This window comes from Pseudomonas asturiensis, assembly GCF_900143095.1.
Classification (GTDB): Bacteria; Pseudomonadota; Gammaproteobacteria; order Pseudomonadales; family Pseudomonadaceae; genus Aquipseudomonas; species Aquipseudomonas asturiensis.
In genome coordinates this window covers 178102-293444 of record NZ_FRDA01000007.1, presented here as the reverse complement: position 1 = coordinate 293444, position 115343 = coordinate 178102, and the positions used below count along the sequence as shown (strand labels likewise).

91 protein-coding genes, 1 pseudogene and 1 riboswitch (1 of these 93 running past the window's edge) are annotated in these 115343 nt (G+C 60.3%); of the genes and pseudogenes, 55 read left to right on the top strand and 37 right to left on the bottom strand.

Going from position 1 to position 115343, the window contains the following annotated elements; genetic code table 11:
* The first annotated feature begins 70 nt into the window (after positions 1 to 70).
* Complete coding sequence (locus BUB69_RS15140) at positions 71 to 808, top strand: substrate-binding periplasmic protein (RefSeq protein WP_073168114.1); 738 nt, start codon at positions 71 to 73, stop codon at positions 806 to 808.
* Here BUB69_RS15140 and yccS read toward each other — a convergent pair.
* The 12 genes from yccS to BUB69_RS15080 form a co-directional block, all read right to left on the bottom strand.
* The gene (gene yccS, locus BUB69_RS15135; protein ID WP_073168112.1) at positions 789 to 2987 is read right to left on the bottom strand and encodes a YccS family putative transporter; all 2199 of its coding nucleotides are present in this window, start codon (positions 2985 to 2987) and stop codon (positions 789 to 791) included. The two genes, BUB69_RS15140 and yccS, sit on opposite strands and share 20 nt — an antisense overlap.
* 114 nt (positions 2988 to 3101) lie before the next feature.
* Positions 3102 to 4280 carry a BaiN/RdsA family NAD(P)/FAD-dependent oxidoreductase gene (locus BUB69_RS15130; protein ID WP_073168161.1) on the bottom strand — a complete coding sequence of 393 codons (1179 nt, stop codon included), beginning with the start codon at positions 4278 to 4280 and terminating at the stop codon, positions 3102 to 3104.
* A 312-nt stretch (positions 4281 to 4592) separates the two neighbouring features.
* Positions 4593 to 5972, bottom strand: a complete 1380-nt coding sequence (gene dbpA / locus BUB69_RS15125) for an ATP-dependent RNA helicase DbpA (RefSeq protein WP_024686578.1) — start codon at positions 5970 to 5972, stop codon at positions 4593 to 4595.
* Between the two features lie 114 nt (positions 5973 to 6086).
* Positions 6087 to 7496: a multidrug transporter subunit MdtD gene (gene mdtD / locus BUB69_RS15120; RefSeq protein ID WP_073168110.1), complete on the bottom strand. Its 1410-nt coding sequence runs from the start codon at positions 7494 to 7496 to the stop codon at positions 6087 to 6089.
* Positions 7497 to 7506: 10 nt separating this feature from the next.
* Positions 7507 to 8832 (bottom strand): TldD/PmbA family protein, encoded by a 1326-nt coding sequence (locus tag BUB69_RS15115; RefSeq protein WP_073168108.1) that lies wholly within the window; start codon positions 8830 to 8832, stop codon positions 7507 to 7509.
* Entirely contained in the window at positions 8832 to 10274 is a 1443-nt protein-coding gene (locus BUB69_RS15110; RefSeq protein ID WP_073168106.1) for a TldD/PmbA family protein, read from the bottom strand. The genes BUB69_RS15115 and BUB69_RS15110 overlap by 1 nt, the downstream gene beginning before the upstream one ends.
* A gap of 300 nt (positions 10275 to 10574) precedes the next feature.
* Positions 10575 to 12275, bottom strand: a complete 1701-nt coding sequence (betA, locus tag BUB69_RS15105; protein ID WP_073168104.1) for a choline dehydrogenase — start codon at positions 12273 to 12275, stop codon at positions 10575 to 10577.
* A 165-nt stretch (positions 12276 to 12440) separates the two neighbouring features.
* The gene (gene betB, locus BUB69_RS15100) at positions 12441 to 13913 is read right to left on the bottom strand and encodes a betaine-aldehyde dehydrogenase (protein ID WP_073168102.1); all 1473 of its coding nucleotides are present in this window, start codon (positions 13911 to 13913) and stop codon (positions 12441 to 12443) included.
* A gap of 106 nt (positions 13914 to 14019) precedes the next feature.
* Positions 14020 to 14613 (bottom strand): transcriptional regulator BetI, encoded by a 594-nt coding sequence (betI, locus tag BUB69_RS15095; protein WP_024686424.1) that lies wholly within the window; start codon positions 14611 to 14613, stop codon positions 14020 to 14022.
* Between the two features lie 345 nt (positions 14614 to 14958).
* On the bottom strand, positions 14959 to 16137 hold the full coding sequence (gene choV, locus BUB69_RS15090; protein ID WP_073168100.1) for a choline ABC transporter ATP-binding protein: 1179 nt from the start codon (positions 16135 to 16137) through the stop codon (positions 14959 to 14961).
* The gene (gene choW, locus BUB69_RS15085; protein ID WP_175561747.1) at positions 16134 to 16982 is read right to left on the bottom strand and encodes a choline ABC transporter permease subunit; all 849 of its coding nucleotides are present in this window, start codon (positions 16980 to 16982) and stop codon (positions 16134 to 16136) included. The genes choV and choW overlap by 4 nt, the downstream gene beginning before the upstream one ends.
* Before the next feature lie 64 nt (positions 16983 to 17046).
* The gene (locus BUB69_RS15080; RefSeq protein WP_073168095.1) at positions 17047 to 17994 is read right to left on the bottom strand and encodes a choline ABC transporter substrate-binding protein; all 948 of its coding nucleotides are present in this window, start codon (positions 17992 to 17994) and stop codon (positions 17047 to 17049) included.
* Between the two features lie 901 nt (positions 17995 to 18895).
* Between BUB69_RS15080 and gbdR the strand changes: the two genes are divergently transcribed.
* A complete protein-coding gene (gene gbdR, locus BUB69_RS15075) occupies positions 18896 to 19999 on the top strand; it encodes a choline metabolism transcriptional regulator GbdR (protein ID WP_024685776.1) in 1104 nt (367 codons plus the stop codon).
* A 69-nt stretch (positions 20000 to 20068) separates the two neighbouring features.
* Here gbdR and BUB69_RS29635 read toward each other — a convergent pair whose 3' ends face one another.
* Both BUB69_RS29635 and BUB69_RS29630 read right to left on the bottom strand, forming a co-directional pair.
* Positions 20069 to 20932, bottom strand: a complete 864-nt coding sequence (locus BUB69_RS29635; protein WP_425439372.1) for a methyl-accepting chemotaxis protein — start codon at positions 20930 to 20932, stop codon at positions 20069 to 20071.
* Positions 20924 to 21679 (bottom strand): annotated as a pseudogene (locus BUB69_RS29630) (MCP four helix bundle domain-containing protein); the annotation flags it as partial. The gene BUB69_RS29635 and the pseudogene BUB69_RS29630, both read right to left, overlap by 9 nt.
* Positions 21680 to 22113: 434 nt before the next feature.
* On the opposite strand from BUB69_RS29630, the gene BUB69_RS15065 reads away from it, so the two are divergent.
* Positions 22114 to 22347 carry a hypothetical protein gene (locus tag BUB69_RS15065; protein WP_073168091.1) on the top strand — a complete coding sequence of 78 codons (234 nt, stop codon included), beginning with the start codon at positions 22114 to 22116 and terminating at the stop codon, positions 22345 to 22347.
* Entirely contained in the window at positions 22344 to 22646 is a 303-nt protein-coding gene (locus BUB69_RS15060; protein WP_024686524.1) for a cell division protein ZapA, read from the top strand. The genes BUB69_RS15065 and BUB69_RS15060 overlap by 4 nt, the downstream gene beginning before the upstream one ends.
* A 175-nt stretch (positions 22647 to 22821) precedes the next feature.
* On the opposite strand, the gene BUB69_RS15055 is transcribed toward BUB69_RS15060, so the two are convergent.
* Both BUB69_RS15055 and BUB69_RS15050 read right to left on the bottom strand, forming a co-directional pair.
* A complete protein-coding gene (locus BUB69_RS15055; protein WP_024687348.1) occupies positions 22822 to 23082 on the bottom strand; it encodes a hypothetical protein in 261 nt (86 codons plus the stop codon).
* Between the two features lie 106 nt (positions 23083 to 23188).
* A complete protein-coding gene (locus tag BUB69_RS15050) occupies positions 23189 to 23419 on the bottom strand; it encodes a DUF6124 family protein (protein ID WP_073168090.1) in 231 nt (76 codons plus the stop codon).
* A gap of 381 nt (positions 23420 to 23800) precedes the next feature.
* On the opposite strand from BUB69_RS15050, the gene BUB69_RS15045 reads away from it, so the two are divergent.
* Positions 23801 to 24637: a 23S rRNA (adenine(2030)-N(6))-methyltransferase RlmJ gene (locus BUB69_RS15045; protein ID WP_073168088.1), complete on the top strand. Its 837-nt coding sequence runs from the start codon at positions 23801 to 23803 to the stop codon at positions 24635 to 24637.
* Positions 24638 to 24696: 59 nt separating this feature from the next.
* Here BUB69_RS15045 and msrA read toward each other — a convergent pair whose 3' ends face one another.
* From msrA to aceE, 4 genes are all read right to left on the bottom strand, one after another.
* On the bottom strand, positions 24697 to 25344 hold the full coding sequence (msrA, locus tag BUB69_RS15040; protein ID WP_073168086.1) for a peptide-methionine (S)-S-oxide reductase MsrA: 648 nt from the start codon (positions 25342 to 25344) through the stop codon (positions 24697 to 24699).
* A gap of 147 nt (positions 25345 to 25491) precedes the next feature.
* Complete coding sequence (locus BUB69_RS15035) at positions 25492 to 28185, bottom strand: sensor domain-containing phosphodiesterase (protein ID WP_073168084.1); 2694 nt, start codon at positions 28183 to 28185, stop codon at positions 25492 to 25494.
* Between the two features lie 418 nt (positions 28186 to 28603).
* Positions 28604 to 30247: a dihydrolipoyllysine-residue acetyltransferase gene (gene aceF / locus BUB69_RS15030; protein ID WP_073168082.1), complete on the bottom strand. Its 1644-nt coding sequence runs from the start codon at positions 30245 to 30247 to the stop codon at positions 28604 to 28606.
* Positions 30248 to 30389: 142 nt separating this feature from the next.
* A complete protein-coding gene (aceE, locus tag BUB69_RS15025; RefSeq protein ID WP_024687353.1) occupies positions 30390 to 33035 on the bottom strand; it encodes a pyruvate dehydrogenase (acetyl-transferring), homodimeric type in 2646 nt (881 codons plus the stop codon).
* Positions 33036 to 33417: 382 nt separating this feature from the next.
* Here aceE and glnE point away from each other — a divergent pair, with 382 nt between their 5' ends.
* From glnE to BUB69_RS14985, 8 genes are all read left to right on the top strand, one after another.
* Positions 33418 to 36372, top strand: a complete 2955-nt coding sequence (glnE, locus tag BUB69_RS15020) for a bifunctional [glutamate--ammonia ligase]-adenylyl-L-tyrosine phosphorylase/[glutamate--ammonia-ligase] adenylyltransferase (protein WP_073168080.1) — start codon at positions 33418 to 33420, stop codon at positions 36370 to 36372.
* A gap of 129 nt (positions 36373 to 36501) precedes the next feature.
* Complete coding sequence (gene waaF, locus BUB69_RS15015; RefSeq protein WP_073168078.1) at positions 36502 to 37536, top strand: lipopolysaccharide heptosyltransferase II; 1035 nt, start codon at positions 36502 to 36504, stop codon at positions 37534 to 37536.
* A 2-nt stretch (positions 37537 to 37538) separates the two neighbouring features.
* Positions 37539 to 38603 (top strand): lipopolysaccharide heptosyltransferase I, encoded by a 1065-nt coding sequence (gene waaC / locus BUB69_RS15010; protein ID WP_073168077.1) that lies wholly within the window; start codon positions 37539 to 37541, stop codon positions 38601 to 38603.
* Positions 38603 to 39724: a glycosyltransferase family 4 protein gene (locus BUB69_RS15005; RefSeq protein WP_073168075.1), complete on the top strand. Its 1122-nt coding sequence runs from the start codon at positions 38603 to 38605 to the stop codon at positions 39722 to 39724. Before waaC ends, BUB69_RS15005 begins: the two co-directional genes overlap by 1 nt.
* Positions 39724 to 40530: a lipopolysaccharide core heptose(I) kinase RfaP gene (gene rfaP, locus BUB69_RS15000; RefSeq protein WP_073168073.1), complete on the top strand. Its 807-nt coding sequence runs from the start codon at positions 39724 to 39726 to the stop codon at positions 40528 to 40530. The genes BUB69_RS15005 and rfaP overlap by 1 nt, the downstream gene beginning before the upstream one ends.
* Entirely contained in the window at positions 40530 to 41264 is a 735-nt protein-coding gene (locus BUB69_RS14995) for a lipopolysaccharide kinase InaA family protein (RefSeq protein WP_073168071.1), read from the top strand. The genes rfaP and BUB69_RS14995 overlap by 1 nt, the downstream gene beginning before the upstream one ends.
* Complete coding sequence (locus tag BUB69_RS14990) at positions 41261 to 42040, top strand: lipopolysaccharide kinase InaA family protein (RefSeq protein ID WP_073168069.1); 780 nt, start codon at positions 41261 to 41263, stop codon at positions 42038 to 42040. The genes BUB69_RS14995 and BUB69_RS14990 overlap by 4 nt, the downstream gene beginning before the upstream one ends.
* Positions 42040 to 43485: a lipopolysaccharide kinase InaA family protein gene (locus tag BUB69_RS14985; protein WP_073168067.1), complete on the top strand. Its 1446-nt coding sequence runs from the start codon at positions 42040 to 42042 to the stop codon at positions 43483 to 43485. Before BUB69_RS14990 ends, BUB69_RS14985 begins: the two co-directional genes overlap by 1 nt.
* 27 nt (positions 43486 to 43512) lie before the next feature.
* Here the strand turns inward: BUB69_RS14985 and BUB69_RS14980 are convergent, their stop codons facing one another.
* Positions 43513 to 49596, bottom strand: a complete 6084-nt coding sequence (locus BUB69_RS14980) for a membrane-targeted effector domain-containing toxin (RefSeq protein WP_073168065.1) — start codon at positions 49594 to 49596, stop codon at positions 43513 to 43515.
* Positions 49597 to 49916: 320 nt separating this feature from the next.
* Here BUB69_RS14980 and BUB69_RS14975 point away from each other — a divergent pair, with 320 nt between their 5' ends.
* Genes BUB69_RS14975 through BUB69_RS14945 form a run of 7 tightly spaced genes read left to right on the top strand, consistent with a single transcriptional unit; the run spans position 49917 to position 58035 of the window.
* The gene (locus BUB69_RS14975) at positions 49917 to 51674 is read left to right on the top strand and encodes a carbamoyltransferase family protein (protein WP_073168063.1); all 1758 of its coding nucleotides are present in this window, start codon (positions 49917 to 49919) and stop codon (positions 51672 to 51674) included.
* Positions 51658 to 52788 carry a glycosyltransferase gene (locus BUB69_RS14970; RefSeq protein ID WP_073168061.1) on the top strand — a complete coding sequence of 377 codons (1131 nt, stop codon included), beginning with the start codon at positions 51658 to 51660 and terminating at the stop codon, positions 52786 to 52788. Before BUB69_RS14975 ends, BUB69_RS14970 begins: the two co-directional genes overlap by 17 nt.
* Positions 52788 to 53684, top strand: a complete 897-nt coding sequence (locus tag BUB69_RS14965) for an antimicrobial resistance protein Mig-14 (protein ID WP_073168060.1) — start codon at positions 52788 to 52790, stop codon at positions 53682 to 53684. The genes BUB69_RS14970 and BUB69_RS14965 overlap by 1 nt, the downstream gene beginning before the upstream one ends.
* Positions 53681 to 55090, top strand: coding sequence for a PIG-L deacetylase family protein (locus tag BUB69_RS14960; protein WP_073168058.1), 1410 nt, complete (start codon positions 53681 to 53683; stop codon positions 55088 to 55090). Before BUB69_RS14965 ends, BUB69_RS14960 begins: the two co-directional genes overlap by 4 nt.
* 30 nt (positions 55091 to 55120) lie before the next feature.
* On the top strand, positions 55121 to 56077 hold the full coding sequence (locus BUB69_RS14955) for a glycosyltransferase family protein (RefSeq protein WP_073168055.1): 957 nt from the start codon (positions 55121 to 55123) through the stop codon (positions 56075 to 56077).
* 31 nt (positions 56078 to 56108) lie between these two features.
* The gene (locus BUB69_RS14950) at positions 56109 to 56882 is read left to right on the top strand and encodes a glycosyltransferase family 2 protein (RefSeq protein ID WP_073168053.1); all 774 of its coding nucleotides are present in this window, start codon (positions 56109 to 56111) and stop codon (positions 56880 to 56882) included.
* Positions 56872 to 58035 (top strand): hypothetical protein, encoded by a 1164-nt coding sequence (locus BUB69_RS14945; protein WP_073168051.1) that lies wholly within the window; start codon positions 56872 to 56874, stop codon positions 58033 to 58035. Before BUB69_RS14950 ends, BUB69_RS14945 begins: the two co-directional genes overlap by 11 nt.
* A gap of 45 nt (positions 58036 to 58080) precedes the next feature.
* On the opposite strand, the gene BUB69_RS14940 is transcribed toward BUB69_RS14945, so the two are convergent.
* A complete protein-coding gene (locus BUB69_RS14940) occupies positions 58081 to 58719 on the bottom strand; it encodes a BUD32 family EKC/KEOPS complex subunit (protein ID WP_073168049.1) in 639 nt (212 codons plus the stop codon).
* A 116-nt stretch (positions 58720 to 58835) separates the two neighbouring features.
* On the opposite strand from BUB69_RS14940, the gene msbA reads away from it, so the two are divergent.
* Positions 58836 to 60638 (top strand): lipid A export permease/ATP-binding protein MsbA, encoded by a 1803-nt coding sequence (gene msbA / locus BUB69_RS14935; RefSeq protein WP_073168047.1) that lies wholly within the window; start codon positions 58836 to 58838, stop codon positions 60636 to 60638.
* A gap of 185 nt (positions 60639 to 60823) precedes the next feature.
* Positions 60824 to 62245, top strand: coding sequence for a bifunctional D-glycero-beta-D-manno-heptose-7-phosphate kinase/D-glycero-beta-D-manno-heptose 1-phosphate adenylyltransferase HldE (gene hldE, locus BUB69_RS14930; protein ID WP_073168045.1), 1422 nt, complete (start codon positions 60824 to 60826; stop codon positions 62243 to 62245).
* A gap of 29 nt (positions 62246 to 62274) precedes the next feature.
* Here the strand turns inward: hldE and BUB69_RS14925 are convergent, their stop codons facing one another.
* Genes BUB69_RS14925 through BUB69_RS14910 form a run of 4 tightly spaced genes read right to left on the bottom strand, consistent with a single transcriptional unit; the run spans position 62275 to position 65642 of the window.
* A complete protein-coding gene (locus BUB69_RS14925; RefSeq protein WP_073168043.1) occupies positions 62275 to 63237 on the bottom strand; it encodes a metal ABC transporter ATPase in 963 nt (320 codons plus the stop codon).
* 36 nt (positions 63238 to 63273) lie between these two features.
* Positions 63274 to 64089 (bottom strand): aldo/keto reductase, encoded by an 816-nt coding sequence (locus BUB69_RS14920; protein ID WP_073168040.1) that lies wholly within the window; start codon positions 64087 to 64089, stop codon positions 63274 to 63276.
* Complete coding sequence (locus tag BUB69_RS14915) at positions 64086 to 65261, bottom strand: NAD(P)/FAD-dependent oxidoreductase (RefSeq protein ID WP_073168038.1); 1176 nt, start codon at positions 65259 to 65261, stop codon at positions 64086 to 64088. Before BUB69_RS14915 ends, BUB69_RS14920 begins: the two co-directional genes overlap by 4 nt.
* Positions 65262 to 65309: 48 nt before the next feature.
* Positions 65310 to 65642: an SMR family transporter gene (locus BUB69_RS14910; protein ID WP_073168036.1), complete on the bottom strand. Its 333-nt coding sequence runs from the start codon at positions 65640 to 65642 to the stop codon at positions 65310 to 65312.
* A 138-nt stretch (positions 65643 to 65780) separates the two neighbouring features.
* Between BUB69_RS14910 and waaA the strand changes: the two genes are divergently transcribed.
* Complete coding sequence (waaA, locus tag BUB69_RS14905; protein WP_073168035.1) at positions 65781 to 67061, top strand: lipid IV(A) 3-deoxy-D-manno-octulosonic acid transferase; 1281 nt, start codon at positions 65781 to 65783, stop codon at positions 67059 to 67061.
* Between the two features lie 250 nt (positions 67062 to 67311).
* Here waaA and BUB69_RS14900 read toward each other — a convergent pair whose 3' ends face one another.
* Positions 67312 to 68751 (bottom strand): TolC family outer membrane protein, encoded by a 1440-nt coding sequence (locus BUB69_RS14900; RefSeq protein ID WP_073168033.1) that lies wholly within the window; start codon positions 68749 to 68751, stop codon positions 67312 to 67314.
* A 163-nt stretch (positions 68752 to 68914) separates the two neighbouring features.
* Positions 68915 to 69019: riboswitch (TPP riboswitch) on the top strand.
* Positions 69020 to 69171: 152 nt separating this feature from the next.
* On the opposite strand from BUB69_RS14900, the gene thiC reads away from it, so the two are divergent.
* Together thiC and cytX are read left to right on the top strand one after the other, a co-directional pair.
* Complete coding sequence (thiC, locus tag BUB69_RS14895) at positions 69172 to 71061, top strand: phosphomethylpyrimidine synthase ThiC (RefSeq protein ID WP_073168031.1); 1890 nt, start codon at positions 69172 to 69174, stop codon at positions 71059 to 71061.
* 205 nt (positions 71062 to 71266) lie between these two features.
* Positions 71267 to 72556: a putative hydroxymethylpyrimidine transporter CytX gene (cytX, locus tag BUB69_RS14890; RefSeq protein WP_073168030.1), complete on the top strand. Its 1290-nt coding sequence runs from the start codon at positions 71267 to 71269 to the stop codon at positions 72554 to 72556.
* Here the strand turns inward: cytX and BUB69_RS14885 are convergent.
* Positions 72525 to 73271 (bottom strand): RsiV family protein, encoded by a 747-nt coding sequence (locus BUB69_RS14885; RefSeq protein WP_073168028.1) that lies wholly within the window; start codon positions 73269 to 73271, stop codon positions 72525 to 72527. The genes cytX and BUB69_RS14885 overlap by 32 nt on opposite strands.
* Positions 73272 to 73479: 208 nt before the next feature.
* Here BUB69_RS14885 and BUB69_RS14875 point away from each other — a divergent pair, with 208 nt between their 5' ends.
* From BUB69_RS14875 to BUB69_RS14845, 7 genes are all read left to right on the top strand, one after another.
* Positions 73480 to 74097 (top strand): NUDIX domain-containing protein, encoded by a 618-nt coding sequence (locus tag BUB69_RS14875; protein ID WP_024685965.1) that lies wholly within the window; start codon positions 73480 to 73482, stop codon positions 74095 to 74097.
* On the top strand, positions 74088 to 74540 hold the full coding sequence (locus BUB69_RS14870; protein ID WP_024652407.1) for a DUF1249 domain-containing protein: 453 nt from the start codon (positions 74088 to 74090) through the stop codon (positions 74538 to 74540). The genes BUB69_RS14875 and BUB69_RS14870 overlap by 10 nt, the downstream gene beginning before the upstream one ends.
* A 252-nt stretch (positions 74541 to 74792) precedes the next feature.
* Complete coding sequence (locus BUB69_RS28880) at positions 74793 to 76169, top strand: hypothetical protein (RefSeq protein ID WP_175561743.1); 1377 nt, start codon at positions 74793 to 74795, stop codon at positions 76167 to 76169.
* Positions 76169 to 76588 (top strand): hypothetical protein, encoded by a 420-nt coding sequence (locus tag BUB69_RS14860; RefSeq protein WP_073168024.1) that lies wholly within the window; start codon positions 76169 to 76171, stop codon positions 76586 to 76588. The genes BUB69_RS28880 and BUB69_RS14860 overlap by 1 nt, the downstream gene beginning before the upstream one ends.
* Positions 76581 to 77030 (top strand): hypothetical protein, encoded by a 450-nt coding sequence (locus BUB69_RS14855; RefSeq protein WP_073168022.1) that lies wholly within the window; start codon positions 76581 to 76583, stop codon positions 77028 to 77030. The genes BUB69_RS14860 and BUB69_RS14855 overlap by 8 nt, the downstream gene beginning before the upstream one ends.
* 26 nt (positions 77031 to 77056) lie before the next feature.
* Positions 77057 to 77260 (top strand): DUF4926 domain-containing protein, encoded by a 204-nt coding sequence (locus BUB69_RS14850; RefSeq protein WP_073168021.1) that lies wholly within the window; start codon positions 77057 to 77059, stop codon positions 77258 to 77260.
* Positions 77261 to 77308: 48 nt separating this feature from the next.
* Positions 77309 to 77758, top strand: coding sequence for a hypothetical protein (locus BUB69_RS14845; protein ID WP_073168019.1), 450 nt, complete (start codon positions 77309 to 77311; stop codon positions 77756 to 77758).
* A gap of 323 nt (positions 77759 to 78081) precedes the next feature.
* On the opposite strand, the gene BUB69_RS14840 is transcribed toward BUB69_RS14845, so the two are convergent.
* Together BUB69_RS14840 and BUB69_RS14835 are read right to left on the bottom strand one after the other, a co-directional pair.
* Positions 78082 to 79713 carry a methyl-accepting chemotaxis protein gene (locus BUB69_RS14840; RefSeq protein WP_073168017.1) on the bottom strand — a complete coding sequence of 544 codons (1632 nt, stop codon included), beginning with the start codon at positions 79711 to 79713 and terminating at the stop codon, positions 78082 to 78084.
* A 195-nt stretch (positions 79714 to 79908) separates the two neighbouring features.
* Entirely contained in the window at positions 79909 to 80247 is a 339-nt protein-coding gene (locus BUB69_RS14835; RefSeq protein WP_073168015.1) for a DUF7673 family protein, read from the bottom strand.
* A 329-nt stretch (positions 80248 to 80576) separates the two neighbouring features.
* Here BUB69_RS14835 and BUB69_RS14825 point away from each other — a divergent pair, with 329 nt between their 5' ends.
* The 8 genes from BUB69_RS14825 (at position 80577) to BUB69_RS14790 (ending at position 89859) form a co-directional block, all read left to right on the top strand.
* The gene (locus tag BUB69_RS14825) at positions 80577 to 81596 is read left to right on the top strand and encodes an AraC family transcriptional regulator (RefSeq protein WP_073168011.1); all 1020 of its coding nucleotides are present in this window, start codon (positions 80577 to 80579) and stop codon (positions 81594 to 81596) included.
* Positions 81597 to 81702: 106 nt separating this feature from the next.
* Entirely contained in the window at positions 81703 to 82509 is an 807-nt protein-coding gene (gene cpdA, locus BUB69_RS14820) for a 3',5'-cyclic-AMP phosphodiesterase (protein WP_073168009.1), read from the top strand.
* Between the two features lie 88 nt (positions 82510 to 82597).
* On the top strand, positions 82598 to 83215 hold the full coding sequence (locus BUB69_RS14815) for a YqiA/YcfP family alpha/beta fold hydrolase (RefSeq protein ID WP_073168008.1): 618 nt from the start codon (positions 82598 to 82600) through the stop codon (positions 83213 to 83215).
* 76 nt (positions 83216 to 83291) lie between these two features.
* Positions 83292 to 85196: a DNA topoisomerase IV subunit B gene (gene parE, locus BUB69_RS14810; RefSeq protein ID WP_073168006.1), complete on the top strand. Its 1905-nt coding sequence runs from the start codon at positions 83292 to 83294 to the stop codon at positions 85194 to 85196.
* Positions 85193 to 86197 (top strand): esterase-like activity of phytase family protein, encoded by a 1005-nt coding sequence (locus BUB69_RS14805; protein ID WP_073168004.1) that lies wholly within the window; start codon positions 85193 to 85195, stop codon positions 86195 to 86197. Before parE ends, BUB69_RS14805 begins: the two co-directional genes overlap by 4 nt.
* The gene (locus BUB69_RS14800) at positions 86194 to 86715 is read left to right on the top strand and encodes a retropepsin-like aspartic protease family protein (protein WP_024687541.1); all 522 of its coding nucleotides are present in this window, start codon (positions 86194 to 86196) and stop codon (positions 86713 to 86715) included. The genes BUB69_RS14805 and BUB69_RS14800 overlap by 4 nt, the downstream gene beginning before the upstream one ends.
* A gap of 10 nt (positions 86716 to 86725) precedes the next feature.
* Positions 86726 to 88981, top strand: a complete 2256-nt coding sequence (parC, locus tag BUB69_RS14795) for a DNA topoisomerase IV subunit A (protein ID WP_073168002.1) — start codon at positions 86726 to 86728, stop codon at positions 88979 to 88981.
* A 182-nt stretch (positions 88982 to 89163) separates the two neighbouring features.
* Entirely contained in the window at positions 89164 to 89859 is a 696-nt protein-coding gene (locus tag BUB69_RS14790) for a PqiC family protein (protein ID WP_163032116.1), read from the top strand.
* Between the two features lie 252 nt (positions 89860 to 90111).
* Here BUB69_RS14790 and BUB69_RS14785 read toward each other — a convergent pair whose 3' ends face one another.
* Positions 90112 to 91665 carry a HAMP domain-containing protein gene (locus tag BUB69_RS14785; RefSeq protein ID WP_073167998.1) on the bottom strand — a complete coding sequence of 518 codons (1554 nt, stop codon included), beginning with the start codon at positions 91663 to 91665 and terminating at the stop codon, positions 90112 to 90114.
* A gap of 130 nt (positions 91666 to 91795) precedes the next feature.
* Between BUB69_RS14785 and serB the strand changes: the two genes are divergently transcribed.
* Positions 91796 to 93010, top strand: a complete 1215-nt coding sequence (gene serB / locus BUB69_RS14780) for a phosphoserine phosphatase SerB (RefSeq protein ID WP_073167996.1) — start codon at positions 91796 to 91798, stop codon at positions 93008 to 93010.
* A gap of 42 nt (positions 93011 to 93052) precedes the next feature.
* Here serB and BUB69_RS14775 read toward each other — a convergent pair whose 3' ends face one another.
* The 4 genes from BUB69_RS14775 to BUB69_RS14760 all read right to left on the bottom strand — a co-directional run bounded on the left by BUB69_RS14775 (position 93053) and on the right by BUB69_RS14760 (position 98352).
* The gene (locus tag BUB69_RS14775) at positions 93053 to 94843 is read right to left on the bottom strand and encodes a molecular chaperone (RefSeq protein ID WP_073167994.1); all 1791 of its coding nucleotides are present in this window, start codon (positions 94841 to 94843) and stop codon (positions 93053 to 93055) included.
* A gap of 178 nt (positions 94844 to 95021) precedes the next feature.
* Positions 95022 to 95900, bottom strand: coding sequence for an archaetidylserine decarboxylase (gene asd / locus BUB69_RS14770; RefSeq protein WP_163032129.1), 879 nt, complete (start codon positions 95898 to 95900; stop codon positions 95022 to 95024).
* Between the two features lie 55 nt (positions 95901 to 95955).
* The gene (rhdA, locus tag BUB69_RS14765; protein ID WP_073167990.1) at positions 95956 to 96771 is read right to left on the bottom strand and encodes a thiosulfate sulfurtransferase; all 816 of its coding nucleotides are present in this window, start codon (positions 96769 to 96771) and stop codon (positions 95956 to 95958) included.
* A gap of 45 nt (positions 96772 to 96816) precedes the next feature.
* Positions 96817 to 98352 carry an HDOD domain-containing protein gene (locus BUB69_RS14760; RefSeq protein ID WP_073167988.1) on the bottom strand — a complete coding sequence of 512 codons (1536 nt, stop codon included), beginning with the start codon at positions 98350 to 98352 and terminating at the stop codon, positions 96817 to 96819.
* 206 nt (positions 98353 to 98558) lie between these two features.
* Between BUB69_RS14760 and motA the strand changes: the two genes are divergently transcribed.
* Complete coding sequence (gene motA / locus BUB69_RS14755) at positions 98559 to 99410, top strand: flagellar motor stator protein MotA (protein WP_073167986.1); 852 nt, start codon at positions 98559 to 98561, stop codon at positions 99408 to 99410.
* A 3-nt stretch (positions 99411 to 99413) separates the two neighbouring features.
* Positions 99414 to 100433, top strand: coding sequence for a flagellar motor protein MotB (gene motB / locus BUB69_RS14750; protein WP_073167984.1), 1020 nt, complete (start codon positions 99414 to 99416; stop codon positions 100431 to 100433).
* A 63-nt stretch (positions 100434 to 100496) separates the two neighbouring features.
* Here motB and rsgA read toward each other — a convergent pair whose 3' ends face one another.
* Positions 100497 to 101528, bottom strand: coding sequence for a small ribosomal subunit biogenesis GTPase RsgA (rsgA, locus tag BUB69_RS14745; protein ID WP_073167982.1), 1032 nt, complete (start codon positions 101526 to 101528; stop codon positions 100497 to 100499).
* Positions 101529 to 101637: 109 nt separating this feature from the next.
* Here rsgA and orn point away from each other — a divergent pair, with 109 nt between their 5' ends.
* Positions 101638 to 102171 carry an oligoribonuclease gene (gene orn, locus BUB69_RS14740; RefSeq protein WP_073167980.1) on the top strand — a complete coding sequence of 178 codons (534 nt, stop codon included), beginning with the start codon at positions 101638 to 101640 and terminating at the stop codon, positions 102169 to 102171.
* Between the two features lie 112 nt (positions 102172 to 102283).
* On the top strand, positions 102284 to 102895 hold the full coding sequence (locus BUB69_RS14735; RefSeq protein WP_024695743.1) for a trimeric intracellular cation channel family protein: 612 nt from the start codon (positions 102284 to 102286) through the stop codon (positions 102893 to 102895).
* Between the two features lie 191 nt (positions 102896 to 103086).
* On the opposite strand, the gene queG is transcribed toward BUB69_RS14735, so the two are convergent.
* Positions 103087 to 104166: a tRNA epoxyqueuosine(34) reductase QueG gene (gene queG / locus BUB69_RS14730; protein WP_073167978.1), complete on the bottom strand. Its 1080-nt coding sequence runs from the start codon at positions 104164 to 104166 to the stop codon at positions 103087 to 103089.
* A 63-nt stretch (positions 104167 to 104229) separates the two neighbouring features.
* Between queG and BUB69_RS14725 the strand changes: the two genes are divergently transcribed.
* From BUB69_RS14725 to BUB69_RS14680, 10 genes are all read left to right on the top strand, one after another.
* The gene (locus BUB69_RS14725; protein ID WP_073167976.1) at positions 104230 to 105720 is read left to right on the top strand and encodes a bifunctional ADP-dependent NAD(P)H-hydrate dehydratase/NAD(P)H-hydrate epimerase; all 1491 of its coding nucleotides are present in this window, start codon (positions 104230 to 104232) and stop codon (positions 105718 to 105720) included.
* A complete protein-coding gene (gene tsaE / locus BUB69_RS14720; protein ID WP_175561741.1) occupies positions 105708 to 106178 on the top strand; it encodes a tRNA (adenosine(37)-N6)-threonylcarbamoyltransferase complex ATPase subunit type 1 TsaE in 471 nt (156 codons plus the stop codon). Before BUB69_RS14725 ends, tsaE begins: the two co-directional genes overlap by 13 nt.
* A gap of 14 nt (positions 106179 to 106192) precedes the next feature.
* On the top strand, positions 106193 to 107617 hold the full coding sequence (locus BUB69_RS14715; RefSeq protein WP_073167974.1) for an N-acetylmuramoyl-L-alanine amidase: 1425 nt from the start codon (positions 106193 to 106195) through the stop codon (positions 107615 to 107617).
* Between the two features lie 62 nt (positions 107618 to 107679).
* Positions 107680 to 109584: a DNA mismatch repair endonuclease MutL gene (gene mutL / locus BUB69_RS14710; protein ID WP_175561745.1), complete on the top strand. Its 1905-nt coding sequence runs from the start codon at positions 107680 to 107682 to the stop codon at positions 109582 to 109584.
* On the top strand, positions 109585 to 110556 hold the full coding sequence (gene miaA, locus BUB69_RS14705; RefSeq protein WP_073167970.1) for a tRNA (adenosine(37)-N6)-dimethylallyltransferase MiaA: 972 nt from the start codon (positions 109585 to 109587) through the stop codon (positions 110554 to 110556).
* Positions 110557 to 110647: 91 nt separating this feature from the next.
* Positions 110648 to 110908 carry an RNA chaperone Hfq gene (hfq, locus tag BUB69_RS14700; protein ID WP_024687522.1) on the top strand — a complete coding sequence of 87 codons (261 nt, stop codon included), beginning with the start codon at positions 110648 to 110650 and terminating at the stop codon, positions 110906 to 110908.
* A 12-nt stretch (positions 110909 to 110920) separates the two neighbouring features.
* On the top strand, positions 110921 to 112222 hold the full coding sequence (gene hflX, locus BUB69_RS14695; protein ID WP_073167968.1) for a ribosome rescue GTPase HflX: 1302 nt from the start codon (positions 110921 to 110923) through the stop codon (positions 112220 to 112222).
* Positions 112223 to 112318: 96 nt separating this feature from the next.
* Positions 112319 to 113494, top strand: a complete 1176-nt coding sequence (gene hflK / locus BUB69_RS14690) for an FtsH protease activity modulator HflK (RefSeq protein ID WP_073167966.1) — start codon at positions 112319 to 112321, stop codon at positions 113492 to 113494.
* On the top strand, positions 113494 to 114363 hold the full coding sequence (gene hflC, locus BUB69_RS14685; protein ID WP_073167964.1) for a protease modulator HflC: 870 nt from the start codon (positions 113494 to 113496) through the stop codon (positions 114361 to 114363). The genes hflK and hflC overlap by 1 nt, the downstream gene beginning before the upstream one ends.
* Positions 114364 to 114646: 283 nt before the next feature.
* Positions 114647 to 115343, top strand: the 5' portion of a protein-coding gene (locus BUB69_RS14680; RefSeq protein ID WP_073167962.1) for an ATP phosphoribosyltransferase regulatory subunit. It continues 491 nt past the right edge of the window; the window shows 697 of its 1188 coding nt (coding positions 1–697); it begins with the start codon at positions 114647 to 114649; its stop codon lies off the right edge, out of view.

The window sequence follows — 115343 nt, the reverse complement described above, 5'->3', positions numbered from 1 at the left end:
CACCCTGTTGGGTGGTGGTGCTGCCGTCGATAGGTCCGAGACCGGCACGTACCCTTTCAGGAACCTGAGCATGTCGTATCTGCTTCGAGCCATGGGTTTTCTGCTTGTTCTGACGATGGCGTCTGCCAGCGCTGCGGAAAAACTGCGCATCGTTGCCGACCCCTGGCCTCCGTTCACGGATGCGTTGTTGCTTAATGGCGGGCTGGCGACCGACATTGTCAGCACGGCGTTGCGGCGGGCCGGCTATACGACGGTCTACGAGCAGGTGCCGTGGGCCAGGGCGATGTTGGGGGTGAGTGAAGGGCGTCATGATGTGCTTATCGCTGCATGGTTCAGCGAGGATCGCACCAGGATCGGTCAGTTTTCCACGGAGTATCTGGTCAACCGAGTGCGCCTGCTCAAGCGTCGGGACTCGACCATTCAAACCCCGACTCAGGAGCAATTACGCGCGTATGTAATAGCCGTGGTGCGCGGATATGCCTACTCTGCGGCGTTCGATAACGACGCCCTGTTGAAGAAAATCCCCGTACAGAGTTTTTCCATGGCGATACGCATGCTGGCCGCCGCCCGCGTGGACCTGACCCTGGAAGACGAGTATGTGGCCCGCTATAACCTGGCGCTGGAGGCCGAGGACGTCAGAAACAACGTCGAATTCTTGCCCGGTTCACTGAGCGAGAATGGCCTGCATATTCTGGTCAGCCTGAAAAATCCGAAACATGCGGAAATCGTCGCCCACTTCGACCGCGAAATTGCCGCCATGAAAGCGGATGGCAGTTACGACGAGCTGTTCAGACTGCACGGTCTGTAACAGCCTCCGGGGTCTTGATCAGGTGAGCGGCGAGGGTGCGCAGCGGGGCGAGCTGACGGCAGATCAACGCAAGTTGGGTCTGCACCAGTCGCTGGCTTTCGTCCATCTCTTCCGGTATCTGCTCCAGCTGAGAGGCCAGCGCTTCTTCTTCATCGCTCTGCACGGCAACGTTTCGCTTCTCGGCCAGGCCGCTGGCGATTTCGTCGATGCTGGCGGCGAGTCTGGCACCTGCGCCGTCGATGAGGTGCTCATGCACGTCGCTCGGCAGCTGCGTGTCGCGGTGTGCGCCAAGGCCCGAGAGATAACTGAGCAGCGTGTGCGACAGCACCAGAAAGCGGAAGCCGACGTCGGCCTCTTTGCGAAAGTGCCCGGGTTCCATCAGCATGTTCGCAAGCGTCGTTGACAGCGCTGCGTCGGCGTTGTGTGCGTTGCGCCGTGCCAGCCGGTACGCCAGGTCGTCACTCTTGCCTTTGGCGTACTGCTGCATGATCTGGCGCAGGTAGACGCTGTTACAGGTCAGCGTGTTGGCCAGCACCTTGTTCAGGCGTCGTCCCTGCCAGTCAGGCAGGAACAGGAACACGGCGAGGCCGGCAATCAGGCTGCCCAGCAGTGTGTCGAACAGCCGTGGCAGGAACAGCCCGTAGCCGTCGCCTACCTGATTGAAACAGAACAGCACCATGACCGTGATGGCGGCTGTCGACAGTGTGTAACGCGTGGTGCGGTTGACGAAGAACACCACGCCGGCCAGCACAGCGCACATCGATTGCAGAATCGGGCTGGTAATCAGGTCGAACAGCGCCCAGCCGACGGTCAGACCGATGGCGGTACCGATGATCCGCTGCCCGAGCTTGCGCCGGGTCGCGCCGTAGCTTGGCTGGCAGACGAAGACCGTGGTCAGGATGATCCAGTAGCCCTGCGACGGGTGAATCAAGTGCACCATGGCGTAGCCGATGGTCAGTGCCAGCGGCAGGCGCAGTGCGTGACGAAACAGCAGGGAAGTCGGCGTCATCTGCAGGCGCAGGCGCGTCCATACGTCCTTGAGGTTGCGTGGCGAGCGGTCCAGCAGGCTGCTGTCAGTGGCGTCTGCCAGGGCATCCGGGTTGCTGGCGTCGCTGATCAGCCGGTCCAGCGTGGTGAGGTTGGCAGCCAGTGCGCGCAATGAGCGCAGCAGCCCGCGCCAGGCAGGATTGCTCTGGATGCGCAGGTGTTCCAGCGAGGCATGCAGGTCTTCCATGGCCTCTGCGAAGTTGGGGTCGTACACGAATGGCTGACGCAACTGGATCGATTCCGACAGCGCCTGACACGCACCGCCTTGCTGCCGCAGCAGGCGCTGGCAGCGAAACAGCACGTCACTGTGGAAAAAGGCATCGGTCAGCGAGTTGTAAGGATAGTGCGAGGAGCTGGCGCGTTCGTGGATGTCCTGAGCGATGAAGTACAGCTTCAGGTAGCGACTGACTTTCGAGCCCGGTCGACCGCTGCCCACCCGGTGCAGGATGATCTCCTTGGTGGCGTTCAGCGCAGCGACCACTTTGCCGTTCTGCTGGGCCAGTTCGAGACGACGGGCTTCCACATTGAGGGTGCGGATCGGTTCGAACAGCGTCGATTTGAGTTTCAGGTATTGGCCCAGTTCGCGGAACAGTCGTGCCAACGCCTGTTGTACCGGCTGGTTGGAAAACAGCATCTGCCACAGCACCGACAGCAGGCCGTACCACGCGGCACCGGCCACCAGCAGCATCGGCTCATGCCAGAAATCCAGCACTTCCCCGCCGCGCTGGTCCACGCCAATCATGGTGTAGACCGACAGAATCAGCGTGCCGTAAGCAATTGCCCCATAGCGCTCGCCCAGCGCACCAAGCATGGTCAGGCAGAAGCTTGCCAGCGCCAGCGAGCATACGAACAGCCATGGGTAAGGGAACAGCAATTCGACGGCAAGGGCGGCGACGCTAAAACACACCAGCGTTACGGCCAGCGCGTTCAGACGGCCTTGCCAGCTGTCGTCGGTCTCGGCCAGGGCGCTGGCGATAATCCCCAGAAACAGCGGGATCAGCAGGCCCATCTCGTTCTGATACCAACACAACGCCATGCTGCCGGTCAGGGCAATGAAGACTCGAACGCTGTAACTGAATTTATCCAGCGCCCACAAACGGCGGAAAGTATGACGAAGCGATTTCGATGCCATGAATAAGCTGACGGCCTTGTGCTCAATTAATCGATCCTGCTGGAGGATATGTACAGACCAAATGCCTGGCTGTACATCCGCCTCGCAAAATTTATACCGGCATTCAGTGTTGCGTCACACGTATTGCGCAGCCGCGTAGGCCGAGGCCCACGCCCATTGAAAATTGAAGCCGCCCAGGTGGCCGCTGACGTCCAGCACTTCGCCCACGAAATAGAGGCCAGGCGCTTTCAGCGACTCCATGGTCTTGGAAGACACCTCCCGTGTGTCGATCCCACCCAGCGTGACCTCGGCCGTGCGGTAACCTTCGGTGCCGGCCGGGATGACCTGCCAGCTCGCCAGCTTCTCGGCGATGTCGGCAAGCTCGGCGTGGGTGTACTGCTTCATCGGCTTGGAGACGAACCAGTGCTCGGCGATCAGGTTGGCCATCTTCTTGGTGAAGATCTCGCCCAGCAGCGTCTTCAATTCGCTGTTGGGACGTTCGGCCTGCTGTTGCGACAGCCAGGCAGGCACATCGTGATCCGGCAGCAGGTTGATCTCGACGGTGTCGCCAGGTTGCCAGAACGAGGAAATCTGCAGAATCGCCGGACCGCTGAGGCCCCGGTGGGTGAACAGGATGTTCTCGCGGAAGCTGGTGTCGTTGCAGCTCACCAGGCAATCCACCGATGTGCCCGACAGCTCGGTGCACAGCGCCTTGAGCTGGTCGGTGATGGTGAACGGCACCAGGCCTGCGCGCGTTGGTAGCAGAGTGTGGCCGAACTGTTTACCGACCTGATAGCCGAACCCGGTCGCGCCCAGCGTAGGGATCGACAACCCGCCAGTGGCAATCACCAGTGACTGGCAATCCAGCGTGCCGAGGGTGGTCTGCAGGCGATAGCCCGAACCGGTTTTGTCGATCTGCTGCACCGAGGTGTCCATGTGCAGGCTGGCACCGGCCTGACGGCACTCTTCGAGCAGCATCTCCAGAATGTCACTGGACTTGTTGTCGCAGAACAACTGGCCGAGTTTTTTCTCGTGATACGGCACGCCATGTCTGGCGACCATCTCGATGAAATCCCATTGGGTATAACGCGCCAGTGCCGATTTGCAGAAGTGCGCGTTCTGCGAAAGAAAGTTGGCAGGCTCGGTGTACAGGTTGGTGAAGTTACAGCGTCCGCCACCCGACATGAGAATCTTCTTGCCGGGTTTGTTGGCGTGATCGATCAACATCACCTTGCGTCCGCGACGGGCAGCGGTAAACGCACACATCAAACCTGCGGCGCCAGCGCCAATGATTACAACGTCAGTAACGGGCACAGCGTGGTCCTCGGGAATCGCCTGCATGGACGCTGTGCGTCCGCTTCTGGAGGTGACGCAGAACGTCACGGGTTGCATGCCACGCTTGCTGCTCATCGTTATACAAAAGTCGCGATGGGCACCTGGAGCGGGCACGATTTCGGCTGTGGGAGCGGGCTTGTCCGCGAAAGCGGGTCAATCCGACGAATATGCAGCGTCTGAAGCACAGTATTCGCGGACAAGTCCGCTCCCACGTTCCGCAATCTTATTCCTCAATGAGGATTGTGTATGACGATGAGCGCTTGCCATGGGCGCGATCATCTTCGGTAAACGTTACAGAATTCGCACGCGCAGCGACTTGCCTTTGATCTTGCCGTTGTTCAAGCGCTCCAGCGCCTGTTTGGCCATGCTGCGCTCGACCGCTACGTAGGCCTGGAAGTCGAAGATTGCGATCTTGCCGACCTGAGTGCCCGCAATACCGGCCTCGCCTGTCAGCGCCCCGAGGATGTCGCCTGGACGCAGTTTGTCCTTGCGGCCCGAGCCGATGCACAGCGTGGTCATGGTCGGCAGCAGCTTGCCGCCTTCCTTGATGCTCAGCTTGTCGTACTGCTGCCAGTTCAACGGCGCTTTCTGCAGTTCTTCGATGGCGCGGGCGCGCTGGCTTTCCGACGGTGCCACGAGGCTGACGGCGATGCCTTTCTCGCCTGCACGACCGGTACGGCCGACGCGGTGAATGTGGATTTCCGAATCGCGGGCCAGCTCGACGTTGATCACCATGTCCAGCGCATCGATGTCCAGACCGCGTGCGGCCACGTCCGTCGCGACCAGCACCGAGGTGCTGCGGTTGGCGAACATCGCCAGCACCTGATCACGGTCGCGCTGTTCCAGGTCACCGTGCAGGCCGACGGCGGACATGCCCTTGGCGGTCAGGTGGTCGACGACTTCCTGAACCTGCTGCTTGGTGAAGCAGAACGCGACGCAGGACGTCGGGCGGAAATGGCCCAGCACCTTGACCACGGCTTCCAGGCGCTGCTCGGGCGAGATTTCGTAGAAGATCTGCTCGATCTGGCTGTCTGCGTGCAGCGCCTCGACCTTCACGGTCTGCGGGTCGCGCATGAACTTCGAGGACAGCTGCTTGATGCCGACCGGGTAGGTGGCCGAGAACAGCAGGGTCTGACGACGTTGCGGGGTCTGCTCGATGATGTCGGCGATGGCGTCGTAGAAACCCATGTCCAGCATGCGGTCGGCTTCGTCGAGAATCAGCGTGTTCAGGCCGTCCAGCACCAGCGAACCTTTGCGCAAGTGCTGCTGGATGCGTCCTGGCGTGCCGACGATGATGTGCGCGCCGTGTTCCAGCGAACCGATCTGCGGCCCGAACGACACGCCGCCACACAGGGTCAGGACCTTGATGTTGTCTTCCGAACGCGCCAGACGACGGATTTCCTTGGCCACCTGATCGGCCAGTTCGCGTGTCGGGCACATGACCAGTGCCTGGCAGCCGAAGAAGCGCGGGTTGATGGGGTTGAGCAGGCCGATGCCGAAGGCGGCGGTCTTGCCGCTGCCGGTCTTGGCCTGAGCGATCAGGTCCATGCCCTTGAGGATCACCGGCAGGCTCTGCGCCTGAATCGGTGTCATTTCGGCATAACCAAGCGACTCCAGGTTAGCCAGCATGGCAGCGGACAGAGGCAAAGTATTGAAAGCGGTGTTTGTCACGACGATGGACCTGCAAAACAAAAATGTCGCGCAGTGTATCAGGTCCCGGGGCAGGCTCAGATGGCGATGTCGATAAATGGCTGTCCAACTTATTGGGACCAGTTCATATGCGCGTCACACCTTCTTGCGCCCCTCACCTGCAGGCAGTTGCAGAAAGATCCCCGCTGCGAACATCGCCAGCACACCAACGCTCAGGAAGGTCATCTGGAATGCGCCCAGCACGCTGCTGACTTCGCCGGTGGTGACTTCTTCGCTGAAACCGCCGAGCAAGGCCGCTGCACTGGCAACCCCCAGACTCAGCGACAGCTGTGCAACCACCGACAGCAAACTGTTGCCGCTGGCGGCGCTGGCATCGTCCAGGTCGATCAGGGTCACAGTGTTCATCGCCGTGAATTGCAGCGAGTTGACCGCGCCCAGCAGCCCCAGATGCACCAGCAACACCCAATACGGGGTCTGCATATCGACCAGCGCCAGGCTCGCCAGCAGAATGCCCAGCAACAGCGTGTTGCCGGTCAAGATGTTGCGGTAGCCCAGGTGCTCGATCAGCCAGCGGGCCACCGTCTTGGCAAACATCCCGGCCGCGGCCAGCGGCAGCATGCTCATACCGGCCTGAGACGGCGAGTAGCCCAGCGCAACCTGCAGCAGCAACGGCACCAGAAATGGCAGCGCGCCGCTGCCCAGCCGCGCGAACAGGTTGCCCATGATGCCGACCGCAAAGGTGCGGGTGCGAAACAGCGACGGCGCGAACAGCGGCGCGTCGATGTGCCCGGCCCGCAACCAGTAGGCCGCCAGACAGCCCATGCCTGCGAACAGCAGCAAGACCACGCGCATGTGCGGTAGATGCAGCTCGCCCAGGCCTTCCAGCGCGATGGTGATCAGCACCATGGCCGCGCCGAACAGCACGAACCCGACCCCGTCGAAACGGGTGCGTCCGCCGCCGGCGATGTCCGGGATGAAATGCTTGACCGCGTAACAGCCGATGATTCCGACCGGAATGTTCAGCAGGAAAATCCAGTGCCAGCTCAGGTACTCGACCATCCAGCCGCCCAGTGTCGGGCCCAGCAGCGGACCCACCAGACCCGGAACCGTAATGAACCCCATGATCCGCACCAGCTCCGAACGCGGATACACCCGCAGCACGATCAGTCGCCCGATGGGCACCATCAGTGCGCCGCCCAGCCCCTGGATCACCCGAGCGCCGACCAGCATGCCCAGCGAGTTGGACAGCGCACATAGCAACGAGCCGAAGCTGAACAGCAGAATGGCACTGAAGAAGATCCGCTTGATCCCGAACCGGTCGGCAATCCAGCCCGAGGCCGGGATCAGCAGTGCGATGGTCAGCATGTAGGCGATGACCACCGATTGCATGCGCAGCGGGTCTTCGGCCAGCGAGTGGGCCATGGACGGCAGGGCAGTGTTGAGAATCGTGCCGTCCAGGCTTTGCATGAAGAACGCGATGGCAATGACCCATGGCATCCAGCGCAGGGTCTTCTCATCCAGTACGTGCGTGGCAGAGTTGGCCATAAGCTCCTTGCTATAACGTGAGGGTCAGTCGGCTGATCAGAGCACCGGGCAGTTGAATGGATCCTGTCTGGCGCTGACTGTAGGTACTCGATTGCAGAATGAGTTCCCGTTCTTGCGTCAGATCTTCCAGTGCGCTGCCCAGCAGGCTATAGGCGCTGTCATCGAAACGCATGGTGTTGACCGGCGCAACGATCTTGCCGTCCTCGACCCAGAAGGTCGCAAAACGCGTCATGCCGGTCAGACGTCCCGCCGCCTGGTCGGAGAAGTTCAGGTACCAGAGGTTGCTGATGTACAGCCCGGTGCCGAGCCTCTGCAGAATCTGATCCAGCGCCAGTGAACCGCCCGCAATGTCCAGCGCACTCGGCCATTCGCCGTAGTCGGCACCGTTGGCCTGCAAGTTGTATTCGGCGGCGCTGCTGGAGTCCACCAGCCGCTCATCCGCCTTGCCGGAAGCGACCAGTGTCAGAACCTTGCGTGGGTAGCCTTCGCGGGAGAAGGCCGGCGACAGCGACCCGCTGACCTTTTCTTCGATACTGACCTGCGGACTGAAGTGCGCGTCGCCGTTGTACAGCCGTTGCAGCGGGCTGCGTTTGCTGGCAATGGCCTGCGCAGAGAACCCGCCCCAGCTCAGCATGCCGATGACCTCGTCCAGCGCAGCCGGTGCCAGGTAGGCGCGGTACTGTCCAGGCTCAAGCGTATGCAATGGGCGACCGAGATAGTCCAGTTGCTCACGGGCTTGTTCGAAGCGACGCGTGAAGGCTTCGCTGTCCCAGTCGTGACCGGCGTAGTTGGCTTTTACCGCCTGACCGTTTTCGTGAAACAGGCTCCAGTCGAAGTTGAAGCTGTTGGACTGATGCCAGCCCTGCGCGCCCCATGAACTGGCGAAACCGCGATACAGCGGGCCAGAGGCGTAGAAACCGACCAGGTCCAGCCCGTGAGCCAGTTCGCTGATCCGCTCGACCACCTCTGCGCTGTCCGGCAGCGGGTTTTCCTGCACATTGTCGCTCTGCCAGGGCTGCGTGTTGGGCAACAGGTACGGGTCTTTCGACAACAATGGAAGGGTGTCGCGCAGCTGATGCAAGGCGTCGGTCAGGCGCTGGGTGTCGGTGCCCGTGTCGCCGGACAGCGTCACTTCCAGGTTGGCGTGGCGGCCCTCATCAATCAGCTTCACGTTCAGGATGGCTTGCCGAACCTGCCCGGCCTGACGCACCTGACCGTGGTTGAAGCGAATGAAATCCGACGCCTCTGCGTCATAGGCCAGGGTGAAGTGTTCGGTCGGGCGCACGGACGCCTTGAGCACGGCGACCAGTGCCTCGAATTGCTGTTGCTGAGTCATCAGGCATCTCCTCCAAACACATCGACGCGACTGAAGACGCACGCAGGTGATGCGTGGCCGACCCGGATCACCTGGTTGGGCTCGCCCTTGCCGCAGTTCGGAGTGCCCAGCACCTTGAAGGTGCTGATGTCGCCGACGGCGCTGAGGCTTTTCCAGAAGTGTGCAGAGATCGCCCGATAGTTGGGGTTCTTCACCACGCCTTTGAGTTCGCCGTTTTCAATCAATTGACCCCACTCACAGCCGAACTGGAACTTGTTGCGGGCGTCGTCGATGGACCACGAGCGATTGCTCGACATCAGAATACCGTGCTCGATGTTGCCGATCAGGCTGTCCATGGATTGATCGCCCGGCTCGATGTTCAGGTTGGCCATGCGGTCGATGGGCGGGCGATTCCAGCTGCTGGCGCGGCTGTTGGCCACGCCTTCCATGCCGCTGCGGTATTGCGACAGCGCACCGCCCAGTGGGCGCTGCAGCAAACCGTCACGGATCAGGAATTGCTTGCTGGCCGCGGTGCCGTCGTCGTCATGGGCATAGCTGGCGAGCTGTTCTGGGATGTCCGGGTCGAACGTCACGTTGAGCAGCCCGGAGCCGTACTGCAGAGTGCCGAAGTCCGACATCTTGACGAAGCTGGTGCCTGCGTAATTGCGCTCATCGCCCAGAATCCGGTCCAGCTCCAGCGGGTGACCGATGGACTCGTGGATTTGCAGCACCATCTGGTCCGGCATCAACAACAGGTCGCGAGGGCCGGAAGGGGTGTTGGGTGCCATGATCAACTGCAACGCCTGATCGGCGACCGTCGGGGCCGCACCGATCAAACCGCAACTGCCCAGCACTTCCACACCGCCTTGCTGGCCGAAATTCTGACCGCCCAGGGTGCGGGTCTGGCTGTCGGCCCCGTCGTAGGCTGTGACGCTCATGCCCGGAAAGACAAAGCGTTGCGCCTGGCGCAACTCGGCACCTGCCGTATTGAAGTAGAGCTGTTCGACTGTCTCAAGACCCAGCTCTGCCTGCCAATTGACCAGGCGTTCGTCTTTGGGGACTGACGTGGATTCCGCCATCAGCAGGCCGATGCAGTCGCTCAGGGGCGGGAACGCCTGATCGAAGTTCGGCGAAAAGTAATCGGCTTTTGCGGTGGACACAGGTTGTGCACTCAGGTCCAGCAATGCATGGAGCGCCAGACGGCGAGCCATGGTTTCGGCCTGGTGCAGAGCCGTCTGCAAGCCGTTCTGGGAAATGTCGTGCGTGGCGGCGTAGGTTTCAACGCCATTGAGGCGCACCGTCAGCATCGCACCTTCATCGGCGAACAGCGACGGCGGCTCGGCCACGTTCTTGCGCACACACAGGCGCTGCCCGGTTCGACGGACATAACGCACGGAAAAGAATTGTGCATCACTCTTGAGGGCAGCGAACCGCTGCTTGAGTGGGGCGGAGAAATCGAACATGCAGACAAGCTCCTTCTTGAGGGCGGTCGGTGAAGTCCGGACGACCTTGTGGGCCGATTGCCTTGAAGAAAGAGATTAACCCGAGGACCGCCCGTGCTGCACCCATTGGGTTGAGATAGACACGTGCGTGACCCTTAAAACGAAGTGTCCGACTGAATGCATACCCGGTAGAAGGCGGCTTGCCGGCGATGGCGTCAGTTCAGTCGGCGATAGGTCGCTTCAGAAAAAGCATCGCCGGCAAGCCGCCTCCCACGCTCTGCGTCTGCTCTTGGAGGGGACGCAGAGCACGAGCATGATCAATTACGCCTGATGGCTGACCTCACGCAACGGCTTGCCACGCGCTGGCTTGTCGCCAGCCACGAAGTAGTCCGCTGTGCTGCGCGGCAGGGGCTGGCGGCCGCGGATCTTGTCGGCGATTTTCTCGGCGATCATGATCGTTGGTGCGTTCAGGTTGCCCGTGGTGATGATCGGCATGATCGACGCATCCACCACACGCAGGTTCTGCATGCCATGCACGCGACCCTGACCGTCGACCACCGCCATCTCGTCGGTGCCCATCTTGCAGGAACACGAAGGGTGATAGGCCGTCTCGGCGTGTTCGCGCACGAACTGGTCCAGCGCCTCGTCCGACTGCACGTCAATACCGGGGCTGATTTCGCGGCCACGGTACGGATCCAGCGCAGGCTGCTGCATGATTTCGCGGGTCAGGCGGATGCCGTCGCGAAATTCTTGCCAGTCCTGCTCGCTGGACATGTAATTGAACAGGATGCTCGGGTACTCACGCGGGTTCCTGGACTTGACGTGCACGCGGCCACGGCTCGGGGAACGCATCGAACCGACGTGCGCCTGGAAGCCATGTTCCTTAACACCCTTGGTGCCGTTGTAGTTAATGGCGACCGGCAGGAAGTGGTACTGAATGTTCGGCCATTCGAACGCCTCGCTCGAACGGATGAAACCACCGGCTTCGAACTGGTTGCTGGCGCCGATACCGGTACCCAGAAACATCCATTCCGCGCCGATCGCAGGCTGGTTCCACCACATCAGGGACGGGTAGAGCGACACCGGCTGTGTGCAGGCGTACTGCAGGTACATCTCCAGGTGATCCTGAAGGTTCTGGCCGACGCCTGGCAGGTCGTGAACCACCGGAATATCGAGCTTGTTCAGCAATTCGGCAGGGCCAACGCCGGAGCGTTGCAGAATCTGCGGCGATGCGATAGCACCACCACACAGCAGCACTTCCTTGCGTGCGCGTGCTTCGATGCGGGTGTCGCTGTCGCCTACCAGATACGCCACGCCGATGGCACGCTTGCCTTCGAACAGGATGCGGTCGGTCAGAGCGTGCGTGACGATGGTCAGCGTCGAACGCTTTTTCGCTTCGTCCAGATAGCCCCGCGCGGTGCTGGCGCGACGGCCTTTAGGCGTCACGGTGCGGTCCATCGGACCAAAGCCTTCCTGCTGATAACCGTTCAGGTCATCGGTGCGCGGATAACCGGCCTGTACACCGGCCTCGACCATGGCGTGGAACAACGGGTTGTTGCCAGCCTTGGGCGTGGTGACGCTGACCGGGCCTTCGCCACCGTGGTAATCGTTGGCACCGATGTCGCGGGTCTCGGCCTTGCGAAAGTACGGCAGGCAGTCGAGGTAGCTCCAGTCTTCCAGCCCCGGCTCTTTGGCCCAGCCGTCATAGTCCATCGCGTTGCCACGGATGTAGCACATGCCGTTGATCAGCGACGAGCCGCCAAGGCCCTTGCCACGACCACATTCCATGCGGCGGTTGTTCATGTGCGGCTCTGGCTCGGTCTCGTACGCCCAGTTGTAGCGACGGCCTTGCAGCGGAAAAGCCAGCGCAGCAGGCATCTGGGTGCGGAAGTCCAGACGATAGTCCGGGCCACCGGCTTCCAGCAGCAGAACGGTGACGCCTTCGTCTTCGCTAAGACGGGCTGCCAAGGTGTTACCGGCCGAACCGGCACCAATGATGATGTAATCGAATTCCTGGGACATAAATGCGCCCTCTTCAGAGTAGGTGGGGCAAATGCAATTCAGCGCGGGTCGAGCCACTGTTGACTCGACCCCTAGCACCCCATGCTAGTGCGCTACTTGAGGCGGGCCTGTTCACGAGTTCGCTCGCGAAGGCCTCGCCTCAGACGAAATCCAGCTCAACGAACCTTAGAAAACCGACGCGTAGTCACCCAGCTCGATCTGTACCGATTTGATCCGCGTGTACTGGGCCAGCGAGCTGATGCCGTTTTCACGACCCACGCCCGACTGCTTGTAACCGCCGACCGGCATTTGTGCCGCCGACTCGCCCCAAGCGTTGATCCAGCAAATGCCGGCTTCCAGCAGATGAATAACGCGGTGGGCGCGGTTCAGATCGCGGGTCACGATGCCTGCGGCCAGGCCGAAATCGGTGTCATTGGCACGGCGGACGACTTCGTCTTCGGTGTCGTAGCCGAGGATGCTCATGACCGGACCGAAGATCTCTTCGCGCACGATGGTCATGTCGTCGGTGCAGTCGGTGAATACGGTCGCCGCGACATAGGCGCCCTTGGCGAAATCACCGCCTGTCAGTCGCTCGCCGCCACACAGCAGGCGTGCGCCTTGTTCCTTGCCCTTGGCGATGTAGCCCAGCACGCTTTCCATGTGCTCGAAGCTGACCAGCGGCCCGAAGTTGATGTTTTCGTCTTCCGGGTTGCCGGCGCGAATACGTTTGACGCGCTCCAGGATTTTCGCCTCGAACTCGGCTTTCAGCGCGTTCGGCACGAACACGCGAGTGCCGTTGGTGCAGACCTGACCCGAGCTGTAGAAGTTGGCCATCATCGCGATGTCGGCGGCGCGATCCAGGTCGGCGTCGTCGAACACTATCAGCGGCGACTTGCCGCCCAGTTCCATGGTCACTTCCTTGAGCGAAGAACTCGACGCGCTCGCCATGACTTTCTTGCCGGTGTCGGTGCCGCCGGTAAAGGAGACTTTCTCGATGCGCGGGTGCTCGGTGATCCAGGTGCCGACTTCACGGCCGCTGCCGGTCAACACGTTGAACACGCCATCCGGCACGCCAGCTTCGGTGTAGATTTCAGCCAGTTTCAGCGTGGTCAGAGAAGTGACTTCACTGGGCTTGAAGATCATTGCGTTGCCCGCAGCCAGCGCCGGTGCAGATTTCCACAAGGCGATCTGGATCGGGTAGTTCCACGCGCCGATCCCGGCTACCACACCCAGCGGCTCGCGGCGGGTGTAGACGAAGGAGGAATCGCGCAGCGGAATCTGCTCGCCTTCGATGGCGGGCACCAGGCCTGCGTAGTATTCCAGCACATCAGCGCCGGTGACGATATCGACGTAGCGGGTTTCCGAGATGGCCTTGCCGGTGTCCAGGGTTTCCAGTGCGGCCAGTTCATCGTTGCGCTCGCGCAGGATGTCCACAGCACGACGCAGGATGCGCGAACGCTCGACTGCGGTCATGGCGGCCCAGATCTTCTGGCCTTTTTCAGCGGCGACCACGGCGCGCTCGACATCGGCCTGGCTGGCGCGCTGGATCTTGGCCAGCACTTCGCCGTTTGCCGGGTTGATGGAGTCGAAGGTCTCGGTGTTGCTGGCATCGACATAGCCGCCATCGATGTAAAGTTTCTGCAATTCAAAACGGGCCATAAAGTCCTCGCAAATTCAGTGGGGGAGGCGATGACTGATTTCAGTGTGCCGGAATCATTGGGCAACACTGCGATGCAGTCGTTCGGTGATGGCGCTCCGAAAGCGCTCAGTTCGCCGATTTCGCCAATTGGAAATCCATGTATTCGTAAGCGATCCGTTGCGCTTGCTCGGTGTCGAATGCGTCGCCTGACAGCGCGCCCCTCAGCCACAGCCCATCGATCAGGGCCGCAAGCCCACGGGCCGCGTTGCGTGCCTGTTCCAGCGGCAGGACGCGGCGGAACTGACAGCACAGGTTCGAATACAAACGGTGATCGTTGATGCGCTGCAAACGATGCAGCGACGGGTGATGCATGCTGGTTGCCCAGAAGGCGAGCCAGGTTTTCATGGCCGGGCCGTTGACCTGGCTGGCGTCGAAATTGCCTTCGATGATCACTTGCAGGTGCGCACGCGGGCTGTCGTCGGTCAGGGCCTGACGGCGTTCATTGACGGTCTGGATCAGCGCGTTCATCAAGTGGCGCATGGTGGCTGCGATCAGGCCGTTCTTGTCCTGAAAGTAGTGACTGATGATGCCGTTCGAAACGCCTGCAAGACGGGCAATCAGGGCAATGCTGGCGTCGCCCATGCCGACCTGATCGACCGCGGTAAGCGTGGCCTGGATCAACTGTTGGCGGCGGATGGGTTGCATACCGACCTTTGGCATAGTCGCGATTCTCCCGAGTGACTGAAGTGATCGTTATACCGAAATGGCTGGCACAGTCTAAAGATTTTTAATTGAACGATCAATCAATAAAAAGCGTTGGACGTGCGCAAAGCCTTTTCAGAGCCCGTTCCTGAGGCGTCGGTTGAAGCGGACGTAAACGTGCTGAAAGACCGCTATCTGTACGTGGGAGGCGGCTTGCCGGCGATTCGATTTTTCAGGCGACCCGTCATTGACTGAACTGACGCAATCGCCGGCAAGCCGCCTCCCACGGTTATGTGTTTGCTGAGCGGCGGCGCTGTATCAACGCTTCTGAGGCACCGTATCAGTCGATACAAGTCCGTCGCATCAACCGTGATTCTTGCCCAGCAGCGCGTGGTACAGCTCGGTATCCCCGAGAATGCCGACAACCTGGTTGCCATCCTGCAAGACCAGTTTGTTGCCGGTCTGGTAGCGGATCTGCAACGCGTCGCGCATGCCGATGTTGGAATGCACCAGTGTCGGACGGCGGTCGAGGGTGCTGACGTCCTGGCCCGGTGTCCAGTTCTGCAGGTCCAGCGAGCCGGTGCCCTGACGCGCGCCCTTGATCACATTGCCTTCGGCCAGGTCCAGCCAGGAATCACCCCCCGGATCCAGGCACACCGAGCCATTGACCTGGGTGCACTGATCGACTGTGCGCATCAGGCTGCGGCCGCACAATACGTTGAGCGGGTTGGTGTGAGCGACGAACGTGCGTACGTATTCATCCGCCGGGTTGAGCACGATCTGCTCCGGTACGCTGTATTGAACGATGCGGCCGTCTTTCATGATCGCGATGCGGCTGCCCAGTTTCAGCGCCTCATCCAGGTCGTGGCTGACGAACACGATGGTCTTGCTCAGCTTGCTTTGCAGCGCCAGCAGTTCGTCCTGCAGGCCCTGACGAATCAGCGGGTCGAGCGCCGAGAACGGTTCGTCCATCAGCAGAATGTCGGCGTCCATCGCCAGTGCGCGGGCCAGGCCCACACGCTGCTGCATGCCGCCCGACAGTTCGTCGGGCTTTTTGTTGCGCCACTGGGTCAGGCCCACCAGCTCCAGTTTTTCGTCCACCAGCTTGCGTCGTTCCTTTTCAGGACGGCCCTGCATTTCCAGGCCGAAGCTGATGTTCTCGCGCACCGTCAGCCAAGGCATCAGGGCGAACTTCTGGAAGACCATCGCAATGCGCTGGGTGCGCATCATTTTCAGTTCTGCTGCGGTGCAGTTGGCGATATTGATCTGCGAGCCTTCATGCTCGACGAACAGCGAGCCGCGGCTTACGGTGTTGAGGCCGTTGATGCAACGCAACAGGCTGGATTTGCCGGAGCCGGACAGGCCCATCAGGACGCAGATTTCGCCTTTCTCGATTTCCAGGGTGGCTTTTTCCACACCCACGATCTGCCCGGTTTTCTTGAGGATCTGGTCACGCGTCAGGCCTTCGTCCAGCAGCTTGAGGGCCTCACGCGGGTCCTTGGAGAAGATGACATCTACCTTGTCGAATTTGATGATGCTCATGCGTCGGACCCTGCCTTGGCTTCAGGTTGTTTGCAGATGCGGTCGAGCATGATGGCGAGCAATACGATGGCCAGGCCTGCTTCGAAGCCCAGGGCGATATCAGCCGTGTTCAATGCGTTGACCACAGGTTTGCCCAGGCCGTCAGCACCGACCAGTGCCGCGATCACCACCATCGACAACGACAGCATGATGCACTGGGTGATACCGGCCGCAATGCTTGGCATGGCGTAGGGCAGTTCGATTCGTGTCAGCAGCTGGCGACGCGAAGAGCCAAAGGCCTTGCCCGCATCCAGCAGCTCATGAGGTACATCGCGTATGCCCAGGTACGTCAGGCGGATCGGCGCGGCGATGGCGAACACCACGGTTGAGATCAGACCGGGCACCACGCCCAGGCCAAACAGCGTGAGGGTCGGAATCAGATAAACGAAAGTGGGCACCGTCTGCATCAGGTCGAGCAGCGGGCGGATGACCGTGTAGAACATCGGCTTGTGCGCGGCAATGATACCCAGCGGCACACCGATGACCACGCAGACCATTGTGGCGAACAGTACCTGCGCCAGGGTTTCCATGGTTTCCTGCCAGTAGTGCAGGTTCAGGATCAGCAGGAACGAGAGGATGACGAACACCGTCAGGCCCCATTTGCGCTGGATGAAGTGTGCGAGCGCGGCGATCAGGCCAATCAGTACGAGCGGGTTGAACCAGGTGAGAGCGAAGGTCAGCCCGTGGATCATCATTTCCAGTGTCGAGGCAATCGCGTCGAAGTAGTCGGCGCCGTTGCGCGTCAACCAGTCGACGAACGCCGCGATGTACTCGCCCAAAGGGATTTTATGATCAGTCAGCATGATAGTGATTGTCCGCTTGCGGGGAAAAATGAGGACAGCAGGCGGGGCATGCCCGCCTGCTGCCGGCTTACTGGGTCAGCTTGGCCTTGGCAGCCTCCAGCCCTGGTTTGCCGTCAACGGTGGTCACACCGGCAAGCCAGGTGTCGAGCACTTGAGGGTTCTTCTTGATCCACGCCTTGGCAGCGGCATCAGGCTTGATCTTGTCGTCGAGCACGTTACCCATCAGCGTGCTTTCCATGTCCAGGGTGAACGAGAGGTTCTTGAGCAATTGGCCTACGTTGCTGCATTCCTGGCTGTAGCCCTTGCGGGTGTTGGTGTAGATGGTGGCCTGGCCGTAGTTGGGGCCGAAGAAGTCATCGCCACCGGTCAGGTACTTCATCTTGAAGCGGGTGTTCATCGGGTGCGGTTCCCAGCCCAGGAACACCACGTCGGTGTTGCGGCGTGCCGCGCGATCAACCTGCGACAGCATGCCGGCTTCGCTGGACTCCACCACTTTGAAGCCTGCGTCTTTGAGGCCGAAAGCATTCTTGTCGATCATGCTCTGGATCAGGCGGTTGCCATCGTTACCCGGTTCGATGCCGTAGATCTTGCCGTCCAGTTCCTTTTTGAATTTGGCGATATCGGCAAAGTCTTTCAGACCCTTGTTGTAGAGGGCCTCGGGCACGGCCAGCGTGTACTTGGCGTTTTCCAGGTTGGCACGGACGGTCTCGACAGTACCGGCTTCGCGATAAGCCTTGATGTCGTTTTCCATGGTCGGCATCCAGTTGCCCAGGAAAACGTCCATGTTCTTGCCGTCGGCCAGCGACTTGTAGGTCACCGGTACGGAAATCATGGTGGTCTTGGTCTTGTAGCCGAGCGATTCGAGTACGGCGCTGGTCACTGCGGTGGTGACCGTGATGTCGGTCCAGCCGACGTCTGAGAAGTTCACGGTATGACAGGCTTCTGGTTCGGCGGCCTGTGCCAGCACCGGTACACAGAGCGTGGCGGCCAACAGCAACGATTTGGAACCTTTCATGGGGTGGACTCCTGTGAGTTTTTTCTGGGTCATCAGCAGGTGAGCGCTGACGCGACTTATGTGTTGGCGATGCATTTCGCGAAGCTCCATCACTGCGCCTGGCGATCGAGTCGAGGTCGATCATGTAACAGGCAAAATCAAACGCATACTGGGGGCGTCGTATCCAGTACAGGCGGGGTCGCATCCAGTGTGCGCAAGGTCGCTTACAGATTTATTCCATCGTGCAAGCGCACTTCTGCAGGGGTAGAGCTGCCAGAAAACGGCCAAAAACGTTTGCGGGTCACGCGGCTCGAAGCCTTTGGCGCTGGTGGGTATGAGCGTGTCGGTGCCAGGCGTCGAGCGCTTGTGCGATGGCCCATGCTGCGGGCGATGCGGCTCTAGCGTAGCAGAGCCGGGCGCAGGGTCATGGGCCTGAACAAACCGGTCAGGAACCTGTTCATTCGTGCAGCGCTTTCGCGAACGCGGTCTTTTTGAGGGGGTTGGCCGGAGTTAGTTCCGGGATGGCAGGATCATGGCCCGATCTCGCGGCCTCCAATGACTGCTCGATTTTTGAACACACGCTGTGACCGTCGCCACCTTTTAGCGCGCAAATCGAACGTGGCAAATGGCCCATCACCCTGTGCTTTGAGTATCACTCCCCAGCCAGGCCTTCCCGGCACGTTTCCTTCAAGTGCTACCGAATTGCTCACCCTACGCTGCCGTGCACGGGCCTCCAAGTCGCAAACAGACAGGCCAGTCGCTACCGGATAGACGCATCGCGACGTCGTTTTCAGGGGTTATTGAATGCCTGATCAAATTCGGGCACGGGATTTGCGATGTCATTGCAAAGCCCTGCATTTATGAGGGCCATAACAAGAGCCTCGGCTGAGGCCATTCCCGCCACGTGAGAGGAGATAGTGTGATGACATCGTTCAATCAAGGGACTCAACCACAGAACCGAGCCCCACAGTCCATCGGTTTCCTGCTGCTGGATAACTTCACACTGATCTCTCTTGCGTCAGCGGTAGAACCTCTGCGGATGGCCAACCAGCTTTCGGGTCGTGAGCTGTATCGCTGGACCACCCTGAGCGTGGACGGTGGTCAGGTCTGGGCCAGTGACGGCCTGCAGATCACTCCGGATGCAGCGATGCATCAGGCGCCGGTCATGGACACGGTCATCGTCTGCGGCGGCGTCGGCATTCAGCGCACCGTCACCCGCGAACACGTGAGCTGGCTGCAGAGCCAGGCGCGTCAGTCCCGTCGTCTCGGCGCCGTGTGTACCGGCAGTTGGGCGCTGGCCTGCGCAGGTCTGCTGGATGGTTTCGATTGCAGCGTGCACTGGGAGTGTCTGGCCTCGATGCAGGAAGCCTTCCCGCGTGTGGCCATGAGCACGCGCCTGTTCACCCTGGACCGCAACCGTTTCACCAGCTCCGGCGGCACCGCGCCACTGGACATGATGCTGCACCTGATCAGCCGTGATCACGGTCGTGAGCTGTCGGCTGCGATTTCCGAGATGTTCGTCTACGAGCGTATTCGCAACGAACAGGACCATCAGCGCGTGCCGCTCAAGCACATGCTGGGCACCAATCAGCCCAAGCTTCAGGAAATTGTTGCGCTGATGGAAGCCAACCTCGAAGAGCCGATCGACCTTGATGAACTGGCCGTGTACGTTGCCGTTTCACGCAGGCAGCTGGAGCGTCTGTTCCAGAAATACCTGCATTGCTCGCCGTCGCGCTATTACCTGAAGCTGCGCCTGATTCGCGCACGGCAACTGCTGAAGCAGACGCCGATGTCGATCATCGAAGTGGCATCGGTCTGCGGCTTTGTCTCCACGCCGCACTTCTCCAAGTGCTACCGCGAATACTTCGGCATTCCGCCACGTGACGAGCGTGTGGGCTCCAACACCGCGCAGCAAGTGGCCATGATGCCGATTCCGCAGGCGTTGGTGCTGGCACCGTTGTCCGGGCCGATGTCGGCGCTCAGTCAGGCTCGCAATGAATCGACGTTTGCGAGTGTGCGGCTATAAAGGCGTGACCCTGCTCAGGACCGGATGCCTGGTATCCTGAGCGGACGCCAGGCACAGGCGCGACGCTGATCAGAGGCTGAATCGTCCCACCATGCTGTTCAGATCAACCGCCAGACGCGACAGTTCGGTACTGGCTGCGCTGGTCTGGTTGGCGCCGGTGGTGGACTGGGCGGACAGGTCGCGGATATTGACCAGGTTGCGGTCCACTTCACGCGCCACTTGTGCCTGTTCTTCGGCCGCGCTGGCGATCACCAGATTGCGTTCGTTGATCTCTTCCACGGCAGCATTGATCGTGTCCAGCGCATGGCCCGCGCCCTTGGCGATGCTCAAGGTCGATTCGGCACGCTCGGTGCTGTTGCGCATCGAACTTACGGCCTGCTCGGTACCGCCCTGAATGCTGCCGATCATGCGCTCGATTTCGCTGGTCGATTGCTGAGTGCGATGGGCGAGGGCGCGAACTTCGTCAGCGACCACGGCAAAACCGCGACCCGCTTCACCGGCGCGAGCAGCTTCGATGGCGGCGTTCAGCGCCAGCAGGTTGGTCTGGTCTGCAAGGCCACGAATCACGTCCAGCACCTTGCCGATGTCACGGGACTCGTTGGCCAGATTGCCGATCAGCTCGGCGGTTTCCTGCACGTCGGTGCTCATGCGTTCGATGGCGCCGACGGTTTCCAAAACCAGATCGCGGCCATCACCCGCCGAGGCCGTCGCGTTGCGCGAGGCTTCGGAGGTGCTGGTCGCGTTACGCGCCACTTCTTCCACAGCGCTGGTCATTTCGTTGACGGCCGTAGCGGCCTGCTCGATCTCGTTATTCTGCTGAACCAGACCGCGTGCGCTTTCGTCAGTCACCGCGTTCAGTTCTTCGGCGGCAGAGGCCAGTTGCGTAGCTGAACCGGAAATGCGCTGCAATGTGTCGCGCAGCTTGTCCTGCATCGTCTTCATCGCCAGCAGCAGGCGACCCGCCTCGTCAGTGCCATCAACTTTGATCGGGTGCGTCAGGTTGCCTTGCGCAATGGTTTCCGCTGCGCTGAGTGCTGCGGCAATCGGGCTGGTGATGCTCTTGATCAGCATCCAGGCAAACACGATGGTCAGCAGGGTCGCGGCAATCAGCAGGCCGATCACCAGATTGAAGGCCGAGGCGTACTCGTCGGCCGCCTGCTTCTTGACCTGTGTGAGCTGCACCGTGTTGATCTCGACCAGCTTGCTCAGCACCACATTCATCTGGTCCGAGTTGCTGAGCATTTCGTTGTTGAGCAAGTCCTGCAACTCATTGACCTTGTTGGCCAGGGTCAGCGTCTTCATGCGTGACTCCAGCTCGCGGTACTGCCCCAGCAATTGAACATACTGGTTGTAGAGTGCTCGCTCATTCGAGTCGCTGATCAGTCGCTCATAGATGGCCTGGGCATCGTTGATCTGTTTGTTGCGCATGGCCAGCAATTCGATGGTCTTCTGCTGAACGTCAGGCTCGCGGTTGACCAGCAGGCGGTAGGAGAGCACGCGCAGGCGGATGCTGACTTCTGCAAAACGGTCCAGGCTCTTGATGGCCGGCACGTTGTTGTCAGCGAGCACTTCGGTTGCACCGCGAATCTTGCTCATTTGTGAAAGCGCGAATACGCCGAGGATCAGCATGAGTGCGCCGATCATGGCAAAGCCGAGAAAGGCGCGGGGAGCAATATTCATATTGCGAAGGGACATAGAGGGCTTCCAGAGTCAGGTGCGCGGTCCATGCGTCAAAAGTGAAAAAATGTTACGAATGCGTGCCTATCGGTCATGCCCCTCAAGTCTTGAGGACAAAAAACGCAACGGGTCCTGTTCGCTTCATGACGTTTTTTTCATGCGTGGCGTTTTACCCTCGCAAAGCCTTGAAAGCGTTGGGTATCGGGGCTTTCGGCGTATGGCAATGTGCCTTGTGGCTGCGCGTATTTGTCGCAGGCCGGGCCGGTCTGACGAACAGCCGGAACAAGACACCCTTATCGCAGTCACAAGCCCCCCATGCGTTCCGTTATCGACGTGTCCATGACGTAAGACGCCGGTGCTCCAGGGCCTGAGCGCTGGCATGCGCAGTGACTTTTCTTTATCGTGTGCGCCCGTTGAAATTTGCTCGAGTAATCAGAATGTTGGAAGCCTCCCTTAGCCAGTTGGAACACCTTGTCGGTGATCTGGTGCAGCAGAACCAGAACCTGCAGAACATGAATGCCCAGCTCAGTGCCGAGCTGGCAAAAACCAAGGATGAGAACGACAGCTTGCAACTGAGCCTGATGGAGCAGGAAGAAAAACAGGGCAGCACCGCAGCCCGTATTCAGGCCCTGGTCGAGCGCGCAACCAGCGCAAGCGCTGTCGGCGCATGAACTTCGACAGAAACGGGGTGACCGTTCTCTCCATTCTGGGCAACCAGTATTCGGTGAAGGCGCCGGAAGGCGAAGACGTCAAACTCTTGCAAGCCGCCGCGATGCTCAACGCTTCCCTGGCCGACACCAAGCGCAAGTACCCGACGCTGATCGGCGACCGGTTGCTGGTGCTGGCCGCACTGAACCTGTGCTCGCAGCAGATCGACCTGAAGGACAAGCACAAGGGCGAGCTGGCGCGCTACGAAGATCAGGTCAGTGCGACGGTGGAAGTGATTGCCAAGACTCTGTCGCAGGGTTGAATGCGGGCTCGCCGCAGACTCTGGACCGTGGGAGGCGGCCTGCCGGCGATAGCGTCAGTTCAGTCTCTCGTCCAGCGCCTGTAAAACCGCTTCGCCAGCAGGCAGCCTCCCACATAATCACGTTTCTTCAGCAGGTCGGGTGTTGTCGGAAGATGCCCAGCGCCTCGCACTCGGCTCAGCCCTGACTCTGCTTGTAGGTCGCCAGCGCCGGCAGCAGTTGCTGGTCGATGGCCTGGCGTACGGCGGGCAGGATGGTTGCGCGGCCGGTCAGCAGTTGCTCGACCAGACGCCGTAGCGCTGTGGCGCGCTCTGCATTGAGGCCGCAGACCACGTGTGCGCAGGCCTGTTCGGCCGTTGCGCCGCCGGGCATGTCAAAGCCCAGCGCCCTGAATTGGCCAATCAGGTCTTCTTGATCAATCAGGTCCGCGTGCATCATGGCGTGTCTTCCCTTGTTCGAATGTGCTTCGATTCTGGTAGCAGCCTTGCGCGCGGGCAACCCTACTGAGTCAACAATGGCTGGATTGGCTATGAACGTGTCGTTTTCAGTCGTTGGCCATGCTGTCGAGGGTAAGGTCGACCATAGTTTTGGCCATCTCCGTCAGGTGCATGATTGACAGGGTCAGGTCGCGTTGCGCGCCGCTCATGCTGTCGCTGAATTCATAAGCGCTGGTGACGGCGCAGCGCAGCAGGTCGCTGGCGTGCATAAGCGCGTCTTCCTGACTCAGGTCGGGGTTGGCTTTGAAAGCGGGTGGGGCGGTGACTATTTCCAGCATTTCAGATGACTCCTAATCGAATATCGGTAGGTCGTCACCATCGGCTACTAATCGAAGGTGGCGGCCATGCGCAGGTAGTAGCCCGGTGATTAGGAACCGGTGCACCCGAAGATGCCCTGACGCACGGCCACCATAAAATGCAGGCCATAAAAAAGCGCCTTTCACAGGTGGCGCATTGCGCCTAATCACACGAGGGCTACTACTCCTCATCGCTGAATTTGCAGCGACCGGCGCAGAGTAGTGACCGGGATCGACAGGCACAAGGGCTGGAGAGTTTCTCGGAAATGTCCTGCAAATGAAAGGGATTGGTCCTGCAAATTCGTTACAAATTCTTGTTCACCGCTCAGTTTTGCTAAACTGCGCAGCCTTCCAGGAGCTGCCATGAATTACCGTCACGCCTACCACGCCGGCAACCATGCCGACGTGTTCAAACACATCGCACTGACTCGCTTGATCGCCCTCATGGCGCGCAAGGAGCAGCCGTTCGCCTACCTCGACACCCACGCAGGCCTCGGGCTTTACGACCTCAAGGGTGATCAGGCCACCCGTACCGGCGAATGGCTGGAAGGGATCGGCCGTCTCTGGGAAGCGACGGACGTCCCTGCGCTGGCGGCCGACTACCTGCAAGTGCTGCACGACATGAACCCGGATGGCGAACTGCGCTATTACCCGGGGTCTCCCGAGCTGGCCCGTCGTCTGACCCGTGAGCGCGAGCGCGTGTTGCTCAACGAGAAACACCCCGAAGACGGGCGTCTGCTTAAAGAGAACATGAAGGGTGATCGCCGCGTTGCCGTTCATCTGGGCGAAGGCTGGCATGTGCCGCGTGCGTTGCTGCCGGTGGCTGAAAAGCGTGCCGTGATGCTCATCGATCCGCCGTTCGAACAGCTCGATGAAATGAAGCGCTGCGCTGTGGCACTGAAGGAAACCATCGGGCGCATGCGTCAGACGGTTGCGGCCATCTGGTACCCGATCAAGGATCCGCGCCTGCTCAGGCGTTTCTACCAGGACCTCGCCGAAACCGGCGCACCCAAGTTGCTGCGTGTCGAACTCTACGTCCACCCGCTGGACACCCCGGCCAGCCTCAACGGCTCAGGCCTGGCCATCGCCAACCCGCCGTGGGGGCTGGAAGAAGAACTGCGCGAACTGATGCCATACCTGGCCGATACCCTGGGTCAGACCCAGGGTGGCTGGAAGATGGATTGGTTGATTGCGGAGTAGTTGACCGCTGATTGATCGTGCCCTTGCTCAGAACATAAGTACGATCAGCTTCTACGGCATCAGGCCGGGAGACAAACCCCGGTGCCGCCCAAACCGCAATAACCCTGCGGATTCTTCGCCAGGTACTGCTGGTGATACGCCTCGGCGAAGTAAACCGTCGGTGCCTGTTCGATCTCGGTGGTGATTGTGCCCAGACCGGCCTTGCTCAGTTCCGACTGGAAGGTGTCGGCGCTGGCTTTTGCAGTATCGAGTTGCTCAGGTGTGGTGCAGTAGATCACCGAGCGGTATTGCGTACCGATGTCGTTGCCCTGACGCATGCCCTGGGTTGGGTTGTGCGCTTCCCAGAACACTTTGAGCAGCGATTCATAGCTGATTTTTTCAGGCTCGTAGACCACCAGCACCACTTCGGTGTGGCCGGTCAGGCCGGAGCAGACTTCTTCGTACGTCGGGTTGGGCGTGAACCCGCCCGCGTAACCAACGACCGTGCTCACAACACCTTCCTGTTGCCACAGGCGACGTTCTGCGCCCCAGAAACAGCCCATGCCGAAGATGGCGAATTCAACGTTGCTCGTGAACGGTCCCAGCAGAGGGTTGCCGTTGACGTAATGGGTTTCTGGCAGCGCCATAGGCGCTTCGCGACCCGGCAGTGCTTGTTCAGCGGTAGGCAGTACGTTCTTGTTCACTAGAATTTCCGAGCGCAGAGTCATGAACCATATCCTCTCGTTTAGAGACAGGCAGCAGGGGCCAGGACGAATGAAGGGCATTACATAGGTCCGGCGAGTGGCACAAACAAGTGCTGTCGCGTAAAAACAGACCGACAGTGTGCCCGACAGAGCGGAGCGCAGGAAGGGGGATCAGGCCGATGGTCGGCGCGGGTAACGTTGCAGCTTCTCGATCAGCTCTTCGCCGGGGATCGGCCTGTCGAACAGATAACCCTGCCCGACGTCGCAACGATGACGCCGCAGGAACGCCAGTTGGGCGGCGGTCTCAATGCCTTCGGCGACCACTTTGAGCTTGAGGTTGTGGGCCATGGCGATAACTGCCGAGGTGATTTCCATGTCGTCTTCGTCATCCGGAATATCGCGGATGAAGCTGCGATCAATCTTGATCACGTCGATGGGGAATTTCTTCAGGTAGCTGAACGATGAATAGCCGGTACCGAAGTCATCCATGGCCAGCGACAGGCCCAGCTTTTTCAGCGAGTCCAGTTGCTGGCGGGTGTCTTCGGTGGCTTCCAGCAGCAGGCCTTCGGTCAGTTCCAGTTCCAGCAGCGAGGCGTCCAGCTCTTCCTCTTTGAGGATCGAGGCAATCGAAGACACCAGCTCCGGGTCGGAAAACTGTTTGGGCGACACGTTGATCGCCACTTGCAGGCGCCCGAAGCCGGCAGCGGTCAGGTCTTTGCTCATGCGGCACGACTGACGCGCAACCCACTTGCCGATAGGAATGATCAGGCCGGTTTCTTCCGCCACGCTGATGAACTGGTCGGGACGAATCATGCCTTTTTCAGGGTGATTCCAGCGCAGCAGCGCTTCCATGCCCGTCAACCTGCCGGACAGCAGGCACAGCTTGGGCTGATAGAAGACCTCCAGCTCATTCTGCGTCAGGGCACGGCGCAGGTTGTTCTCCACGAACAGCTTGTAGCTGGCCTCAGCATTCAGCGCTTCGGTGAACACCTGGACCTGATGCTTGCCGTTGGCCTTGGCCTTGTGCAACGCCAGGCCCGCGTTTTTCATCAGGGTCTGTGGATCGCGCCCGTGCAGCGGCGCGCAAGCCAGGCCAACCGAGCCCGTTACGCTGATCAACTGGTTGTCGACGAACATGGGCTTGTCCAGCGTCTCCAGAACCTGAATCGCAATGTTCTGGCCGGCCTCAAGACTGCTGTTGTCGAGCAACACCGCGAACTCGTTGCTGGCAAAGCGCGCCAGCACGTCGGTAGGGCTCAAGGTGTTGCGCAGGCGACGGGCAAGGCTGATGAGCAGCTTGTCGCCCGTCTGATGCCCCAGGCTGTCGTTGATGCGCTTGAAGTTATCGATGTCGACCAGCAGCAGGCTCATGGGCGTGTCGGTGTCACGGTCGAAGCGCTCGTCCAGATTGCGGATGAATGCCGGTCGGTTACCCAGGTTGGTCAGGTTGTCGGTGTAAGCAAGGCGTTCAATCCGTTGCTGGGCCAGCTTGCTTTGGGTGATGTCTTCGTAAATGCCGATGTAATGGGTCAGCTCACGATTGTCGCCATAGACCTTGGAAATCGACAACTGGCTCCAGTACGGTTCAAGGTTCTTGCGTCGGCTCTTGAACTCGCCCTGCCAGCTGTTGCTGGTGGTCAGGCTGGAATTGGCTTCCAGCAGCAGCTCGTTGAGGTTCTCCAGCGCCGGCAACTCCGACAGCTTGCGGCCTGCGACCTCCTCGGAGCTGTATTGGGTGATGGCCGTGAAGCTTGGGTTGACGTACTCGACTACGCCGTCGCAGTTGACCAGCAGAAACGCGTTGGCGCTTTGCTCGACCGCACGCTGAAACAGATGCAGGGCATTGGTCGCGGCGCGGCGATTCAGATTGTTGATCACTTGCGCGAACTGGTCAGCCAGTTCGCCGGCAAAGGCGATCTCGTCGGACTGCCATTCACGCGTCGAACCCGTCTGTTCAAGGCATAGCACTGCCACGACCTGGCCGTCGATACGAATACTCGCGTCGAGGATGGCGTTGGTCTGCAGGGGGTTCAGGCTTTCGGCCAGTTCCCGGGTGCGCGGGTCAGACTGAATGTTGTTGGCATCGATCGCCCGGCTGGTGTGCAGCGCCTGAAGGTAGTTGGGGTACTGGCTGATATCAATGGTCGTGCGAGGCTGGAAGCCTTCTGTCTGTCGACGATAATCGGCAATGGGCTCCAGACACTTGTCGTTGAGGTTCCAGATGCTGGCCCGGTCGACGTCATAGATGTCGCAGGCGCTCTTGGTGATCAGCTCTGCGGCTTCCAGCAAGGTATTGGTGGTCGTGTAGCGATGGCGCGTCAGGCGCAGGATCAGGTCCTGCTGGGCCCTCACGCGCTCAAGGTGAGCGAACTGGGCACGCTGGGCACGTTGATTGAGCTCCAGGGCAATCTGCAGGCGTGAGTTGCGGCTTTCCAGGTCGGTCTCGACCGCGTGACCGACTTCGGGCAGCGATTCTCCGACGATCAGGAAATACCCGCGCAGCAGGTGACGATTGTGCTGCTTGTAAGCTTCGCCGATTTCCAGCAGGCCAACCGGGCCTCTGGGTGTGTGCAATGTGTAACGGATCAGGTAATTGTTGGCGGATGCGAGTTGCAGTTGAACGTCATCGTGAAGTCGATAGCGGGCTTCCGGCTCCATCAGGCTGGCGTAGGGCGATCCAATCAGGGCGCAGAGATCCACAGCAGGCAGGCCGAACTGTTTTTCACAATTAGAATCGAGATACAACAGCGCCCAATTGGCTTCGTTAAGCCGCTCGAAACGCAGCATGCCCAGGCGCGAGGGCACCGGCAATTGCGTGACTACCTCGGCTGCGGTTCTACCGGCAGCATCGGTTTGGCTTTTCATCAACAAACTCGCTTCCGGAATACTGATCGCGTTGGGCCAAAGGCCCTTTTTCGCGTATGGCAAGGTTGCATCATGCGGCCCATGCTTACAAGAGACCACGGTGGCTTAGTGCTATAAAAGTGTCGGCCGCAAAGGCGTGTTCTACAGCGCAATTGGTCGGATAGTGGAAACGATTCAGTTCTCAAGGGTGAAAGGCCTGTGTTTGTTAGGCTCTGTGATAGAAGTCGGTGAGCGAAACTCAGGAAAGGCAAAAGCAGGCGAGGAACGGCCGGGCATGCAGCTACGGCGCTGTGCGCCACCTGGACGACAACGAATCGGCAGGCAAAAAAAGCCCCGCTCGAAGGCGGGGTTGAGGTTCGAGCGTGGCAGCTCGTAAACGTGTGCGGCAAGGCCCGTCGCAAGACGGGCCTGCTCGGGCTTACAGCAGGATTGTGCGGATGTCCGCCAGCAATTCGCTCAAGCGCTTGGTGAAGCGGGCAGCCGCGGCGCCGTTGATCACGCGGTGATCGTAGGACAGCGACAGAGGCAGCATCAGTTTTGGCTGGAAGGCTTTGCCGTCCCAGACAGGCTGGATGGTGGCCTTGGAAACACCCAGGATCGCCACTTCCGGCGCGTTGACGATTGGCGTGAAGCCAGTGCCGCCAATGTGTCCGAGGCTGGAGATGGTGAAGCAGGCGCCTTGCATATCGTTGGCGGTCAGCTTCTTGGTGCGGGCTTTTTCAGCCAGTGCAGCGGCTTCGGCAGCCAGTTGCAGCAGGCTCTTCTGATCGACGTCACGAATGACCGGGACCAGCAGACCGTCCGGGGTGTCCACCGCGAAACCGATGTGAACGTACTTCTTGCGGATCACAGCCTTGCCGCTGGGTGCCAGCGAGGCATTGAAGTCCGGCAGTTCCTTGAGCAGATGTGCGCAGGACTTGAGCAGCAGGGGCAGTACGGTCAGTTTGACGCCAGCCTTCTCGGCAGCGCCTTTCTGCGCGACGCGGAAAGCTTCCAGTTCGGTGATGTCGGCCTGGTCGAATTGCGTGACGTGCGGAATGTTCAGCCAGCTGCGGTGCAGACCGGTTGCGCCCAGTTGCATCAGGCGGGTCATCGGCACTTCTTCGATTTCGCCGAAACGGCTGAAATCGACTTCCGGAATCGGCTGGATGCCCATGCCGCCGCTTGCGCCGCCTGCTGGTGCTTCCTTGGCCTTCTGCATCATGGCCTTGACGTAAGCCTGAACGTCTTCCTTCAGCACACGGCCGTGGGGGCCGGTGGCGCTGACGGCGTTCAGTTCGACGCCGAACTCGCGGGCCAGTTGACGGACCGCCGGACCAGCATGGACCTTGGCACCGTCTTTGGCCGGTGCCGCGGGGGCTGGTGCCGCTTCTGCCTTGGGAGCAGGTGCAGCGGCCGGAGCCGGTGCGGCTTCAGACTTGGCAGGTGCAGCCGCGGGTGCGCTGGCAGCCTGTGCAGGCGCGGCTGCAGGGGCTGCGCCTTCGATTTTCAGCTTGAGGATCAGGTCGCCGGTGCCGACTTCCTGGTCCAGTTTGACTTCAATGCTTTCCACAACGCCTGCCGCAGGAGAAGGAATCTCCATGCTGGCCTTGTCGGATTCCAGGGTGATCAGCGATTGATCGGCCTGGATGCTGTCGCCAACCTTGACCATCAGTTCGATGATCTTGGCCTTGCCCGACGAGCCGATGTCCGGCACGTGGATGTCCTGTACCGAAGCCGCTGCGGCAGGCGCGGGTGCAGCGGCTGGAGCCGGTGCGGCTTCAGCCGGTTTTTCGGCAGCAGCCGGAGCGGCAGCAGGTGCAGCCTCGGCAGGTGCAGCAGCGGCTTCGCCTTCGATTTCCAGCTCGAACAGCTCGTCGCCTTCTTTCAGGCGGTCGCCCAGTTTGACCTTCATGGCTTTGATCACACCAGCCTTGGGGGCCGGGATTTCCATGCTTGCCTTGTCGGACTCGAGCGTCAGGACGCTCTGGTCAGCTTCGATACGATCACCGACCTTGACCATCAACTCAATGACTTCACCTTCACCGTTGCCGATGTCGGGTACGCGAATTAGCTCACTCACTCTGTATCTCCTTGGGAGAACCTGTTCACTCACGAATACGCTGGTTCAGTTACAACGAAACAGCCTTGGATGCTCATTTACGCCTGGTAAATTCCGCATCCTCGGCTGTTCACGCTCTGATCAGCGCTCTTGAAGCAGACTCTTAGCAGTCCAGTGGATTGCGTTTTTCTGGATCGATGCCGAACTTGACGATGGCTTCAGCCACGACTTTAGGTTCGATATCGCCGCGATCAGCCAAGGCTTCCAGGGCTGCCAGCACAACGAAGTGGCGGTCGACTTCAAAGAAGTGACGCAGCTTCTTGCGGCTGTCGCTACGGCCGAAACCGTCGGTGCCCAGGACTTTGTATTCCTTGCTTGGAACCCACTGACGAATCTGATCAGCGAACAGTTTCATGTAGTCCGTCGAGGCGATGACCGGACCCTTGCGACCGTTGAGGCACTGCTCGACGTAAGTCAGTTCAGGCTTCTGGCCCGGGTGCAGGCGGTTGTTGCGCTCTACCGCCAGACCGTCGCGACGCAGTTCGTTGAAGCTGGTAACGCTCCAGACGTCAGCGCCGATGTTGAACTCGTCACGCAGGATCTTCGCCGCTTCACGAACTTCACGCAGGATGGTGCCCGAGCCCAGCAACTGGACGTGGTGCGCCGCTTCCTTGGTGTCTTCTTCGAGCAGGTACATACCCTTGATGATGCCTTCTTCCACACCGGCCGGCATGGCTGGCTGGGTGTAGGACTCGTTCATCACGGTCAGGTAGTAGAAAACGTCCTGCTGTTCTTCAAACATCAGGCGCATGCCTTCACGAATGATGACAGCCAGTTCGTAACCGTAAGTCGGGTCGAAGGTGCGGCAGTTCGGGATGGTCGACGCCAGGATGTGGCTGTGACCGTCTTCGTGCTGCAGGCCTTCGCCGTTCAGCGTGGTACGGCCGGCGGTGCCGCCGACCAGGAAGCCACGGGTGCGGCTGTCGCCAGCGGCCCAGGCCAGGTCGCCGATACGCTGGAAGCCGAACATCGAGTAGAAGATGTAGAACGGAATCATCGGCTGGTTGTGGCTGCTGTACGATGTACCGGCCGCGATGAAGGAGGACATGGCGCCTGCTTCGTTGATGCCTTCTTCGAGGATCTGGCCCTTCTTGTCCTCGCGGTAGAACATCACCTGCTCTTTATCGACTGGCTCGTAGAGCTGGCCGACGGAGGAGTAGATGCCCAGTTGGCGGAACATGCCTTCCATACCGAAGGTACGGGCTTCGTCCGGGATGATCGGAACGATGCGCTGGCCGATTTCCTTGTCCTTGACCAGTTGCGCCAGGATGCGCACGAAGGCCATGGTGGTGGAGATTTCGCGATCGCCCGAACCGTCAAGGATGGCCTTGAGGGTGTCCAGCGGTGGCGTCGGCAGGTTGAAGCTCTGCGCACGACGCTGTGGCACAAAACCGCCCAGTGCGGCACGACGCTCGCTCAGGTAGCGGGCTTCGGCGCTGCCTTCTTCAGGCTTGTAGAACGGCAGAGCTTCGAGCTCGGAGTCCTTGACCGGGATGTCGAAGCGGTCACGGAAGTGACGCAGGCTGTCGACATCAACCTTCTTGGTGTTGTGCGCGGTGTTCTTCGCTTCACCGGCGCCGGTGCCATAACCCTTGATGGTCTTGGCCAGCACCACGGTCGGTTGACCCTTGTGGTTGACGGCTTCGTGGTAGGCCGCGTAGACCTTGTACGGGTCGTGACCGCCACGGTTGAGCTTCCAGATCTCGTCATCGGACAGATCGGCAACCATCGCCTTGAGTTCCGGCGAGTTGAAGAAGTGCTCACGGACGAACGCGCCGTCCTTGGCCTTGTAGTTCTGGTATTCGCCGTCGATGACTTCGTCCATACGACGCTGCAGGATGCCGTCGACGTCCTTGGCCAGCAGTGGGTCCCAGAAACGGCCCCAGATGACTTTGGTGACGTTCCACTGAGCACCGCGGAACACGCCTTCCAGTTCCTGGATGATCTTGGCGTTGCCGCGAACCGGACCGTCCAGACGCTGCAGGTTGCAGTTCACGACGAAAATCAGGTTGTCGAGCTTCTCGCGACCGGCCAGGGCGATAGCGCCCAGGGATTCCGGCTCGTCGGTCTCGCCGTCGCCCAGGAAGCACCAGACTTTCTGTTTGCCTTCCGGGATGAAGCCGCGGTGCTCCAGGTACTTCATGAAGCGTGCCTGGTAGATCGCCTGGATCGGGCCAAGGCCCATGGACACCGTCGGGAACTGCCAGAAATCTTTCATCAGCCACGGGTGTGGATAAGACGACAGGCCCTTGCCGTCGACTTCCTGACGGAAATTGTTCATCTGCTCTTCGGTGATGCGGCCTTCCATGAACGCACGGGCGTAAACGCCTGGCGATGCGTGACCCTGGAAGTAGATCAGGTCGCCACCATGTTCTTCGGTCGGGGCCTGGAAGAAGTAGTTGAAGCCGATGTCATACAGCGTGGCGCTGGAGGCGAAGCTCGAAATGTGACCGCCCAGATCCGGGTCGTTCAGGTTGGTTTTGACAACCATGGCCAGAGCGTTCCAGCGCACCAGCGAGCGAATGCGGCGTTCCATGAACAGGTCGCCAGGCATGCGTGCTTCGTGGGTGACGGGAATCGTGTTGCGATAAGGCGTGGTGATGGCGTAAGGCAACTGCGAACCACTGCGGGTGGCGAGTTCGCCCAGACGGGTCATCAGGTAATGAGCACGGTCTTCGCCTTCTTTGTCGAGAACCGATTCCAGGGCGTCCAGCCATTCCTGGGTTTCGACGGGATCGAGGTCTTGCATGGCTTGCTCCAGGGCGGAAAGGCTTCCAGAATCGGTTGCCTGAGTTTGCGACTGGCCTTGTGGGCAGACGACATAAATTCTTGGATTACCGGAGGTTGGCCCGGCGGCGTGTAGTTTTACTACAAATCGACGACCATTTCAGCCCTCCGAGTAACTGAACCAGTAGTAAAACTACAGAGAAGCGACCAAATCGCTCCTGTTGTGTTGTGAGATAAATCGTTACTGTTGATGGGTATTGAATGTGTTGCAGTAAAAAGTCGGATTTTTATGCTTCTAAAACGATTTTTCCAGCAATTTATAACCTTTGTTCGACAAGCGGCGGTGGTAGGCGTATCTCGCAGTCATGGCAGGTAGCCCTTCGCACGCCGATCAAGGATAGACCATGAGCCTACCTTTACTGGCCGATTTTCCGGCCATCCTGCTGCCATTGATTACCCGCGCACAACAGACATTTCGTACAGCTCTGGCTGATTTATCAGCCGATGCGCTGGCCTCTTTCGAGGCCTGGCCCGCGTCACGACGCCTTGCGTTCGACCGGGTCTGCGCTGCCAGTGACTTCGTCACCGAGCAGGTTTGCCGGGATCCGCAGATGCTGCTGGACATGGCCGATTCGGGCGAGCTGGAGCGTAGCTTCTCTGCCGGCGAGTTGCGCGGGCAGATCGCCGACGCGCTGAGCACGACAACCACCGATGACGCGTTGGGGCGTAATCTACGTCGCCAGCGCATGCGTCAGCAAGTGCGGATTATCTGGCGCGACCTGACACGTCAGGCGGACCTGATCGAGACCTGCCGTGACCTGTCGGACATGGCTGATGGCTGCATCGACCTGGCGTATCACTGGCTGTATGAGCGCCATTGTCAGCAATTCGGCACGCCCACCGGGCGTCGTACGGGTCTGCCACAGCACATGGTCATTCTGGGGATGGGCAAGCTGGGCGCGGTCGAGCTGAATCTGTCGTCCGACATTGATCTGATCTTTGGCTACCCGGAAGGTGGCGAAACGGTTGGCGTCAAGCGTCCTCTCGACAACCAGGAATTCTTCATTCGTCTGGGCCAGCGCTTGATCAAGGCGCTGGACCCGGTGACGGTCGATGGCTTCGTGTTTCGCGTGGACATGCGCCTGCGCCCTTACGGTTCATCCGGGGCGCTGGTGCTTAGCTTCAATGCGCTTGAACAGTATTACCAGGATCAGGGTCGCGACTGGGAGCGGTACGCCATGATCAAGGCCCGTGTGGTGGGCGGCGATCAGAAGGCGGGCGCCGAGTTGCTGGAGATGCTGCGCCCGTTCGTCTATCGCCGTTATCTGGACTTTTCGGCTATCGAAGCGCTGCGCACCATGAAGCAGTTGATTCAGCAGGAAGTGAAACGCAAGGGCATGGCCGAGAACATAAAGCTTGGCGCGGGGGGGATTCGTGAAGTCGAGTTCATCGCCCAGGCGTTCCAGCTGATTCATGGTGGTCGCGACCTGAGCTTGCAGCAGCGCCCGCTGTTCAAGGTGTTGAGAACGCTGGAAGGCCAGGGTTATCTGCCCGTTGCGGTGACTGAAGAGCTGCGCGAAGGCTATGAATTCCTGCGCTACACCGAACATGCGATTCAGGCGATTGCCGACCGGCAGACGCAGATGCTGCCCGACAATGAGCAGGATCAGGCACGCATCGCGTTGATCATGGGCTTTGCCGACTGGGCGAGCTTCCACGCGCGGCTGATGTACTGGCGTGGCCGGGTGTCGTGGCATTTCCGTCAGGTGATCGCCGACCCGGATTCCGACCCTGATGAGCCGGAAGACGACAGCGAAGTCGTTGTCGGCGGGGAATGGCTGCCGCTATGGGAAGAGTCTCAGGATGAAGAGGCCGCTGGCCGTCAGCTCGCCCAGGCCGGCTTCGTCAACGCCGAGACAGCCATCAAGCACCTGGCCAGTCTGCGCAGCAGCCCGCATTTGCGCTCGATGCAGCGCCTCAGTCGCGAGCGGCTGGATGCCTTCATTCCGCGCCTGCTGGCTCAGGCCGTGGAGCACGACAAGCCCGACCTGGTGCTGGAACGCGTGTTGCCGCTGGTTGAGGCCGTGGCCAGGCGTTCGGCGTATCTGGTGCTGCTGACCGAAAACCCCGATGCGCTGCGGCGCCTGCTGACCTTGTGCGCGGCCAGCCCCTGGATCGCCGAGCAGATCGCCCGTTTCCCGCTGTTGCTCGATGAGCTGCTCAATGAAGGGCGGTTGTTCAATCCGCCGCTGGCGCCGGAACTGGCGGCCGAGTTGCAGGAACGGTTGATCCGCATTCCCGAGGATGATCTGGAGCAGCAAATGGAAGCGCTGCGGCACTTCAAACTGGCGCACAGCCTTCGGGTGGCGGCATCGGAAATCACCGGCAGTCTGCCTTTGATGAAGGTCAGTGATTACCTGACCTGGCTGGCCGAGGCGATTCTGGAGCAGGTGCTCGCGCTGGCATGGCGCTACAGCGTGGCGCGCCATGGCACGCCGTCGCGACCTGACGGCACCCTGTGCGATCCGGGTTTTGTGATTGTCGGCTACGGCAAGGTGGGCGGCATCGAGCTGGGGCATGGCTCCGACCTGGATCTGGTGTTTATTCATGATGGCGACCTTCAGGCTGAAACCGATGGCGCCAAACCCATCGACAGCGCGCAGTTCTTTACCCGACTGGGGCAGCGCATCATTCACCTGCTGACCACGCAGACCAACTCCGGCCAGTTGTATGAGGTCGACATGCGCCTGCGTCCTTCCGGCGCGTCGGGGCTGCTGGTCAGCTCGCTGGGCGCATTTGCCCGTTATCAGGACAAGGAAGCCTGGACCTGGGAACACCAGGCGCTGGTGCGTGCTCGCGTGCTGATCGGCAGCCCGGATGTAGGTCGTGAATTCGAGAAAGTCCGCGCTGATGTGCTGGGGCGCGAACGTGACCTGGACACGCTGCGCGCCGAGGTCAGTGAGATGCGCGCCAAGATGCGCGACAACCTGGGCACCCGTCTGACTGCGGCGGGCAGGGCAGCCAATGCCTTCGAAACATCCATGCCGTTCGACCTCAAGCAGGACGCCGGAGGTATCGTCGATATCGAATTTATGGTGCAATACGCGGCCTTGGCGTGGTCCAGAGAGCATCCGGGGCTGCTGCGATACACCGATAACATTCGTATTCTCGAAGGGCTGGAAGAAGCCGGGCTGTTGCCCGACGCCGACGCCAGCCTGTTGCGCGAGGCCTACAAGGCGTACCGCTCGGCGGCTCACCGGCAGGCTCTGCAGAAGCAGGCGGGTGTCGTCAGCGGCGATCAGTTTCACTGCGAGCGGCGTGAAGTGATGCGGATCTGGGCGCAGATGGGGTTGAGCTGAGTCGGTGGCGACACCGTGGGTATCGCACAACACTATATAAAGCTATGACAGGGAGGCGACAGGTTGTGTGGGCATGTCACGCAGTCTGATCGGCCTCCCTGATCGTTTCCGGTCGTTTTTGGATGAAGCATGAATATTCTGATCGTTGGGCCTAGCTGGGTCGGTGACATGGTAATGGCGCAAACGCTGTTCCAGTGCCTGAAACAGCGTCATCCCGAGTGCCAGATCGATGTACTGGCACCCGAGTGGAGTCGTCCGCTGCTGGAGCGCATGCCTGAAGTGCGCGCGGCGCTCAGCTTTCCGCTCGGCCACGGTGCCCTTGAACTGGCGACGCGCAGGCGCATCGGCAAGTCGCTGGCCGGCCAGTACGATCAGGCCATTCTGCTGCCCAATTCGCTCAAATCCGCGCTGGTGCCGTTCTTTGCCGGCATCAGGCAGCGCACCGGCTGGCGTGGCGAGTTCCGCTACGGCCTGCTCAACGATGTGCGTACCCTGGACAAACAACGTTATCCACTGATGATCGAGCGCTTCATGGCGTTGGCTTATGACAAAGGCGCAGAACTGCCGCGCCCGTATCCCAAGCCGAGCCTGCAGATCGACGCGGCGACCCGCGATGCGACGCTGGATAAGTTCGGCCTGAGCCTGGACCGCCCGGTGTTGGCGCTGTGTCCGGGTGCCGAGTTCGGCGAGTCCAAGCGCTGGCCGGCCGAGCATTACGCGCAAGTCGCCGATGCCAGAATCCGCGAGGGCTGGCAGGTCTGGCTGTTCGGTTCGCAGAAGGATCATCCGGTGGGCGAGACCATCCGCGAGAACCTGATCCCGGGCTTGCGTGAAGAGTCCGTGAACCTCAGCGGCAAGACTTCGCTGGCTGAAGCCATCGACCTGCTGTCGTGTGCGGATTCGGTGGTCTCCAATGATTCCGGCCTGATGCACGTGGCCGCGGCGCTGAATCGCCCGCTGGTGGCCGTGTACGGCTCCACCTCGCCGGGCTTCACCCCGCCGTTGGCCGATGAGGTCGAGATTGTCCAGTTGGGCATCGAGTGCAGCCCATGCTTCGACCGCACCTGCCGCTTCGGCCATTACAACTGCATGCGCCTGCTTGAGCCTGGCGCAGTGATTCAGGCGCTGGGCCGTCTGGACAGCACTCCGGTAGAGGTCGTCTGACGTTGCGGGTACTGCTGATCAAGACTTCTTCGCTGGGCGATGTGATTCATGCCTTGCCCGCGCTGACCGACGCGGCCCGTGCGCTGCCCGGCATTCGCTTCGACTGGGTGGTGGAAGAAGGCTTTGCCGAGATTCCCGCCTGGCACCCGGCGGTCGACAGGGTGATCCCGGTGGCCATCCGCCGCTGGCGCAAGAACCTGTGGCAGACCTTCAAAAGCGGCGAGTGGCGTGGCTTCAAGGCGCGGCTGCGCGAGCAGCGTTACGACCTGGTGATCGACGCTCAGGGTCTGTTCAAGAGCGCCTGGCTGACCCGTTACGTCGATGCGCCGGTGGCCGGGCTGGACCGTGACTCGGCGCGTGAGCCTGTCGCCAGTCGTTTCTATGATCAGGTTTATCCGGTGGCACGCGGACAACATGCGGTCGAGCGTCTGCGCCAGCTGTTTGCACAAGCATTGGGCTACAGCGTGCCGGCTGGTATCGGCGAGTACGGGCTGAAAAATCCGACAGCTGAGGAGGAAGCGCCTCTGGCACCCTTCGTCCTGTTTTTGCACGGCACCACGTGGGACACCAAACACTGGCCTGAGCTGTACTGGCGACAACTGGCTGAACTGATGGTCGCTCGCGGCCTGCAAGTGCGCCTGCCGTGGGGCAATGCGGCCGAAAAAGCCCGTGCCGAACGTATTGCCGACGGGCTGGACGCTGCGCACGTGTTGCCCAGGCTTAATCTGGCGGGCGTGGCGCGGGTATTGGCCCAGGCGCAGGCCTGCGTGGCGGTGGACACCGGCATTGGCCATCTGGCGGCGGCGCTGGATGTACCGACGGTGTCGCTGTTCGGGCCCACCAACCCGGTACTGACCGGGGCCTATGGCAAATCGCAGGTGCATCTGGCGGCCGATTATCCAGGCTGCGCGCCGTGCCTGCAGAAGAAATGCACATACCAGCCGACCGCTGACGATCAGCGCCGGTTTGACCTGAAACGCGAGTGGCCACTGTGCTTCACTCGCTTGAATCCCGAGCGAGTAGCGAGCCAACTGGGCGCGCTGTTGCTGGCAAAGGAACCTGGCTGATGCAACTGGCTTTCGTCCTGTACAAATACTTTCCGTTCGGCGGACTGCAACGTGACTTCATGCGCATTGCGCTGGAGTGCCAGCAGCGCGGTCATCAGATTCGCGTCTACACCCTGATCTGGGAAGGCGACGTACCGCCCGGTTTCGAGGTGCTGGTTGCGCCGGTCAAGGCCTTCTTCAACCATCGCCGCAATGAAAAGCTCAGTGCATGGATGGCAGCGGACCTGGCCAAACGGCCGGTGGATCGTCTGATTGGCTTCAACAAGATGCCGGGCCTGGACGTGTACTACGCCGCCGACGGCTGCTTCGAAGACAAGGCGCAGAACCTGCGCAGCCCGCTGTACCGCAAGTGGGGCCGTTATCGCCACTTTGCGGATTACGAGCGAGCGGTGTTCGGCAAAGACGCCAGGACTCAGGTGCTGATGATTTCCGAGGTGCAGCAACCGCTGTTCATCAAGCATTACGACACGCCGCTGTCGCGTTTTCATCTGTTGCCGCCCGGCATTTCCCCGGACCGCCGCGCGCCGCCTGATGCGCCGGCCATTCGTGCAGGTTTCCGTCAGGAGTTCGGTCTGACCGATAACGACCTGTTATTGGTGCAGATCGGCTCCGGTTTCAAGACAAAGGGCGTGGATCGCAGCCTCAAGGCCTTGGCCGCATTGCCTGAGCCGCTCAAAAAACGCACGCGGCTGTTTGTAATCGGTCAGGACGACCCCAAGGTATTCCAACTGCAAAGCGCTGCGTTGGGGCTGGGCGATCAAGTGACCTTCATGAAAGGCCGCAGTGACATCCCGCGTTTCCTGATGGGGGCCGACGTACTGATTCATCCGGCCTACAACGAGAACACCGGCACCGTATTGCTTGAAGCACTGGTGGCGGGCTTGCCCGTGCTGGTCAGCGCAGTGTGTGGCTACGCGCACTACATCGCCGAGGCCGATTGCGGGCGGGTGCTGGATGAGCCGTTCGAGCAGGCGCAGCTCAATCGTTACCTGGCAGACATGCTCGAGGACGATGACGCACGCCGCGCCTGGGGCCGAAATGGTCTGGCATTTGCCGATACGGCAGACCTTTACAGCATGCCGCAACACGCTGCTGATGTGATTCTGGCGGAGCACTATTGATGAAGCTGTTCCTGGCTGAACCGTTCAAGAGCCTGTGGGCGGGACGCGATGCGTTCGCCGAGGTCGAGGCCCTGAGCGGTGAGGTGTATCGCGAACTCGAAGGTCGCCGCACCCTGCGCACCGAAGTCGACGGGCGCGGCTATTTCGTGAAGATCCACCGCGGCATTGGCTGGGGCGAAATCGCCAAGAACCTGGTCACCGCCAAATTGCCGGTGCTGGGCGCAGGTAAAGAGTGGGACGCTATCGAGCGCCTTCATGAAGTCGGTGTGCCGACCATGACCGCCGTGGCCTATGGCGAGCGCGGCAGTAATCCGGCCGCGCAGCATTCATTCATCGTCACTGAAGAACTGGCGCCGACCACCAGCCTGGAAGACGTCAGCATCAACTGGCGCAACGAGCCGCCGCAGCCGCGCCTCAAGCGTGCGTATATCGCCGAGGTCGCGCGACTGGTCGGGATGATGCACCGCGCCGGGGTTAACCACCGCGACTGCTACATCTGTCACTTTCTGCTGCACACCGACAAGCCGGTCACAGCCGACGATTTCAGGCTATCGGTCATCGACCTGCATCGCGCCCAGACCCGCCGGGTCATCACGCCGCGCTGGCGCAACAAGGACCTGGCGGCGCTGTACTTCTCGGCGCTGGACATCGGTCTGACGCGTCGCGACAAACTGCGTTTTCTCAAGGGTTATTTTCAGAAGCCGTTGCGCGACATACTGGTCAAGGAAGCGAAACTGCTCGGCTGGCTGGATAAAAAGGCCGACAAGCTTTATCAGCGTAAATTGCGATACGGGGATGCGCTCTGATGGCGGGCTGGAACCTGGAGCCTGCGTACGATTTTCTGACTGAAGACTTCGGAAGCCTGGATGCGGTGTTTGCGTTGCAGGGCGAGCGCCTGACCCGTGATCCGCTGTCCGAAGTGATTCGGGTGCAGCGCGATGGAGTGAATTACTACGTCAAGCGCTACGTAGGCGCTGGCAAAGGTCTGCGCCGGTATCTGGGCAGGCCCAGGGTCAAGTCCGAATGGCAGAACCTCAAGCGTTTCGCCAAGTGGGGCATTCCCACGGCCGAGGTGGTGGCATGGGGCCTTGAGCGTAACGGCGCAGCCTATGACCGGGGTGCATTGATCACGCGTGAGCTGCCGAACACCGAAGATTTGTCTGCACTGGCGCTGCGCAAGGATCCGCTGCTGGACGACAGGGCGTGGGTGGATGGCGTCAGTCGTCAACTGGCATCCTGCACGCGCATCATGCATGACCACCACTTCACCCATAACGATTTGAAGTGGCGCAACCTGCTGGTGGACGATCAAGCCAGACTGTTCTTCATTGATTGCCCCAACGGGGCGTTCTGGTGGAGCTTCATGTTGCGCTACCGCATTACCAAGGACCTGGCGTGCCTGGATAAGGTCGCCAAGTACCATTTGTCTGCCACGCAGCGACTGCGCTTCTACCTGCAATACCGTCAGCGAGCGCGTTTGAACGCCTCTGACAAAAAGCGTATTCGTCATGTCGTCAGCTTTTTCGAGGGACGCGAATGAGCGTTTTTATTGCCCCTGCCGATCAGCCCTTGCTGGAGCGCCACGGCCTGACCGATTTCGAGTCACTGTGGAACCTGCAACTGGACGCGGTCGATGAGCCCAACACCGGGCGTGGCGGCTGGAGCAGCGTGTTCCGGCTGGATCTGGACGGCCAGGGCTTCTACCTCAAGCGCCAGAGCAATTACCTGACGCACACCTTGCATCATCCGTTTGGCGAGCCGTCGTTCTCGCGCGAATTTCGTAACATCAGCCGTTACCAGACGCTGGGAATCCCTGCGTTGCAGGCAGCGTTTTATGGTGAGCGCAAGGTCAATGGCGAGCGTCGCGCGATTCTGATGACCCGTGCGCTGGATGGCTGGAGCGATCTGGACGAGTTGCTGCAGGGCTGGGCGGAAATGGGTGCGCGCTCGCGCAGTGCGGTTCTGCAGGCCTGCGGCCGACTGGCGCGCACCCTTCACGGTGCAGGGCAGATTCATGGCTGTTTCTACCCCAAGCATATCTTCCTGCAGGCCGACCAGCAGGGTTACCGGGCGCAACTGATCGACCTGGAAAAAACCCGTCCCGTGATCTTTGGCAAGCGTGATCGGGTCAAGGATCTGGAGCCGTTGTTGCGTCGTGCCCGAATGTGGACCGAAGCCGAGCAGCGCGAGCTGTTGGCCGCTTACCTGCAAGCGAGCCCCGACAGTGAGCAGGTCAGTGCCTGGGCTGAACGTCTGGGCCAGCGTGGCCAGCACAAGCGTGACCTTCACCATCGTGACCAGAAAGAGACCCGCTGATGCGTTTGTCTGACCTCAAGAACGCCGGGCGCACCCCCGAGCTGCCCATGAGCCTGACCCTGGCCGACGCTGCTGGCAGCGCCGAGCTGACCCTGTTGACCCTGCTGCGCGTGCTGCCAGGCCAGCGTTATGTAGGTGCCGGTGTCTGGCGTGGTCGCACAGTGCTGGCCAAATTACTGGTCGGCAGCAAGGCCGCACGGCACTTTCAGCGTGAACTCCATGGTGTGCGCTTGTTGGCTGACCAGGACGTGACCACGCCACGGTTGCTGGCCGACGGGTTGCAGGAAGACGAGGGTGGCTGGCTGCTGTTCGAGTTTCTTGAAAACGCGCCGAGCCTGGGGGATGCCTGGACGGCGGTGCAGGACCAGTCTCCATTGAGTGATGAGCAGCAGACCGTGCTTGGTGAAGCGCTCTCGGCCATTGCCCGGTTGCACGCCAAAGGCCTGTGGCAGGAGGACCTGCACCTGGACAACCTGCTGCGCCATGACGGCCAGCTGTACATGATCGACGGCGCAGGCATTCGTGCCGAACAGGCCGGGCAGCCGTTGTCACGGCAAAAGGTTCTGGAAAACCTCGGCGTGTTCTTCGCCCAGTTGCCCCGAGCGTTCGAGCCGTTCACCGAGGAACTGCTGGTGCATTACCTGTTGAGCAACGCCGAGCATGGCCTGCCAATGGAAGCGCTGCAAAAGCAGATCGACAAGCTGCGCACGTGGCGCTTGAAGGATTTCCTCGACAAGACCGGGCGCGATTGCAGCCTGTTCAGCGTCAAGGACAGCGCGTCCGTGTTTCAGGCGATTCGTCGCGAAGAAGAAGCGGCTATGGTGCCGGTGCTGGATCAGGCCGACGCGTTGCTGGATGAGGGTCATCTGTACAAGACCGGTGGAGCCGCGAGTGTCGGGCGGGTCGAGGTCAATGGCCGTGCGTTGGTCATCAAGCGTTACAACATCAAGCATTTCAGTCACTGGCTCAAGCGCTTCTGGCGTCCCAGCCGCGCCTGGCACTCATGGCGTGAAGCCAACCGCCTGGCCTTTCTGGGTATCGCGACGCCCAAGCCATTGGCCGTGCGGGAAAAACGCGTGCTGGGTCTGCGTAACAAGGCGTATCTGGTGACCGAGTTTCTGCCGGGACCTGACATCATCGAACGCTTTGCGCCTTACGTCGAAACCGGCGATGTGCCCGAGGCCGAGTTGCAGGCACTCGACACGCTGTTTGCGCAGTTGATACGCGAGCGTATCAGTCACGGTGATTTCAAGGGGCATAACGTGTTCTGGCAGGACGGGCGCTGGGCCCTGATTGATCTGGACGCGATGCAGCAGCATGCTTCCCGGGCCTCGTTCGAGGCAGCGTTTGCCCGCGACCGGGCGCGCTTCATGCGCAACTGGCCTGCGCAGAGCGCGCTGCACCAGAAGCTGGAGCAGCGCTTGCCGAAGGGCGAGCCGGCCTGAGCCGTCTCGTCCTGGCAGGGGGTCGCGTTATTCGACGCGACTGAGGTTCATGTCCCTGAGCGCGATGGTCAGGGCGTTCATGTCTTCGTAAGTCTTCAAGTGCACCGATTTCCAGCTTGGACGATCAACGAACACCTTACCCTTTGCGTCGATATGTACCGGAGTGCGATGGATCTGGCCGTCTCGCGAGCGATGCACGATGGTGTGCAGGCCATCGTCGGTCTGTTCGATCAGGAACATGCCGGGCTTGGCCAGACGCCTGCCTACGGATTGCGGTCTGGCCACAGTCACGTTAGGCCTTGGCACTTCAAGGTCCACGCGGTAGTCACCCTGGATGTGAATACGCGTCTTGCCCATATCCAGCGGCAGGGATTCACCCGGATCGCGCACCACGCCCCGCGACTGGCCCGGCACTACATCGATCACCCGCAGGCCGATGCCGCCTTCCAGCTCGGCGATGCCGGGCACAGCGTTTTTGAACGTGTTGGAGTGGCTGTTGCCGACCAGAGCAATCCACTTATGCGAGCCCATGACCTCCTGATGCTTGCGAATCGTGCGGGAGGCAAAATAATTCATCATCTGCTGGCGAGTGGTAACCGTTTCGCTGGAAAGGCCTTTGAGGTGGTAGCTGGCCAGGCAGTCGAGCGCGCGAATCTCCAGTCCGTGTTGCCGGGCCTTGATCACCAGTTGCTCGAAGTTGTAGACCCCGGCAGGATCGGTCCGGTGACCGATGTCCAGCGCCTGCAGGTCGTGCAGCAAGTGCTTGGTCATTTCTCCAGTTTCGAGGAAATGGTCAAGGTCGGCCTGATGCAAGTCACTGAGCAGGTGCTCCAGGTACAGCGTCTTGACGTTCTGTTGTGCGAGCGAAGGCAGGTTGTCGATGATCAGCTTCTTGCTGGCAATCGAGGAATGCGCTTCGCCCAGAACGACGCCATCGGTGTGCTGGTACAGCGTTTCAAGCAGCGCTTGAGGCGGCGTTTTGGGCGCAAGTTCAGGCAGTACAGGTCGGGCGGGCAGCACTGCGGACTCAACGGCGTGCGCGTCTTGCTGCAATTGTCCGCGCAGTCTGAAAAACGCTTCCCTCACCTCGCTCATGTGTTGGTCGAAAAAGAAGAAACGCTCATCCAGCCCGCGATGTTCGAAGCTGGCCAGCGTGTGCAAAGCACTTCTTTGTTCGAGCGGCACTTCATAGGTGGCGTCGCTCAGCGACTGTTGAATGGCGGTCACCGGGCGAGGACCGGTCGAGCCTTGCTGCTCACTGCGCATCCAGCCTGATTCGGGCTCCCAGCGGAACACGTAATCGCCAGCCCAGCGCTCCCCGGACTCCAGGGTCTGCCGATCGGCCATCCGGTTCATTAATATTTCATCTACCCGCGTGCTTGGCGGCGCCACAGGTTTTGGCGCTAGGCTCAAGGGGTTGGAAAATTCGAGGGTGAAGTCCGCTGAAATGCCTGCAGAGGATGGAGTCGTACCGGTCGTGAATACGCGTGTCGTATGCCCTGTCGGAACGTCCTGAACGTGCACGCTGATAGCGCCCTGCAGTTCGGCGATGCCCGGAATGGTGTCGTGGGTGGTTGCCAGCTTCTGGTCGAGCAGTGCAATCCAGCGTCTCGACGGCTGGCTTGCCACGTCAGCGCTGATCACGTGATGGCCGAAAAAGTTGCTGGTTTTCTGTGCTGCGGTCAGATCACCTGCGGCGGCGGCAACTGCGTGGTCCTGCAGCGGATAGCTGGTTGACGAACTGAAGGGACGAACCTCGATCCCGTGTCGGTGTGCGGCCTTGATCAGGTGGTAGTAATCGTATTCGGAGGTCTGATTGCGCAGTGCGCCGTTATTGAGTTGTTTGAGGTGCGTCTTGATTTCGTGAGAGCCGGAGCGGCTTTTTCCGGCCAGTTGGCGATAGGTGGCCAGTTTTTCGAGGTGTTTGTCGGTGAACAGGTGATCGAGGTACAGGACCTCCACGTTTTGCTTTTTGAGCAACGGCATATTGAGAATAAGCAGACGCTTGCTGGCGATCGATTGGGCGGCCTCGCTCAACACCAGCCCATTGCTGTGCGTGAAGACGCTTTCGAACAGCGACTCCACCCCGGCGTCAGGCGCAAGGGTCGGCAATGTTGGGCGGGCGGGCACCACCACCTTCATGAAGAAGGCTTTGGCATCCTGATAGAGCTTGTCCTGAAGCCTTGAGAACACCTGACGCAACTCATCGAAGTAGCCCTTGAAGTAAAGCTCCAGCCCCATCCCCGTCGGGTCAGGGGTTTCCTTGTCCAGAATGGCATACAACCCCGGCCTCATCTCGGGCGGCATTTCATAGTCGCTCAGGCGCACCGTTGAGGTGACCGGCGCAGCGGCCTCTTCCGGCAGCGGCCGGTAGGTGCCTTCATCGCCAAGCCCGCCACCTCGCAATTGATGGCGGTCGATCTTCTCCCATTGTCCTCGTTTGTTCAGGCGCACAGGCTGCTTGCCAAAGAATGCGAACGGATTGGCCGGGTCGATGATCTGCCAGCAGCGCATTTGGGCGTCGAACTGCACCTGATAGGTTTTACCGGACAGGTTGATGTAATGCTTGCCGTTGACACTGCAGACGCCGTTGGCGTGACCGCTCTTGATGCGTGGCACGTTCTGCAGGGAAAGCTCGACGGCCAGGTCGCGACCGGCGGTGCTGGAGCTATCCAGCGGCGAACTCAGGGGTTGCCAGCTGCCGTCGGGTTTACGGCTGGCGAACTGCCCGGTGGCGCTGATTTTCTGTGACGCCGGACTGGCCTGCTGGAACAGAGGGGCGTGGCCGTTGGCGTTGACCTTGCCGATCAGCACAGTCTTGTCCTGCAAATTGGCTGGCAGCAAATCCTCGTAACGCGGTGGCAGGTCGTGTCGGGTAATCGGCGGGAGCGCCGACGCTTCGGGAAGACGCTTTTCGAGTCGATGCACGAGGCCGCCAAAGCCTCTCAGGCCGGAATGCAGATCGCCCGCCGCGCCCAACCCATTGAACAAAGAGGAGAGGATATAGCCGCTGGCGGTGTTCTGGTCGCCCTCGGTCAGTGCCTGTACGGCGCGCACCGTGTCGTGCAGGGACAGCAGGCTGCCGACTGCAAAGCTTGCCGGCGGAAACGGCAGCGTCAGCGCAGTCGCGATGAGTTCAGCGCTGATCCAGATCATTCTGGACAGCATGTCGTGACGGCCGGTGGTGGTTTCTTCGGTGTCGCGCAGTTTTCGCTCGATCAGCGTGTTGAAGCAGGTGTCGGCGAAGTCCGCGATGTATTCCCTCGGGAGAAACGGTGCCTTGCTGGCGCCGCCCTGCTGCATGTCGCGCAGGAAGAACGCCAGAGTCCGGCGCGACTGCAGGCGGCAGCGGTCCTTGTAGTAATCGATCATGCCCGCCTTGCTCAGAGAGGGGATGAAGTCGCTGAAAAGACGAAACTCGACGCCGTCCGGTGCCTCGGGCGTATACAGCAGCGCGGTCTGGCGGGGTTGGGTAGGCAGGATCGCCAGGCACCCTTGAACCGTCTCCACGTGGGTCAATTGCTGATCGGGAATGACCAGTTGGTCCACGCCTTCCAGGCCGGAGGCAATGAAGGGCTTGTCGATATGCAGTTGCAAGGGGTAGAGCGGGTATTGCTGGCGCGTTTCACCGTCACTCAGATGGGCGCGGTCCAGGCTGCGTACCAGCCACTCGTACTGATTGCCGTTGATATGCCCCTTCAGGACGCTGCGCAGTGCTGCGGCTTTCATGTGCAACTGGTTGATCGCCACGCTCGTCGTGCGACGGTATTCATAACCTTCGTCGTCTGGATTGAGCAGCGTGCGCCTGACCAGTGCGATGTAGTCGTCGGCAAGCCATTTGCCGCGTACCGAGCCGGCCACGTTGCGCGGCGAAAGAGCGCTGAGGTCAACACCTTCCGGGCCTTTGAAAGTTGCCACGCTGTCTGCGGTGGCGCGCGTCGGGTCAATGCTGTCGTCGTAGCCGTTGAGCAGCATGTCTGTGTAGGTGATGGTCTCGCGCTCGCTTTTGATCACGATCAGGTCGGGGTCGACCGTACCGTCGGGCAGGCCGAGCAGTGTGTTGATCTGCTGGCTGGCCCGTTCGAATACATACTCATCGAACGACTTGACCTGTGTGTGGGGCTTTAGCTGGTAGTTGTACTGCGCGCCAGCGGCAGCCTCTTCCAGCGCTACCAGTTGCTGGCGGCTCTCAAGACTTGCGCCTGCATACCAGGAGGGCGTGTGGCGCGCCTGTTCCGAGATCGTCACGTCGGCATGGTCGAGTGCGAACAGCGAAAGCGCCATCTGGTAGTCGGACACGTCAATCAGGTGGACAAAATCCGCCTGCGGGTAGGGTTTGAGTCGCAGTGCCTGGAGCTGCCTTTCAAGCTGCGGTCGGGCGGAAACCTCAAGCTGGCCGAGCAGATAATCCTGATGTTCCCTGGACGTCAACCAGGCGACCAGCTCGTGCACCAATTGGTCTTCGTTGTCGAAGGCATGGAAATGGCGTTGATTGGGCGCATCCTGGGCGAACATGATCAGGCGTTCCAGCTGGCCGGAAGCACTCTGCTTGCGAAACACCAGCAATTTGCTCATGACCGCGTGCCCGTCCAGCCTGATCTGCTGGATACGCGGCGCTGCGCCTGCACCTGTACCTGCTTTTGCGGGTTGCACGATGGCTTCGACAGTGGCGAAGTCTTCGCGACGAATATGCCCCTGCATGTGGGCGGCACACGCCAGTGCCGTGATTTGCGTGTGGGTCAGGGTACGCATCAGTTGCTGATTGTGAGCCTGGCGGTAGGCGGTTTTCTGGAATTCGCCAAAATGGACGCGCACATCCAGCTCCTCGACGACGCGGGCAATGTAGGCCGCATCCAGGGGGTTGTAAGCGGAGGCCAGCGAAGCATTGTCATAGTCGATCGTGGTGCGGGTCAGAAAGTCGGAGCCCTCGGCGCGATCCCCCGGGTGCAGCCCGTACAGGGCAAGTTCCACCCAGGAGCGTGTCACAAGATAGGTTTCGCCCGTCACGGGCAGGGTGCGTCGGGTGCTGATCGTGACGAGGCCAGGGTCCAGGGCGTAGCCCAGGTCGTCAGCCAGACGCACCTTGAGGTGTGCCAGGGCGAACGCTTCCGGCGAGGCTGCCGTGCCCAAAGCACTAAGGACGGCGGCGCGTGCCTGCTCGCAGCGCTCCAGACGTTCGGTATAGGTCGTCATGTCCTTGGGGCTGGCGAGCTTGATCCAGTCCGGCAGGCTGCGACGATAATCGGCCTCGCGCAGCGCTATTTCGCGCAGCTCAAGCATCGCCCGAGGGCCGAACAGGCCTTGCTGTTCAATCGCGTGCCGTATAAGCACCCGGTGCTTCTGTCGGTCGCCGATGCCTTGCAGGGCGCAGGCATGGCGAACATCCTCGCGCTGTTTGTTCAGCAGGCTGTCCAGGGCATGAGCCAGAGGCTCTGCGTCGATGGCTTTCAACTGCACATCGGTGCTCAGGAACGGATCGGCATACAGGTCGGGGTCGGCGTCGATGGCTGCGAGCTGATCCTGATGACGCTGTTCAAGGCTGCGCGTCAGTGCGCCCTTCAGAGCAGGGGATTTGAGCCACAGCGTCAGTGTTTCCAGCATCTGCGCCTGGGTGGCGAACGCCGTGAGACCCAGACCCGGCAATGCCAGCAAGGTCGCGCCTTGCGCCTGAGACAGCACCAGCGCACCGGCCAACTCAGCCTCGACGTCATCATCCAGCAGGAGGTGCAGGGAAAAAGCCTCGGGTGTCGGTGACGTGTTCATTTGCGAGACCGTCGCGGGCAGACAGTCTGCGTAGGCCGGCGCAAGCTCGCGCTCGTGCACCTTGAGCGTCACCTCGTCGCGCAGGGCCTGACGCAGGCCGGACAGGCATTGATCGTAACGGGTCTCGCCGGGCGTCGTGACCGGCCGCCAGTAATCGTCGAGCTGCGCGAGCAGTCGGGTGACGTGTGTCTCGGATGCAGGCGCATCCAGCAGGGCGTCGTCGGGGACTGGCAGTTGCTTGAGCGTATCGCTTAATCGGCTGCTCAGTTCATCCAGTCGTTTCAGCGCGGCTGACGCTTGCGCAAAGGTGTCCAGAGGTTTGAGGGGTACAGGTGTCAGTGTCTGCATTGTTTTTCGGCTCTGATAGGCGCGATGTGCGCCGCTGATTGAAGGCCGTGAGGCCGTGATTCATAGCCGTCAATCAATCAGAATCCGGCGGGCCGGGAGCGTAGATAGTTATTGAATGTCAGGATGCGGGCGTGTTTTTGCCGGACGGTTCTGAAAGGCGACTGCATCGCCTGTTTGCTGAAAGCCTTACAGCCCCCGAGCCAAATCCTTGGTCATTACGCTATAATCCCGCGCTTTAGCTGCCCTCAGCCCGCTGTGCGGGGGCACACATTTTCTCGGGCGCAACGCGCCTGCATGCAGACTAAAGAGGCTAGACCCTTGTGGCATTGACGATCCTTGGCCTGTCCGGCGCCCTTAGCCATGATCCTTCCGCAGCGCTTTACATCGACGGCAAGCTGATCGCAGCGGCCGAAGAAGAGCGCTTCGTTCGCGACAAGCATGCAAAGAACCGCATGCCCTACGAGTCGGCGAAGTTCTGTCTGGAGCAGGCAGGCATCAAGCCCTCCGACGTCGACGTGGTCGCGATCCCCTTCGCCCCGATCAGCCTGTTCGGCAAGGCGCGCTGGCACTACGCCAAGCGCTACTGGTACGCGCCGGATCGCGCCCTCGATGCGCTGCTGATGGGCAACCGTCGTTACAAGCGTTATCGCAACAAGATCGTCTGGTGCCTCGAACAACTGGGCTTCGATCCGAAAAAGATCAAGATCGAGCCGGTCGAGCACCACCTGGCCCACGCGTCCAGCGCCTATCACTGCTCCGGTTTCACCGAGAAAACCGCAATCATGGGCATCGACGGCAAGGGTGAGTACGCCACCACCTTCTTCGGCTATGGCGAGAACGGCAAGATCCACAAGATCAAGGAGTTCTTCGATCCGGATTCGCTGGGTGGCCTGTACGGCGCGATCACCGAGTTCCTCGGTTTCGAGATGCTGGACGGCGAGTTCAAGGTCATGGGCATGGCGCCGTACGGCGATGCCAGCAAATACGACTTCTCGCGCCTGGCCACTTTCGAGAACGGTGAGTTGATCATCAATACCGAGCTGGCCAACGTCATCGGCCTGCGTCGCTATAAAGAGAACGGGAAGGGCTTCTACTTCTCGCCAAAACTCATCGAATGGCTCGGCCCCAAGCGCGTTGGCGATGTGGCGGACGAACCCTACATCCATTACGCGGCCAGCATGCAGGCGCTGTTCGAAAAGCTTGCGCTGCAGATGATGGATCACTACCTGGGCGACATTCTCAAGGAGACCGGTAAAATCGCGTTCGCCGGTGGCTGTGCGCTGAACGTCAAGTTGAACCAGCGCATCATCGCCCGTCCCGAGGTCAAGGAACTGTTCGTCCAGCCTGCGTCCGGCGATGCCGGTACGGCGGTGGGCGCGGCGGCTTATGTGTCCCACGCGCGTGGCGTGCCGGTCGAGAAGATGGAACACGTCTACCTCGGCCCTGCGTACAGCAACGAAGACGTCATCGCTGCGTGCGCCCGTCACCCGAGCAAGCCGGTATGGCGCCAGATCGAAAACACCCCTGAGCGGATCGCCGAGATCATGGTCAAGGGCAACCCCGTGGCCTGGTTCCAGGGTCGCATGGAGTTTGGTCCTCGTGCGCTGGGCGGTCGTTCGATCATTGGTTGCCCGAGCGTGACCGGCGTGGCTGACCGCATCAACCACCAGATCAAGTTCCGCGAGCGCTGGAGGCCTTTCTGCCCGTCGATGCTCGACACCGTCGCGCCGCAGATGATCAAGATTGATCACCCGGCGCCTTTCATGACCTTCACCTTCGAAGTGGCGGAAGAGTGGAAGACCCGCGTGCCGGAAGTCGTCCATGAGGACGGCACGTCCCGTGCACAGGTGCTCAAGCGCGAATACAATCCGCGCTACTACGACATGATGAAGGCGCTGGAAAACCTGACCGGCAACGGCGTGTCGCTGAACACCTCGCTCAACCGCCGTGGCGAACCGATGATCTGTTCGCCGACCGATGCCTTGAACATGTTCTTTGGCTCCGACCTCGAATACTTGATCATGGAAGACATTCTGGTGGTCAAAGAGGGCGTTGAGGCTTATGACACGCTCGGCTGACCGTCACGTGCTGCAGTTCTGTCACGGCTATGACGGGCCGTTTCTGGACTGCGCTCGGCAGTACGCCAGCCTGTTCGCGGGCAAGGGCTATCGGGTGACCACTGTGTTTCTGACCGGTGCTGCCGACCCTGACGTTGTCGCCGACTGCGGTTCGGACGAAGTGCTGTTCATGGAGTACAGCTCCAGTGCCATTCGTGGCCTGAAGCTGGGTGCCATTCGCGATCTGCGCAAGATTGCGTCGTCGCGCAGCTTCAGCTTCTGCATCGCGCATCGTTTCAAGCCGGTCTATATCGCGCTGTTGGCGAGCCGTTTGCCGGTGATCGGCGTACATCACGCGTTTGGCGATTATCAGCGGCGCACCCGCAGGCTGTTCGCCAACCTGTTTCGCAAGCGTCTCAGTCTGCTGGGTGTTTCGGATTCGGTGCGCGACGACATGCGCAAAAGTCTGCCTGGCTGGCCTGCCGAACGTATCGAGACGCTGTACAACCGCATCGATGTGGAGCAACTGCAAGGCAGCCAGTTTTCTGCCGAGGATGCCCGCATCGAGCTGGGTCTTGCGCCGTCTGCCTGGGTCGTCGGTAACGTTGGGCGCCTGCATCCCGACAAGGATCAGGCGACCCTGTTACGCGGTTTTGCCCTGGCGCTTCCAGGCCTCCCCGAGAACAGTCAGCTGGTCGTGCTGGGCAAGGGGCGGCTTGAAGAAAACCTCAAGGCGCTTGCACGTGAACTGGGCATCGGCGCGCACGTGCTGTTCATGGGCCAGGTCGCGGACGCGCGTCGCTACTTCAAGGCGTTCGATGTGTTTGCATTGAGTTCGGATCACGAGCCCTTCGGCATGGTGCTCCTGGAGGCCATGGTGGCAGGTGTTCCCGTGGTGGCGACGTCCTGTGGCGGTGCCCGTGAGGTGGTCGAGGACGTGGGCCTGATGTTTCCGTTGGGTGATGAGCAGCGTCTGGCTCAAGGGCTGGTGCACATGGCCGGGCTGGATGCCGATCAGCGTCAGGACTGTGCCGAGCGAATGCTGGTGCGTCTGCGCGAGCGTTTTTCCGACCACGCGGTGCGCGAGGTCTTCTGGCGCTTGCCGCAGGTCACCCGTCTGGTAGCGGAGTCCTGATGCTCAACCGATTCAAAGCCTGGCGTGAACGTGGCTGGAGCGAAATCGATGCCGCTGCCTATGCGCAGGCGTGGCATCGCTTCGGCGGTAGCGTGGCGACTCATCCGCAGGTCATCGAGCGGCTGTCCGGTTTTTCGGGGATAGCCGTGCGTTATCTGGGCTGCGAGCAGAACGGCGAAATCAAGGCGGCCATTGCAACGTGGGGCCGCTCGCTGGCGCTGTCCAAGGACGAGCTCAAGCGTCACGGCAAGAAAGGCCTTTTCGACCTGGGCAACGCTGAGCTGATTCTGCCGATTGCCGAAGGCATCGAGGTGCCGGTACGTCATCGTGGGCGTTACCTCTCGTCATTGAACGAGGGTCGGGTCAGTACGTTCAAGCCGCAAACCGAATCCTTGGCCATGGCGCGCACGCCCGAAGAGTTGTCCAAGAAATTTCGCTACAACCAGCGCCGTGAACTGCGCCTGCTGGAAGAGGCGGGCGGCACGGTTCGGGCTGTCAGCGAGTTCGGCAGTGCTGAACTGGCGCGCATGTATTGCGAGCTGTTCCAGCGCCGCTGGGGGTTCGAGGCGACCGGTGCTGCGCACAAGGCGGAAGTGATCGAGCTGCTGCGCGACCTGCTGATCGGCTCGGTGGTGTTTCTCAACGATGCGCCGATCGCCATTCAACTGGTGTACCGCGTTGAAGCGCCCGAGTGGGTCAGCGTCGAATACGTCAACGGCGGTGTCGATCCTCAGACCCGTGATTTCAGTCCCGGCAGCGTGCTGAGCTTCGTCAACACGCAAAGCGCCTGGGAAGAGGCGCGTGCGCTGGGTAAATCTCTGCGCTTCTCGTTCGGCCGTGCTGACCGTGAGTACAAGGATCGCTGGTGCAACCCTGTGCCGGTGTTCCAGATTTGAGCCGCAAGCAGGCACTGCTCAAGCGTCACCGTCGCAACAAGCGTCTGGCGCTGATGGGTGGCGTGTTGCTGTTGATCGTCATGGGTGTGACGGTGGCGTGGTGGCTGGTGCCCGTTCTGGCGATTGCGGCCTGGGTTGCCCACGAGGCCTGGTTTGCCGATCACCTGTTCTATTCGCCTTCGGACGACTATCAGTACACCTTCGCCGCTGAAAACGAAGTATCGGGTGTGCGTCTTGAGGGCGATCGGATGACGTTCACCGAGCCGTTCACGCTGCAAGGCGGGGAAACGCTGGTGCTGGCGTTGACCATCAAGGCAGGTTGGCTGGGGCGTTTTCTCGACCCTCTCGTTGAGCTGCACGGCGCCGATATTCCAGACAGGCAAGCCTTCGAGCGCGGCGTCAACGGCATGCGCTATCTGAACCTGACCGGGCTCGGCGCACCCCTGGCCGCAGGCGTGTTGAGCCTGCGGGGGCGTTTCTGTCGTGTGACCGGGCAGCCGCGTCTGTGGGTCTTTCGCCAGCCGGATGTGCGCCAGCAGCGCGTGATGGTGATTGCGCCGCACGCCGACGACGCAGAATTGGCGGCGTTCGGGCTTTACAGCCAGGCTTCGGATGCCTGGATCGTGACGTTGACGGCCGGTGAGATCGAAGCCAATCACTATCGGCGGATGGGCATGAACAGCGTCGAGGCTGCACGCATGAAAGGCCGGCTGCGTGCCTGGGACAGTATCGCCGTGGCGCGCTGGGGTGGCGTACCGGAGTCGCAGTGCGTGCAACTGGGCTATTTTTGCCTGCAATTGCCCGCCATGCAGGCCGCGCCTCAGACACCGGTCGGGTCACGCGAGGCGGACCTGCTCGATACCCGTCTGTTCCGCCAGTTCAACTCTGTGCCGTTGCCGGGCGATGACGGCCAGCCGACCTGGGATAACCTGCTGGCCGATCTGCGCACGCTGATTCTCAAGGCCAGGCCGCAAGTCGTGGTCATGCCGCACCCGGCCATCGACCCGCACCCCGATCATATCTGCGCCCAGGCCGCCGTGCGCGAGGCGCTGGCCGGGCTTGAATGGCAGCCCGAGGTCGTACTCGGTTACGCCAACCATCTGCACGACAATGACCGCTGGCCTATGGGTGATGCCTACACCGGCATCAGCCTGCCGCCGGTTTTCGATGCACAGTTGGAACTTGAGCCTTACAGCCTTGAAGTGTCTGTTCAGACGCAGCGCGACAAAGCCATGGCGCTGGGCATGATGCATGACCTGCAGCCGCCCATGCCGTTCAAGCGGCGTGTGCGCCGCTGTCTGCAGCGCCTGCTGGCAGGCCGCCGCTGGCCCGCTGAAGGTGAAAACGAATTCTTCCGTAAGGCGGTGCGGCGACATGAATTGTTCTGGCGTAGTCGTGATCTCTGATTCAGCAGGCGCAGCACTGCAAGGAAAACAATGAAAGTCCTATTTCTGGTTCAGAAAGAGCAGCGTGCGATTCTGGATCGTCTGTATGACGGTATCGCCGCGCATTGCGAGTGCGATATACGTTGGCTGGATTCGGAGCAGCAACGAAACCTGCGTGGCTATTTCCGGCGAGAGGTCGACGTGACCCGCTATGACCGCATCGTCTTCTTTCTGCGTTTCAAGCAGGAAGTGCGTCAGGTGAGATTCATCCGCACGATCCCCAATCTGGTCATCCTCGAACACGATGCCTATCAGAACTACATTCCCTGCAAGTACACCGGCAAGTTCAGCGCGCATTACCGCAAGCTGCCCTGGGCGCGGGTGATCTGCTCCGGTTATGTGGTCAGCGAGCGCCTGCGTCAGGAAGGTTTCGACGCCGTGTTCGTGCCTAAAGGCTACGACCAGGCCCTGTTGCAAGGTCAGCACCGCGAGCGTGACATCGAACTGGCCTTTGTCGGCAGTACCAACAGCGTGGCCTACAGCGGCCGCAAGGCGCTGCTGGACGAACTGGGTCGGCAGGAAAACCTGCTGGTCACGCGGACCAAGTCCGGCGAGGAATACTGCGACACGCTGAACCGCATTCGCTTTTTTGTGAGTGCAGATGTCGGCATGGGCGAATACATGATCAAGAACTTCGAGGCCATGGCGTGCGGATGCGTGCTGCTGGCGTTCGATCAGGGCGCTGAGGAGAACCGTGCACTGGGGTTCGTGGACATGCACAACATCGTCCTGTACCAGGACATTCCCCAGCTTCGCGAGAAGCTGGCACGGCTGCGCGACGACGCTGCGCTGGCCGATGAAATATCCCGCAATGCACAAGCGCTCGTCGAGCAGCGCTTCACCTTCCATGCTCTGGGCAAAGCTATCGTCGAACAGATGCAGGCGCCGTTGAGGCCCATGCCTGCGGCAAACTGGGTCGATCGTCTGCGATCACGCTGGGCGTGGTAATGTCTTTCGAAATTACAATGATTGGGAACACATGATGGTATTCAGCGAAAACAGCGACATCACGCTGGTCGTCACCAGTTGTGGTCGATTCGATTTGTTGAAGCGTACGCTGGACACATTCGACCGCTTCAACACTGCCCCCATTCGCCATGTGCTGATTACCGAAGATTCAGGTGACGCTCAGGTCGAGACGTGTATCCCTGAGCACTGGCGCGCCCATACCCGCTTCATCATCAACAACCCCAAGCTGGGCCAGATGCGCTCGGTCGACGCCGCCTATGCGCTGATCGAAACCCGTTGGGTGTTCCACTGCGAGGACGACTGGGATTTCTATCGTCCGCACTTCATCGAAGAGTCGATGATTCTGCTGGAAAACGATCCCCAGGCGCTGCAGGTCTGGCTGCGCAGTTTCAATCACGACCTGCAGATCCACAGCCCGTATGTGTACCTGAACGAGCGCGAAGTGGTTCAAGGCATTCCGTTCTACAAACTGGGTTCGCACAAGGCCGAGTGGCAGGGTTTCTCCTTCAATCCCGGGCTGCGTCGTCTGGCTGACTACCAGCAACATGCGCCTTACGCAAGCCATGGTGGGGAGAAGAAACTTTCACAATTGTTTGCGTCGGAAAACCGCTACGCTCTCATTCTGGAAAACGATGCCGTGCTGCATACCGGGTTCGGTGAGCACGTGGTGGTCCCGCAGGAGCGACTGGACAAGCAACGTCGCAAGCGCCGTGATCGCATCAAGCTGATCGGTGCCGTGATCCTCGGACTGGTAACGGGTTGGTTGATCAATAATGTCTATTGACGCAAACACTGCGGTAAACCCAAGGGTGCAGACGTATTTCAATACTGCACTCATGGTCTTTGTACTGAGTTTCATCCTGATTCCGTCGGCCAAGTGGACCAACAACCTGTTCTACGCGTTCATGGCGCTGCCGGGCCTGGTGTTTCTGATCAAGACGCGCGGCGCAGGTATCTTCGCTCACCCGCTGGGCATCGCCTGGGTGGTGTTCATGGCGACTTTTCTGCTGCCAGCGTTCTATGCGAAGGAATTCCAGTTCTACAAGCACATTGCCTACGTCACGCTGTTTATCTTTATCATCGCCGGGCTTACGGATAATCGACTCTTTCAGAGGGGCGTGCTGATACGCAGCCTGTTCTGGGTGATCTGCCTTTATATCCTGACGTCGAGCGCACACAGCTGGTTGACCGGACAGTTCGAGTTCGGCAAGCGTGTGGAGATTCTGTGGGCGCGCATGGAGAACGTCATTTATGCCAGCGCCTGGATGGTCTGCAGCCTGGCTTTGGCGCTATCCGTCTGGCTGAAGGAAAAACGTTGGGTGGAGGCGTTCTGCGGGGTTGCACTGACCCTGATCGTGGCGGCCTTTGTCGTTCAGACCCGCACGGCGCTGGTGGGCGCAGCCTTTCTGTTCATGGTCTGCGCACTGTACTCGCTGTTTCGGTTTCCCAGGCGCACACTCGCCACCATGCTGGTCCTGGCAGTCGCGGCAGTCGTAGCGTACTGGGTGGTCAAGGACGAGCAGTGGGTCAAGTTGCTGATGGTGCGGGGCGATTCCTACCGCATCGAGCTGTTCGAAATCATGACCGGCGAGTGGCGCAATTGCGGATGGCTGCTGGGCTGTGGGGTCGACTTCATCACGACCAAGACCCTGACGGGCGGTGTGCCGATCCAGCACCCGCACAACATTTTCGTGGCACTGGGTTTGTATGACGGTGCCATTGCACTGGTGCTGTTCATCATCGTAATGGCCATGACCCTCTGGCAAGCGCTGCGACTGCGCGATCCTTGGGGGCTGTACCTGGCGTGTGCGTTGTTGATGCTCAACTTCGATGGCTCGCAATTGATCGGTAACCCGGACGAGCTTTGGGTATTGGTACTGCTGCCGGCGGCGATGGTACTGGGAAGGGTGGTGCAACAGCGTCGGCTTGCGCACTGACAGGACGCAAGGGCAGGGCCGCCAGGAAGGCGGCCCGTTCATCACTCAGTGGATGGCCTGGGCCAGTTCGTCTGGGGAACAGACCGTTTGGGCACTCAGGTAACCGTTCAGGAAAGCCGGGTTGTCATCGCCCAGCAGCCATTGTCTGTCTTCGAGGTAGCGCAGCATGTGCTTGAAGTTGCGCAGACGCAGGTTCTTGCGCAAGGGGCGGCGATAGGTCTTCAGGTCGGCGATATCGATGAGGCCGAGCGCACCGTCGGGTGTGAGCACCACATTGCCCAAGTGTGCAGAACGAAAATAGACGCCTTTTTCATGCAGGTTGGCGATGAAGCGTCCCAGTTGCAGACGCAGGTTATCGTCACTGCCAGCATGGCCCAGCAGCTGACGCAGGGTCAGTCCCGCCAGTGGGTCGTAATGCACGGCATCGCGGGCAATCTCGGCGATCCGGTAGACCGTACGAACCTGCGGGCAGGGAATGGCGCGTTTGGACAGGGTGACGCAGTTGTCTGCAAAGCGCCGTGCGTAGGGATACCAGGCGGCGGAACTGATCAGGCGCTTGCGCCTGAACAGTTTCAACATTGAACCGTCATTAAGGCGTAGTACTTTGTCGCCCGTGCCGTCGGCTTCAAGCACTTCGGCTCCTTGAACCAAGGCAAGGTAGTGGGCGTGGTCGAGCGCTTGCATCGATACTCCGGATTCTGCGCCCCAAGGGCTGGACGGGCCGTGTATGTTACCGCAGCAGGCTGCCCCGAAAACCGCTTGTGATACAATTCGCCCTCTTTTTAATACGACGGATTCTCATGACAACCTCCGAATCGTCCGCCACTTCCAGTGTGAAAATCTATTTTCGCCTGTTGTCCTATGTGCGTCCGTATGTGGGCATTTTTCTGCTCAGTATCCTAGGTTTCGTGATCTTTGCTTCGACCCAGCCGATGCTGGCGGGCATTCTGAAATACTTTGTCGACGGTCTGAGCAATCCCGAAGCCGTGCTGTTCCCCAACGTGCCTTATCTCAGGGATCTGCAACTGCTGCAGGCCGTGCCGATACTGATCGTAATGATCGCCGCCTGGCAGGGGCTGGGGTCGTTTCTGGGCAACTACTTCCTGGCCAAGGTGTCGCTGGGGCTGGTGCATGACCTGCGTGTTGAGCTGTTCAACAAGCTGCTGGTGCTGCCCAATCGCTACTTCGATACCACCAATTCGGGTCACCTGATTTCACGCATCACCTTCAACGTCACCATGGTGACCGGTGCTGCGACAGATGCCATCAAGGTCGTGATCCGTGAGGGTCTGACGGTGGTGTTCCTGTTCATCTACCTGCTGTGGATGAACTGGCAGCTGACGCTGGTCATGCTCGCCATCCTGCCGCTGATTGCCATCATGGTCGGCAGCGCGAGCAAGAAATTCCGCAAGCAGAGCAAGAAAATCCAGGTGGCGATGGGCGACGTGACGCACGTGGCCTCTGAAACCATTCAGGGTTATCGCGTGGTGCGCAGCTTCGGCGGTGAGGAATACGAGCAGGATCGTTTTGCGCGTGCCAGCACCAGCAACACCAAAAAGCAGTTGCGCATGACCAAGACCGGCGCAATCTATACGCCGATGTTGCAGCTGGTCATCTACACCGCCATGGCAGTGCTGATGTTTCTGGTGCTGTTCCTGCGTGGCGATGCGACCGCGGGCGATCTGGTGGCTTACATCACGGCAGCGGGCCTGTTGCCCAAGCCGATCCGTCAGTTGTCGGAAGTCAGTTCGACCATCCAGAAAGGTGTTGCCGGTGCCGAAAGCATTTTCGAACAGCTGGATGTAGAGCAGGAAATCGACACCGGGACGATAGAGCGTGACCGTGTCTCGGGTCGTCTTGAGGTGAAGAACCTCAGCTTCTTCTATCCGCAGACCGAGCGTCAGGTCCTGAATGACATCAGTTTCTCCGCGGCGCCAGGGCAGATGATCGCACTGGTGGGCCGTTCGGGCAGTGGCAAGTCGACCCTGGCCAACCTGATTCCACGTTTCTATACCCATGAAACCGGGCAGATCCTGCTCGATGACGTCGAGATCAATGACTATCGCCTGCGCAACCTGCGCAGGCACATCGCTCAGGTCAATCAGAACGTCACGCTGTTCAACGACACCATCGCCAACAACATTGCCTACGGTGATCTGGCGGGCGCGCCGCGTGCCGACATCGAGGCTGCCGCTGCCGACGCCTACGCCAAGGAATTCATCGATCAGTTGCCTCAGGGCTTTGATACCCCGGTGGGTGAAAATGGTGTGTTGCTGTCCGGTGGCCAGCGTCAGCGTCTGGCAATTGCCCGTGCGCTGCTCAAGAATGCGCCGGTGCTGATTCTCGATGAAGCGACCTCCGCGCTGGACACCGAGTCGGAGCGCCACATTCAGGCCGCGCTGGATCAGGTCATGAAAGGCCGCACGACGCTGGTGATCGCACACCGTCTGTCGACCATCGAGAAAGCCGACCTGATTCTGGTGATGGACGCCGGTCAGATTGTCGAGCGTGGCACTCACGCCGAGCTGCTGGCGAAAAACGGCTATTACGCTCGCCTCCACGCGATGGGGCTGGACGAGCCTGCGCCTGTCGGCGCTATCTGATCACTTGCGGTTGCGTCGTGCTTGCAGCATGGCGCACCCGCAGATCATCGCAGCTGAATACGCACCTTTTTCCCGATTGGAATCGCCCTTTGAGCGCGTCAGGAATCCGGTTCTGAACAGCCTGTCTGTTCAAACCCCCTGTGCTAAGATTCCGCCCCTGTTCATTTTCTAGTACGGGTTGTTCGATGAAGTTATCCATGCCGCGCTTTGATCAGGCCCCAGTCCTGGTGGTGGGCGATGTCATGCTCGACAGATACTGGCATGGTGGTACATCGCGTATTTCTCCAGAAGCGCCAGTGCCTGTCGTCAAGGTCGATCAGATCGAAGACCGTCCCGGCGGTGCTGCCAACGTGGCATTGAACATCGCTGCATTGGGTGCGCCAGCCTCGCTGGTCGGTGTGACCGGTGACGACGAAGCGGCAGACAGCCTGAGCAACAGCCTCAAGGCCGCCGGTGTGCTGGCCCGTTTCCAGCGTATCGCCAACCAGCCGACCATCGTCAAGCTGCGCGTCATGAGCCGGCACCAGCAACTGCTGCGTATCGATTTCGAAGAACCCTTCGCCACCGATGCGCAGGCCTTGAGCACAGAGGTCGACGGCCTGCTGGACGGCATCAAGGTGCTGGTGCTGTCCGACTACGGCAAGGGTGCGCTCAAGAACCATCAGGCGCTGATTCAGGCCGCTCGGGTGCGTGGCATTCCAGTGCTGGCCGACCCCAAAGGCAAGGACTTCGCGATCTACCGGGGCGCCAGCCTGATCACCCCTAACCTCAGCGAATTCGAGGCCATCGTCGGCCATTGTGTCGACGAGGCCGAACTGGTCGCCAAGGGCGCACAGTTGATGAGCGAGCTGGACCTGGGTGCGTTGCTGGTGACCCGTGGCGAGCACGGCATGACCCTGCTGCGCCCTGATCAACAGGCGCTGCACTTGCCGGCCCGTGCGCGTGAGGTGTTCGACGTCACCGGTGCTGGCGATACGGTCATTTCCACGCTGGCTGCGGCGATTGCGGCGGGCGAGGAACTGCCGCATGCGGTCGCACTGGCCAATCTGGCGGCAGGCATCGTGGTCGGCAAACTGGGTACCGCTGCGATCAGCGCCCCTGAGCTGCGTCGCGCCATTCAGCGCGAAGAAGGTTCCGAGCGGGGTGTTCTGGGTCTTGAGCAACTGCTGCTGGCCGTCGATGACGCGCGGGCGCATAAGGAAAAGATCGTCTTTACCAACGGTTGCTTCGACATCCTGCATGCCGGCCACGTGACTTACCTGGAGCAGGCGCGCGCGCAGGGAGATCGTCTGATCGTTGCGGTCAACGACGACGCCTCTGTCAGTCGCCTCAAGGGGCCTGGCCGTCCGATCAACAGCGTGGATCGCCGGATGGCGGTTCTGGCCGGTCTGGGCGCTGTGGACTGGGTGATCAGTTTTCCCGAAGGCACGCCGGAAAACCTGCTGACCCACGTCAAGCCCGATGTGCTGGTCAAGGGCGGCGATTACGGTATCGATCAGGTAGTCGGTGCCGATATCGTTCAGGCCTACGGCGGCGAAGTGAAGGTGTTGGGCCTGGTCGAGAACAGCTCGACCACGGCCATCGTCGAGAAAATTCGCGGGCAGTGATGGTGCCCGGGGCTTTCCGGTCACACCGCTTACTTGCTCAGGCTGCCGCGCGCCAGGCTCAACAGCTCTCTGGCCTTGTTGGTCAGGCGTTTGAGCCCCGTCTTCTTCGGTGGCGGGCTCATGCCTTGCTGACGCAACCAGTCCTTCCAGCGAATTCTTTCCTCGCGCACTACCCAGCCGTCCTGTGCGGCAAAGCTCTCTGCCAGGTACAGACCGCGTGTGCCTGCCGGGGTCAGCTTGTCGCGCTTGAGGGTGTAAAGCTCAGGTAGCGGCGAGCCATTTTCCAGCGGCATCAGGTACAGGTCAGGTCTGCTTCGATTCAGGCGCGCGACCAGTTGATCGTTTTCCAGCATCTCGTCGACGTGGAACAGGCTGATCGGGCGTGCTTCTTTTGGAATTTCCAGACGCATGTCGTAGATCAATTGCAGGGATGCGGTTGGCAAGTGCACGTAGGCCCGCGGGCGTTCCAGCAGCATCAGGTTGCCGGCCCGCACCGGTCTTGCTGCACCTGAAAGCGGGCTCAGGGTAAAGGGCATGGCTTCACGGTAATGCAGCGCCGACGCGTAAGGCGCGGGCAGCCAGGTGTCCTTGAACATTCCGCTCAGCCAGCCTTGTGGCGTTTCGATCAGGCATTCTTCGGCCACTTCCTGGATGGCAGTGTGCAGCGGCAGCGTCAGCTCATGGGCCGGAACGTAGCCGGAAATCAGCTTGAGCACCACGTCGCCGCGGTCCTGGCGACGCTGACGCACCAGCACCCAGTAATCGCGATTCTGCCAACTGATGGTCAGGCGAATGGACACGCCCAGGTTGGCCAGTTCGGTGGCGAAACGTTCGGTGTCGGGCACTTCGATCTTGCGCCGACGCTGCAAGGTCTGAGTGAAGTTCATCGGCATGCCGATGCTCTGATAGCTCAGGCTTTCAGGGGTGGCTTCGACGAACAGCGGCAGGGTCTTGAAGTTGCTGGGATTCTTCCGAATCAATGTTCGCGGCATATCGGCTCCTTCTTGCGTTGGGGTCGGCCGCCTAAATCAGGCTTGACGGCAAATCACGGCAGCAGCGGTGGCAACGTTGTGCGCCAGGTGCAGGGGGTTGATGGTCCCGACAATAGCACTGGCGACGCCCGGGTGTTCAAACAGTAACTGGAAACTGGCCTGCACCGGATCCGTCCCGGGTGTCAGGCACACATGTCCGCTGGCCAAGGCTTTCTTGACCAGAACACCTTTGCCGTGGGCAGCAGCGTAGTCCAGAACCGGTTTCTCACCCTGTTCATTGAGATTATAGGTAACCATGGCGCAGTCCCCGTCGCGCAGTGCCAACAGACCACCCTCTACGGTCTTGCCGGAAAAACCGAAGCCACGGATCTTGCCTTCACGTTTGAGCGCGGCAAGGGTTTCGTACACCGCCATTTCTTCAAGAATCGCCAGATCATTGCCGTCCGAGTGGACCAGCACCAGATCGAGAAAGTCGGTTTCAAGACGTTTCAGGCTGCGCTCTACCGACAGCCGGGTGTGTTCGGCGCTGAAATCGTGGCTCGACTGTCCGTTCACGAACTCTTCACCCACCTTGCTGACGATGACCCAGTCCTGACGCTGGCCGCGCAATAGCGGGCCAAGACGCTCTTCGCTGGTGCCGTAGGCAGGCGCAGTGTCGATCAGGTTGATGCCCATGTCCCGGGCCATCTTGAGCAGCATGGCGGCCTGCTGATCGTCAGGGATCTTGAATCCGCTCGGGTACTTGACCCCTTGATCACGCCCCAGTTTGACGGTGCCCAGGCCCAGCGGCGAGACGTTCAGGCCGGTGCTGCCAAACGGGCGGTGCAGGTCGTGCAGGGTTTTCAGGCTCATGGCAGCAGTTGATCCCAGACAGGTATGGCGATAGGCGGCTTCGGCACACCTGCCAGCGGTGGTTGGGGCGTCGGGTGGATGCCTTCTCTGGAGAGGACTGACAGCACGCGGTCGGCGAAGTCCGGTGCCAGCGCCAGCTTGGTCGGCCAGCCCACCATCAGGCGCTTCTGGCTGTCCAGAAACGCGTTATCGGGACGTACCAGACCTGACTGTGCGGGCTCTGCGCGGTCAACCCGCAAGGTCGCCCATTGCGCCTGACTCAGATCGACCCACGGCAGCAGCGCTTCTAGCTCCTTGCGGGCAACAGCGATCTGCGCTTCGGGCTCACGCGCCACGCCGTCAGCTTCGGCCAGGTCGCCACCCAGGTACCAGACCCACTGGCCGTCGGCTGCGGGGTGCGTAGTCACGGTGATGCGCGGCTTGGTGCCGCCACCCAGGCAGTGGGCATACAACGGCTTGAGGGTCGGCCCCTTGACCAGCACCATGTGCAACGGGCGACGCTGCATCTGCGGTTGCGAGAGGCCGACGGCCTGCAACAGGTCTGCGTTGCCGCCCCCCGCGCTAAGCACGATACGTTGCGCGTGAATGTCCCGGCCATCGATCCGCAGGCCGATCAGTTCATCGCCTTCGTACAGCGGTTCGATCTGCTGGCCGGCGAGCAGGCTGTCACCGGCCAGCTCCGCCAGGCGATTGACCAGGCTCGGCACATCGACGACCAATTCGGCCAGCCGGTACACCTTGCCCTTGAATTTAGGGTGTTGCAGCGCGGGCGGCAGTTGCTCGCCCTTGACCTGATCCACACGCCCGCGCACTGCCTTGCTGGCGAAGAAGCTGGTCAGGTTGCCCGCGATGGTGCCTGGCGACCAGAGGTAATGAGCGTCTGACAGCAGACGCACGCCGGACAGGTCCAGCTCGCCCTTGCCGTCGAGGGCTTCACGCCAGCGACGCGGCATGTCGGCAATGGCTTCGGAGGCACCCGACAGTGCTCCGTGCAGCGCGTACTTGGCCCCGCCGTGAATGATCCCTTGAGACTTCAGGCTTTGTCCGCCACCCAGGCTTGCGCTTTCTACCAGCACTGTCGAGAACCCTTGACGACGCAATCGGGCATTGAGCCAGAGGCCGGCGATGCCCGCGCCGACAATCAGGACGTCAGTGGAAATAACAGATGGCATGGGCACCTCAGTGAGTAAAGATTGCGGCCATTATAAGGGAACGGAATTTCAATGCCCGGCGGTTTTCGAGAACAACTGAATGACCACCACTCCCGCGACGATCATGCCCATCCCCAGCAAGGCAGGCAGGTCGAGTTTCTGCCCATACACGAAGAATGCCGCAATACTCACCATGACGATGCCCATGCCCGACCAGATGGCGTAGGTAATGCCGACCGGAATGGTGCGCATCACCAGAATCAGCATCCAGAACGCAACTGCGTAGCCACCGATGACCAGCAGCAGGGGAAGCGGGGTGCTGAAGCCTTTCACCGCTTTCATCGAGGTGGTGGCAATGACTTCGGCGCAGATCGCGACGCCCAGCAGGTAGTACGGATTCATGGCATTTTTCCTTGTATGAGACTGCGCATTCTAGTGATCAGCGGTGACAGGCCGGGTAACGCCCACGCCCTCGGTCATCGCGTTTGCGTCTTCAGGTGGTTGTGGCATTGCGCAGGCGGGCTGATAAACTCCGCGCCCATGAATAGAACCCTCTACACCTTCCTGTTCCATCTCGGTTTGCCGCTGGTTGCCCTGCGGCTGTGGTTGCGTGCGCGCAAGGCTCCGGCGTATCGGCAGCGCATCGGCGAACGCTTCGCCATGGGCCTTGCGCCGATGCAGCGCGGCGGCCTCTGGGTGCATGCGGTGTCGGTGGGCGAGAGCATTGCTGCCGCGCCCATGATCCGCGCTTTACTGGCGCAGTATCCCGAACTGCCGATCACTGTGACTTGCATGACGCCCACAGGTTCGGAGCGAATCAAGGCCATGTTCGCCAACGAGTCGCGCATTCAGCATTGTTACCTGCCCTATGACCTGCCTTGGGCGGCCGGGCGCTTCCTCGATCATGTGCAGCCGCGGCTGGGCATCATCATGGAAACCGAATTGTGGCCCAACCACATTCATCAATGCAGCACGCGCGGCATTCCTGTGGTGCTGGCCAATGCGCGGCTGTCGGAACGCTCGGCGCGGGGCTATGGGCGGTTTGAAAAGCTGACCCGGCCGATGCTTGCCGAAATGTCCTGGTTCGCAGTGCAGACTGAAGTCGAAGCCCAGCGCTTTCGCGATCTGGGTGCGCGACCTGAATGCGTCACGGTAACGGGCTCGATCAAGTTCGACCTGAGCATTGACCCGCAGTTGCTGGCGCGAGCCGCCGCGCTGCGCGAACAGTGGCAAGCCACGCAACGCCCGGTGTGGATTGCGGCCAGTACCCATGCAGGTGAGGATGAAAGCGTGCTGGCTGCGCATCGCACGCTGTTGTCGAGCCGTCCCGATGCGTTATTGATTCTGGTGCCGCGTCACCCCGAGCGCTTCGATAGCGTGTATGGGTTGTGTCAGCAGCAGGGCTTCACGACGATTCGGCGCTCAACCGCACAGGTCGTCACGCCCGGGGTCTCGGTGCTGCTGGGCGATACCATGGGTGAGCTGCTGTTTCTGTATGCGCTGGCAGACAGCGCTTTCGTCGGTGGTAGCCTGGTGCCCAATGGCGGTCACAATCTGCTGGAACCTGCGGCGCTGGCCAGGCCAGTGCTGAGCGGCCCGCACCTGTTCAATTTCCTCGAAATCGCCGCGATGCTGCGTGATGCCGGGGCGCTGGAAGAAGTCGTCGACTCCACCGCGCTGGCTGTCGCCGTACAGCGCCTGTTCGATCAGCCTCGTTTGGCGCAAACAATGGCTGAAGCCGGGCTGGGTGTCATGAAGGCCAATCAGGGCGCGTTGCAGCGCTTGCTGGATGGCGTTGGGCGGTTGGTCCAAAGGATGTGAAGCGCAGCGTGACGGCTGCCTCTGTGCTCATCTTTCTACACACGTCTTGCTGCAGCCAACGGACGGTGGGAGCTTGCTCGCGAAGGCTGTGTTTCAAGCACAACCTTTCGATTGGGTGGACCGACTCCTTCGCGAGCAAGCTCGCTCCCACAGGTTTTGCATTCCGTCAGTTCCGGGGCGTGTGTATCACGATGAGTGCTCTGCATGGGAACGCCTCACAGGATGCTACGCGTCCGATTCTGGCGTGCACTCAGCGCTGTGGCGGTCTTTCGAAGTTCTTGCGCGCCGCGGCTGCCAGGTCCGGTGGGAGGAAGTCCTTGTCCGGGTTGTAGTCGGATTTCAGATAACGCGACAGGTCCTGCAGATCTCCCGGATTCAGCGTTCCGGCTGCCTGCTTCAGGCGCAGGTTGTCGAGGATGTAGTCGTAACGCGTGTTGTTGTAATCACGCACCGATGCGTACAACTGACGCTGGGCATCCAGCACGTCGACGATGTTGCGTGTGCCCACCTGATAGCCGATTTCCGTGGCTTCCAGCGCACTCTGGTTGGAGATGATCGACTGCTTGCGTGCCTGAACCTGCTCCACGTCGGTATTCACGGCGCGGTGCAGGTTACGGGTGTTCTCCACCACCTGACGGCGCAAGGCTTCACGACGCTGCTCGCTCTGACTCAGCCGCGAGTAGGCTTCGCGTACTTGGGAGCTGGTCAGGCCGCCGCTGTAGATCGGGATGTTCAACTGAACACCGATGGTGCGTTGCTCGACATCGCCGCTGTAATTCTGCCCCGTGTAATTGGGGTTGTTGAAACCCAGCGCGTCGTTATCGCCACGCTGATAAGTGGCGACCGCATCAAGTGTCGGTGCATGCCCGGACTTGCGCTGGCGCAGGGTTTCCTCGGCGGCGTTGACGGCATAGTTGCTGGCCAGCAGGTTGAGATTCTGCTGCGCGGCAGTGTCGACCCAGGCCTTGGCATCGTTGGGCGTCGGGGCCAGCACCGGCAGCGTGTGGACGATGCCTTCGATGGAGTTGTATTCGCGGTTGGTCAGGGTCACCAGCGCCTGAAACGCATCGTCCACCTGCCGCTGGGCCAGGATGCGGCTGGCGCGCGAGGTGTCGTAGCTGGCCTGGGCCTGCAGCACATCGGTCTTGTCAGAAAGGCCGACATCGAAGCGTTCATTGGCCTGATCCAGCTGACGCCTGAACGCCGATTCCTCGGCCTTGGTCGCGGCCAGATTGTCCTGTGCACGCAGCACGCTGAAATAACTTTGTGCCGATTGCAGAATCAGGTTTTGCTCGGTGGCCGACAGTTCAAGCGCAGCCTGTTCGTTGACTGCTTCGGCCGCCTGAAGCTGGAACCAGCGATCGGCACGAAAGATCGGCTGGCTCAGGGTCGCCTGATACACCGTGCCGCTGCGGGTCGCGTTCGCGCGCGGCTGGTCGATGCTGGTGCGTGTGTTGTTGGCCTGTGCGCTGCCGGAAATATTGGGCAACAGACCGGCCCGCGCCTGCGGCACGGCCTCTTTGCGCGCAGCGTAATCGGCGCGTGCCGCAGCCAGATCGGCGTTGTTGTCCACCGCCTGCTCGTAGACGTTAACCAGGCCGGTCTTGGTCGGCAGTGGCATATCGGCTGCCCAGGTCGGTCCGCTGGACGCACACGAAACAACCACGAGCAACGAAAGCTTGCGCAACATGAGGCATTCCCTGTTCATGAAGAAAATAGTCACGGTTTGACGAAAAGACCGGGATAGCGAGTGTAGAGCCAGACGCTTTACGCAACAATCGGACATTTCAGCCATTTATCGATGGCTGCGCAATTGCGCTGGCGTTACAGCCTCGACGCGGCATAGACTGACGCCGTTCTTGTCGGGGTGCCTTGCTGTGAGGCTGAGATCGGTTAAACCGGATCCCGTTGAACCTGATCAGGTTAGCGCCTGCGTAGGGAACAAGATTTCTCGTCTCCCGGCGAGTCCTCTTGAGTGTCGTCCGGGGTCGATTGTTCAAAAAATGAACAGCACACCTTTCTCGATACTCAGCACTGCTTCAGTGCACCCGTCCGTCCCGATCAGGTTACTCCGACAATAAATCCACAGTGGATGTCTGGAGAGACCGTGATGAGCATAAAACCAAAAAACGCACCCCATTTGAGCGAGTCGGCACAAGTCGATTCCGGATCGGTACAGCCGTTCACCCGTTCACAGAAGATCTACGTTCAGGGCTCACGTCCTGACATTCGCGTGCCGATGCGCGAAGTCACCCTGGATATCACGCCGACTGACTTCGGCGGCGAAATCAACGCCCCGGTCACGGTCTACGACACCTCTGGCCCCTACACCGATCCCAACGTGATCATCGACGTGCGCAAAGGCCTGGCCGACGTGCGCTCGCCCTGGATCGACTCGCGCAACGACACCGAGCGCCTGCCGGGTCTGAGCTCCCACTTCGGCCAGCAGCGCCTGAGCGACGCCGAGCTGACCGCGCTGCGCTTTGCGCACGTGCGCAACCCGCGCCGGGCCAAGGCGGGCGCCAACGTCAGTCAGATGCACTACGCGCGTCAGGGCATCATCACCGCCGAGATGGAATACGTTGCCATCCGCGAAAACATGAAGCTTCAGGAGGCCCGAGCCGCTGGCCTGCTGACTCAGCAACACGCCGGGCACAGCTTCGGCGCCAGCATCCCGAAGGAGATCACCGCCGAGTTCGTGCGTGAAGAGATCGCCCGTGGCCGCGCGATCATTCCGGCCAACATCAACCACGTCGAGCTTGAGCCGATGATCATCGGCCGCAACTTCCTGGTGAAGATCAACGGCAACATCGGCAACAGCGCACTGGGTTCTTCCATCGAAGAGGAAGTCGCCAAGCTGACGTGGGGCATTCGCTGGGGCTCGGACACTGTCATGGACCTGTCCACCGGCAAGCACATCCACGAGACCCGCGAGTGGATCATCCGCAACTCGCCGGTGCCCATCGGCACGGTGCCGATCTATCAGGCGCTGGAAAAGGTCGGCGGTGCGGCCGAAGACCTGACCTGGGAGCTGTTCCGCGACACGCTGATCGAACAGGCCGAGCAGGGCGTCGATTACTTCACCATCCATGCCGGCGTGCTGTTGCGCTACGTGCCACTGACGGCCAAACGCGTGACCGGTATCGTCAGCCGTGGCGGGTCAATCATGGCCAAGTGGTGCCTGGCGCATCACAAGGAAAACTTCCTCTACACCCATTTCGAAGACATCTGCGAAATCATGAAGGCCTACGACGTCAGCTTCTCGCTGGGCGATGGTCTGCGTCCGGGCTCGATTGCCGACGCCAACGATGCGGCGCAGTTCGGCGAGCTGGAAACCCTCGGCGAGCTGACCAAGATCGCCTGGAAGCATGACGTGCAGACCATGATCGAGGGTCCGGGTCACGTGCCGATGCAGTTGATCAAGGAGAACATGGACAAGCAGTTGGAATGCTGCGACGAGGCCCCGTTCTACACCCTCGGCCCGCTGACCACGGACATCGCGCCGGGTTATGACCACATCACCTCGGGCATTGGTGCGGCCATGATCGGCTGGTTCGGTTGCGCCATGCTCTGCTACGTCACGCCAAAAGAGCATCTGGGCCTGCCGAACAAGGATGACGTGAAAACCGGGATCATCACCTACAAGATCGCCGCCCACGCAGCGGACCTGGCCAAGGGGCATCCGGGCGCGCAGATCCGCGACAACGCCTTGAGCAAGGCGCGCTTCGAGTTCCGTTGGGAAGATCAGTTCAACCTGGGGCTGGACCCCGATACCGCGCGCTCCTATCACGACGAAACCTTGCCCAAGGACTCGGCCAAGGTCGCGCACTTCTGCTCCATGTGCGGGCCGAAATTCTGTTCGATGAAAATTACTCAGGAAGTGCGCGAATACGCGGCCAACCAGCGGATCGAGGCGGTGGACGTGGACGTCGCTCAGGGGCTGGCAGAGCAGGCCGAGCGCTTCAGGCAGGAAGGCAGTCAGCTCTATAAAAAGGTCTGACACGCCGGTTGTCAGTGCGCGCGCTCGCGCACTGACACAGATCGCTCTTATCAAACAACCTGTAACCCACTGAGTTTGCTGCGCGACAGCGCTACGTCGAAGACGTGGTGAGGCCTCCCACGCTCCCGCGTGGGGATGCCGCTCAGGACGCTCCGCGTGCGGACCACAAGACGATACATCACTCATTTCTTACCGAGACAGAACCGTGAACACACCCGGCACCTATTCCCCCGACACGCCCATCGCTGCCAACCAGCGGGTGTTCGGCGGGCGCGATCTGTTTTCCCTGTGGTTCTCGTTAGGCATCGGCCTGATGGTGCTGCAGACCGGTGCTTTGCTCGCACCGGGGCTGGGCATGTCCGGCGCGTTGCTGGCGATCTTCCTCGGCACGCTGGTCGGTGTCATGTTGCTGGCCAGTGTGGCGGTGATCGGCACTGACACCGGCCTGTCTTCCATGGCAACCCTCAAGCTCAGCCTTGGCAGCAAGGGGGCGTCGTTACCCGCGTCGTTGAACCTGCTGCAACTGATCGGCTGGGGCTCGTTCGAAATCATTGTGATGCGCGATGCCGCCAGCCTTCTGGGCGCCCGAGCCTTCGCAGAAGGCAGCCTGTGGGCCAATCCCTTGCTCTGGACGTTGTTCTTCGGCGCGCTGGCCACGCTGCTGGCGGTCGGCGGGCCGCTGACCTTCGTGCGTCGGATTCTGCGTCGCTGGGGTATCTGGCTGTTACTCGCCGCCTGCCTGTGGCTGACCTGGAACCTGCTGACCAAAGCCGACCTGGCCGCGCTCTGGGCGCGTACCGGTGACGGGTCGATGCCATTTGCCGTGGGGTTCGACATCGCTATCGCCATGCCGCTGTCCTGGCTGCCGTTGATTGCCGATTACTCCCGATTCGGCCAGCGTGCACGTAATGTGTTTGGCGGTACGGCCCTGGGGTTTTTTATCGGCAACTTCTGGCTGATGGGGCTGGGCGTCGCCTACACCCTGGCGTTTGCGCCAAGCGGCGAGACCCATGCGCTGCTGCTGGCGTTGGCGGGTGCAGGTCTGGGGATTCCGTTGCTATTGATTCTGCTGGACGAGTCGGAAAACGCCTTCGCCGACATTCACTCGGCCGCTGTATCAACGGCGCTTCTGACGCGGGTCAAGGTCGAGCACCTGGCGTTGGCCATCGGCATCGTCTGCACGCTGATCGCCTGCCTCGCGCCTTTGGCGCAATACCAGAATTTTCTGTTGCTGATCGGCTCGGTATTCGCGCCGCTGTTCGGCGTGGTGCTGGTGGATCACTTCATCCTGAGGCGTCGAGGCCGTCAGGCGGTGGCGAGCGGCTTGCGCTGGATGAGTCTGCTGGCCTGGCTGGGTGGGATCAGCACCTACCATTTGCTGGCCAATCTGTACCCGGATGTGGGGGCAACACTGCCAGCGCTCATCGTCGCTGGCGTGCTGCAACTGCTGATCGGCGGTGCGATCAGCCGCGGCCGGGGAACAGTTCCGGCTTGAGGATGCCATTGAGCTGAGGGTACGGAATCTTCAGCTCGATGTGGCCCATGGAGTAGGGCGCGATGGTTTCCACCGGATACTTGAGGATCACAGCGCCATAAGTCAGGGCAATATGTGGCGTACGCTTGAATGGCCAGGTCTGCACGAACGTGGCGTCTTCAATCATCTTGCTCGACACCAGCCAGCCCTGATGAGCCAGCTCGGCTTTCTGCCAGAACTCCTGCTCCTTGCCCGGAATCACCATGTCGGCCAGCGTCAGCACCTTTTGCTGCTGGCGCGAATAGTTGATGAACGCCCGGCCGGGATTGCCGTGAGCGCCGCCATTATCCAGGTAGCTGGACAGCTCGACGACCACGATACCGTCATGCTGCTCGCGTACCTTGGCTTGCAGGTAGCTGCTGTTGCGGCCCTGGGAGCGGCTCAGGAACTGCTCCTGATACGCCTTGATCGACGCCGGTGGCGGCGTGCTGCTGTCGGCAACGGTCAATTGCAGCAGCGTCTTCTGAACGATGGCGTCCAGCTTCGGCTCATCCGGGAAATGCACGGTATCGATGTTCACCAGCGGGCAATCGGCGGTGGTGCAACCCGGCTTTATAAGCTCGGAGGCATCACGCTGAACCTGCAGCGGTGCGCGCATGTTGGGCGTGAAGAGGCTTTGGCAGGCGCCCAGCAACAGGGCCAGGCAAGCCAGTGAAGTGATCCTCAGTAACGACATGTTGATCCTTGGCAGAGTCAGTAAAGGCGGTCGTGTTGTGCGTATCCAGGCTGGTTGGACTGCAAACGCCCGGTTCGGTTCGCCACTGGGCGGATTAGAATTGTTTTACAGGGCAGCCGTCTACCCTGCTTATTTAAGGGGGCTGCATCGGGTGGGTAATGCGCGTTAGGATGGCTGGACGTTCAAGATAGCCGCAAGCGAGAAACCCATGACCCAGACCACCCGATCGGTACCGACGGCTTTTGAGATCACCAGGCGGGAAAACTGCTTCAAAGGTTTTTACAAACTGGACAAATTGTACCTGCGCCACGAACTGTTCGATGGCGGCACCAGTCAGGAAATCAGCCGCGAGCTGTTCGTTCGCCACGACGCCGTCTGCGTTCTGCCTTATGACGCCAAGCGTGATGAAGTGGTGCTGATCGAGCAGTTTCGTGTAGGCGCGGTCGAGAAGACCGGCAACCCCTGGTTGATCGAACTGGTGGCCGGACTGATCGACAAGGATGAGCAGCCGGAAGAAGTTGCTCATCGTGAGGCAGAAGAGGAAGCTGGGCTTGTGTTCGGTGCGTTATGGCCAATTACCCGGTATTTTCCTTCGCCGGGCGGCAGTGACGAGTTCGTTCACCTGTTCATGGGGCAGTGCGACAGCCAAGGGGTGGGCGGTCTGCACGGGCTTGAATCCGAGGGCGAAGACATCCGCGTGACAGTCTGGTCGTTCGACGATGCGATGCAGGCCGTGGCGGATGGAAGAATCATGAACGCGGCAACCATCATCGCCTTGCAATGGCTGGCGTTGAACCGCGCTGAAATAAGGGGGTTATGGTCGTGAATCTACTGCGCGAGCGCTACCGTGTTGATCTTGCCGGGCTGCAGGCTGCCTGCGAGGCCAACTACGCGCGCTTGATGCGTCTGCTGCCGGACATGCGCAACGAACAGCGCTCACGCCGCGTGGCGGTGACTCAGGGTGATCAAATGCTGGGCGTGCTGGCCGTCGAAGTTCTGCTCGACTGCCCGTACACCACTACGCTGCAAGTGCGTCAGGAACACAGCCTGCCCTGGCTGCCGGTGCCCAAGCTGGAAGTGCAGGTCTACCATGACGCACGCATGGCCGAAGTCATCGGCGCCGAACACGCTCGTCGTTTCAGGGGGATCTATCCGTACCCCAACGCCGACATGCACCAGCCGGACGAAAAAGCCCAGCTCAACCTGTTTCTGGGTGAATGGCTGAGCCACTGCCTGGCGTGTGGGCATGAGTTTGAAGCGGTCCGCTGATTCATCTTTCGACACGTTTTAACCCTCTCTACCGGCGATTGCCGCCATCCGCAGGCGGCATCGTGCTGAGTGCGTTTCAGCACACCGAACCGAAATCTGCCGATACTTTTCGACGCTGGACGACCTCGCGTCAGCCCATAAACTCGCCTGCTGTTTTTCATCTGCTTCCGTTCGTTCAAGACCTCACGGCCAACTGAACGGCACTGCCTCAGCGCATGGATGCGTGATCATTGATACAAGGAGTTCGCTGTCATGGGTGTTTACGACACCAGAGGCAACTATTCGCCGACGCCGGGTGTTTGCCGGCCCGCTGGACCTGCCAAATCCCCGCCAACACCATCGCCGCCCGAGTACACCTGGGAAAATCAGCGTCCACGCACTCTGTATGCGCCCGCACCCAAAGCCAGCTGCCTGGTGGGCGTCAGATTTCTCTGGAGCAACGGTGAGTGTCTGGTTGGCTGTCCCTGGGGGCTTACTCAGGAAGACGGCCAGGTCATCCGGGGCACGCTGGATTCCAAGAGTTTTCTCAGTCAACTCATAGAAGGGCGTGCGCACAAGGTCCAGCTCAATCCGGGGTTCGATCCGAACGCACAGTTAGGCGGCTTTCGAGCGGAGCTGCAAAAAGTTCTGCACGAAATTCTGGCCGCTGAGCGAGTCGAAGCTGACCGCCTGACAGCGATTCAAGAGCAGCGCAGCACCGCTGCCAATGTGTTTTATGCCCAGGCCGCGTTGGGTCGAGGCTTCTTGTATGGCGCTTGGGGGTTGGTTAAATCAACCCTAGAGTTCGCTGATCTGGCCGATCCCTTTGGTGAGTTTGCACAGGCGGCAGTGGGAGCATGGAAAGCCGAGCCGGAACCTGGAAAAGGCTGGCTGGACTCATTTGTGGAGCAGTACACGGCTGCGCAGCACCGTGATCTGGCTGCGGCACTGGGTTTTGATCCGGCGACCATCAGCCGGGAGAAAATGGCGCAGGCTTACGAAGCTGCCAACTACATTTTCGAAGACGAAGCCAGCAGACTTATTCTGAGGCGCTTCGCCACCGAGTACGTCAGCATCCAGAACCATGAGTCCATCCTCCAATTCACCGGGGGTATGGTTTTCGAGATCGTACTGGCAGCCTTGCTGGTCTTCCTGACCGGCGGCACAGGCCTGGCAGCACGCGCTTCAGTCGCTTCTACACGATTGACGCCCTTGCTCGCACGGTTGGGCGAGACACTGGGCAAGCTGGGCGCTAATCTCAAGAAAGCCAGGGTTTACGAAGCGGGAATTGCTGAAGGCAAAGGGAGCGGATCGCAGACGGTTGTGATTCCGCAGGCGAAGGCGGTTGTGCCGGCATATTTATATCGGCCGGACCGAAAACTACCTAGAGACAAGCACGGAAACCATATTCCTGATTCTGATGTTCCGCATACACAACTGGGTAATAAAAAGGGGCGTCGTGGAGACTACAGGCAAGCACGTGAGTGGCGTGAAGATGAGGTTGGCGCATTGGTGCCCAGTCGGGACATCGACTTTACAGATCATGGTCGCCCTGAAAATCATACAAATCCACATCAGCACGATTGGACCCCCAATGAAACAGGAGGAACCCTTAAGCATGGAGATGCTAAACCTTTGGAATATCCCTAATGAATAAGCTGACTATCCCGGTAACGGGTGAAGGCTTCATTTTTAACTTGAAGGAGATGCTGTCAGTTGTTCCTGATAACAAATGGGTCTGGGCGGTGCTTGAGTTTTATGGTGTCGGCATCGCTCCGGCTGGGCTGGCTATGCCTGACTTTGAGGAGCGTTTGCGAGACCTCGAAAAAGGATGGTTGCTCAGTTGGGAAGAGCTACGCCTATTTGCCAATAATCTCGAGCAGGTCTTCGACTGCTTTATCGTCGCCGTGGATTCTGTCGACAAGATCAGGAAACCCATCGAGGTGGATGAGCCGCCGCAAAACTGTTTCATCGCGCTGGAGGCCTTTGACAGTCATGAGTGGATCATATGGAGTGATTTTCCTGAACTGCTGAGTCCGTTTTCGGTGCTGCGTGAATCAAATGGCTGAGCGTGAAGTTTTCGATTTTGCGTCGTTCCGGGTCGATAACGCTCATCATCCTGTATCAGGTCTCGATTACATTCACGCTGTGCATCATACGCAGCGCCTGCCTGCTGATTTTGCGCTCTGGATGGCAACGCTGTACTGGCCCGAATTCATGCGTGTGGATGACTGGGTTTTTGTTAAGGAGAACTTTGATGACGCTTATTACCACTCGCTGTTGGAATCGGATAACTCTCCGGCCAGGAATCAGTGCTGGATGAACCTGCTCGAGGTGGCGGGGCTTTTTGAGAACCTGTCAGTGCCTGAAGCGACGGTTGTCGCGAATGCATTGGCGGGAAGCTGGAACGCTAAGCTGACTTCTGAATTCGGCGCGTCTTTTGCTCAATCCAGAGCGTTTGTCGATGATGAGGGCTGTGAGGTATTTGTGATGATTGGCTTTTCGGATTAATGCGTGAAGGGTTCTGGATGTGCCAAATGGATTTTAGGTTGCTCGACGTGGTCAGGCTTGAAGTGAATGTTCCTGATGAGGGTTTGGTTAAGGGAGCTACGGGGGCGATTGTGTATGAGTCTTTTGTTCCGGATATTGCATACGAGGTCGAGTTCGCTGATTCGAAAGGCAGAACGACGGCGCAGTTAACATTGTTTCCTTCGCAGTTATCTCTTTTAGTGCGACTGTGAGGGGGATTGGCATGTTTGAAGCAGAGAGGTATTTCAGGCGACGTTTCCATGGAAAGTAAAGATCCAGTCATCGCTCCCTACGCACATGTTCTCGCTGTGAACAAAGATGGGATATCGAAGTTTTGCTATCTGTACATGAATCTGTCGTATCTGGATTTTCCGGCAGACTTCATTGAAAGCTTCGCTGCGCTCTTCAACCCCACGATCATGATTCATGAAGGCGGGTATTTCATTGAGGAGAATTTCACATACGCTAAGTATGAAGACTCACTGGAAAGGCAAGTGCCTCTTCAGAAAATACCCTACTGGTTAAACATGGTCGAAATCACCAGCTTGCTGGGCGATATCGGTTACGACGAGGCTGCCGAGCTGGGTGCGGTGATTCGCGATTGCTGGGGCGCTAAGCTCAATCGGCAGTTTCCGGATTCGGGTTTTGAGGCGCTGCTTTTTCTTGATGATGAGCTGGATGAGGTCTGGGTGACGTTGTGCAGCGTGTGATTGTTGATCTGGCGTATACGCGGATCGCTGACGTGTGAGGTGATAATGGCTGTCATACGAGGTTTACTGACATCCCTCTCAACCATGACCCTCTGCATCCTGCCCACACTCTTCATCATGGGTCACTGTTGGCCTGAGATGCCTTACGAGCAAGCGCTGGGTTATCTGTCATATGCAGGGCTGGCCGGGATGGTCGCGGGGGCGTTGGTTTTTTCGACTGTTCGGAAGGCGAGGCTTCGGCGTGTGCGGTGAGGTGGCATCGGGCGGTCCAGGTTGGCGACGGACTCCTGATTTTCATCAGGAGTCCTGTACCGCGACCTGCCTTACACCTTGAAACGACGCACCAGAGCGCTGAGGTCTCCAGCCAGACGTGACAGTTCCTGGCTGGCCGAGTGTGTTTGTTCTGCCCCGGCTGAGGTCTGGATCGACAGGTCGCGGATGCGCACCAGGTTGCGATCGACTTCTCTCGCCACCTGAGCCTGTTCTTCCGCAGCGCTGGCGATCACCATATTTCGCTCGTCTATGTCACCGACCGCCTGCGCAATCGTGCGCAGCGCTTCATTGGCGGACGTGGCCTGAGTCTGGGTCTGGCGGGCCTGTTCGGCGCTGGTCAGCAAGGCGTCCACTGTCTGGTTGGTGCCCAGCTGGATGCTGCCGATCATCGTCTCGATTTCGCGTGTAGAGTCACCGGTACGATGAGCCAGTGAACGGACTTCATCCGCAACGACTGCAAAACCGCGCCCGGCCTCACCGGCCCTGGCTGCTTCGATGGCAGCGTTCAACGCCAGCAGGTTGGTCTGCTCAGCCACTGCACGGATGACGTCCAGCACCTTGCTGATGTTCTGGGTCTGTGCGGCCAGATTGCGCGCCTGTTCGGATGCATCCATCACGTTGTCGGTCAATGCACCGATAGCGGTCAGGGTATCGGTCAATTGAGCCTGGCCCTGGAGGGCGGTAGTGGAGGCGGCCTTGGATTGCGTGGACGTTGTGACGGCATTGGAGGCGACTTCCTCGACCGCCTGGCTCATCTCGGTCACCGCCGTGGCGGCCATTTCGATTTCATTATTCTGCTGTTGCAGACCCTGAGCGCTTTCACTCATCACGGCGCTCATTTCTTCGGTGGATGAGGCGAGTTGCTCTGCAGAACGGCCGATGTGCTCCAGTGTGTCGCGTAAGGTTTTCTGCATGGAATCCATCGATTGCAACAGCTGAGCGGCTTCATCGGTTCCCGAGACGTCGAGGCTTCGGGTCAGGTTGCCCGCGGCGATAGTCTGTGCCGAGAGGATGGCCGCTTTCAAAGGGGTGGTCAGGCTGAGCGTCATACGCCAGGACAGAAAAACGGTCAGCGAAATGGCAACGAAAATCGCGATCCAGGTGATTTGCTGAGACTTGCCGTAAAGAGAGCGACCGATTTCTCCGTGGTAGCTGGCGTACTCAAAATTGATCTTTTGAAGCCTTGCAGCAGACTCGTCCATCGCTGAACCCAGCGCGGCCATGGCAGGCATGACCGATTCACGGGCCTCCTGCACCTTGCCTTGCTTTATCAAGGCGACGATCTTGCTGATTTGCTCACGGTAGGTGGTGTAGGTGGCGGCCAGTTTGTCCACGACCGCATGTTCTTCTTTTTCGGCTTCAGTGTTACCCATCATTGAACGGTACTTCGCGAGCTCCGTTTCGATGGACTTGCCCAGGTTCTCGATCTTTGAGTAGCTCGCATTGACATTGTCGGGATCCGCGATCATTCGCACATTCTCCAGGCGAAGATTGGCCAGTTGAAGGGCCAGCGCGTCACCCGAGATGATCCCGGGAATGGCGTCTCGCTCGACGAGCTCTGCCTCGTTTCGTACATGGGACATTTGAAACAGGCCAAACAGCCCTTGTGCGACAACCAGCGTCACAATGACACCAAAACAAAAGATACTGCGTCGAGCGATGTTCATCGAACGAAGGTTCATAGGGGCCTCACTCCATCGTGGAGTTCTTAATAGTCAAGGTTGTCGACGGCGCTGGCACAGGGCAGCACCTTTCTGGCAATCAGCGCACGCGAACGCACACGGGCAGTTGAGTCATGCCGGCAAATGCCGGAGGCGCACAGGTTCCAGCCCTGGCAAAGTGGGGCATTGTTTCAGGTGCTTTGAAAACGCATTGGCTCAGGGCGTCTGACGACGACCGATGATCTTGAACGCCAGCTCCAGGCCCAGATCTTCGGGCCTCACTTTTCGCTCACCCAGCCAATGAAAAACCAATCGCACAGCGCTCAGCAGTTTGTCGTCCATGCTCCAAAGCTGCTGAAGGCTGAAGCCTCCGTGGGTGTCGGCGTCGTACCAGGCCAGGAGAAAGCAGGCGGCCGCTTCCGAATGCGGCCCCTCTTCAATGGCGGTGATGATGAGTGTCCTGAGTGCCCAGGTCATATTGTCATCAACACCGGCGGACACCTCACCACATCCGGCACCCAGAAAGTCATCGGATTTCAATCTTGAAAACGTCATTGTGGGAAGCACACGCCTGCACGGAAAAGGAAGGTTTCACGTCGACAAAGATCACGAAAGTTTCAGCGCTAATCAGGGGTGTTCAGATCTTTATTATAGATTTTAACGACCGCATCTACGGGGGCTCATCAAGTAACGCGATCTATGAGTATTCTGCCATCCTGTCTATTTATTTGAACAGTGGCCTGTCAAACCAGTTTCATGTCCCGGGACACATCGGTAATAATCAGCACTGTAAAGTCGGGCGATTTATCAAACGCTACAGTGTCATTGAATTATCTGTCGTATGGGTCAGGTTTGGACAGTCGAGCGTCAATGGATGATAAAAAATGAATAGCCTTGCGCTGTCCGGTTTTCGTTCGATTGCGACCGCCATCAGCGAGGCCGGTGCTGATTTTGACGCACTGCTGAACGAGCTTGCCGGGCCGGCGGAGCTTGATCTGTATCACAAAGATCGAGTAAGTCTGGCACTGGCGTACCAGATCATAAATGTTGCAGTGGAGAGGACAGGCAACCCTGATCTCGGCCTGGATGCTTATGCTCACTTGCACGTGGGTATTCTAGGCGGTTGTGGCTATCCGATTATCACCAGTCCTGATCTGGGCACCGCGCTCGAACGATTAACCAAGTATTTTCCTCTGCTCATGAGTGGAGGGGACATCGTTCTGGAGGTCGATGAACTCGGGTTGAAAATCACGGGCGTCGAGGAGGTCATATTTGATGCGCCCGTGCCGCGAGGCTTTATAGATGCCTGTGCGTCGTTATTGTTGGGGCTGTTGCACTGGCTGGTGCCTCAAGAAAATATTATGCCGCTGCGTGTAGAACTTCCTTATCCAGAGCCCGCCAACACCGTGCGCTTGAAAGAACGTTTTGGACATCAACTGGTGTTTGGTTCGCCTCACGTGTCCCTCACCTTTGCGGCGAAGGTGCTGGATTTAAAACTGATCACGGCCAATCGCGCGCTGGAAGCGATCCACTGCGAGTACGCCGACGCACAACTTTACGAGCAATTAAAGCACTCTCACACGGCGCAGGTTTCCCGGCTGCTCTTCGAGTCCATGACGCGAGGTGTCTCCTTGTCGCTGGAAGGCGTGGCTGTTCAGTTGGGCACGAGCAGGAGGCGTGTGCAGAACATGCTCGAGAAAGGCGGCACGAATTTTTCGGCGCTGCGCGATGAATGCCGCCAAGAGTTGGCGCGCAACCTGTTGCTGCATTCCCCGCGCAGCGTGCAACACATTGCGACAACATTAGGCTTTTACGAGCCCAGTGGCTTTCACAAGGCCTGCCTTCGCTGGTTCGGCATCACGCCGGGGCAGTTCAGGGATCAGCGCGTGCAACCCGCTCCATGATCTAGACCGAAAATGTGACCCAGATCCGCTGCCACCTCCATATTCCGGGTTTACCCGTACCGCTCGCCGTCACATAATCGCGCTGAATCCTCTCCAGGAGACGGCCTTGCCGAGCGCAGCCCCTTCATCGTCAGTTTTGCTGGTCCAGCTATCCGACAGTCATCTGTTCGCCGAGGCGGACGGCACGTTGCTGGGCATGAATACCCGTGACAGCCTGGAAAGGGTGGTCGAACGGGTGATTGCCGAACAGCCGCAGGTCGATGCCGTGATTGCCAGTGGGGATATTTCCCAGGATGGCAGTGTGGCGTCGTATGAGGCGTTTCAGTGCATCAGCCAGAAAATCAAGGCGTCAGCGCGCTGGTTTGCCGGCAATCACGATGAATCGCCGCAGATGGAGCACGTGGCACAGGCTGCCGGTTTTCTGGATCCGGTTCTGGATGTTGGCGCGTGGCGTGTGACGTTGCTGGACTCTTCAGTCCCAGGATCGGTGCCCGGTTTTCTGGCTGAGTCACAGTTGCAACTGCTCGAGCGGTCGCTGAGTGAAGCGCCGGACAGGCATCATCTGGTCTGCCTGCATCACCATCCGGTCGCTATCGGCTGCGAATGGATGGCACCGATCGGGTTGCGCAATGCCGATGCTTTTTTCGGCGTTGTGGATCGGTTTCCTCACGTGCGAGCGGTGCTCTGGGGGCATGTGCATCAGGAATTCGACCAGGTACGCCAGGGCGTGCGTCTGATGGCTTCGCCCTCGACCTGCATCCAGTTCGCGCCGGGCAGTGACGATTTCAAGCTCGACACCCTTGCACCAGGCTATAGATGGTTGCGTCTGCACGATGACGGGCAGCTGGAGACCGGGGTTTCCCGAGTGGTCGGCATGGTTTTCGAGGCCGATTACGGCGGCACCGGTTACTGAAACACTGGACGCACGTGTTTCCAGTGAGGTGTTGTCGCGTGAGTCCCTGTAAACTACGCGGCTTTGCATCGCACTCAGGAGCGGCAGCGTGACCAGCGAATTACCTTCATTGCTGTACATCCATGGCCTGAACAGTTCTGCGCGGTCGAAAAAGGCCTGTCAGTTGCTCGCCCTGATGAAATTGTTGGGTCTTGCCGAACGACTGCAAGTCCCTGAACTGCATCATCATCCACGTCAGGCCATGGTTCAGCTTGAGTCAGCCATCGAGGCGCTGGGTCGGCCTTTGCTGGTCGGCAGCTCGCTCGGGGGCTACTATGCGACTCATTTGGCGCAGCGCCACGGCCTCAAGGCGGTGCTGATCAACCCGGCTGTCAACCCGCATCAGTTGTTCGACGGGTTCCTGGGTATGCAGCAGAATCTGTACACCGGCGAGCAGTGGCAGCTGACGCAAGGCCACATTGAAGCGCTGGCGGAGCTGGAAGTGCCCGCACCCCAGGATCCGCGGCAGTTTCAGGTGTGGCTGCAGACCGGCGACGAGACGCTTGATTACCGCCGCGCCGAAGCTTTTTACCGCGCCTGCGCACTGCGCATCCAGCCCGGCGGCGACCACAGCTATCAGGGGTTTGCCGAGCAACTGCCGGCACTGCTGAGCTTTGCCGGTTTTGCCCCAGCCAAGTTGCAGGGGATCGATCTGTCGGCGCTGTAAGTGACCCACTTGCGGTCATAGAGATGAAAGAACATTGAACCCCCGAACTTTAATGAACGATTGATAACGAGAACCCATGGCCAATCCCAGCGCTAGCTCTTATAACGCAGACGCCATCGAAGTCCTCTCGGGCCTCGATCCGGTTCGCAAACGTCCTGGCATGTACACCGACACCTCGCGGCCCAATCACCTGGCGCAGGAAGTCATCGATAACAGTGTCGACGAAGCCCTGGCCGGTCACGCCCGCTCGGTACAGGTCATTCTGCACGCCGACAATTCCCTTGAAGTGTCCGACGATGGTCGCGGCATGCCGGTGGACATTCACCCGGAAGAAGGCGTATCGGGCGTCGAGCTGATCCTCACCAAGCTCCACGCAGGCGGCAAGTTCTCCAACAAGAACTACCAGTTTTCCGGCGGCCTGCACGGCGTGGGGATTTCGGTGGTCAACGCGCTGTCCACCCAGGTTCGGGTGCGGGTCAAGCGCGATGGCAACGAATACGAAATGACCTTCGCCGACGGTTTCAAGGCCACCGAGCTGGCCGTCATCGGTACGGTCGGCAAGCGCAACACCGGCACCAGCGTGTATTTCGCGCCGGATCCCAAATATTTCGATACACCCAAGTTCTCCGTCAGTCGCCTCAAGCATGTGCTCAAGGCCAAGGCTGTGTTGTGCCCGGGCCTGCTGGTCAGCTTCGAGGACAAATCCAGCGGCGAGAAGGTCGAGTGGCATTACGAAGACGGCCTGCGCTCCTACCTGCAGGATTCGGTCACCGAGTTCCTGCGCCTGCCGGACGAGCCTTTCTGTGGCAGCTTTGCCGGTAACAAGGAAGCGGTCGACTGGGCGCTGCTCTGGCTGCCGGAAGGTGGCGACAGTGTGCAGGAAAGCTACGTCAACCTGATCCCGACGGCGCAGGGCGGCACCCATGTCAACGGTCTGCGTCAGGGGCTGCTGGATGCGATGCGCGAGTTCTGTGAGTTCCGCAACCTGCTGCCGCGTGGCGTGAAGCTCGCCCCGGAAGACGTCTGGGAGCGCATCGCGTTCGTGCTGTCGATGAAGATGCAGGAACCGCAGTTCTCCGGCCAGACCAAAGAGCGGCTGTCATCGCGTGAAGCGTCGGCGTTCGTGTCCGGCGTGGTCAAGGATGCGTTCAGCCTGTGGCTCAATACCCACTCCGAGCTGGGCCTGCAACTGGCCGATCTGGCGATCAACAACGCCGGTCGCCGCCTGAAGGCCAGCAAGAAGGTCGAACGCAAGCGCATCACCCAAGGCCCGGCACTGCCCGGCAAGCTGGCCGATTGTGCCGGGCAGGACCCGGCGCGTTCCGAGCTGTTTCTGGTCGAGGGGGATTCGGCAGGCGGTTCGGCCAAGCAGGCGCGGGACAAAGAGTTTCAGGCGATTCTTCCCCTGCGCGGCAAGATCCTGAACACTTGGGAAGTGGACGGCGGCGAAGTGCTTGCCAGCCAGGAAGTGCACAACATCGCGGTCGCCATTGGTGTCGATCCAGGTGCTGCCGATATCAGCCAGTTGCGCTACGGCAAGATCTGCATCCTGGCCGACGCCGACTCGGACGGTCTGCACATTGCAACCCTGCTGTGCGCATTGTTCGTCCAGCACTTCCGTCCATTGGTTGACGCAGGCCATGTGTACGTCGCCATGCCGCCGCTGTACCGCATCGACCTGGGCAAGGAAATCTACTACGCGCTGGACGAAAGCGAGCGCGACGGGATTCTTGATCGTCTGGTGGCCGAGAAGAAACGCGGCAAGCCGCAGGTCACCCGATTCAAGGGTCTGGGCGAGATGAACCCGCCGCAATTGCGTGAAACCACCATGGACCCCAACACCCGGCGTCTGGTGCAGCTCACGCTGGACGACTACGCGGCGACCTCGGAAATGATGGACATGCTGTTGGCCAAGAAGCGCGCCGGTGATCGTAAAAGCTGGCTCGAGTCAAAAGGCAACCTGGCCGAGGTCATGATTTGACACGAGCCTGGCTCGCAGCCCTCTCTCTGGTGGTGGCCCCGGCTTTTGCGATGCAACCGCTGGAGGCCCTGAAGTTGCAATCCGAGCATCCCGTGGAGGGCATGGTCGGAGGCAATCTGTCGGGTCTGGCCATGTGCAACGGCCGGCTGTGGACGGTTTCCGACCGTGACGACAACCTGCTGTACAGCCTGGATGTGTCTGATCGCACCTGGAAGGCCGAGCCCCATGTGATTGAGGTGCCAGCCCCCGAGAGTGATTTGCCGCTGAACCTGCGTTCGCTGGCCAATCTGTCATCGATGGTGCGTGGCGGCAGCATGGATTTCGAGGGCGTCAGCTGTGATGCGCAGGGCAATCGCTATCTGGTGAGCGAGGCTTACGGCACTGTGCTCAAAGTGCCGGTGGACGGTGTTCCGGCGTGGCTGGCCTTGCCCCATGAACTGGTGGCGCAGGCGCGGGCCAACGGCATGCTGCAGCACTTCAATGCGATCTTCGAAGGCATTGCGGTAAGCGCCGCGGGCGACCGGATCTGGCTGGCGGCCGAGCGCGAGAAGCGCGGACTGCTGGTGGTACAGCGTGACAAGGATCAGTGGACCTGCGGGCAGAGCTGCGTGCTGCTGGCCGAAGGGGGCCAGGACACCCTGCCGCCGGAACAAAAGCGTCAAAAGGTCTCGACGGATTTTTCTGATATCTCGCTGTATAACGGCAAGCTGTTCACGCTGGAGCGCTCGGTGTATCGCATCTGTCGCCGGGAGCTGGAAACCGGGCAGATCGAACGCTGCTGGTCGTTTGCCAGGGAAGCCATGCTGCCGTCACGCCGTTATGATCAGCCTTATGGGTTGACCGAGGCGCTGGTGGTGGACGAGACGGGCGCCTGGATCGGCATCGATAACAACTTTGGCGCTCGCGCTGATGGCGAAAAGCGCCCGATCGTCTGGCGCTTCGCTGCGCCCAAGGCCGGCTGGGGCGGCGGTCAGGCAATCGACTGGGATGACGTTAAATGAATCAGGCGGTTCCCGGCAGGCGTGCCGGCAAGATCCTGATGATCATGGCCTGGGCGGCAGGTATCTTTCTGGCCACGCGTTTTTTCGGTGAGTGGGAAGACAAGCAGCAGAATCCTAACGCTGTGGTCTCATCGCAGCACGGCGATGGCTACATCGAGGTGCAACTGGTGGGCAATCGTCAGGGGCATTTCGTCAGTACCGGCCAGATCAACGGCCGGACGGTAGAGTTCATGATTGACACCGGGGCGACCGATGTCGCCATTCCCGGTGATATGGCCGACAGCCTGGGCCTGAAACGCGGCCTGCCGGTGACGGTCAGTACGGCCAACGGCAATAGCCAGGGTTTTCGGACCTCGCTCGACCGGCTGCAATTGGGCGACATTGTCCTGACCAACGTGCGCGCCCTGGTGGCGCCCGGTCTGGACGGCGATCAAGTGCTGCTGGGCATGAGCGCAATGAAACAACTCGAATTCACACAGCGTGGCGGCAACTTGCTGCTGCGCCAGTCAACACAATGATGAGGCCCGCATGAGCGACTCCCTTGACCTCAGCCTGGATGGCGTAGAACGCCGCTCGCTGGCTGACTTCACCGAACAGGCCTACCTCAACTACTCCATGTACGTGATCATGGACCGTGCCTTGCCGCATATCGGCGACGGCCTGAAGCCTGTACAGCGCCGTATTGTCTACGCCATGAGCGAGCTGGGCCTGGGCGCAGACGCCAAGCACAAGAAGTCGGCGCGCACCGTGGGTGACGTGCTCGGCAAGTTCCACCCGCACGGCGATTCAGCCTGCTACGAAGCCATGGTGCTGATGGCCCAGCCGTTCAGCTACCGCTATACACTGGTGGACGGTCAGGGCAACTGGGGTGCGCCGGACGATCCCAAGTCGTTCGCGGCCATGCGTTACACCGAGGCGCGTCTGTCGCGCTACTCCGAAGTGCTGCTCAGCGAACTGGGTCAGGGCACTGCGGACTGGGTGCCGAACTTCGACGGAACCCTGGACGAACCGGCCGTTTTGCCTGCGCGTTTGCCGAACATCCTGCTCAATGGCACCACCGGCATCGCCGTGGGCATGGCCACGGATGTGCCTCCGCACAACCTGCGTGAAGTCGCCAGCGCCTGCGTTCGCTTGCTGGACGAGCCCAAGGCGACGATTCAAGAGCTGTGCGAGCACATCCTGGGCCCTGATTACCCGACCGAAGCGGAAATCATCACGCCCCGCGCCGATCTGCTGAAAATCTACGAAACCGGTCGCGGTTCGGTGCGCATGCGCGCCGTGTATCGCATCGAAGACGGGGACATCGTGGTCACTGCGCTGCCGCATCAGGTGTCCGGTGCCAAGGTCCTGGAGCAGATCGCTGCGCAGATGCAGGCCAAGAAGCTGCCGATGGTAGCCGACCTGCGTGACGAGTCGGACCACGAGAACCCGTGCCGCATCGTGATCATTCCGCGCTCCAACCGCGTCGAACTCGACGAGTTGATGCAGCATTTGTTTGCGACCACCGAGCTGGAATCCAGCTACCGGGTCAACATCAATATCATCGGTCTGGACGGCAAGCCGCAGCTCAAGAACCTCAAGACGCTGCTCAGCGAGTGGCTGACCTTCCGCATCGGCACGGTGCGCCGTCGCCTGCAGTTCCGTCTCGACAAGGTCGAGCATCGCCTGCACCTGTTGGACGGTTTGCTGACCGCGTACCTGAACCTGGATGAGGTGATTCACATCATCCGCACGGCCGAGCACCCGAAGGCCGAGTTGATTGCACGTTTCGACCTGTCGGAGATCCAGGCTGACTACATCCTCGACACCCGTTTGCGTCAATTGGCGCGTCTGGAAGAGATGAAGCTGCGCAGCGAGCAGGATGCGTTGCGCAAAGAGCAGGCCAAGCTGCAGGCGTTGCTGGGCAGTGAGTCCAAGTTGCGCAAGCTGGTACGTTCCGAACTGATTGCCGATGCCGAGACCTATGGCGATGATCGTCGCTCGCCGATCGTGGCGCGCGCCGAAGCCAAGGCGCTGTCCGAAAACGAGTTGATGCCGACCGAGCCGGTCACCGTGGTGCTTTCCGAGAAAGGCTGGGTGCGCTGCGCCAAGGGGCATGACATCGACGCCACCGGACTTTCCTATAAAGCGGGCGATGGCTTCAAGACGTCCGCCATCGGGCGCTCCAACCAGTTTGCGGTGTTTATCGACTCGACCGGGCGCAGTTATTCGGTGGCCGCGCATACCTTGCCGTCCGCGCGCGGGCAGGGCGAACCGTTGACCGGCAAGCTGCAACCGCCGCCAGGCGCGACCTTTGAGTGTGTGTTGCTGCCTGAGGATGAATCGCTGTACGTGATCGCGTCCGACGCCGGTTACGGGTTCGTCGTGAAGGGCGAGGACCTGCAGGCCAAGAACAAGGCGGGCAAGGCGCTGCTCAGTCTGCCGAACGGCGCGAAAGTCATCCTGCCGCGCCCGGTTTCCGATCGCGAGCAAAACTGGCTGGCGGCGGTCACGACGGAAGGGCGTCTGCTGGTGTTCAAGATCAGCGACCTGCCGCAACTGGGCAAGGGCAAAGGCAACAAGATCATCGGCATCCCCGGCGAGCGGGTCGCCAGTCGCGAAGAGTACGTGACTGATCTGGCCGTCATCGCGCAGGGCGCGACGCTGGTGCTTCAGGCGGGTAAACGTACGCTGTCCCTCAAGCCCGAGGATCTGGAGCATTACAAGGGGGAGCGCGGCCGTCGCGGCAACAAGCTCCCGCGTGGCTTCCAGAGAGTCGATGCCCTGTTGGTGGAAAACAGCTGAAAATATTGATCTGGCGCCAGTGTTCTTCGTTTTGCCACGAAGTACGATGCATAATCGCTGGAGTCATGATGAATATTCACGGATGATATGGGGTCTTGGGGCGAATGCAGGCTCAGTGCCTGTATCCGTCTGAAAGTACTAATACTGTGGCTTTCCCGTGGGGCCGCCACCTGGATGGGATGATGAATTTTCTACGCCTTCCCCTTGTCCTGTTGATGACCGGCGTTCTGGGTCTGGCCGGTTGTAGCGTGAACCAGCCGACCGCGCTTTATCAACTCGACAGCGGCGAGCCAGGTCAACCGAAACAAGCGAGTGGCCTAGCTGTATTGCTGGGCCCTGTCTCGGTGGCCGACTATCTGCAACGTGAAACCCTCTTGCAACGACAGCCTGATGGCACACTGACCGCTTCGTCCGATGGGCGCTGGGCGGGCAATCTGTCATCTGACATCGATCAGTTGCTGCTGCGTCAGTTGGCCTGGAAGCTGGATAGTCAGCGCGTCGTGCTGGCACCGGCAGTCGCCAACTTTTCACCGGATGTTCAGGTGGTGCTGTCAATTACCCGTCTTGATTCCGGTGCCAGGCAACCCGCTGTTCTGGACGCGCAATGGCGTCTGCTGGACCGCAAAGGGCACGTGCGCGACAGCCGATTGGTACACCTTGAGCAGGTCCATGCCGGCAGTTCGGCCGATCAGGTCAAGGCGCAGGGCATGCTGCTGCAACGCCTGGCTGATCAGGTCAGTACCGCCATCAAGCCGATCTCGTGGCAGCCGGTTGATGAGCCGAAAAAAGCGCCGGTGGCGCGCGCCAAAGAGGCCGACAAGCCTCGTATCCCGATGGCTTCGCCGATCCGCACTGATCTGGAAGTGTTTCGCTTCTAACGCTCAGATAACAAAAAGCCCGCAGCGATGCGGGCTTTTTGTTGGGTGTTATTCCGAGGCCGGTCAGCGTTCGACGTGACCCAGTGCGTCACGGCGCATGCCCACATCCCGAAAAGCGCAAGACGCGAGTTATGAACGGTGGCTGTTCACAACCCTGTGGAAGGCGGCTTGCCGGCGATGCGATGTCTGGTCTGCCAATAGAATCTGCTGGACTGACGCCATCGCTGGCAAGCTGCCTTCCGCGGTCTGGCGTCAGGCCTTGTTCGTCTCGTGCATGCGCGCCAGTTGGCGTTCCAGCATGGACGGGTAGGGTTCCATCAGGCGTTCGACGCAGCACGCGCCTTCGGGGCTGGCGATCGGGCGTATGCGCGCGCGTTGGCGGATGAGCGCGTCGTCGTTGATCTTGCGCTCCACCAGCAGCAGGTTGCGGCTGTGTTGCGACAGCGCCAGTGCATCCTGAGCGGTTTCGGTCAGCAGCAAATCGATTTGACTCAGGCCCCCGAGGTCCTCGCCCAGCGTCAGGCCCAGTTGCAGCTGCAAGGTGATGCCGCTGTCTGCCACTTCGATCTGCAGGGCGTGGCTCAGTGCGCGCAACAGCTCGCCGCAGCAAATCGCGTTGGTGAGGTAGTCGTCGCCGCTTTCCTGGCTGTGGAACAGCATCAGGGTGCTGCCGTCGTTCAGGGTATGCAGTTCACTCTCGTAGAGAGAGGCCGCCTGATCAAGGCAGTCACGGTAGCGCTGCAGCAATTCGGTGAGTCGGGCCCGGGGCAGGCGACGCAACTGATCCTGCGCACCCAGTTGCACAGCCAGAACAGCGCTGTGCTGCGGCTCGCTGGAGACCACCGGTGCCACGACAGGACGAGCCACCGGCGCTGAGCCCGTATGCTCGGACGTATCGCGCAGCTCGGCGAAGGGATCATCACCGTCGTCGTCTTCATCTTCCTCGGCCACGATACGACGCTGCACCGGCGGTGCAGGCAGCCGAGGCTTGGCCACAGGCGCGGTGTCTCGTGCAGAGAAGGACGGGCCCGGTTTTTCGTCCGGCTCAAGGTAGGGGTCGTCGCCTTCGTCTTCTTCGTACTCAGGCTCCGGCACCGGCTCGGGTTCCGGGACGGGCGGGGCGAAGGAGGTGCGCAGTTGACGCGCCAGATCGCCGATTTCATCCTGGCGATCGGTTGCAGGCGTGTACGGGTCGATGTCGCGCAGCCAGATACGCATCTGCATCAACGGCGTGGAAATATGGCGACCCAGGCGCAGGCTCAGGGCCAGCGCCAGTGCCAACAGGATACCCGCCAATATGCCCATGCTCTGCAGGCTGATGGTCATCGGCTGCTGAAACTGCGACATGTCGAGGCTGATGCGCAGATGGCCCGCCATCACGTCCTGGAACGTGATCTTGATTTCATACAAGCCCTGAGCTTCGCCCAGCAGCCCGTTTTTCGGGCGCTGACCCGCTTCGGCAAGAATGCGGTTATCCACGCTGTAGATAGCGGCGTGCGCCACCAGCGGGTTCTTGACCAGATTGCCCAGCAGCACGTTCAGACTGAGGATGTCGTTGGACACCAACAGCTCGGTGGCCGAGGTGGCGGTCTGGGTCGTCAGGGCCTGCCCCAGTGCGTCAGCCTGTTCATGCATGGCCTGCTTGAACTGCAGGCCCATGACACCGGCGTAGATCACCAACGCCAACGCGACCAGGATCACGTTATGGCTGGCAATGCGCAAAGCGATCGGTACACGGCGATGACGCAGGGCACGAAAGATGAGCAGGAAGAAATTATCGGTTTTAACGGGCGTGGGCCGGTTCACAGAGCACGGCTCTTTCGGTGAAGTTGCCGCGCAGTATAACGACCGACCTTGTAGCGGCAAAGCGCTGCCGGTGCCCGGTGGTCACTGAAAGTGGTTAGAATGCGGTTTTTTTCCACTGCGGGGGTGCGCCTTGCGCGAAATCGTCCTGATTAACATCACCGGTGTAGACCGTCCCGGTCTCACTGCGGCCATCACCGGCGTCCTCGCCCAGGGTGGCGTGAACATTCTCGATATTGGTCAGGCCGTGATCCATGACACCCTGTCGTTCGGCATCCTGGTTGAAATTCCGGGAACCGGGCAAGGCTCTTCTGTGCTCAAGGACATCCTGTTCACCGCCTACAAGCTGGATCAACAGGTGCGCTTCACGGCGGTGTCCGAAGAGGATTATCAGCACTGGGTCGAAGGCCAGGGCAAGGCACGTCATATCGTGACGCTGCTGACCCGCAAGGTGACGGCCGAGCAGTTGCAGTGCGTCAGCGCCATTACGGCCAAGTACGGTCTGAATATCGATCAGATCGACCGCCTTTCCGGGCGCATGCCCCTCGATACGCCTGCTGACAAGGGCAAGGGCTGCATCGAGTTTTCCGTGCGCGGCGAGCCCGCCGACCTGAAAGCCATGCAGGCCGAATTTCTCAGCGTGGCACAGGACCTGAACGTCGACATTGCGTTTCAGCAGGATTCGCTGTTCCGGCGCAATCGCAGGCTGGCCGTGTTCGACATGGATTCGACCTTGATCGAAGCTGAAGTCATCGACGAGCTGGCCAAGGCGGCCGGCATCGGCGAGCAGGTGTCCGAAATCACCGAGCGGGCGATGCGTGGCGAGCTGGATTTCCGTGCCAGCTTCAAGGAACGTCTGGCCTTGCTCAAGGGCCTGGACGTCAGTGTGCTGGATGAGATCGGTGCTTCATTGCGTCTCACCGAAGGCGCCGAAACGCTGTTCGCCGAGCTCAAGCGCCTGGGTTACAAGACCGCGATTCTGTCGGGCGGTTTTACCTACTTTGCGAAGCAGCTACAGGCGAAGCTGGGTATCGACTATGTGTTCGCCAACGAACTGGAAGTGGTGGATGGCAAGGTCACAGGCGTCGCCGTCGAGCCTATCGTCGATGCGCAACGCAAGGCCGACCTGCTGCGTGAGCTGGCGCACAAGGAAGGGTTGAGCCTTGAGCAGACCATTGCCGTCGGGGATGGGGCCAATGACCTGCCGATGCTGGCAATTGCCGGGCTGGGCGTGGCGTTCCGCGCCAAGCCACTGGTCAAGCAGTCGGCCAAACAGGCAATCTCGACGCTGGGTCTGGATGGTGTTCTGTATCTGCTGGGTTTCCGCGACCGCGAAGCCAGGGGCTGAATCCTCCCGTAGCTGCTGCACTCATGTGAATGTGTGCGGCGGTTACAGCGTGCCCCACAACGAATCGAATTCCTGCCCTGGCCTCGGCCCGGGCTTTTCGCTTTCGGCGACCTTGGGTGCGTCGTAGACCTGGTACTCGAACTGGTTGTAGCTGGTGCTGCTGATCTGGCGATTGCTCAGTGTGGCGCGTCGCTCTTCGCCATTGAGATTGATCATGACCTTGCTGCCGTCCTGAAAGGGCAGGCGTGGGGCGAGCACTGTTGCGGGTTTGCCCATGGCGCGGACCTCGGGCAGCATCAGCGTGCGCAGGTACTGGCTGCTCTGCTGTTCCCGGACCAGTTGCATGCCGCTGGGTTGGGCGAACGGTGCGATCAGCTCGATGCCCATCTGGGTGCCGCCGCCGCGAACCTGCCGGACCCAGCGCACGATTGCGATGCTCCAGCCCTGACCCGAATCGTCCTGAATCCCCAATAGCTCTCCGGCCTGCAGTTGCGCAGGCACCTCCTTTTGCCACGCCAGGCAGTAACCGCCAGGGCTATGGTTGACGATATTCACATCAAACGTGGGGAACGTATTCTGGGCGTTGGACGAGGCGTCTGCGTCGTTGTCGCTTTTCTCATATGCAATTTCTTCATACGGCAGCAGGACTGACGAAGTGTTGCCGCGATGGGTATCGAAGGCGCCAGCCCAGGGATCTTCCTCGTTGTCGTTGACCACCTTGAGGGAAAAGTCCGCCACGATGCTGGCTTTGTTCAATTGCAGCAATTCACTGAACGGTTTCTGGCCCGCCACGTAGTAGTGGAGGGCGCTCATGCCTATGCATAGCTTCAATGTGCCCTGGCCCGCCGTGCGCTGGAACGTGCGCTCTGCCACGTCGCCCCAGGCCGCTGCCAGGTGTTGCAGCAGGTCGGTGTTGATGCCGGTCGGAATGAGCAGCTTTGACGGTGTGCGCTGGCCGTCCGGCAGTGCCAGGTAATGATTGATCGAATCAGCCAGCGCCAAGGGTCTGATCCCCATCAGCTTGGGCAATTGCTCGTCGCTGAACAGGGTCCTGTAAAGCGGCGGTTTGTCCGACGTGAGATCCAGGGCAAACAGGCTGCTTTCATCGGCTGGCACCTGCAGCGTGACCAGCGCACTCCAGGCTTCCAGCGCATCCGCGAGTTTGCCGATGTTCAACTGACGCATCTGATTGCAGCGTGAGCAGCCCATCATCAGGGCGATCACGTAGGTCTGTTCAGGGCTCAGGGTACTGGTGTGGTGAGCAACCGGCTCATCAACCTGCACCTGGTGGAGCTGGAACTGGCGGGCGATCTGATAGAGCTGATGCAACTCCAGCCAGAGCCCGTCCTGCACAGGGCAGTACAATTGATTGGCGCGGATCAACGGTCCGTTGAGGCCGTGCAGCGCGCGCTGCAAGGCCGTGGCGAGCAGCACGCTCTGATCCTTGCTGTAGGTCGGGGCGACTTGCTGGATAACCTGCTTGTAGCCGGTAGCCAGATGATTCTGCAGGGCCTGGCAGAGGTTGGCGACCTTGCGCGGCCGCTCGTCGAGCACGATGGCCTGATTGAGAAAGTGGCGTTCAAGGTGTTTGCAGACGAAATAAACTTCCGGTCGCAGCAGTTCAAGCATTTGCAGGCGGTTGTCACTGGCAGTGATCAACTGGTTGAGCTCGGACAGCCCTTGATAAAGCTGCCGGGCCATTTCGCCGAGGTTTGCCTTGGGCAGGCGGGAGATCCAGCGTTTGAGGTCGCGGGGTGTGGCTTCACTGAATGACAGGCTCGACTGTGTCGGCGTGGGGGCACGCAACAACAGAGGGAGGCTCAAATTACTCATGTGACAGGCGAACTCCAATACTCACTGGCCCGAACGGTGGCTTTGAATGGGCGACCTCACACACCCTTGCGGATTGAGTGTGAATTGACGCCCATGAAAGTGCGAAGTTTCCTACTTCACCGATGGCCCGACTTTACCAGCATCGATGCCGTCACGCAGCTATTATGGCCTGAGGCCATTAAGCAGACGGGGCTTCTACCGGTACGGCAATCGCCTGGCCCATCTGGACCTTGGAAAGAGCACTTAGTTGCTCAGCCCACTTCACCTGGTTCGGTCCGAACAGCACGATGGCGGTGGAGCCAAGTTTGAAACGGCCCATTTCGGCACCTTTTTCGAGGTGGATCGGCGCGCGGGCCGCTTCGTCGTAGCTGAAGGTTTTCAGTTCGCGCTTGGGCGGCGTGACCAGTCCGGCCCAGACTGTTTCGACCGAAGCAACGATCATTGCGCCGACCAGTACAACGGCCATCGGGCCGCGTTCGGTGTCGAACAGGCAGACGACGCGCTCGTTGCGGGCAAACAGTTCCGGCACGTTTTCGGCCGTGGTCTGGTTGACCGAAAAGATGCGGCCAGGGACGTAGACCATTTCACGCAGGGTGCCGGCCAGAGGCATGTGAACGCGATGGTAATCCTTGGGCGACAGATAAACAGTGGCGAACTCACCGCCCATGAACGGTGCTGACAGTTTCGGGTCGCCGCCCAGCAGCTCCAGTACGCTGAAGCTGTGGCCCTTGGCCTGGAAGATGCGGCCGTGATCGATCGAACCCAGCTGGCTGATGGCACCGTCGGCGGGCGAGAGCACTGCGCCAGGCGTGGTGTCCAGTGGGCGCGCATCGGGCTTGAGCGCACGGGTGAAGAAGGCGTTGAAGTGCTCGTAGGCCGTCACGTCTTCGACCAGTGCCTGAGACATGTCGACCTGATAACGACGGACGAACCAGGCCGTGAAGGCATTCTTGAACCAGGCCACGCGGCACTCGGCAATCAGGCCAGCCAGACGGGACAGCAGGTGGTGCGGCAACAGGTACTGGCTGAGGATGAACAAGCGATCTTTCATTGATATTCCTGAATCTTGGTAAAGAAGCTGGCGCGGCTCACGCGGGCGAGCCGGGCCGTAGTCATTTTTCGACAGGGGTGTCCGGGTGATTGCCCCACTCGCCCCACGATCCGGCATACGCCTTGACCCGTGGATACCCCAGCGCCTTGGCCACCAGATACGTGAACCCTGAGCGGTGGTGAGTCTGGCAGTGCGTGATCACTTCCTTGTCTGGCGTGATACCCAGGTCTTGCAGAATCTGCGGCAGGTCCTTGCGGATGCGCAGGTTGCGCGCCTTGTCCATGCCTGCGGTCCATTCGAAGTTGGCAGCGCCGGGCACATGCCCACCCTTGGCAGCCAGTACTTTTTCCCCCGAGTACTCGGTGGGGCCGCGTGCATCCCAGACCGCGAGGTCGGCACTGCCCAGTCGGCTTTGCAGGTATTCGCGGGTGGCGGTGGGTTCGTCGTGCAGCTTCAGCGCAACCGGAGCCTCTGCCATTGGCGGGACGTCGCGGGTCAGCGGCAGCGACTGCGCTTCCCAGGCCAGCAGGCCGCCATCCAGGTAGTGATAGCGGTGGTGACCAATCACGTCCAGCAGCCAGATAAAGCGACCGGCCCAGCCGCCGCCTTCATCGTCATACACCACGTAGACCGCGTCCGGGTTGTGGCCCAGTTCGCCGAACAGCTTTTCGAGGTCGGTGTGCGCGGGCAGCAGACCGGGTGCCGGTGGCTGGCCGAGTTGAGTGCGTTTCGGGTCGACAAAGCGAGCGCCAGGAATATGCCCGGCGTCGTAGCGGGCGCTGCTGGTGAGGTCGACCAGAATCAGTTCCGGGGCGTCCAGGCGCTCCAGCAGGTCATCGGTTTCGATGACCAGCGGCAAGCTGGCGAATACGGACATGTGCAGCCTCCGATATAGGTAAGGAGGCGAATTGTACGCCAGCCCTCACGCTTTGCGATGACTAAAGATGCCCAGCGCCCGTTCAATACATTGCGCGGTTTTTCCGAATGCTTGAACGGAAATTTCTGACAGCGCGCCACCCCCCTGATCCGCAACCACCAGCATCATGACTTTGCCATTGCTGCTCAGCGAGCGAATCAGCCAGTGCTGACCACTGAACAGCGTTTTGAGCGGCGCAGGCAGCAGGGCCGAGAACTGCGCGATGTTGGCGGGCGTCATGCGCAACTGGGTGGGCTGGGCCAGCAGCCGTTGCAGGACAGTGCTTTCCTTTATGAACAGCTGTAAAGCGCCCGCCTCGGGCGCAAGCCCCGCAGATTGATGCACGCGCAGCACGGTGCCGGTCTTGTCCATCATCAGCAGCATGACCCGCTGCATGCCGCAGGCGACCAGTGCATCGCGCGCCGACGTGGTCAGGTGCATTGCATTGATGAAGGGCGTCGGGTCCTGCAGCAGTTCGGCGCATTGCTTGCGCCACTGCTGCAGGGCATCGGCCGAGGGCGGCGGTGCCGGTTCGTTGTCTCGTCTTACGCGGCGCGCATCCCAGGGCCAGATCAGCGATTCTGCCGGGTGCCACAAGTCTTTTTCACTGTGATGACGTGCGCTGCTCGCCGCATTCTGGTGGGCCTGCTGCTGCACATCGCTCAACGACTGTTGCAGGTAGAGGCTGGTCAGCCGCTCCCAGCGCAGACAGTGCGGGCTGTTCCAGGCGTGCTGCGCCGCCAGTGCCAGACCATTGCCCAGCAGCACGGTATTGGCCGGCTGATTCAGCCAGCGGCGCAGGTTCGGGTCGGCGTCCATCATTTGTTGCTGATGCAGCGGGTCGTGATCCTCGCGGGCGATACGCAACACCTTGACCAGATCACGTCGTTCGTTGAGCAGCAATTTGTAGCCGCGCGTGACCCAGACCGGCAGCCGCCAGTGTTCGGCCAGCGCCAGACCCAGTTCCAGCAGGTTGACGCCGAACAGTTCCTTTTCAACGGCAATACTGGAATGGCCTTTGTGGATGACCCGCAGCTCCAGCTGTTCCAGCAGCTTGGGGTAAGCCAGGGCGATGGGCCACAGCGGCGCAAGAAACAGCAGGCTGCCCAGATGAATGTCCTGCCACAAGCGCGCCAGACGGCTGGCGAACAGGCCGTTGGCCTGTTGCGTGGCGTGCTGGCTGATCAGAATCAACTGTCTGAAGGCCACCGGAATATCTTGCGCCGGTTTGGCGGGCAGGCGGCCCAGCAGGATTTCGGTCCGTGCCAGCCCCAGCCGGTTGATCGCAATCTCCAGGCTCTCGGCCTGCTCGGTTATGCCATGGGTGTGATGATTGGCCTCGCGCATCACGCTGAGTACCAGCGCAGGACTTTCCTGCATCATTTCCGCGATTTCACGCAGCGAGCGGCGACTGTCGTTCAGCGCTGCCCGGACCCGCTCATGATTGGCGGCGGGCACTGGCAGGTCGACGCCATCCAGCAGCCTGACCCAGGCGTCGAGGGTCTTTGGAACCGGCAAATGTGAAGCATGCGTTGTCGACATTCGATGGCCTGTACAGCTGATTTTCGAGCTGGGAGGCTGCCAGCGTTCAGGGGCGCAACAGCCATTTTCGATCCCGCAATTCCGGGCCGAACTGGTTTTTAGCAAGAACTGACTATAGTCTGGCCCAGTTAGGCCGATAAGGAGAAGAAGAGTTTCAAGAACTTCCGGACTGTCCCTGAACCCGACTCAGTAAAGTATTTTCTCCTATGGCTAAAATTATCGGCATCATCGTCGTTTTCGCGAGCGTTCTCGGCGGATACGTCCTGTCTCACGGCAAGATCATGGCCCTGTTTCAGCCCTACGAGGTGTTGATCATCGGCGGCGCGGCGCTGGGTGCATTCTTGCAGGCCAACCCCGGCCACATGACCATGCACGTGTTCAAGAAGTCGCTGAAAATGTTCGGCACACGCTTCACGCATGCCTATTACCTTGAAGTGCTGGGCCTGGTTTACGAGATTCTCAACAAAAGCCGTCGCGAAGGCATGATGGCTATTGAGGGCGATATCGAAGAACCGGCCTCAAGCCCGATCTTCGCCAAATACCCGGGTGTGCTCAAAGACGAGCGCATGACCGCGTACATCTGTGACTACCTGCGCATCATGTCGTCGGGCAACATGGCTCCCCACGAGCTGGAAGGCCTGTTCGACATGGAGTTGCTGAGCATGAAGGAAGAGCTCGAACATCCGTCCCACGCCATCACCGGTATTGCCGACGGCATGCCTGGTTTCGGTATCGTCGCGGCGGTACTGGGTATTGTGGTGACCATGGCGTCCCTGGGGTCGGGCGACAAGGCTGCCATCGGTATGCACGTAGGTGCGGCACTGGTGGGTACGTTCTTCGGTATTCTCGCGGCGTACGGTTTCTTTGGTCCGCTGGCGACGTCCCTGGCTCACGATGCCAAGGAAGAAATGAATGTTTACGAGAGCATCAAGGCGTCTTTGGTGGCCTCGGCTTCAGGCATGCCGCCTTCGCTGGCCGTCGAGTTTGGCCGCAAGGTGCTTTACCCGCTGCATCGCCCCAGCTTCAGTGAGCTGGAACAAGCGGTTCGCGGTCGCTAAGCCATGGAAAATAATCAGCCGATAATCATCAAGCGCGTCAAGCGCTTTGGTGGCGGGCACCACGGCGGTGCCTGGAAAATCGCCTTTGCCGACTTCGCGACGGCAATGATGGCGTTCTTCCTGGTGCTGTGGCTGATGTCGTCCGCCACGCCTGAACAGTTGATCGCGGTGGCCGGTTACTTCAAGGACCCGGTCGGCTTCACTGACAGCGGTTCGCCGTATGTGATCGATCTGGGTGGCTCGCCCGAGATGTCGCCTGACCAGACCCTCAACCCTGAGGTGAAAACCACGCCGTCTCCAGACACCGTGCCTATTGAATCCGATTCGGCCGAGTCCAAGGCTGAGGCCGTCGAGCAGGAACGCCTCGAACTGTTGCTGCAGGAGCTGCAGAACAAGGTCGAAGAGAATCCGCAGTTGCAGAAATTCAAGGACCAGATTCTGTTCGAGATTACCCAGGACGGCTTGCGCATCCAGATCATGGACGCCGACAACCGCCCGATGTTCGACTCTGGCAGTGCGCGTCTGAAGCCTTACTTCGAAGACATTCTGCTGGCGATGGCAGACACCATCAAAAGCGTGCCGAACAAGATCAGCATCAGCGGCCACACCGACGCCACACCGTTCATTGGCAACGGCGGTTTCGGCAACTGGGAGCTGTCGGCCAACCGCGCCAACGCGGCCCGTCGTGCGCTGATTGCAGGCGGTTACCCGGATCCGCAGGTGGCGCGCGTGGTGGGTCATGCGTCTTCGGCACTGTACGATCAGGAGAACCCGACCAACCCGGTGAACCGTCGTATCGACATCGTCGTACTGACCAAAAAGGCTCAGGCGCGTATCGAGGGCTCGCAGAATTCGGGTGGCGCACCGCAGACGCCTCCGGCACCCAAGGCTCCAGGTGCGCCTGGCGCTTCAGCGGCGCCAGCGCCGGTCGATCCGCAGGCCTACGCACAGCCCCACGAGATCCGGCAAAAGCTGAACATCTTCGAGCAGGGCACGTTAAAGGTCGAGCCAGCGCAGAACTGAGCCACAGCACTTGCAAAAACGCCGCGATGATCGCGGCGTTTTTGTGTGCGGTTCAGGTGCTGATCAGTAGCTTTCTTCCGGCAGGCTGGCAATGATCGAGCGGTAGCTGTTCATGCGCTGCTGATGGACTCGACCGTCTTCCAGTGCCTTGAGCAAGGCACAGCCCGGTTCGCGGTCATGCTTGCAGTCACGGAAGCGGCACGTGCCGATCAGGTCGTTGAACTCGATGAAGCCGGCTTCCACGTCGGCGCGGCTGACGTGCCCCAGACCGAATTCGCGAATGCCCGGCGAGTCGATGAGGTCGCCGCCACGCGGGAAGTGGAACAGTCGCGCGGTGGTCGTGGTGTGCGTGCCCTGACCGGACAGCTCGGACAGCGGACCGACTCTCGTTTCGACTTCCGGTAGCAGGCTGTTGACCAGCGAAGACTTGCCGACACCCGACTGACCCACGAACACACTGATGTGGCCGTCGAGCTGGCTTTGCAGCTTCTGCATGCCGTCGCCGTGATGCGCGGACACTTCCAGCACCGGATAACCCAGCGAACGATAGACTGCCAGCAGCGCGTTGAGCGCAGGCGCATTCTGCTCGTCGATCAGGTCGGCCTTGTTGAGCAGCAGCAGCGGGTGAATCCCGGCGTGCTCGGCGGCGACCAGATAGCGGTCGATCAGGTTGGCGTGCGGCTCGGGCATTGGCGCGAAGACGATGACAATCAAATCGACGTTGGCCGCTACCGGCTTGAGCTGGCCGCGTGAATCCGGGCGGCACAGTTCGGTGGAGCGCGGCAATTGCGCGACGATCACGCCAATGCCCTGGTTGCCGGCACGCCAGACGACGCGATCGCCGGTGACCAGTGCAGGCAGGTTGGCGCGCAAATGACAGCGGAACACCTGGCCGATCTGTTCGCCTTCCTGGGCCTCGACTTCGACCTGAACGCCGAAGTGTGCGATGACCAGGCCCGTCTGTTCGGGGCCCAGGTCGCCGCCTTCCAGCGTTTCGAGCGCGACAGACTCGCGTTTGGCGGCGCGGGCAGCACGTTCGCCCTGAATCTTTTCGATGCGCCAGTTTTGACGACGATTGAGTTGGCGTTTGGCCATGGGTGTTCCGATGTGATGAAACCGATGAATTAGGCAGTACGTTGAATCGGGCGCCAGTCTAGCACGGCAGGGTGAGCTAAACTGCGCGCCTACGCTGAGGAGTCGTCACATGCAGAACAAGCAGAATCTTATCTGGATCGACCTGGAAATGACCGGTCTGGACCCTGACACCGATGTCATCATCGAAATGGCCACGATCATCACCGACAGCGAGCTGAACACGCTGGCCGAAGGCCCGGTGCTCGCCATCCATCAAAGCGACGAAACGCTGGCGCGCATGGATGAGTGGAACACCCGTCAGCACGGCGGCTCAGGTCTGACGCAGCGGGTACGTGAAAGCTCGGTCACCATGGCCGACGCCGAAGCGCAGACTCTCGCCTTCATCATGCAGTGGGTGCCCGAACGCAGCTCGCCGATCTGCGGCAACAGCATCTGTCAGGATCGCCGCTTCCTGTACCGCCACATGCCGAACCTGGAACACTACTTCCATTACCGCAACTTGGATGTCTCGACGCTCAAGGAACTGGCTGCGCGCTGGTCGCCGAACCTCAAGTTCCAGAAGGGCAGCACCCACCTGGCGCTGGACGACATCCGCGAGTCGATTGCCGAATTGCGTTTCTATCGCGAGCATTTCATCAAGTAACACGCGGTGCCGGTGCAGTGAATACCGATTCACTGCACTCTTTCAGTGCGCAAGCCTTTCGGCGCACTACCGCGCTGGTTAAACTGCGCGCCCTTGCCGCAGAGTCGCCACCATGTTGCTGATGCTTTATCTGATTGCCATCACCGCTGAAGCCATGACCGGCGCGCTGTCGGCCGGACGGCGGGGCATGGACTGGTTTGGCGTGGTGCTGATCGCCTGTGTCACAGCCTTGGGTGGCGGTTCGGTGCGCGATGTGCTGATCGGTCACTACCCGCTGACTTGGGTCAAGCATCCTGAATACCTGGTGCTGACCAGCGTTGCAGCACTGGTGACGATCTTCATTGCCCCGCTGATGCGCCACCTGCGTTCTCTGTTTCTGGTGCTCGACGCGCTGGGGCTGGTGGCCTTCACCCTGATTGGCTGCATGACCGCGCTGGAAGCCGGACACGGCATGCTGATTGCGTCAGTGTGCGGTGTCATTACCGGCGTCTTCGGCGGCATCCTGCGGGATATCTTCTGCAACGACATCCCGCTGATCTTTCGCCGCGAGCTCTACGCCAGCGTGTCATTTCTGGCCGCGTGGTGCTTCCTGTTGTGTGGCTATCTGGAACTGCCCGCCGAGCAGGGCGTGCTGATCACCCTGTTCGGCGGTCTGCTGCTGCGCCTGCTGGCGATCCGTTTCCACTGGGAAATGCCCAAGTTCGTCTACAAGGATGAGCCTTGATCTGATAAGCCCATGGGTGTTTAAAACGGTTGGTGGAGACAGATACTGTGGTAAACGGCTTGTCGGCGATAGCGTCAGTGCAGTCACTGAAGCGTCTGCTGGCAAATGAATCGCCAGTAGCCGCCTCCCACAGGTTCTGCATCTATCCAGTGAGACGTGTGTAGCGATGAGCGCAGAGCGGGTGGAAAGGTCTAACGGCCATGCCTGCCCAACGCCCATTCCACGTGCTCCCTGACCATGTCTGACGGGTACTCACGCCGCGCCTCCAGCGCTTCTATTACTGCAATGGTAGATGGCGCGTTACCCAGGCCGACGGCCAGATTGCGCAACCACCGCTCATACCCGGCGCGACGCAATGGTGAGCCCTCTGTATTGCTCAGGAATGTGGCTTCGTCCCACAGGAACAGCTCGGCCAGTCCGGCGTTGTCCAGGTTGTGGCGTGGCTGGAAGTCGCTCTGGTCGGTGGGGCGGGCAAAGCGGTTCCAGGGGCAGACAATCTGGCAGTCGTCGCAGCCGAATACCCGATTACCGATCAGTGGGCGCAATTCCTCGGGAATGGCTGTCTTCAGCTCAATGGTCAGGTAAGAAATGCAGCGCCGTGCATCCAGCACATAGGGACCGACGAATGCTGCAGTCGGGCAAATATCGAGACACGCGGTACAGCGCCCGCAATGTTCTGTGGCGTGTGGCGGATCGACCGGTAACGGAATATCCACGAACAATTCGCCGAGAAAGAAAAAGCTGCCTGCCTTGCGATTGAGCACCAGCGTGTTCTTGCCGATCCAGCCCAGTCCGGCCTGCTCGGCGATGGCTTTCTCCAGTACGGGGGCGCTGTCGACAAACGCTCGAAAGCCAAAGGGGCCGATGGCCTTCTGGATGCGCTCAGCCAATTGCTGCAAGCGTTTACGAATCAGTTTGTGGTAGTCGCGGCCCAGTGCATAGCGAGACACGTAAGCCTGTTCAGGTTCGCTCAGGCGCTGGGCCATGTGCGTATCGCCTGGCAGATAATCCATGCGCAGCGATACTACACGCAGCGTTCCGGGCACCAGTTCGTCCGGATGGGAACGTTTGCTGCCGTGGGCTGCCATATAGTCCATTTCGCCGTGATAACCCGCGTCGAGCCAGCGCTGCAAATGCTGCTCGTGCTCGGCAAGATCGAGCCCTGCGATGCCGACTTCCTGAAATCCGAGCTCACGGCCCCACGCCTTGATCGATTGCGCAAGGGTGACAAGGTCGTCGCAGGTAAGGCGTTCAGCAGTAATAGCGGACATGCGCAGAGAGAAACCAGAGCCAAGGTGCGTATAATTCTGCCAGACATCGGAGCCTAGAGACGCATGTTAGACACGAAACCCGAATTACCCGACGCGCTGTACAGTGCTGCGCAGGTCCGCGACCTCGATGCCCGACTGATTGCCGCAGGCACCTCAGGCTTTGAACTGATGCAGCGCGCCGCGCATGCGACGTGGCGCGCGATCCGCAGACGCTGGCCTGAAGCAAGTGAGCTGACCGTGCTGACCGGCCATGGCAATAACGCCGGGGACGGGTATCTGGTCGCGTCTCTGGCGCACAAGACCGGCTGGCAGGTGCGTGTCCTGGCAGTCGGCGATCCCGCTGCCCTCAAGGGCGATGCGGCGCTGGCGTACGCAGCCGCGGCGGGCGTCGATGTTCAGCCCTGGGCTGGCCAGCCGCTGGCGGGTGTTGTCGTCGATGCTTTGTTGGGGACGGGGCTCAACGGCGAAGTGCGCGAACCTTATCTGTCGGTCATCAGCACCATCAATGCCAGTGGCTTGCCGGTGGCGGCAGTGGATATTCCGTCGGGCTTGTGTGCCGACACCGGTCATTCTCTGGGGGTTGCGGTTCGTGCAGACCTCACGGTGACGTTTATCGGTCTGAAGATGGGTCTGCTGACAGGTGATGCTCCCGATTTGATCGGGCAATTGATTTTCGACGACTTGCAGGCCGATCCAGCCCTTGTCGCGCAGGCCACCAGCACGGCGCGGCGTCTTGACCCGCACTGCCTGCCTGTCCTGGCCCCTCGTCCGCATACGGCTCATAAAGGTATGTATGGTCGTGTGCTGGTGATTGGCGGTGATCAGGGATTTGGCGGTGCTGCGCTGTTGAGTGCCGAAAGCGCGTTGCGCAGCGGCGCAGGCATGGTCACTCTGGCCACTCGCCCGGAGCATGTGCCTGCAGCGCTGACGCGGATGCCGGAAATCATGAGCGCAGGTATCGGCTCGGCCAATCAGCTGATGACCCTGATCGACGCCGCCAGCGTGCTGGTCGTCGGACCAGGACTGGGCCAGGACAATTGGGGGCGCAGTCTGCTGTCGGCCGCGGCCGATGCGGATCGACCGCAGGTCTGGGACGCTGATGCCCTCAACCAGTTGGCGGCCGGGCATGTGGTGCTACCCGAGCAGAGCGTCATTACCCCGCATCCGGGGGAGGCGGCACGCCTGCTGGGGATCAGCACCGGGGAGGTTCAGGCCGACCGCGCGGCGGCCGCCCATGCGCTGGCGCGTAAATTCAATACCGTGTGCGTGCTCAAAGGCTCTGGCAGCCTGATCGCCGATGTCGACGGGCGCCTGGCATTGTGTGATCGCGGCCATCCAGCCATGGCGACGGCGGGTCTTGGCGATGTGCTGGCCGGCCTGGTCGGTGCGCTGATGGCCCAGCACATGACCCCGTTCGATGCCGCGTGCCTTGCGGTGTGGTTGCACGCCAGTGCCGGACAAAAGATCGGTGCTGCGGGGCGCGGCATGGCGGCCAGCGATATTATTCCCGCCATTCGTCAGTTATTGGAGGAGCTGCAACCGTGTCAGATTTAACGCTTGATGTGATCGGCGAAGAGGCCATGATGAGCCTCGGTGCATCTCTGGCCCGGGTCACCGAAGGGGTGGGTGTCATCTTTCTCGAAGGCGATCTGGGTGCGGGCAAGACCACGCTGTCGCGCGGGTTGATCAGGGGGTTCGGGCATGAGGGTGCCGTCAAGAGTCCGACCTTCACGCTGGTCGAGCCCTACGAGATAGGGGCAGTAAAGGCGTTCCACTTCGACCTCTATCGCCTCGTGGACCCGGAAGAGCTGGAGTACATGGGCATGCGTGATTACTTCGAGGCTGACTCACTTTGTCTCATCGAATGGCCCCAGCGTGGTGCAGGCTTTTTGCCAAAGCCGGACCTGACCATTACCATTAGGCCGCACGGAGAAGGTCGTTCCGTGATATTGAGCCCCACGGGTTCGCGTGGCGAACGCTGGTGTGCCACTTTGGCTTTGGAATTCAAATAGATATGGGGTTAGGTATGCGCATGCGCGCGCTGGTTACTGTAGTAGGTCTGCTGTTGATGGCCTTGGCTGTCGAAGCGCTGGCCGCTACGCAAGTACGAAGTGTCCGCTTATGGCGAGCGCCGGATAACACTCGGCTGGTGTTCGACCTTTCAGGACCTGTCCAGCACAGCGTGTTTACCCTGACTTCGCCTGATCGTCTGGTTATCGACATCAACGGTGCGACATTGGGCGGGCCGCTCAACGTGTCGACCGCCAATACGCCGATCACCAGCATGCGTTCGGCCCAGCGCACTGCAACCGACTTGCGCGTGGTCATTGATTTGAAGAAGGCGGTGACGCCCAAGAGTTTCACATTGGCACCGAACCAGCAGTACGGCAATCGCCTGGTCGTCGACCTGTTCGACAACGCTGCCGACGCCAACCCTTCGCCCGTGCCGACCATTGCAGATACCCCGGCGAACACCGCGCCAGCCGTTCCGATCAGCCCGGCCAAACCTGAAGTCAAGCTGACGCCGGTGCCCAATGGCAAGCGCGACATCGTGGTCGTGATCGATGCTGGCCACGGTGGCGAAGACCCCGGCGCTTCTGGCAGGGGTGGGGAGAAAGAAAAAAACGTGGTGCTGTCGATTGCACGCGAATTGCAGCGCCAGATCAATGCCGAGAAGGGCTATCGCGCCGAACTGACGCGAACCGGCGACTACTTTATTCCGTTGCGCAAGCGCACGGAAATCGCCCGCGCCAAAGGGGCTGATCTGTTTGTGTCCATTCACGCCGATGCCGCGCCGTCTACCGCAGCCTTTGGTGCGTCGGTGTTTGCTCTGTCCGATCGTGGCGCAACGTCTGAAACCGCGCGCTGGCTGGCGGACAGTGAAAACCGCTCCGACCTGATCGGGGGCGCCGGGGCCGTGAGTCTTGATGATAAGGACCGCATGCTTGCGGGCGTTCTGCTGGACCTGTCCATGACCGCGTCGCTGTCGTCGAGTCTGAACGTAGGGCAGAAAGTTCTGAGTAACATTGGTCGCGTGACCTCGCTGCACAAGTCACGTGTCGAGCAGGCAGGCTTCATGGTGCTCAAGTCGCCGGACATTCCGTCGATTCTGGTGGAAACCGGCTTTATCTCCAATGCCAACGAAGCCAACAAGCTGAGTTCGACCTCGCACCAGCAGGCGTTGGCGCGCTCGATCAACTCAGGCGTAAAGCAGTTCTTTCAGCAGAATCCGCCTCAGGGCACTTACATTGCCTGGTTGCGTGACAACGGCAAACTCGCCCAGGGCCCGCGCAACCATGTCGTTCGCTCCGGTGAAACGCTGGCCATGCTCGCTGCCCGTTACGACATGAACATCGCCACGTTGCGCAGCGCCAACAACCTGAAAACGGATGAGCTGAAAATTGGCCAGGACCTGCGAATCCCGAGTGCCGAGGTCGCGACGCAGCCATGAATAACGATGCAGCCAGCAGCGACCTTTTGCTCGACGGCGTCCAGCCGGACGCCGATCAGGTCATTCTGAACGCAGCCCGCATCGAGTTGCTCAGCCCCAGGCTGGCCAACCAGATCGCAGCGGGTGAGGTGGTTGAGCGACCGGCGTCGGTAATCAAGGAATTGCTCGAAAACAGCCTCGATTCCGGTGCGCGGCGCATTGATGTGGATGTCGAGCAGGCGGGTATCAAGCTGCTTAAAGTCCGTGATGACGGCAGCGGTATATCGTCTGATGACCTTCCGTTGGCGCTGGCGCGACATGCGACGAGCAAGATTCGCGACCTTGAAGACCTCGAGCGGGTGATGAGTCTGGGTTTTCGCGGCGAGGCGCTGGCATCGATCAGTTCGGTTGCGCGCCTTACCCTGACCTCCCGCACACGTGATGCCGATCAGGCCTGGCAGGTCGAAACCGAAGGCCGTGACATGGCACCACGGGTTCAGCCTGCCGCGCACCCGGTGGGTACGTCGGTGGAAGTGCGCGACCTGTTCTTCAACACGCCGGCACGCCGCAAGTTTCTCAAGGCCGAAAAGACCGAGTTCGATCATCTGCAGGAAGTGATCAAGCGCATGGCGCTGGCGCGCTTCGACGTGGCCTTCCATTTGCGGCACAACGGCAAGACCATCCTCAGCCTGCATGAAGCCCATGACGACACCGCCAGGGCGCGTCGCGTGTCGGCCATCTGCGGGCCGGGTTTCCTTGAGCAGGCGCTGCCCATCGAGATCGAGCGTAACGGCCTGCACCTGTGGGGTTGGGTCGGGTTGCCGACGTTCTCGCGCAGTCAGGCTGATCTGCAATATTTCTTCGTCAACGGCCGTGCGGTGCGCGACAAACTGGTTGCCCATGCGGTGCGCCAGGCCTATCGCGACGTACTGTTCAATGGCCGTCATCCGACCTTCGTACTGTTTTTCGAGGTCGATCCGGCGGCGGTGGATGTCAACGTTCACCCGACCAAGCACGAAGTGCGCTTCCGTGACGGGCGCACCGTGCATGACTTTCTTTATGGCACGCTGCACCGTGCGCTGGGTGATGTGCGCCCCGAAGATCAGTTGTCCGGCAGTGCGCCTGCACCCGCCATCGTGCGTCCGACGGGACCTGAGGCGGGCGAATTCGGGCCGCAGGGCGAGATGCGTCTGGCCAACAATGTGCTTGAGCAGCCGCAGGGCGAGACCTATACGCGCTCTGCAGGCTCGGGCTCAGGCGCAGGTGGCGGTTATCAGTATCAATATTCACCTCGACCTGCGTCGCCCGGTGCGCCGGTGGCCGAGGTGCAAAGCGCCTACCGTGAATTCTTCGCGCCGCTGCCGGGTGCTGCGCCGAGCTCGTTGCCCGAGTCGCCTGCCGATATTCCTCCGTTGGGCTACGCGCTCGCGCAGCTCAAGGGCATTTATATCCTGGCCGAAAACGCTCATGGGCTGGTGCTGGTCGATATGCACGCTGCCCACGAGCGGATCATGTACGAACGCCTCAAGATCGCCATGGCCAACGAGGGCTTGAGCGGACAGCCGCTGCTGGTGCCCGAGTCCATTGCGGTCAGTCAGCGTGAAGCGGATTGCGCCGAAGAACACCTGGCGACCTTTCAGCGTCTGGGCTTCGAGTTGCAGCGCCTGGGTCCCGAGACGCTGGCCATCCGGCAGATCCCGGCGTTGCTCAAGCAGGCCGAGGCCAACCGGCTGGTGAGTGATGTGCTCGCGGACCTGATGGAATACGGCACCAGTGACCGGGTGCAGGCGCACATGAACGAGCTGCTGGGCACCATGGCGTGCCACGGCGCTATCCGGGCCAATCGCCGCCTGGCGATCCCGGAAATGAACGGCCTGCTGCGCGACATGGAAAACACCGAGCGCAGCGGACAATGCAACCACGGTCGTCCTACATGGACCCAGATGGGTCTCAACGACCTGGATAAATTATTCCTGCGCGGTCAATGAATGAACGCTTTACCTCCGGCCATCTTTCTCATGGGGCCCACCGCTGCAGGCAAGACCGACCTTGCGATCGAGTTGACCAAGGTCTTGCCGTGCGAGCTGATCAGCGTCGATTCGGCGCTGGTCTATCGCGGCATGGACATCGGCACCGCCAAGCCTTCCAAGGCGCAACTGGCCCAATACCCGCACCGTCTGATCGACATTCTCGACCCGGCGCAGAGCTACTCCGCGGCCGATTTTCGTACCGATGCACTGGCCGCGATGGCCGAAATCACTGCCCGGGGAAATATTCCTTTGTTGGTGGGCGGCACTATGTTGTATTTCAAGGCTCTATTGGACGGGCTGGCGGATATGCCAGCGGCCGATGCGCAGGTTCGGGCTCAGCTTGAGGCTGATGCTCAGGCAAACGGCTGGCAGTCGTTGCATGATCAGTTGGCGGTGGTCGACCCGGTGTCGGCAGCGCGTATTCACCCCAACGATCCGCAGCGCTTGATCCGTGCGCTGGAGGTTTATCGCGTCAGCGGAATGAGCATGACCGCACACCGCGAGCAACAAACTGCGCAAAGTACCGAAGCAGCCGCATCGGGGCGTCAGCAATTGCCCTATACTGTTGCCAGTCTTGCGATAGCTCCGGCTGATCGCAAGGTGCTGCATGACCGCATCGCACTACGTTTTTTGCAAATGCTGGACCAAGGGTTTCTGGACGAAGTACTGGCATTGCGCTCACGGGGCGACCTGCATTCAGGTCTGCCATCGATACGAGCCGTCGGTTATCGCCAGGTCTGGGATCACCTGGATGGAAAGCTGACACGGGATGAAATGCAGGAGCGGGGCATCATTGCAACGCGTCAACTGGCCAAACGGCAATTCACCTGGCTACGCAGCTGGGAGAATCTGCACTGGCTGGACAGCCTGGCCAGCGACAATCTGCCACGCGCCTTGAAATACCTGGGATCGGTCTCCATATTGAGCTGAGTCCCTGCAATAGCCGTCTATCCTTGGGGGGTAGCCGGTAAGCCAATCGAATTCGATTTATTATTTATTGATCCTTAAAGGAGTGCGGCACATGTCAAAAGGGCATTCGCTACAAGACCCTTACCTGAATACCTTGCGTAAAGAGAAGGTCGGGGTATCGATCTACCTGGTCAACGGTATCAAGCTGCAGGGCACGATCGAGTCTTTCGACCAGTTCGTCATTTTGCTGAAGAACACTGTCAGCCAGATGGTCTACAAACACGCTATTTCCACCGTTGTACCGGTTCGTCCGATTCGTCTGCCCAGCGCTACCGACGCTGACGGCGGCGATGCCGAGCCAGGTAACGCCTGATAGGAGTCTGCCTTGTTCTTTGAGCGCCACAGTGGTGGTGAACGGGCCATTCTCGTTCATCTGGATGGTCAGGACCCTGAGGCGCGCGAAGATCCGCAGGAGTTTCAGGAGTTGGCCATGTCGGCTGGTGCCGATACCGTCGCGTTTATCAACGTGCCGCGTCATCGGCCATCTGCCAAATACCTGATTGGCTCTGGCAAGGTCGAGGAGCTTCGCGACCAGGTCAAGGCCGAACAGGCCGATATCGTGATCTTCAATCACACCCTCACGCCCAGTCAGGAACGTAACCTCGAACGTGTTTTCGAGTGTCGCGTGCTTGACCGCACCGGTCTGATTCTGGACATCTTCGCCCAGCGCGCGCGTACCCATGAAGGCAAACTGCAGGTCGAACTGGCCCAGCTTGAGCACATGAGTACCCGTCTGGTACGCGGCTGGACCCACCTTGAGCGACAGAAAGGCGGGATCGGCTTGCGCGGTCCGGGTGAAACCCAGCTTGAAACAGACCGTCGTCTGCTTCGGGTACGCCTGCGTCAGATCAAGGGGCGACTGGAAAAAGTCCGCAGTCAGCGTGATCAGGCCCGCCGTGGCCGTCGTCGCGCCGACATCCCTTCGGTATCGCTGGTGGGCTACACCAACGCCGGCAAGTCCACGCTGTTCAATGCCGTGACCGATTCGGACGTGTTTGCGGCCGATCAGTTGTTCGCCACGCTGGACCCTACGCTGCGTCGTCTGCAACTCGATGACCTGGGTCCGATTGTGCTGGCCGACACAGTGGGCTTCATTCGCCACTTGCCGCACAAACTGGTCGAAGCCTTTCGCGCCACGCTTGAAGAATCAAGCAACTCCGATTTACTGCTGCATGTGATCGACTCCCACGAGCCGGACCGCATGACGCAGATCGAGCAGGTCATGGCCGTGCTCGGTGAGATCGGAGCCGAGGGCTTGCCGATCCTTGAGGTCTATAACAAACTCGATCTGCTTGAAGGCGTTGAGCCTCAGATACAGCGCGATGCCGATGGCAAACCGCAGCGTGTCTGGTTGTCTGCCCGTGATGGTCGGGGGCTGGACCTGCTCAAGCAGGCTGTAGCCGAACTGCTGGGTAACGATCTGTTCGTCGGCACCCTGCGCCTGCCTCAGCGTCTCGCTCGACTGCGGGCCCAGTTTTTCGAACTGGGTGCCGTACAGAGCGAAACGCACGACGAGGAGGGCTCAAGTCTGCTGGCAGTGCGTATACCGCGCGTTGAACTCAATCGTCTGGTGACTCGCGAAGGATTGCAGCCGCTGGAGTTCATCGAGCAACACACTTTGCAATAAAAGCACGAGAAAGCCGTTGTACGGCTTTCGCGGGCATTCTGTAGCATGGGGCGGCGCGCCGAAGGTGCGCCTTTGCTTTATCAGATGGAGAGCGCTATGGCTTGGAATGAGCCGGGTGGCAACTCGAATAATCAAGATCCCTGGGGTGGCAAACGCCGTGGTGGCGACCGCAAGGGACCACCTGATCTCGACGAGGCCTTCCGTAAGCTGCAGGAGAGCCTGAATGGGTTGTTCGGCGGCGGTAAGAAACGCAGTGGTGATGGCAGTGGTGGCAGCCCAGGCAAAGGCGGCGGCTTCGGCCTGCTCGGCATTGGTCTGGTGGTGCTCGTCGCTTTCTGGCTCTACAGCGCGATCTACGTCGTTGATGAGCAGGAGCAGGCTGTCGTGCTGCGTTTCGGTCAGTACCACGAAACCGTGGGCCCGGGCCTGAACATCTATTTCCCGCCGTTCGATCGCAAGTACATGGAAAACGTGACGCGCGAGCGTGCCTACAGCAAGCAGGGCCAGATGCTCACCGAAGACGAGAACATCGTCGAAGTGCCGCTGACCGTGCAATACAAGATCAGCAACCTTCAGGACTTTGTCCTGAACGTCGATCAGCCTGAAATCAGCCTGCAGCATGCCACCGAAAGTGCGCTGCGCCATGTCGTGGGTTCCACGGCGATGGACCAGGTGCTGACCGAAGGCCGTGAGCTGATGGCGAGCGAGATCAAGGAACGTCTGCAACGGTTCCTCGATACTTATCGCACAGGTATCACCGTTACTCAGGTGAACGTACAGAGTGCGGCTGCGCCGCGTGAAGTGCAGGAAGCCTTCGATGACGTGATCCGCGCCCGTGAAGACGAGCAGCGTGCACGCAACCAGGCTGAAAGCTACGCCAATGGCGTGATCCCGGAAGCCCGTGGTCAGGCTCAGCGTATTCTTGAAGACGCCAACGGTTATCGTGACGAAGTGGTTTCCCGCGCCAAGGGTGAAGCTGACCGCTTTACCAAACTGGTTGCCGAATACCGCAAGGCACCTGAAGTGACCCGCCAGCGTCTGTATCTGGACACCATGCAGGAAGTCTTCAGCAATACCAGCAAGGTGCTCGTGACCGGCGACAAGGGTCAGAACAACCTGTTGTATCTGCCACTCGACAAGATGATGGAAAACAGTCGCAGCGGTACCGGCAATGCGTCGGGCACCGGTAATTCATCCTCGACTGGAACTGATGCTGGCGTGCGAGCGGCGGATACTCAGCAGCGCGATGTACGTACCAGGGAGAGTCGCTGATGAGCAATAAATCGCTGATCACCCTAATTGTTGGTGTGGTCCTGGCAGTCGTTGCCTGGAACAGCTTCTACATCGTGTCCCAGACCGAGCGTGCAGTGCTGCTGCAATTCGGTCGTGTGGTACAGGCTGATGTGCAGCCGGGCCTTCATGTGAAGGTTCCTTACGTCAATCAGGTGCGCAAGTTCGATGGCCGTCTGCTGACCCTCGATGCCCCGACCCAGCGTTTTCTGACGCTCGAGAAGAAGGCGGTGATGGTCGATGCTTATGCCAAATGGCGCGTGAAGGATGCCGAGCGTTTCTACACGGCAACTTCCGGTCTGAAGCAGATTGCCGACGAGCGCCTTTCGCGTCGTCTGGAATCGGGTCTGCGTGACCAGTTCGGCAAGCGCACCCTGCACGAAGTCGTGTCGGGTGAGCGGGATGCACTGATGGCCGATATCACCGGCTCGCTGAACCGCATGGCTGAAAAGGAATTGGGTATCGAAGTGGTCGACGTTCGCGTCAAGGCCATCGACCTGCCCAAGGAAGTGAACCGCAGCGTGTTCGAGCGCATGAGCACCGAGCGTGAGCGTGAAGCCCGTGAACACCGTGCCAAGGGTAACGAGCTGGCCGAGGGTATCCGTGCCGACGCCGACCGTCAGCGTCGTGTGTTGTTGGCCGAAGCCTATCGTGAGTCTGAAGAGGCGCGCGGTGACGGTGATGCACAGGCCGCCGCGATCTACTCCAAGGCTTATGGTCAGGACCAGGAGTTCTACGCGTTCTATCGCAGCCTGCGTGCCTACCGTGAAAGCTTCGCGAACAAGAGCGACATGCTGGTGCTTGACCCGAACAGCGAGTTCTTCCGCTATCTGGAAAAAGCCAAGCCGTAATACCAGGCTGTAATAAATCACCCGCCGGGCGGCAAAACTGCCCGGTGGGGTGATCGTACGGTAAAACGTGTGTATCATGCGGCAGCCGGGAAATTCCCGGCTTTTTTGCGTCTGCACGATTGATTGGTCGCAGCCTGCAGGGCGAGCGGCAAGATTTTTCGAGGAAAGTGGTCTGCAAGGCCTGTCTCGGGCGTTTGTCGTGCCCGTCGTACAGCGCATCACTTTCTGCTTCACTCAAGGCTGGCCTCAAGGCTGGCCGCCCGGATCACAGGGGAATGGCGTAATGGCAACGGTTGACCGCTGGCTGCTACCAGATGGCATCGAAGAAGTACTGCCACCAGAAGCGGCGCGCATTGAAGTAGCGCGCCGTCAGGTGTTGGATCTGTTCCAGAGCTGGGGCTATGAGTTCGTCGTCACCCCGCATATCGAGTACCTCGAGTCTTTGCTGACGGGCGCAGGCTCTGATCTGGATCTGCGCACCTTCAAGGTCATCGATCCGCAATCGGGTCGGCAGATGGGCTTCCGCGCCGACATCACGCCGCAGGTCGCGCGCATTGATGCGCACACCCTCAAGCGTGAAGGTCCAAGCCGTCTGTGCTACGCAGGCAGTGTCCTGCATGCCCAGCCGCGTGCGCTGTCTTCCTCGCGCAGCCCGATTCAGCTCGGTGCCGAGCTGTACGGTGATGCAAGCCCTAGCAGTGACGTTGAAGTCATCAGTCTGATGCTCGCCATGCTGCAACTGGCCGATGTGCCGGATGTGCACATGGACCTTGGGCATGTCGGTATCTACCGTGGGCTTGCACGTGCCGCTGGCCTGTCAGGCGAAGTCGAGCAACAGTTGTTCGATGCACTGCAGCGCAAGGCCATCGACGAAGTGGTCGCCCTGACGGCCAATCTGCCGCAGGAACTGGCTTCGATGCTGCGTGCGCTGGTTGACCTGTGCGGTGGCCACGAAGTGCTGGCCGCGGCCCGTGATCGTC

Excerpts from the sequence above, each read along its gene's own strand:
- BUB69_RS15140 (WP_073168114.1), top strand. The coding sequence starts at position 71 with ATGTCGTATCTGCTTCGAGCCATGGGTTTTCTGCTTGTTCTGACGATG.
- yccS (WP_073168112.1), bottom strand. The coding sequence starts at position 2,987 with ATGGCATCGAAATCGCTTCGTCATACTTTCCGCCGTTTGTGGGCGCTG.
- mdtD (WP_073168110.1), bottom strand. The coding sequence starts at position 7,496 with ATGGCCAACTCTGCCACGCACGTACTGGATGAGAAGACCCTGCGCTGG.
- BUB69_RS15115 (WP_073168108.1), bottom strand. The coding sequence starts at position 8,832 with ATGACTCAGCAACAGCAATTCGAGGCACTGGTCGCCGTGCTCAAGGCG.
- BUB69_RS15110 (WP_073168106.1), bottom strand. The coding sequence starts at position 10,274 with ATGTTCGATTTCTCCGCCCCACTCAAGCAGCGGTTCGCTGCCCTCAAG.
- betA (WP_073168104.1), bottom strand. The coding sequence starts at position 12,275 with ATGTCCCAGGAATTCGATTACATCATCATTGGTGCCGGTTCGGCCGGT.
- betB (WP_073168102.1), bottom strand. The coding sequence starts at position 13,913 with ATGGCCCGTTTTGAATTGCAGAAACTTTACATCGATGGCGGCTATGTC.
- betI (WP_024686424.1), bottom strand. The coding sequence starts at position 14,613 with ATGCCAAAGGTCGGTATGCAACCCATCCGCCGCCAACAGTTGATCCAG.
- choV (WP_073168100.1), bottom strand. The coding sequence starts at position 16,137 with ATGAGCATCATCAAATTCGACAAGGTAGATGTCATCTTCTCCAAGGAC.
- BUB69_RS15080 (WP_073168095.1), bottom strand. The coding sequence starts at position 17,994 with ATGAAAGGTTCCAAATCGTTGCTGTTGGCCGCCACGCTCTGTGTACCG.
- gbdR (WP_024685776.1), top strand. The coding sequence starts at position 18,896 with ATGACATCGTTCAATCAAGGGACTCAACCACAGAACCGAGCCCCACAG.
- BUB69_RS29635 (WP_425439372.1), bottom strand. The coding sequence starts at position 20,932 with ATGCAGGACAAGCTGCGCGACACATTGCAGCGCATTTCCGGTTCAGCT.
- BUB69_RS15065 (WP_073168091.1), top strand. The coding sequence starts at position 22,114 with ATGTTGGAAGCCTCCCTTAGCCAGTTGGAACACCTTGTCGGTGATCTG.
- BUB69_RS15060 (WP_024686524.1), top strand. The coding sequence starts at position 22,344 with ATGAACTTCGACAGAAACGGGGTGACCGTTCTCTCCATTCTGGGCAAC.
- BUB69_RS15055 (WP_024687348.1), bottom strand. The coding sequence starts at position 23,082 with ATGATGCACGCGGACCTGATTGATCAAGAAGACCTGATTGGCCAATTC.
- BUB69_RS15050 (WP_073168090.1), bottom strand. The coding sequence starts at position 23,419 with ATGCTGGAAATAGTCACCGCCCCACCCGCTTTCAAAGCCAACCCCGAC.
- BUB69_RS15045 (WP_073168088.1), top strand. The coding sequence starts at position 23,801 with ATGAATTACCGTCACGCCTACCACGCCGGCAACCATGCCGACGTGTTC.
- msrA (WP_073168086.1), bottom strand. The coding sequence starts at position 25,344 with ATGACTCTGCGCTCGGAAATTCTAGTGAACAAGAACGTACTGCCTACC.
- BUB69_RS15035 (WP_073168084.1), bottom strand. The coding sequence starts at position 28,185 with ATGAAAAGCCAAACCGATGCTGCCGGTAGAACCGCAGCCGAGGTAGTC.
- aceE (WP_024687353.1), bottom strand. The coding sequence starts at position 33,035 with ATGCAAGACCTCGATCCCGTCGAAACCCAGGAATGGCTGGACGCCCTG.
- glnE (WP_073168080.1), top strand. The coding sequence starts at position 33,418 with ATGAGCCTACCTTTACTGGCCGATTTTCCGGCCATCCTGCTGCCATTG.
- waaF (WP_073168078.1), top strand. The coding sequence starts at position 36,502 with ATGAATATTCTGATCGTTGGGCCTAGCTGGGTCGGTGACATGGTAATG.
- BUB69_RS15005 (WP_073168075.1), top strand. The coding sequence starts at position 38,603 with ATGCAACTGGCTTTCGTCCTGTACAAATACTTTCCGTTCGGCGGACTG.
- rfaP (WP_073168073.1), top strand. The coding sequence starts at position 39,724 with ATGAAGCTGTTCCTGGCTGAACCGTTCAAGAGCCTGTGGGCGGGACGC.
- BUB69_RS14995 (WP_073168071.1), top strand. The coding sequence starts at position 40,530 with ATGGCGGGCTGGAACCTGGAGCCTGCGTACGATTTTCTGACTGAAGAC.
- BUB69_RS14990 (WP_073168069.1), top strand. The coding sequence starts at position 41,261 with ATGAGCGTTTTTATTGCCCCTGCCGATCAGCCCTTGCTGGAGCGCCAC.
- BUB69_RS14985 (WP_073168067.1), top strand. The coding sequence starts at position 42,040 with ATGCGTTTGTCTGACCTCAAGAACGCCGGGCGCACCCCCGAGCTGCCC.
- BUB69_RS14980 (WP_073168065.1), bottom strand. The coding sequence starts at position 49,596 with ATGCAGACACTGACACCTGTACCCCTCAAACCTCTGGACACCTTTGCG.
- BUB69_RS14970 (WP_073168061.1), top strand. The coding sequence starts at position 51,658 with ATGACACGCTCGGCTGACCGTCACGTGCTGCAGTTCTGTCACGGCTAT.
- BUB69_RS14965 (WP_073168060.1), top strand. The coding sequence starts at position 52,788 with ATGCTCAACCGATTCAAAGCCTGGCGTGAACGTGGCTGGAGCGAAATC.
- BUB69_RS14955 (WP_073168055.1), top strand. The coding sequence starts at position 55,121 with ATGAAAGTCCTATTTCTGGTTCAGAAAGAGCAGCGTGCGATTCTGGAT.
- BUB69_RS14950 (WP_073168053.1), top strand. The coding sequence starts at position 56,109 with ATGATGGTATTCAGCGAAAACAGCGACATCACGCTGGTCGTCACCAGT.
- BUB69_RS14945 (WP_073168051.1), top strand. The coding sequence starts at position 56,872 with ATGTCTATTGACGCAAACACTGCGGTAAACCCAAGGGTGCAGACGTAT.
- BUB69_RS14940 (WP_073168049.1), bottom strand. The coding sequence starts at position 58,719 with ATGCAAGCGCTCGACCACGCCCACTACCTTGCCTTGGTTCAAGGAGCC.
- msbA (WP_073168047.1), top strand. The coding sequence starts at position 58,836 with ATGACAACCTCCGAATCGTCCGCCACTTCCAGTGTGAAAATCTATTTT.
- hldE (WP_073168045.1), top strand. The coding sequence starts at position 60,824 with ATGAAGTTATCCATGCCGCGCTTTGATCAGGCCCCAGTCCTGGTGGTG.
- BUB69_RS14925 (WP_073168043.1), bottom strand. The coding sequence starts at position 63,237 with ATGCCGCGAACATTGATTCGGAAGAATCCCAGCAACTTCAAGACCCTG.
- BUB69_RS14920 (WP_073168040.1), bottom strand. The coding sequence starts at position 64,089 with ATGAGCCTGAAAACCCTGCACGACCTGCACCGCCCGTTTGGCAGCACC.
- BUB69_RS14915 (WP_073168038.1), bottom strand. The coding sequence starts at position 65,261 with ATGCCATCTGTTATTTCCACTGACGTCCTGATTGTCGGCGCGGGCATC.
- BUB69_RS14910 (WP_073168036.1), bottom strand. The coding sequence starts at position 65,642 with ATGAATCCGTACTACCTGCTGGGCGTCGCGATCTGCGCCGAAGTCATT.
- waaA (WP_073168035.1), top strand. The coding sequence starts at position 65,781 with ATGAATAGAACCCTCTACACCTTCCTGTTCCATCTCGGTTTGCCGCTG.
- BUB69_RS14900 (WP_073168033.1), bottom strand. The coding sequence starts at position 68,751 with ATGTTGCGCAAGCTTTCGTTGCTCGTGGTTGTTTCGTGTGCGTCCAGC.
- thiC (WP_073168031.1), top strand. The coding sequence starts at position 69,172 with ATGAGCATAAAACCAAAAAACGCACCCCATTTGAGCGAGTCGGCACAA.
- BUB69_RS14885 (WP_073168028.1), bottom strand. The coding sequence starts at position 73,271 with ATGTCGTTACTGAGGATCACTTCACTGGCTTGCCTGGCCCTGTTGCTG.
- BUB69_RS14875 (WP_024685965.1), top strand. The coding sequence starts at position 73,480 with ATGACCCAGACCACCCGATCGGTACCGACGGCTTTTGAGATCACCAGG.
- BUB69_RS14870 (WP_024652407.1), top strand. The coding sequence starts at position 74,088 with ATGGTCGTGAATCTACTGCGCGAGCGCTACCGTGTTGATCTTGCCGGG.
- BUB69_RS28880 (WP_175561743.1), top strand. The coding sequence starts at position 74,793 with ATGGGTGTTTACGACACCAGAGGCAACTATTCGCCGACGCCGGGTGTT.
- BUB69_RS14860 (WP_073168024.1), top strand. The coding sequence starts at position 76,169 with ATGAATAAGCTGACTATCCCGGTAACGGGTGAAGGCTTCATTTTTAAC.
- BUB69_RS14855 (WP_073168022.1), top strand. The coding sequence starts at position 76,581 with ATGGCTGAGCGTGAAGTTTTCGATTTTGCGTCGTTCCGGGTCGATAAC.
- BUB69_RS14850 (WP_073168021.1), top strand. The coding sequence starts at position 77,057 with ATGGATTTTAGGTTGCTCGACGTGGTCAGGCTTGAAGTGAATGTTCCT.
- BUB69_RS14845 (WP_073168019.1), top strand. The coding sequence starts at position 77,309 with ATGGAAAGTAAAGATCCAGTCATCGCTCCCTACGCACATGTTCTCGCT.
- BUB69_RS14840 (WP_073168017.1), bottom strand. The coding sequence starts at position 79,713 with ATGAACCTTCGTTCGATGAACATCGCTCGACGCAGTATCTTTTGTTTT.
- BUB69_RS14835 (WP_073168015.1), bottom strand. The coding sequence starts at position 80,247 with ATGACGTTTTCAAGATTGAAATCCGATGACTTTCTGGGTGCCGGATGT.
- BUB69_RS14825 (WP_073168011.1), top strand. The coding sequence starts at position 80,577 with ATGAATAGCCTTGCGCTGTCCGGTTTTCGTTCGATTGCGACCGCCATC.
- parE (WP_073168006.1), top strand. The coding sequence starts at position 83,292 with ATGGCCAATCCCAGCGCTAGCTCTTATAACGCAGACGCCATCGAAGTC.
- BUB69_RS14800 (WP_024687541.1), top strand. The coding sequence starts at position 86,194 with ATGAATCAGGCGGTTCCCGGCAGGCGTGCCGGCAAGATCCTGATGATC.
- parC (WP_073168002.1), top strand. The coding sequence starts at position 86,726 with ATGAGCGACTCCCTTGACCTCAGCCTGGATGGCGTAGAACGCCGCTCG.
- BUB69_RS14790 (WP_163032116.1), top strand. The coding sequence starts at position 89,164 with ATGAATTTTCTACGCCTTCCCCTTGTCCTGTTGATGACCGGCGTTCTG.
- BUB69_RS14775 (WP_073167994.1), bottom strand. The coding sequence starts at position 94,843 with ATGAGTAATTTGAGCCTCCCTCTGTTGTTGCGTGCCCCCACGCCGACA.
- rhdA (WP_073167990.1), bottom strand. The coding sequence starts at position 96,771 with ATGTCCGTATTCGCCAGCTTGCCGCTGGTCATCGAAACCGATGACCTG.
- BUB69_RS14760 (WP_073167988.1), bottom strand. The coding sequence starts at position 98,352 with ATGTCGACAACGCATGCTTCACATTTGCCGGTTCCAAAGACCCTCGAC.
- motA (WP_073167986.1), top strand. The coding sequence starts at position 98,559 with ATGGCTAAAATTATCGGCATCATCGTCGTTTTCGCGAGCGTTCTCGGC.
- motB (WP_073167984.1), top strand. The coding sequence starts at position 99,414 with ATGGAAAATAATCAGCCGATAATCATCAAGCGCGTCAAGCGCTTTGGT.
- rsgA (WP_073167982.1), bottom strand. The coding sequence starts at position 101,528 with ATGGCCAAACGCCAACTCAATCGTCGTCAAAACTGGCGCATCGAAAAG.
- orn (WP_073167980.1), top strand. The coding sequence starts at position 101,638 with ATGCAGAACAAGCAGAATCTTATCTGGATCGACCTGGAAATGACCGGT.
- BUB69_RS14735 (WP_024695743.1), top strand. The coding sequence starts at position 102,284 with ATGTTGCTGATGCTTTATCTGATTGCCATCACCGCTGAAGCCATGACC.
- queG (WP_073167978.1), bottom strand. The coding sequence starts at position 104,166 with ATGTCCGCTATTACTGCTGAACGCCTTACCTGCGACGACCTTGTCACC.
- BUB69_RS14725 (WP_073167976.1), top strand. The coding sequence starts at position 104,230 with ATGTTAGACACGAAACCCGAATTACCCGACGCGCTGTACAGTGCTGCG.
- BUB69_RS14715 (WP_073167974.1), top strand. The coding sequence starts at position 106,193 with ATGCGCATGCGCGCGCTGGTTACTGTAGTAGGTCTGCTGTTGATGGCC.
- miaA (WP_073167970.1), top strand. The coding sequence starts at position 109,585 with ATGAACGCTTTACCTCCGGCCATCTTTCTCATGGGGCCCACCGCTGCA.
- hfq (WP_024687522.1), top strand. The coding sequence starts at position 110,648 with ATGTCAAAAGGGCATTCGCTACAAGACCCTTACCTGAATACCTTGCGT.
- hflK (WP_073167966.1), top strand. The coding sequence starts at position 112,319 with ATGGCTTGGAATGAGCCGGGTGGCAACTCGAATAATCAAGATCCCTGG.
- hflC (WP_073167964.1), top strand. The coding sequence starts at position 113,494 with ATGAGCAATAAATCGCTGATCACCCTAATTGTTGGTGTGGTCCTGGCA.